Annotated in this window: 95 protein-coding genes, 1 tRNA gene and 6 pseudogenes (1 of these 102 running past the window's edge); 52 read left to right on the top strand and 50 right to left on the bottom strand. The window is 59.4% G+C overall.

Annotated features, from left to right (window positions below):
* Nucleotides 1–480, bottom strand: partial view of a UDP-4-amino-4,6-dideoxy-N-acetyl-beta-L-altrosamine N-acetyltransferase gene (gene pseH / locus ACIP66_RS06885; RefSeq protein WP_400646532.1) — the 5' portion only. 72 nt of this gene lie to the left of the window's left edge; 480 of the gene's 552 nt are visible here — the first part of the coding sequence; the start codon lies at nucleotides 478–480; its stop codon lies off the left edge, out of view.
* A gap of 136 nt (nucleotides 481–616) precedes the next feature.
* On the opposite strand from pseH, the gene ACIP66_RS06880 reads away from it, so the two are divergent.
* The gene (locus ACIP66_RS06880) at nucleotides 617–832 is read left to right on the top strand and encodes a hypothetical protein (RefSeq protein WP_082341465.1); all 216 of its coding nucleotides are present in this window, start codon (nucleotides 617–619) and stop codon (nucleotides 830–832) included.
* 265 nt (nucleotides 833–1097) lie between these two features.
* Here ACIP66_RS06880 and ACIP66_RS06875 read toward each other — a convergent pair whose 3' ends face one another.
* The 6 genes and pseudogenes from ACIP66_RS06875 to ACIP66_RS06850 form a co-directional block, all read right to left on the bottom strand.
* Entirely contained in the window at nucleotides 1098–1892 is a 795-nt protein-coding gene (locus ACIP66_RS06875) for a transporter substrate-binding domain-containing protein (protein ID WP_400646529.1), read from the bottom strand.
* An 80-nt stretch (nucleotides 1893–1972) separates the two neighbouring features.
* Nucleotides 1973–2410, bottom strand: coding sequence for a PaaI family thioesterase (locus ACIP66_RS06870; protein WP_400646526.1), 438 nt, complete (start codon nucleotides 2408–2410; stop codon nucleotides 1973–1975).
* A 28-nt stretch (nucleotides 2411–2438) separates the two neighbouring features.
* Nucleotides 2439–2876, bottom strand: coding sequence for a hypothetical protein (locus ACIP66_RS06865; RefSeq protein WP_400646523.1), 438 nt, complete (start codon nucleotides 2874–2876; stop codon nucleotides 2439–2441).
* 169 nt (nucleotides 2877–3045) lie between these two features.
* Nucleotides 3046–3156, bottom strand: a pseudogene (locus ACIP66_RS06860) (copper resistance protein CopB); the annotation flags it as partial.
* A gap of 24 nt (nucleotides 3157–3180) precedes the next feature.
* On the bottom strand, nucleotides 3181–3909 hold the full coding sequence (locus ACIP66_RS06855) for a SinI family restriction endonuclease (protein WP_400646520.1): 729 nt from the start codon (nucleotides 3907–3909) through the stop codon (nucleotides 3181–3183).
* Between the two features lie 142 nt (nucleotides 3910–4051).
* Complete coding sequence (locus tag ACIP66_RS06850; RefSeq protein WP_400646517.1) at nucleotides 4052–4525, bottom strand: hypothetical protein; 474 nt, start codon at nucleotides 4523–4525, stop codon at nucleotides 4052–4054.
* A 165-nt stretch (nucleotides 4526–4690) separates the two neighbouring features.
* On the opposite strand from ACIP66_RS06850, the gene ACIP66_RS06845 reads away from it, so the two are divergent.
* A complete protein-coding gene (locus ACIP66_RS06845; RefSeq protein WP_400646514.1) occupies nucleotides 4691–5356 on the top strand; it encodes a ribonuclease T2 in 666 nt (221 codons plus the stop codon).
* A 312-nt stretch (nucleotides 5357–5668) separates the two neighbouring features.
* A complete protein-coding gene (locus ACIP66_RS06840; RefSeq protein ID WP_159815489.1) occupies nucleotides 5669–7237 on the top strand; it encodes a diguanylate cyclase in 1569 nt (522 codons plus the stop codon).
* A gap of 167 nt (nucleotides 7238–7404) precedes the next feature.
* Here the strand turns inward: ACIP66_RS06840 and ACIP66_RS06835 are convergent, their stop codons facing one another.
* On the bottom strand, nucleotides 7405–7704 hold the full coding sequence (locus tag ACIP66_RS06835) for a hypothetical protein (protein WP_159815834.1): 300 nt from the start codon (nucleotides 7702–7704) through the stop codon (nucleotides 7405–7407).
* A 187-nt stretch (nucleotides 7705–7891) separates the two neighbouring features.
* Here ACIP66_RS06835 and ACIP66_RS06830 point away from each other — a divergent pair, with 187 nt between their 5' ends.
* Entirely contained in the window at nucleotides 7892–8332 is a 441-nt protein-coding gene (locus ACIP66_RS06830; RefSeq protein ID WP_053121963.1) for a carboxymuconolactone decarboxylase family protein, read from the top strand.
* Between the two features lie 123 nt (nucleotides 8333–8455).
* On the opposite strand, the gene ACIP66_RS06825 is transcribed toward ACIP66_RS06830, so the two are convergent.
* The 3 genes from ACIP66_RS06825 to ACIP66_RS06815 all read right to left on the bottom strand — a co-directional run bounded on the left by ACIP66_RS06825 (nucleotide 8456) and on the right by ACIP66_RS06815 (nucleotide 12018).
* Complete coding sequence (locus tag ACIP66_RS06825) at nucleotides 8456–10051, bottom strand: DHA2 family efflux MFS transporter permease subunit (RefSeq protein WP_282358515.1); 1596 nt, start codon at nucleotides 10049–10051, stop codon at nucleotides 8456–8458.
* Nucleotides 10048–11157, bottom strand: a complete 1110-nt coding sequence (locus ACIP66_RS06820) for an HlyD family secretion protein (RefSeq protein ID WP_212551130.1) — start codon at nucleotides 11155–11157, stop codon at nucleotides 10048–10050. The genes ACIP66_RS06825 and ACIP66_RS06820 overlap by 4 nt, the downstream gene beginning before the upstream one ends.
* A gap of 96 nt (nucleotides 11158–11253) precedes the next feature.
* Nucleotides 11254–12018 carry an AraC family transcriptional regulator gene (locus ACIP66_RS06815; protein ID WP_400646509.1) on the bottom strand — a complete coding sequence of 255 codons (765 nt, stop codon included), beginning with the start codon at nucleotides 12016–12018 and terminating at the stop codon, nucleotides 11254–11256.
* A gap of 98 nt (nucleotides 12019–12116) precedes the next feature.
* Here ACIP66_RS06815 and ACIP66_RS06810 point away from each other — a divergent pair, with 98 nt between their 5' ends.
* From ACIP66_RS06810 to ACIP66_RS06795, 4 genes and pseudogenes are all read left to right on the top strand, one after another.
* A complete protein-coding gene (locus ACIP66_RS06810; RefSeq protein WP_400646506.1) occupies nucleotides 12117–13244 on the top strand; it encodes an MFS transporter in 1128 nt (375 codons plus the stop codon).
* A gap of 183 nt (nucleotides 13245–13427) precedes the next feature.
* Nucleotides 13428–13919, top strand: a complete 492-nt coding sequence (locus tag ACIP66_RS06805) for a sigma-70 family RNA polymerase sigma factor (protein WP_212545666.1) — start codon at nucleotides 13428–13430, stop codon at nucleotides 13917–13919.
* Between the two features lie 88 nt (nucleotides 13920–14007).
* Nucleotides 14008–14991: a FecR family protein gene (locus ACIP66_RS06800; RefSeq protein ID WP_212545667.1), complete on the top strand. Its 984-nt coding sequence runs from the start codon at nucleotides 14008–14010 to the stop codon at nucleotides 14989–14991.
* A 98-nt stretch (nucleotides 14992–15089) separates the two neighbouring features.
* Nucleotides 15090–17515 (top strand): annotated as a pseudogene (locus ACIP66_RS06795) (TonB-dependent siderophore receptor).
* A 156-nt stretch (nucleotides 17516–17671) separates the two neighbouring features.
* On the opposite strand, the gene ACIP66_RS06790 reads toward ACIP66_RS06795, so the two are convergent.
* Nucleotides 17672–18823, bottom strand: a complete 1152-nt coding sequence (locus tag ACIP66_RS06790; RefSeq protein ID WP_400646502.1) for an MFS transporter — start codon at nucleotides 18821–18823, stop codon at nucleotides 17672–17674.
* A gap of 240 nt (nucleotides 18824–19063) precedes the next feature.
* On the opposite strand from ACIP66_RS06790, the gene ACIP66_RS06785 reads away from it, so the two are divergent.
* Entirely contained in the window at nucleotides 19064–20044 is a 981-nt protein-coding gene (locus ACIP66_RS06785) for a diaminopimelate epimerase (RefSeq protein WP_400646499.1), read from the top strand.
* A 262-nt stretch (nucleotides 20045–20306) separates the two neighbouring features.
* On the opposite strand, the gene ACIP66_RS06780 is transcribed toward ACIP66_RS06785, so the two are convergent.
* From ACIP66_RS06780 to ACIP66_RS06765, 4 genes are all read right to left on the bottom strand, one after another.
* On the bottom strand, nucleotides 20307–20954 hold the full coding sequence (locus tag ACIP66_RS06780; RefSeq protein WP_053121944.1) for a carboxymuconolactone decarboxylase family protein: 648 nt from the start codon (nucleotides 20952–20954) through the stop codon (nucleotides 20307–20309).
* 115 nt (nucleotides 20955–21069) lie between these two features.
* Complete coding sequence (gene codA / locus ACIP66_RS06775) at nucleotides 21070–22305, bottom strand: cytosine deaminase (RefSeq protein ID WP_053121942.1); 1236 nt, start codon at nucleotides 22303–22305, stop codon at nucleotides 21070–21072.
* Nucleotides 22306–22320: 15 nt separating this feature from the next.
* The gene (codB, locus tag ACIP66_RS06770) at nucleotides 22321–23592 is read right to left on the bottom strand and encodes a cytosine permease (protein WP_159815696.1); all 1272 of its coding nucleotides are present in this window, start codon (nucleotides 23590–23592) and stop codon (nucleotides 22321–22323) included.
* 290 nt (nucleotides 23593–23882) lie between these two features.
* Complete coding sequence (locus ACIP66_RS06765) at nucleotides 23883–24695, bottom strand: alpha/beta fold hydrolase (protein ID WP_400646495.1); 813 nt, start codon at nucleotides 24693–24695, stop codon at nucleotides 23883–23885.
* 281 nt (nucleotides 24696–24976) lie between these two features.
* Between ACIP66_RS06765 and ACIP66_RS06760 the strand changes: the two genes are divergently transcribed.
* Nucleotides 24977–32092, top strand: a complete 7116-nt coding sequence (locus ACIP66_RS06760; RefSeq protein ID WP_400646492.1) for a TcdA/TcdB pore-forming domain-containing protein — start codon at nucleotides 24977–24979, stop codon at nucleotides 32090–32092.
* Nucleotides 32093–32152: 60 nt separating this feature from the next.
* Here ACIP66_RS06760 and queD read toward each other — a convergent pair whose 3' ends face one another.
* Both queD and ACIP66_RS06750 read right to left on the bottom strand, forming a co-directional pair.
* A complete protein-coding gene (gene queD, locus ACIP66_RS06755; protein ID WP_007915588.1) occupies nucleotides 32153–32509 on the bottom strand; it encodes a 6-carboxytetrahydropterin synthase QueD in 357 nt (118 codons plus the stop codon).
* Between the two features lie 85 nt (nucleotides 32510–32594).
* The gene (locus ACIP66_RS06750) at nucleotides 32595–33674 is read right to left on the bottom strand and encodes a patatin-like phospholipase family protein (RefSeq protein WP_400646490.1); all 1080 of its coding nucleotides are present in this window, start codon (nucleotides 33672–33674) and stop codon (nucleotides 32595–32597) included.
* Between the two features lie 244 nt (nucleotides 33675–33918).
* On the opposite strand from ACIP66_RS06750, the gene ACIP66_RS06745 reads away from it, so the two are divergent.
* Genes ACIP66_RS06745 through ACIP66_RS06730 form a run of 4 tightly spaced genes read left to right on the top strand, consistent with a single transcriptional unit; the run spans nucleotide 33919 to nucleotide 36520 of the window.
* Nucleotides 33919–34227, top strand: a complete 309-nt coding sequence (locus tag ACIP66_RS06745) for a PepSY domain-containing protein (RefSeq protein WP_053121932.1) — start codon at nucleotides 33919–33921, stop codon at nucleotides 34225–34227.
* On the top strand, nucleotides 34227–34538 hold the full coding sequence (locus ACIP66_RS06740) for a PepSY domain-containing protein (protein ID WP_053121930.1): 312 nt from the start codon (nucleotides 34227–34229) through the stop codon (nucleotides 34536–34538). Before ACIP66_RS06745 ends, ACIP66_RS06740 begins: the two co-directional genes overlap by 1 nt.
* Before the next feature lie 3 nt (nucleotides 34539–34541).
* Complete coding sequence (locus ACIP66_RS06735; RefSeq protein ID WP_053121928.1) at nucleotides 34542–35210, top strand: response regulator transcription factor; 669 nt, start codon at nucleotides 34542–34544, stop codon at nucleotides 35208–35210.
* On the top strand, nucleotides 35207–36520 hold the full coding sequence (locus tag ACIP66_RS06730; RefSeq protein ID WP_400646486.1) for a sensor histidine kinase: 1314 nt from the start codon (nucleotides 35207–35209) through the stop codon (nucleotides 36518–36520). Before ACIP66_RS06735 ends, ACIP66_RS06730 begins: the two co-directional genes overlap by 4 nt.
* 114 nt (nucleotides 36521–36634) lie before the next feature.
* Here ACIP66_RS06730 and ACIP66_RS06725 read toward each other — a convergent pair whose 3' ends face one another.
* Both ACIP66_RS06725 and ACIP66_RS06720 read right to left on the bottom strand, forming a co-directional pair.
* Nucleotides 36635–37390: a methyl-accepting chemotaxis protein gene (locus ACIP66_RS06725; protein ID WP_371926052.1), complete on the bottom strand. Its 756-nt coding sequence runs from the start codon at nucleotides 37388–37390 to the stop codon at nucleotides 36635–36637.
* Between the two features lie 102 nt (nucleotides 37391–37492).
* Nucleotides 37493–37639: pseudogene (locus ACIP66_RS06720) on the bottom strand (HAMP domain-containing protein); the annotation flags it as partial.
* Nucleotides 37640–39208: 1569 nt separating this feature from the next.
* On the opposite strand from ACIP66_RS06720, the gene ACIP66_RS06715 reads away from it, so the two are divergent.
* The 3 genes and pseudogenes from ACIP66_RS06715 to ACIP66_RS06705 all read left to right on the top strand — a co-directional run bounded on the left by ACIP66_RS06715 (nucleotide 39209) and on the right by ACIP66_RS06705 (nucleotide 42374).
* Nucleotides 39209–40528 carry a Na+/H+ antiporter family protein gene (locus tag ACIP66_RS06715; RefSeq protein ID WP_400646483.1) on the top strand — a complete coding sequence of 440 codons (1320 nt, stop codon included), beginning with the start codon at nucleotides 39209–39211 and terminating at the stop codon, nucleotides 40526–40528.
* 163 nt (nucleotides 40529–40691) lie between these two features.
* Nucleotides 40692–41468, top strand: a pseudogene (locus ACIP66_RS06710) (cache domain-containing protein); the annotation flags it as partial.
* A gap of 84 nt (nucleotides 41469–41552) precedes the next feature.
* Entirely contained in the window at nucleotides 41553–42374 is an 822-nt protein-coding gene (locus ACIP66_RS06705) for a methyl-accepting chemotaxis protein (protein WP_371262381.1), read from the top strand.
* A gap of 106 nt (nucleotides 42375–42480) precedes the next feature.
* On the opposite strand, the gene ACIP66_RS06700 is transcribed toward ACIP66_RS06705, so the two are convergent.
* Nucleotides 42481–43416, bottom strand: coding sequence for a LysR family transcriptional regulator (locus tag ACIP66_RS06700; protein WP_400646481.1), 936 nt, complete (start codon nucleotides 43414–43416; stop codon nucleotides 42481–42483).
* A gap of 112 nt (nucleotides 43417–43528) precedes the next feature.
* Here ACIP66_RS06700 and ACIP66_RS06695 point away from each other — a divergent pair, with 112 nt between their 5' ends.
* The 3 genes from ACIP66_RS06695 (at nucleotide 43529) to ACIP66_RS06685 (ending at nucleotide 45641) form a co-directional block, all read left to right on the top strand.
* Complete coding sequence (locus ACIP66_RS06695) at nucleotides 43529–44014, top strand: DMT family transporter (protein ID WP_053121916.1); 486 nt, start codon at nucleotides 43529–43531, stop codon at nucleotides 44012–44014.
* Nucleotides 44014–44472, top strand: a complete 459-nt coding sequence (locus ACIP66_RS06690) for a DMT family transporter (RefSeq protein ID WP_400646596.1) — start codon at nucleotides 44014–44016, stop codon at nucleotides 44470–44472. The genes ACIP66_RS06695 and ACIP66_RS06690 overlap by 1 nt, the downstream gene beginning before the upstream one ends.
* A gap of 1001 nt (nucleotides 44473–45473) precedes the next feature.
* A complete protein-coding gene (locus ACIP66_RS06685) occupies nucleotides 45474–45641 on the top strand; it encodes a metallothionein (RefSeq protein WP_081730276.1) in 168 nt (55 codons plus the stop codon).
* Nucleotides 45642–45664: 23 nt separating this feature from the next.
* Here ACIP66_RS06685 and ACIP66_RS06680 read toward each other — a convergent pair whose 3' ends face one another.
* Both ACIP66_RS06680 and ACIP66_RS06675 read right to left on the bottom strand, forming a co-directional pair.
* Nucleotides 45665–45940, bottom strand: coding sequence for a hypothetical protein (locus ACIP66_RS06680; protein ID WP_053121912.1), 276 nt, complete (start codon nucleotides 45938–45940; stop codon nucleotides 45665–45667).
* Nucleotides 45941–45977: 37 nt separating this feature from the next.
* A complete protein-coding gene (locus ACIP66_RS06675) occupies nucleotides 45978–46205 on the bottom strand; it encodes a DUF6555 family protein (protein ID WP_053121910.1) in 228 nt (75 codons plus the stop codon).
* A 136-nt stretch (nucleotides 46206–46341) separates the two neighbouring features.
* On the opposite strand from ACIP66_RS06675, the gene ACIP66_RS06670 reads away from it, so the two are divergent.
* The 3 genes from ACIP66_RS06670 to ACIP66_RS06660 all read left to right on the top strand — a co-directional run bounded on the left by ACIP66_RS06670 (nucleotide 46342) and on the right by ACIP66_RS06660 (nucleotide 48505).
* Entirely contained in the window at nucleotides 46342–47124 is a 783-nt protein-coding gene (locus ACIP66_RS06670; RefSeq protein WP_400646477.1) for an AraC family transcriptional regulator, read from the top strand.
* A 220-nt stretch (nucleotides 47125–47344) separates the two neighbouring features.
* Nucleotides 47345–47518 carry a DUF1427 family protein gene (locus tag ACIP66_RS06665; RefSeq protein WP_082341460.1) on the top strand — a complete coding sequence of 58 codons (174 nt, stop codon included), beginning with the start codon at nucleotides 47345–47347 and terminating at the stop codon, nucleotides 47516–47518.
* Between the two features lie 30 nt (nucleotides 47519–47548).
* Complete coding sequence (locus tag ACIP66_RS06660) at nucleotides 47549–48505, top strand: zinc-binding alcohol dehydrogenase family protein (RefSeq protein WP_400646473.1); 957 nt, start codon at nucleotides 47549–47551, stop codon at nucleotides 48503–48505.
* Nucleotides 48506–48648: 143 nt separating this feature from the next.
* Here ACIP66_RS06660 and ACIP66_RS06655 read toward each other — a convergent pair whose 3' ends face one another.
* Nucleotides 48649–49008 carry a DUF6124 family protein gene (locus tag ACIP66_RS06655; RefSeq protein WP_400646471.1) on the bottom strand — a complete coding sequence of 120 codons (360 nt, stop codon included), beginning with the start codon at nucleotides 49006–49008 and terminating at the stop codon, nucleotides 48649–48651.
* A gap of 429 nt (nucleotides 49009–49437) precedes the next feature.
* On the bottom strand, nucleotides 49438–50406 hold the full coding sequence (locus ACIP66_RS06650) for a nucleoside-specific channel-forming protein Tsx (RefSeq protein WP_400646468.1): 969 nt from the start codon (nucleotides 50404–50406) through the stop codon (nucleotides 49438–49440).
* 548 nt (nucleotides 50407–50954) lie between these two features.
* Here ACIP66_RS06650 and ACIP66_RS06645 point away from each other — a divergent pair.
* The 7 genes and pseudogenes from ACIP66_RS06645 (at nucleotide 50955) to mnmH (ending at nucleotide 67429) form a co-directional block, all read left to right on the top strand.
* The gene (locus ACIP66_RS06645) at nucleotides 50955–61478 is read left to right on the top strand and encodes an autotransporter-associated beta strand repeat-containing protein (RefSeq protein WP_400646465.1); all 10524 of its coding nucleotides are present in this window, start codon (nucleotides 50955–50957) and stop codon (nucleotides 61476–61478) included.
* A 212-nt stretch (nucleotides 61479–61690) separates the two neighbouring features.
* Nucleotides 61691–62968, top strand: a complete 1278-nt coding sequence (locus ACIP66_RS06640) for a zinc-dependent metalloprotease family protein (protein WP_400646463.1) — start codon at nucleotides 61691–61693, stop codon at nucleotides 62966–62968.
* A 73-nt stretch (nucleotides 62969–63041) separates the two neighbouring features.
* Nucleotides 63042–63284, top strand: a pseudogene (locus tag ACIP66_RS06635) (autotransporter domain-containing protein); the annotation flags it as partial.
* Nucleotides 63285–63497: 213 nt separating this feature from the next.
* Nucleotides 63498–64769 (top strand): zinc-dependent metalloprotease family protein, encoded by a 1272-nt coding sequence (locus tag ACIP66_RS06630; RefSeq protein WP_400646460.1) that lies wholly within the window; start codon nucleotides 63498–63500, stop codon nucleotides 64767–64769.
* Nucleotides 64770–64839: 70 nt separating this feature from the next.
* Nucleotides 64840–65085 (top strand): annotated as a pseudogene (locus tag ACIP66_RS06625) (autotransporter domain-containing protein); the annotation flags it as partial.
* A gap of 206 nt (nucleotides 65086–65291) precedes the next feature.
* Nucleotides 65292–66326, top strand: a complete 1035-nt coding sequence (gene selD / locus ACIP66_RS06620) for a selenide, water dikinase SelD (RefSeq protein ID WP_400646458.1) — start codon at nucleotides 65292–65294, stop codon at nucleotides 66324–66326.
* Entirely contained in the window at nucleotides 66326–67429 is a 1104-nt protein-coding gene (mnmH, locus tag ACIP66_RS06615) for a tRNA 2-selenouridine(34) synthase MnmH (RefSeq protein ID WP_400646455.1), read from the top strand. The genes selD and mnmH overlap by 1 nt, the downstream gene beginning before the upstream one ends.
* A gap of 110 nt (nucleotides 67430–67539) precedes the next feature.
* Here mnmH and ACIP66_RS06610 read toward each other — a convergent pair whose 3' ends face one another.
* Complete coding sequence (locus tag ACIP66_RS06610) at nucleotides 67540–68214, bottom strand: hypothetical protein (protein WP_053121884.1); 675 nt, start codon at nucleotides 68212–68214, stop codon at nucleotides 67540–67542.
* A 342-nt stretch (nucleotides 68215–68556) separates the two neighbouring features.
* Here ACIP66_RS06610 and ACIP66_RS06605 point away from each other — a divergent pair, with 342 nt between their 5' ends.
* Entirely contained in the window at nucleotides 68557–69255 is a 699-nt protein-coding gene (locus ACIP66_RS06605) for a glutathione binding-like protein (RefSeq protein WP_212545685.1), read from the top strand.
* Nucleotides 69256–69500: 245 nt separating this feature from the next.
* Nucleotides 69501–70475: a porphobilinogen synthase gene (gene hemB, locus ACIP66_RS06600; RefSeq protein ID WP_053121880.1), complete on the top strand. Its 975-nt coding sequence runs from the start codon at nucleotides 69501–69503 to the stop codon at nucleotides 70473–70475.
* Nucleotides 70476–70601: 126 nt separating this feature from the next.
* On the opposite strand, the gene ACIP66_RS06595 is transcribed toward hemB, so the two are convergent.
* Together ACIP66_RS06595 and ACIP66_RS06590 are read right to left on the bottom strand one after the other, a co-directional pair.
* Nucleotides 70602–72137, bottom strand: a complete 1536-nt coding sequence (locus ACIP66_RS06595) for an FAD-dependent monooxygenase (protein ID WP_400646451.1) — start codon at nucleotides 72135–72137, stop codon at nucleotides 70602–70604.
* A 274-nt stretch (nucleotides 72138–72411) separates the two neighbouring features.
* Nucleotides 72412–74616, bottom strand: a complete 2205-nt coding sequence (locus tag ACIP66_RS06590; protein WP_400646448.1) for a TonB-dependent receptor — start codon at nucleotides 74614–74616, stop codon at nucleotides 72412–72414.
* A 271-nt stretch (nucleotides 74617–74887) separates the two neighbouring features.
* Between ACIP66_RS06590 and ACIP66_RS06585 the strand changes: the two genes are divergently transcribed.
* Nucleotides 74888–75979 carry a DUF1615 domain-containing protein gene (locus ACIP66_RS06585; RefSeq protein WP_159815763.1) on the top strand — a complete coding sequence of 364 codons (1092 nt, stop codon included), beginning with the start codon at nucleotides 74888–74890 and terminating at the stop codon, nucleotides 75977–75979.
* Nucleotides 75980–76049: 70 nt separating this feature from the next.
* On the opposite strand, the gene ACIP66_RS06580 is transcribed toward ACIP66_RS06585, so the two are convergent.
* The 4 genes from ACIP66_RS06580 to ACIP66_RS06565 form a co-directional block, all read right to left on the bottom strand.
* Nucleotides 76050–76451, bottom strand: coding sequence for a hypothetical protein (locus ACIP66_RS06580; protein WP_400646445.1), 402 nt, complete (start codon nucleotides 76449–76451; stop codon nucleotides 76050–76052).
* Nucleotides 76452–76755: 304 nt separating this feature from the next.
* Nucleotides 76756–77448 carry an anti-sigma factor domain-containing protein gene (locus tag ACIP66_RS06575; protein ID WP_400646442.1) on the bottom strand — a complete coding sequence of 231 codons (693 nt, stop codon included), beginning with the start codon at nucleotides 77446–77448 and terminating at the stop codon, nucleotides 76756–76758.
* Nucleotides 77445–77981 (bottom strand): sigma-70 family RNA polymerase sigma factor, encoded by a 537-nt coding sequence (locus ACIP66_RS06570; RefSeq protein ID WP_053121868.1) that lies wholly within the window; start codon nucleotides 77979–77981, stop codon nucleotides 77445–77447. The genes ACIP66_RS06575 and ACIP66_RS06570 overlap by 4 nt, the downstream gene beginning before the upstream one ends.
* Before the next feature lie 144 nt (nucleotides 77982–78125).
* Nucleotides 78126–78647 carry a DUF3455 domain-containing protein gene (locus ACIP66_RS06565; RefSeq protein ID WP_053121866.1) on the bottom strand — a complete coding sequence of 174 codons (522 nt, stop codon included), beginning with the start codon at nucleotides 78645–78647 and terminating at the stop codon, nucleotides 78126–78128.
* A 201-nt stretch (nucleotides 78648–78848) separates the two neighbouring features.
* On the opposite strand from ACIP66_RS06565, the gene ACIP66_RS06560 reads away from it, so the two are divergent.
* Complete coding sequence (locus ACIP66_RS06560; protein WP_053121865.1) at nucleotides 78849–79472, top strand: glutathione S-transferase N-terminal domain-containing protein; 624 nt, start codon at nucleotides 78849–78851, stop codon at nucleotides 79470–79472.
* A gap of 130 nt (nucleotides 79473–79602) precedes the next feature.
* Here ACIP66_RS06560 and ACIP66_RS06555 read toward each other — a convergent pair whose 3' ends face one another.
* A complete protein-coding gene (locus tag ACIP66_RS06555) occupies nucleotides 79603–80043 on the bottom strand; it encodes a CBS domain-containing protein (RefSeq protein WP_053121863.1) in 441 nt (146 codons plus the stop codon).
* 330 nt (nucleotides 80044–80373) lie between these two features.
* Here ACIP66_RS06555 and ACIP66_RS06550 point away from each other — a divergent pair, with 330 nt between their 5' ends.
* Complete coding sequence (locus tag ACIP66_RS06550) at nucleotides 80374–82734, top strand: DNA polymerase II (protein WP_400646439.1); 2361 nt, start codon at nucleotides 80374–80376, stop codon at nucleotides 82732–82734.
* On the opposite strand, the gene ACIP66_RS06545 is transcribed toward ACIP66_RS06550, so the two are convergent.
* From ACIP66_RS06545 to ACIP66_RS06535, 3 genes are all read right to left on the bottom strand, one after another.
* Entirely contained in the window at nucleotides 82699–83169 is a 471-nt protein-coding gene (locus ACIP66_RS06545) for a DUF1810 domain-containing protein (protein WP_400646437.1), read from the bottom strand. The two genes, ACIP66_RS06550 and ACIP66_RS06545, sit on opposite strands and share 36 nt — an antisense overlap.
* A 25-nt stretch (nucleotides 83170–83194) precedes the next feature.
* Nucleotides 83195–84016 carry an aldo/keto reductase gene (locus tag ACIP66_RS06540; protein ID WP_400646435.1) on the bottom strand — a complete coding sequence of 274 codons (822 nt, stop codon included), beginning with the start codon at nucleotides 84014–84016 and terminating at the stop codon, nucleotides 83195–83197.
* A 276-nt stretch (nucleotides 84017–84292) separates the two neighbouring features.
* Nucleotides 84293–85441: an aldose epimerase family protein gene (locus ACIP66_RS06535; protein WP_400646433.1), complete on the bottom strand. Its 1149-nt coding sequence runs from the start codon at nucleotides 85439–85441 to the stop codon at nucleotides 84293–84295.
* A gap of 336 nt (nucleotides 85442–85777) precedes the next feature.
* Between ACIP66_RS06535 and ACIP66_RS06530 the strand changes: the two genes are divergently transcribed.
* The 3 genes from ACIP66_RS06530 (at nucleotide 85778) to ACIP66_RS06520 (ending at nucleotide 88908) form a co-directional block, all read left to right on the top strand.
* A complete protein-coding gene (locus tag ACIP66_RS06530) occupies nucleotides 85778–86527 on the top strand; it encodes a hypothetical protein (protein ID WP_400646431.1) in 750 nt (249 codons plus the stop codon).
* A gap of 169 nt (nucleotides 86528–86696) precedes the next feature.
* Nucleotides 86697–87911, top strand: coding sequence for an MFS transporter (locus tag ACIP66_RS06525; protein ID WP_053121850.1), 1215 nt, complete (start codon nucleotides 86697–86699; stop codon nucleotides 87909–87911).
* Between the two features lie 211 nt (nucleotides 87912–88122).
* On the top strand, nucleotides 88123–88908 hold the full coding sequence (locus ACIP66_RS06520; RefSeq protein WP_159815638.1) for a sulfite exporter TauE/SafE family protein: 786 nt from the start codon (nucleotides 88123–88125) through the stop codon (nucleotides 88906–88908).
* Between the two features lie 162 nt (nucleotides 88909–89070).
* Here the strand turns inward: ACIP66_RS06520 and ACIP66_RS06515 are convergent, their stop codons facing one another.
* A complete protein-coding gene (locus ACIP66_RS06515; protein ID WP_400646428.1) occupies nucleotides 89071–89541 on the bottom strand; it encodes a GNAT family N-acetyltransferase in 471 nt (156 codons plus the stop codon).
* A 208-nt stretch (nucleotides 89542–89749) separates the two neighbouring features.
* Between ACIP66_RS06515 and ACIP66_RS06510 the strand changes: the two genes are divergently transcribed.
* Nucleotides 89750–90316: a DUF4174 domain-containing protein gene (locus ACIP66_RS06510; RefSeq protein WP_212551401.1), complete on the top strand. Its 567-nt coding sequence runs from the start codon at nucleotides 89750–89752 to the stop codon at nucleotides 90314–90316.
* Between the two features lie 115 nt (nucleotides 90317–90431).
* Here the strand turns inward: ACIP66_RS06510 and ACIP66_RS06505 are convergent, their stop codons facing one another.
* From ACIP66_RS06505 to ampC, 3 genes are all read right to left on the bottom strand, one after another.
* Complete coding sequence (locus ACIP66_RS06505; protein ID WP_400646426.1) at nucleotides 90432–94010, bottom strand: ATP-binding protein; 3579 nt, start codon at nucleotides 94008–94010, stop codon at nucleotides 90432–90434.
* A 3-nt stretch (nucleotides 94011–94013) separates the two neighbouring features.
* Nucleotides 94014–94637, bottom strand: a complete 624-nt coding sequence (locus tag ACIP66_RS06500) for a response regulator (RefSeq protein WP_400646424.1) — start codon at nucleotides 94635–94637, stop codon at nucleotides 94014–94016.
* Nucleotides 94638–95031: 394 nt separating this feature from the next.
* Nucleotides 95032–96186: a class C beta-lactamase gene (gene ampC / locus ACIP66_RS06495; protein WP_400646593.1), complete on the bottom strand. Its 1155-nt coding sequence runs from the start codon at nucleotides 96184–96186 to the stop codon at nucleotides 95032–95034.
* 172 nt (nucleotides 96187–96358) lie between these two features.
* On the opposite strand from ampC, the gene ACIP66_RS06490 reads away from it, so the two are divergent.
* Nucleotides 96359–97231, top strand: coding sequence for a LysR family transcriptional regulator (locus ACIP66_RS06490; RefSeq protein WP_400646422.1), 873 nt, complete (start codon nucleotides 96359–96361; stop codon nucleotides 97229–97231).
* A gap of 190 nt (nucleotides 97232–97421) precedes the next feature.
* A complete protein-coding gene (locus ACIP66_RS06485; RefSeq protein ID WP_053121836.1) occupies nucleotides 97422–97652 on the top strand; it encodes a hypothetical protein in 231 nt (76 codons plus the stop codon).
* 368 nt (nucleotides 97653–98020) lie between these two features.
* Here the strand turns inward: ACIP66_RS06485 and yegQ are convergent, their stop codons facing one another.
* Entirely contained in the window at nucleotides 98021–99358 is a 1338-nt protein-coding gene (yegQ, locus tag ACIP66_RS06480; RefSeq protein ID WP_400646420.1) for a tRNA 5-hydroxyuridine modification protein YegQ, read from the bottom strand.
* Nucleotides 99359–99551: 193 nt separating this feature from the next.
* On the opposite strand from yegQ, the gene ACIP66_RS06475 reads away from it, so the two are divergent.
* Complete coding sequence (locus tag ACIP66_RS06475) at nucleotides 99552–100613, top strand: AI-2E family transporter (protein WP_159815807.1); 1062 nt, start codon at nucleotides 99552–99554, stop codon at nucleotides 100611–100613.
* Here ACIP66_RS06475 and ACIP66_RS06470 read toward each other — a convergent pair.
* From ACIP66_RS06470 to ACIP66_RS06460, 3 genes are all read right to left on the bottom strand, one after another.
* The gene (locus ACIP66_RS06470; protein ID WP_159815806.1) at nucleotides 100610–100792 is read right to left on the bottom strand and encodes a hypothetical protein; all 183 of its coding nucleotides are present in this window, start codon (nucleotides 100790–100792) and stop codon (nucleotides 100610–100612) included. The two genes, ACIP66_RS06475 and ACIP66_RS06470, sit on opposite strands and share 4 nt — an antisense overlap.
* Before the next feature lie 103 nt (nucleotides 100793–100895).
* Nucleotides 100896–101090 (bottom strand): hypothetical protein, encoded by a 195-nt coding sequence (locus ACIP66_RS06465; protein ID WP_400646417.1) that lies wholly within the window; start codon nucleotides 101088–101090, stop codon nucleotides 100896–100898.
* A 224-nt stretch (nucleotides 101091–101314) separates the two neighbouring features.
* Entirely contained in the window at nucleotides 101315–101668 is a 354-nt protein-coding gene (locus ACIP66_RS06460; RefSeq protein WP_400646414.1) for a hypothetical protein, read from the bottom strand.
* A 257-nt stretch (nucleotides 101669–101925) separates the two neighbouring features.
* On the opposite strand from ACIP66_RS06460, the gene ACIP66_RS06455 reads away from it, so the two are divergent.
* Nucleotides 101926–102744 (top strand): shikimate 5-dehydrogenase, encoded by an 819-nt coding sequence (locus ACIP66_RS06455; protein WP_400646412.1) that lies wholly within the window; start codon nucleotides 101926–101928, stop codon nucleotides 102742–102744.
* Between the two features lie 190 nt (nucleotides 102745–102934).
* Nucleotides 102935–103450, top strand: coding sequence for a cupin domain-containing protein (locus ACIP66_RS06450; RefSeq protein WP_400646410.1), 516 nt, complete (start codon nucleotides 102935–102937; stop codon nucleotides 103448–103450).
* Nucleotides 103451–103583: 133 nt separating this feature from the next.
* Here ACIP66_RS06450 and ACIP66_RS06445 read toward each other — a convergent pair whose 3' ends face one another.
* Nucleotides 103584–104231, bottom strand: coding sequence for a YceH family protein (locus tag ACIP66_RS06445; protein WP_159815548.1), 648 nt, complete (start codon nucleotides 104229–104231; stop codon nucleotides 103584–103586).
* A gap of 126 nt (nucleotides 104232–104357) precedes the next feature.
* Between ACIP66_RS06445 and ACIP66_RS06440 the strand changes: the two genes are divergently transcribed.
* Nucleotides 104358–104867 (top strand): DUF1993 family protein, encoded by a 510-nt coding sequence (locus ACIP66_RS06440; protein WP_053121818.1) that lies wholly within the window; start codon nucleotides 104358–104360, stop codon nucleotides 104865–104867.
* A 325-nt stretch (nucleotides 104868–105192) separates the two neighbouring features.
* Here ACIP66_RS06440 and sstT read toward each other — a convergent pair whose 3' ends face one another.
* Nucleotides 105193–106425, bottom strand: coding sequence for a serine/threonine transporter SstT (gene sstT / locus ACIP66_RS06435; RefSeq protein ID WP_159815549.1), 1233 nt, complete (start codon nucleotides 106423–106425; stop codon nucleotides 105193–105195).
* Between the two features lie 337 nt (nucleotides 106426–106762).
* Between sstT and ACIP66_RS06430 the strand changes: the two genes are divergently transcribed.
* Nucleotides 106763–107926, top strand: coding sequence for an MFS transporter (locus ACIP66_RS06430; protein WP_159815550.1), 1164 nt, complete (start codon nucleotides 106763–106765; stop codon nucleotides 107924–107926).
* Here ACIP66_RS06430 and nhaR read toward each other — a convergent pair.
* Nucleotides 107921–108820, bottom strand: a complete 900-nt coding sequence (nhaR, locus tag ACIP66_RS06425; protein WP_212545707.1) for a transcriptional activator NhaR — start codon at nucleotides 108818–108820, stop codon at nucleotides 107921–107923. The genes ACIP66_RS06430 and nhaR overlap by 6 nt on opposite strands.
* A gap of 236 nt (nucleotides 108821–109056) precedes the next feature.
* On the opposite strand from nhaR, the gene ACIP66_RS06420 reads away from it, so the two are divergent.
* Both ACIP66_RS06420 and ACIP66_RS06415 read left to right on the top strand, forming a co-directional pair.
* The gene (locus ACIP66_RS06420; protein ID WP_053121810.1) at nucleotides 109057–109299 is read left to right on the top strand and encodes a hypothetical protein; all 243 of its coding nucleotides are present in this window, start codon (nucleotides 109057–109059) and stop codon (nucleotides 109297–109299) included.
* A gap of 30 nt (nucleotides 109300–109329) precedes the next feature.
* Nucleotides 109330–110079, top strand: coding sequence for a TerC family protein (locus tag ACIP66_RS06415; protein ID WP_053121808.1), 750 nt, complete (start codon nucleotides 109330–109332; stop codon nucleotides 110077–110079).
* A 169-nt stretch (nucleotides 110080–110248) separates the two neighbouring features.
* Here ACIP66_RS06415 and ACIP66_RS06410 read toward each other — a convergent pair whose 3' ends face one another.
* Entirely contained in the window at nucleotides 110249–110416 is a 168-nt protein-coding gene (locus ACIP66_RS06410; protein WP_400646403.1) for a hypothetical protein, read from the bottom strand.
* Between the two features lie 233 nt (nucleotides 110417–110649).
* On the opposite strand from ACIP66_RS06410, the gene ACIP66_RS06405 reads away from it, so the two are divergent.
* The 3 genes from ACIP66_RS06405 to ACIP66_RS06395 all read left to right on the top strand — a co-directional run bounded on the left by ACIP66_RS06405 (nucleotide 110650) and on the right by ACIP66_RS06395 (nucleotide 111836).
* Complete coding sequence (locus tag ACIP66_RS06405) at nucleotides 110650–111321, top strand: peptidase C39 family protein (RefSeq protein ID WP_282357044.1); 672 nt, start codon at nucleotides 110650–110652, stop codon at nucleotides 111319–111321.
* Nucleotides 111322–111410: 89 nt separating this feature from the next.
* Nucleotides 111411–111617, top strand: a complete 207-nt coding sequence (locus tag ACIP66_RS06400; protein ID WP_053121804.1) for a DUF6021 family protein — start codon at nucleotides 111411–111413, stop codon at nucleotides 111615–111617.
* Between the two features lie 12 nt (nucleotides 111618–111629).
* On the top strand, nucleotides 111630–111836 hold the full coding sequence (locus ACIP66_RS06395) for a hypothetical protein (protein WP_400646401.1): 207 nt from the start codon (nucleotides 111630–111632) through the stop codon (nucleotides 111834–111836).
* Between the two features lie 180 nt (nucleotides 111837–112016).
* On the opposite strand, the gene pbpG is transcribed toward ACIP66_RS06395, so the two are convergent.
* Complete coding sequence (gene pbpG, locus ACIP66_RS06390; RefSeq protein ID WP_400646399.1) at nucleotides 112017–112955, bottom strand: D-alanyl-D-alanine endopeptidase; 939 nt, start codon at nucleotides 112953–112955, stop codon at nucleotides 112017–112019.
* A gap of 230 nt (nucleotides 112956–113185) precedes the next feature.
* On the bottom strand, nucleotides 113186–114040 hold the full coding sequence (gene folD, locus ACIP66_RS06385; RefSeq protein ID WP_053121798.1) for a bifunctional methylenetetrahydrofolate dehydrogenase/methenyltetrahydrofolate cyclohydrolase FolD: 855 nt from the start codon (nucleotides 114038–114040) through the stop codon (nucleotides 113186–113188).
* A 276-nt stretch (nucleotides 114041–114316) separates the two neighbouring features.
* On the opposite strand from folD, the gene ACIP66_RS06380 reads away from it, so the two are divergent.
* Nucleotides 114317–114393, top strand: a tRNA-Arg gene (locus ACIP66_RS06380).
* Nucleotides 114394–114539 lie beyond the last annotated feature (146 nt).

Here is a 114539-nt window from a genome sequence, read left to right as displayed (position 1 = left end):
TCCCAGCAGGACAACGTCGATCCGAGCGCCATCGCGCAGGATGTTCTGTCGCCGAACACCTTCCACCTCAAAGCCGAACTTCTGATGCATCTTCACCACCGCCGTATTCATCGCCAGCACTTCGCAATTCAGCTTCTCCAGCCCCGCCGCGCCAAACGCGTAATCCAGCATCCAGAACTCGACCACACTGCCCAGCCCCTTACCCTGCAAACCAACATCCAGATAAAACGCCCAATCCGCCGTTTTCTGCAGAACGTTGATCGCGTTCAACGAAACAACCCCGACCGCTTGCTCATCCTTGATCACCACAAACACTTGCTGCCGCGCGTTTCCCTTTAAGGAGGCGAGCCAGTTCGCATGTTCCTGTTCGCTGATTTCGTGCGAGGTGTACATGTATTTGCGCACGTCCGGCTGGTTGCGCAGGGTGCGGACGTGGGCCTGAATGGCGGGGCTGGCGTCGGTGAGGGGGAGGAATTGCATGGGGATGTCCTTGTCGGGCGGAGGGTTGATTCTGAACCGCTGCTGTCGATCGGCAAAGTTTCATGTAAGCGCGTGCGGGGCGGGCCTAGGATGTTGGCACAAGATCGTCGTTTTTCATCCCGAGGGGAATCGTGCCATGCGCCTGAATGTTGCCAAAGTGCTGTTGGTTGCCGCTGTTGTGTCGGTTCTGAGTGCTTGTTCGGGGGCGGGTGGGTTGACCACGACCAGTTGTTTTTCTACTGATTGTCAGTCGCCGGATGGGCGCAATAATGCGACGACGTTGAAGTTTGGCGGGAACAGTATTGGCAGTAGTTTGAATCAGTACAGTTCCGGGATGTTGCATGAGGATTGATGGGGGAACATATAACTTGTGGTGAGGGGATTTATCCCCGATGGACTGCAAGGCAGTCCCAGACTTCTTTGACATAAGAAGCAGGGGCCGCTTCGCGACCCATCGGGGATAAATCCCCTCGCCACAGGGTTTTGAGTGAGACACAGGATTTTGTGTGAGACACAGGATTTTGTGTGGGACACAGGATTTTGTGTGACACACAGAATTTTATGTGTAAGACACAAGATCATGTGTGAGGCACAGGGTTAGTGTCAGGCATCCATAATCATTGCGGTACGGCAATCCATTCGCTCAGGGTTTGCTGGTATTTGCCGGTGGCTTTGCTCAGGTGCAGCCATTGATCGACATACTGTTTCCAGCTGATGTCATCGCGCGGCAGTAAATAAGCCTTCTCGCCGTACTGCATATATTGATGCGGGTTCACCGCGCACAGCCCCGGTTTGAGTTTCTGCTGATACAGCGCTTCCGAGGCGTCGGTGATCATCACGTCGGCCTTGTTGTCGAGCAGTTGCTGGAAGATCGTCACGTTGTCGTGCAACGCCAGTTGCGCCTTGGGCAGGAAGGCGTGGACGAAGGCTTCGTTGGTGCCGCCGGCGGGTTCGACGAGGCGCACGTTGGGCTGGTTGATCTGTTCGACCGTTTGGTACTTGCTCACCTCCGCGCAGCGCACCAACGGGATCTTGCCGTCGGTGTCGAGGGTGTTGCTGAAGTAGGCTTTTTTCTGCCGCTCAAGCGTTACCGAAATGCCGCCCATGCCGATGTCGCATTTGCCGGCCTGCATGTCGGGCATCAGGGTTTTCCAGGTGGTCTGCACCCATTCGACTTTGACCCCGAGGCTGTCGGCCAGCGAGCGGGCCATGGCGATGTCGATGCCTTCGAATTCGCCGTCTGGGCGTTTGAAGGTGTAGGGCTTGTAGTCGCCGGTGGTGCAGACGCGTAACTGGCCTTGTTGCTGGACGGTATCGAGGTGTGAGCTTGGCTCGTTTGCCTCGTTTGCCTGAGCACCGAAAGCGAGAGACAGGAGGGTGCCGAGCAATACTGATTTTTTGGAGTTGTGCATATTTACCGGGCTTCTATGAATGGGTTGATCCGTGAATGATGGCGTTCAGTTAAACACGATCACACTATGGATCCGCAATCCTAGACCCTGCTAAACGAGTGGTCACTGATTCGAAAAGTTGCCGTTGCCGTAGCCAGGACGTTGCCTGACGCGTCACTCAGTTGGCCCGAGGTAAAACAGATTTCACGCTTGAGGTGCTCAATGCGCCCAGTGCCAAAAATTCGCCCTGGTAATGCCGGATTGATGTAGTTGGTTTTCGATTCGACGGTGACCGCAATCTGATTTGCTGCCAGGCACGCATAGAGCGCTGGCCCCATGCAGTCGTCAAGCATCGCTGCAAGCATCCCGCCTTGAATATTGCCCATGAGATTGGTGAGTGAAGCACTGGCTTCAAAAACAATGTGCGCCTCGCTTTTTTCCTCGTCGTAATCGATGAATGTCCAGCCCAATAACTTGGCGGCGTCAGGCGTTGGCAACTCACCGTTAGTGACTTTCCAGAACAGGGCATCGGTATTCATATCGAGTAGCCTCTCAGGGGGCCGAGGTTTATAAATATTGGCCAGATAACACTGCGAACGCAAAACCGGCGAGGGTCAGCAACCCGATCAAGCAGACACTCAACACCGGTGTGGGGGCCTTGGTTTTTTTTCGCACATAGAGGGTGACTGCGAGCGGTGGTACGACGGCAATCAAGCAGAAAACTTGAAAGGCAAGTAACTGTGGAAAACCCCATTGCTGCGAAAACAATAGGTACAGCATCAGTATTCCCGATACCCCTAGCGCGAAATTGGTAGCCCCGACCACTCGGATCAGCGCCATCAGCAGGATTTGCATTGCAGGGTCGACATCTTGCCAAGGTCGAGCGACCGCTACGCTGTGATAGGGCATGAACTCTGATCGCACAAGGTAAGCAGCGGCGAGTATCAGTACGCCAAGAAAAGCCAATCCGTAACAGATCAACGCAAACCAGGTGAGCACATTCATGTTCATGCCTCCAATCCACTCGGGACGGATGGGCGATTCACTGCATCGCGGAGAAGGGCTCTAACCTAGTTTTTTTATCGGAAGGCTGTCTACTGTCAGAAGTAACAGGTGGTTGTTTGTCCATAGGTTTGAAAGGCATTTAAGACCACATCCGCACGCCAATCACGAGGCCAACATCGGCGTCCTGCCATTGGAGTTTCTCGGCAAGGAAGTAGCTTCGATCGCACTGTAACTGATGGCCACCGGGGCTGGTGAATACAGCGGCGCGGTCGGTGTCGGTCGACAGTTGCTTGTCAGTTTGGGTTTACCAAGACAACTCAGTTTGATTGGGTGAGACCGGTGTAGGCGCAGTTTTGGCTTGGAACAGATAGTGCCTGACGAACAGTTTAAAACCGTTCTCACTCAATAAAGGCGCGAGCTCGGCGTCTGGGAAAGCTGCCCAGTTGGTTTCTTCCTTATTCGAGAACGTCCGGTGCCAGTGTTTGATACTCGTGCCATTACGCACAGTGATCGAAGAGGAGTTCTCAGTGTTGCTCCGGTTTTTGACCTGCAATGTCGTCCAGATGTTGTCTGACGTCGTTGGAGGCTTGATGAAGTCAATCGCTTTGGCGGTCGAACCCGAACACCACACCCATCCCTTCGGTTCCAAGACGTCCGCCAGATACCGTTCTAACAAATCACCGATGATATTTTCTGCCCCCATAGACAGACGATGTTCTTTTTGGATTCTTTTGAGGTCAGCCGGAGCGCAGCCGAAATAGTCTTGCAGGACTACGGAGACCATGTTGTCCGGAACTGTTTTAGGTTCCTTTGGCTTTCTACCGCGCCTGCCATCCGCGAATCTTTTCGCCAGCAGTTCGATATAGTGGACGCTACCCACTGGAAATGCTGAACCCTTGCGCTGTGGACCTGACTCAGGGTGTAAGTTCAAAAAACGAATGAGGTGTGCGAACTTTTCGCCCAGTCTCGGATTGTAATGTGCGATGGCTACGTGGGCAGTTTGTTCTGGATCGTTTGGAATATGGATGTTCACAATCCCTGTGCCTTTTTCACTTATGAATGGGTGGCCATCATGATGCCATTGTTTTCATCAGTGAGCTTGAAAGGGGCCGAACCTATAGCGAATTTTTTGTGCGCAGCTTCGCGCGACGCAACGTGCTGCGCACAAATTTTTTTCAGATCTTCAACCCCGCCTGCACAACCCCCAGCAACCCCGACTCAGTCAAAGCCACTGCATCCTGCTGCGGCCCGGATCGATCGATGGTCTGTAACCACCAATGTGTCATCTGGTGTTCATCCACGGTTCTCAGCAAGGCAAGCTCATCGCCTGAGGTGTGGATCTCGACGCGACCCGCACCGTCCTCGGTAAACCGCGCAATCGGATCAAACGTAAGGCTGTGCTCATTACCTTCGATCACCAATTGATCCACCGCGTAATCATGACTTTCGCCATCCGGCGACGTTTCACACACGTGGGTCGGGTTGCGCCGGATCTTCAATCCGACTTCCGCCACGGGCTGCAACCACGCCTCGATGCGGTGGTACAGGCTGTCCACTTGTTTGGCCCAGCAATCGATCTCCAGCGTCGCATCCGCTTGGGTGTGCCGGGTTTGCTTGAGCTTCGCGGCGAGTTCGTCTGCTTTACTCATTTCGGTTCCCTTGGTTTGATGTCTGCCTGTTAATCGTAGACCTTGCAGCGGCGTACGGCCTTGCCTTGCGTCATGCGCCGGCGCTGTCAGCGTGCCTCATTCATTACAAATCACGTCAGGTCAGCATCGAAAACCACGGGCGCAGGCGTCTCAGGGAGCGGGTACATGAAAAAGCTGTTTACAATTTTCGCGCTGATCGTGCTGACGGCCGGTAGCATCGGGCTGATCTCGTCACGTCAGTCGCCGAGCCACAAGGAGCGGCCGGAAGCAGTGGCGGGGGCGTTCGATTATTACTTGCTGACGCTGTCGTGGTCGCCGACGTTTTGCCTGACGCACAAGGATGACGCGCAGTGTTCGGGCAAGGGTTATGGCTTTGTTTTGCACGGTTTGTGGCCACAGTATGCGCAGGGCGGCTGGCCGCAATCGTGTCCGCCGTTAAGCAAGCTTTCGGCTGAACAACGTAGCAAAGGCCTGACGTTGTTCCCAACGCAGAAATTGCTTTATCACGAATGGCGCAAGCACGGCACGTGCAGCGGGCTCGGTGCCTCGGGCTACTTGGATGCGACGGACAAAGCGCTGGCGGCGGTGAACATCCCTGAGCAGTTGCAGCCGTTTGGCGACTCTTATTACTTCAAGGCGCAGGAAATTGCTGATCTGTTCCGTAAAAGTAATCCGAAGATTCCGGCGGATGGCATTGCGGTGATTTGCAGCGGGCCGGAGTTGTCGGAGGTGCGTGTTTGTCTGGATAAGGATTTGCGCTTTGCGGCGTGTGGCAAGGGGGTGAGGACGCAGTGTCGGAAGGGGGATATTCGGGTGCCGCCGAAGCGTTGAGGCCATCTGTGGTGAGGGCGCTTGCTCCTGCTTGAGTGCTCAGCGCTCATGAGATTTTTTGGGGCCGCTGCGCAGCCCATCGGGGATAAATCCCCTCGCCACGGGGATTTGTGTGATGTCTGGCACTTCAGAATGGATTAACCGTAAAGAAGCAATCGAAAATAAATCTGCCAACAGCGATCATCCTAATTCGCGGCGCGCCGATACAACGGGGCGGGATCGTGGCGTTTGCCCCGAGCACCCCGGTGGACTACGCTCAGACCGTAAGGGTTTCGGGCCTACGCCCTTGTCGTACCTGCCCAGGACACGCTTTTGCCTATTCCCATTCACGATCCGCAACAGGCTCCCGGCGCGCTGAAGCGCCTGCCACTGCGTAAAGCGGCTGTGCTGTTTATCGTTGCGGTGTGCCTGTGTCTGTTCGGCTTGCTCTACCTGCAACTGGAGCAGTCGCGGCGTCAGGATCTGGCCGTGGCGAAAGTGGCATCGAGCAACCTGACCCGGGCGATGGCGCAACAGGCCGAGGACACGTTTCACTCCGCCGATCTGGTGATGACCAGTCTGGTCGACTGGATTGAGGACGACGGTTACGGCGCGACGCAGAAGCCGCGTTTGCAGAAAACCTTCGCCCGGCGCGTGCAGCAGATGGAGCAGTTGCACGGTATCTTTTTCTTCGACAAACAGGGCCAGTGGATCATCACTTCGTTCGCCGATTTGCCCCGTGGCAACGGCGTGGCCGATCGCGATTACTTCAAGTTTCATCAGCAAAATGAATCGACGCTGGCGCACATCGGCCCGGCGATTCGCAGCCGTGAGAACGGCGAATGGATCATCCCGATCTCCAAGCGCGTCAATGACCACGCCGGCAATTTTCAGGGCGTGCTGATGGCCGGGATCAAGATGGCGTACTTCGATCAGTTCTTCAAAAGCTTCAGCCTCGACGACAACGGCATCATGTTCCTCGGCCTGACGGATGGCACGCTGTTGGCGCGTCGACCGTTTGAAGAAAACCTCATTGGTACGTCGCTGGCGCAAGGGCGGATTTATCAGAAGTTGCTGCCGGAAGCCCAGTCCGGCACGGCGATGATCAGGTCGGTGGTCGATGACGTCGTGCGTTTGTATGGCTATCGGCAACTGGGGTCGTATCCATTGGTGGTCGCGGCGGCGTCGTCGCGCGACACGATTCTCAAGGGTTGGTACGAGCGCGCGTTTCAGTCCAGCGTGATCATTGCGCTGGTGATTCTGGGCGTCGGACTGTTTGGATGGGTGTTCATTCATCAAGTGCGCAATGGCGAGCGCATCGAGAAGAATCTGCGCAGGGCTCAGCTAGCGCTGGAGCAGATCGCGACCCACGACAGCCTGACCGGACTGGCCAATCGGCGCTTGTTCGAACGTTCGCTGGAAATTGAATTTGCCCGTGGCGCGCGGCAGGTGAGTCCGGTGAGCCTGATCATGCTCGATATCGATTTCTTCAAGCGTTACAACGATGCTTACGGCCATGTCGCCGGTGATCATTGCCTGATGCAGGTGGCGCAAGTGGTCAAGACTTGTTGTCAGCGCAAGGCGGATCTGGCGGTGCGTTACGGCGGTGAAGAGTTTGCGGTGTTGCTGCCGGATACTGACATCAACGGCGCATTGGCGATTGCCGGGCAGATTCGCCGCAGCGTGATCGATAAACACATCATCCACAGCGGCTCGCCCACCGGGTATCTGACGGTGAGCCTGGGTTGCTATGCGTTTATTCCTAGCGGCAATGACAGTCTGGAAACGTTCATCCACCGCGCTGATGCGGCGTTGTATCAAGCGAAAAATGCCGGGCGCAATCGCGCGGCGGTGTTATCGCTGGACGGCGGAATCACCGAACTCATGCGCTCCGATCGCTAACCCAGAATCCAACACAAAACCCCTGTGGGAGCGAGCTTGCTCGCGAAAGCGGTGTGTCAGGTAAAAATTGTTTATCAGACACGACGCCTTCGCGAGCAGGCTCGCTCCCACAGGGGTGTTGCGTTGATTGGGTGATGGGTTGATCACCACGGATGGCTCTTGTTCGTTCAGCCGCCTGTGCCACCGCCCGCACCGCCAGTCCCGCCGCCGGCCGAACCGGTGCCGCCGCCCGCGCCTGAACCCGAACCGCTGGAACCGCCATTGGTGCCAGTGCCCGAACCTGCGCCGTCGGAACCGTTGCCGCCAGAAGGCGCGCCCGGTGTGTTATCCGGTGGCATGGTCGAGCCGCTGGTGGCGCCGGATTTGGTGCCAGTGGCGTCAGCGCCATCGTTCGCCGCGAAGCTGGCGGCCGAGGCCGTGGCGAGCAGGCCGGCGAGCATTAATGAAGTGAAAGTGCGCGTCTTCATGGTACGTCTCCAAAAAGGGGATTTACCTGATATTGGTCTGACGCGCTGAAGTGTTGGTGCCGGTCGGCTGACCAGCGGTCGACGGCGTGGCCAAGTGGCCTACTGTTCTTCTGGAATATTGGCTATTTGCCGAACCCCGCGCCGGGACTAACGTAGTCACACATTCACTCGCCCCCGGATACTCACCATGAAAGCTCGTACCGATTTCTACACCGCTTCCCCGGACGCCCTGAAAGCGATGATCGCCCTGGAAACCGCCGTGTCCAAACTGCCACTGGAAAAGACCCTGGTTGAACTGGTCAAGCTGCGCGCTTCGCAAATCAACGGCTGCGCCTTCTGCATCGACATGCACACCGCCGATGCCATCAAGGGCGGCGAAACCCCGCGTCGTCTGTTCGCCGTGACTGCTTGGCGTGAAGCGCCGTTCTTCAGCGACCGCGAACGCGCCGCGCTGCTGTGGACTGAATCGCTGACCCAACTGAGCCTGACCCATGCACCGGATGAAGATTACGAAGTGGTCGCGGCGCAGTTCACCCCGAAAGAACTGGTCGACCTGACCGTGGCAATCAGCACCATCAACAGCTGGAATCGCCTGGCCGTAGGCTTCCGCAAAACCCCGCAAGCCTAAACTGCCCACAATCCCCTGTAGGAGCTGCCGAAGGCTGCGATCTTTTGACTTTGCTTTTAAAAGACAAGATCAAAAGATCGCAGCCTTCGGCAGCTCCTACACGGGAGTGTGGTGATATCGGGGTCAATGCCCATCCGCACTCGGCGCGGCCGGTGGCTGTACCTTGCGCATCAAGGGCACCATTGCCGTGGCGATGACGAAGCAGACCATGATCATCAGGAAGGTGTCGCCGTAGGTTTGCGTTTGCGCCTCGCGGTACGTCAGCAACCACAACTGGCGCAGGCTGGCGGTGACGCCGACGTCACCGCTCTGGCCCAGCGTGGCGAAGTTGCCGCCGACCTGCGCCAGCCACTGATTCATCGCCTCATTGCTGCTGTTCAGATGCTCGGCCAACCGCGTGAAATGCAGGTTGGTACGGTCATTAAGGATGGTCGCGCACGCCGCAATCCCAATCGCCCCACCGAGATTGCGCATCAGGTTGAACAGGCCCGACGCATGCTTCAAGCGTGCTGGCGCCAACCCTCCCAAAGTCAATGTCACCGCCGGCGGCACCGCCAGTTGCTGAGCAATTCCGCGCAATGCTTGCGGCAGCATCAATTGCCCCGCGCCCCAGTCGTGGGTGATCGGGCTGAATTCCCACATCGACACCGCAAACAAGCCCAGACCGACCATCATGATCCAGCGCAGATCGACGCGATTGGCGAGAAAGGCGTACAGCGGAATTGCCATGATCTGGAACACGCCAGTGGAGAAAACCGCCAGACCAATGTCCAGCGCGCTGTAGCCGCGCACCCGGCCGAGAAACAACGGCGTCAGGTAAATCGTCGCGAACAGGCCGATGCCGGTGACAAAGGAAAAGAAGCAGCCGAGGGCGAAATTGCGATCCTTCAAGGCGCGCAGATCAACGATCGGATTGGCCACGTGCAACGTGCGCCCAATGAAGGCCAGTCCGGCGAGCCCGCTGATCCACGCCGTGGTCAGAATCGTCTGGTCGCTGAACCAGTTCCAGCGCGGGCCTTCTTCGAGGGTGTATTCGAGGCAGCCGAGAAACAGCGCGAGAAAGACCATGCTCAGATAGTCCGCGCCCTTGAGCAGCGACAATTCCGGCTGATCGATTTTCACCAGCATCGGCACCGCCACGGCGACGAAAATCCCCGGTACCAGGTTGATGTAGAACAGCCAGTGCCACGACGAAATATCGGTGATCCAGCCGCCAATCACCGGGCCCATGGTTGGCGCCAATGAGGCGACCGCGCCAATAGTTGCCGCTGCAATCACCCGCTGTTTGCCGGTGAAGAAAAAGAACGCGGTGGTGAACACCAGCGGAATCATCGAGCCGCCGAGAAACCCTTGCAGGGCGCGAAAAGCGATCATGCTCTGGATGTTCCAGGCGATGCCGCAGAGCAGACTGGCGAGGGTGAAACCGACTGCCGACGCGCAGAACAACCACCGCGTCGAGAACACGCGCGACAGCCAGCCCGATAAGGGAATCACGATGATTTCGGCGATCAAATAACTGGTCTGCACCCACGCGGTTTCATCGGTGCCGGCGGACAATCCACCGCCAATATCGCGCAACGACGCGGAGACGATCTGGATGTCGAGCAACGCGATAAACATTCCGATGCACATCGTCGCGAAGGCGAATACCTTGGTCGCGGTGGCCATGTCCGCCGCGTTGAACGGTTGCGCAGGGGCGGCGAGGGTGGCGGCGCTCATGGCGCGACGGCCACGGCGCTGGTTTCAGGTTGGGCGCGGGTGTCGACTTCGGCGGTCACTGACAGCCCCGGGCGCAGGTGGCCGAGCACGCCGTCCGCCGGGTCGAGGAGGATGCGCACCGGCACACGCTGAACGATTTTGGTGAAGTTGCCGGTGGCGTTTTCCGGTGGCAGCACGCTGAACTGCGAGCCGGTGGCGGGGGCGAGGCTGTCGAGACGACCGTGGAATTCCTGGCCCGAAAGCACGTCGGCACGAATGCTCACGCGTTGGCCGGGTTTCATCCGTGCCAATTGGTCTTCCTTGAAATTGGCATCGACCCACAAGCCGCTCGCCGGCACCACCGACAACTGTTGCGAGCCCGCCTGCGCGTAGGCTCCGACCCGTGCGCGGCGGTTGCCGATCACGCCATCCACCGGCGCGCGCAGTTCGGTATAGCCGAGGTTCAACTGCGCCAGATCGCGCTCGGCGCGGGCTTGCTGGAGGGCGGCGCGGGCCTGTTGTTTTTGCGTATCGATCACCGCGAGTTGGCGTTGCGCGGCGAGCAGTTCGGCCTGGGCGCGGGCGCTCAAGGCTTGCGCGGTTTTGAAGGTGGCATCGGCGCGTTGCGCACTTTCGACCGACACGGCATTGGTCGTCACCAAACGTTTGTAGCGGGCGTTGTCGTCACGCGAACGCGCGGTTTCGGCGCCCGCCGCATCGATGCCGGCGCGGGCCTGGCCGATCACTGCTTGCTGCAATTGTTCAGTGGCGTCGAGGTTGGCCAGCAGCGCTTCTTCAGCGGCGACCGCGCCTTCGGTTTTCGCCAGATTGGCGCGGTAGTCGCGCGCGTCGAGACGGATCAGCACATCGCCGGCCTTGACGTGCTGGTTGTCGCTGACCAGCACTTCGTCGATGTAACCGGCGACTTTCGGCCCGATCACCGTGACGTCGCCACCGATGTAGGCATCGTCGGTTTCTTCAAGAAATCGCCCGGCGCCCCACCAATGCACGGCGTACACGCCGGCGAAAATCAGCGCGAGTAAACCGACGCCCGCAAGCAGCACGCGTTTAAGCAGGGGAGGCTTGGCCTTCACCGCAACAGGTTCGAGGGTGGGCATGCTGGTCATGGCGGAATACCTGCGCAAATGGTTCGTTATTACGGCCGTAATATGACGTAGGTAATATTTGCTGGCAATTTATTTCTGATGCCGATCGTCAGTTGTTTATTTGAGCCAGTGTCCGGGCGTGCTGCCGGTCATTGATTTGAAGAAAGCGATAAACGCGCTGTCGCTGGCGAAACCCAGTTCGAACCCGCAATAGCTGAGGCTGCGCCCGGTGGCGAGCAATTCCATGGCGCGCATCAACCGCCATTGCTGACGCCATTGTTGATAGCTCATGCCGGTTTCGCGCTGGAAGATCCGCCCGATCGTGCGGCTGCTGGCGCCGATCTGTTGTTCGAGCGTTTGCATCTCCGGGGGTAATCGTTCCGGCGTAGTCAGCAGCGGCGCCAGACGCTTGTCCCGAGGCAGCGGCAACAACATCGGTTGCTGCGCCGCTTCGGCGATTTCGCTCAGGCACAGACCAAGTAAATGGGCGAACTTGCCCTGTCGCCAATCGGTATCGAAATCCGCTGTCGCGATCGGTTCCAGCACGGCGCGCAGCAGTGGGCTGACTTCGATCACGCAGACTTGCTGCGGCAGCTCGGCGCACAGTTCGGCAGTCAGGTAGATCGAACGGTAATCGACACTGTGCTGCATCACCGCGCGATGACTCACGCCCGGCGGAATCCACGCCGCCCGCGACGGTGGCAACAGGCACAATTGCTGGGCGAGGGTGATGCGCGTGCAACCCTGACGGGTGAATAGAAGTTGCCCGCGTTGATGTTGATGCAGGCCGGAATCGTGATCACCCAGGGTCGCGGCGATGCCGATCACCGGCGCGGGGTAACTGTCAGCATCAAACGTTGCGTCGGCATCGAGCCAGGCCATGGGTTGTCCGATTTCAGCGATAAGTTGGCAGGATTCGGATAATACGCCAGTCGCCGCTTCTTAAACTCCTCTGCGGTTTACTTGAGGAGTCATGAAGGATGAACAACAGAAATCTGTTGCTGCTGGCGATCGCGCTGCTGATGTTTCCGCAGATCGCGCAAACCCTGTACAGCCCGGCGCTGGGCGATATCGGTCGGGTGTTTGACGTCGGCCCCGAAGCGGCGGCGCAAACTTTATCGGTGTATTTCCTCGCGTTTGCCGTGGGCGTGGTGGTGTGGGGGCGGTTGTGCGATCGCATTGGCCGGCGTCCGACGATGCTTGCAGGGCTGGCGATTTATGCATTGGCGACGGTGATCGGTTTGCGGGTTGGCAGTTTTACCGGGTTGTTAGCGGTTCAGGCGGTGGCGGCGTTTGGTGCGGCGGTCGGCTCGGTGGTGACGCAAACCGTATTGCGCGACCGCTTCAAGGGCGCGGAACTCGCGCAGGTTTTTTCAATAATGGGCATCGCGCTGGCGGCCAGTCCGGCGATCGGTTTGTTCAGCGGTGCCAGTCTGGTGCAAGCCTTTGGTTATCGCGGTGTGCTCGGCGCTTTGCTAGTGCTTGCCGTGCTGCTCTTGCTGTGGAGTATGTACACCCTGCCGGAAACCCGGCCGGAGCAACTGCCGCCGGTGAGTCTGTTTGAAACCCTTGGGCGCATGTTGCGTGACCTGGGTATCTGGCGTTCGGCGTTGTGGATCGCCTCGTTCAATGTCGCCCTGTTCAGCTACTACAGCCTCGCGCCGTTCCAGTTTCAGCGGCTGGGCTTGAGTGACACGTTGTTCGGCTACAGCGGCGTGATCTTCGCGCTGGGCTCGGGGTTTGGCGCGTGGTTCAACAAGCGTTTGTTAAAGGCCGGGGTCGCAGCGATGCAGTTGATTCGCCTCGCGGCTGTCAGCGGTTTACTCGGTGGTCTGGGCGTTTGGTGGTTGCAGGACAGTGCGGCGTTTGTGCTGCCGATGTTGTTGATCGTGCTGGCGTTCGGTATGGCGATCCCGAATATTCTGGGGATGGCGCTGGTCGATTATTCGGATCGATTGGGTACCGCCGGGGCGTTTTTGGGGCTGTTCTATTACCTGTTGATTGGCGCGGGGCTGATGCTTGCCGGTTGGTCGCAGGCGCTTGGCGAAACCTTGATCGTGTGCAGCGCCCTGGCGTTGCTCCTGACAATAAAGTCAGCCGCTAAATGATCACTTTGTAGGAGCTGCCGAAGGCTGCGATCTTTTGATTTTGTCTTTTAAAGCAAGATCAAAAGATCGCAGCCTTCGGCAGCTCCTACAGGGGGAATGTACGCAGGCAACGGAATAATTTGCCGGGGTTAATAGGAAGCATTACTATTCACGCCCCTTTCTCAGCACGCCGCCCATACCCCCATGCGTCCCCGCAGACCCGGCTTTTTCGAGCATTACGAAGAGTTGATCGGCACCTGGACTCGTCGCCTGCGCAATCGCGCGCAGGCCGAGGATCTGGCGCACGATACCTTTGTGCGGGTGCTCGAATCCGATTCGGCGGCGGTGCAGCAGCCTCGGGCGTATTTGCATCAGACCGCACGCAACATCGCGGTCGACGGTTATCGGCGTGAGGATCGGCGGGGTGCCATGGAGTCGGAGGCGATCGATCACAGTGCGTCGTCGTCCGGCGACCCGGAGCATTACATGCATGCGATCCAACTGGCCGACTCCATCGAGCGGGCGCTGAGCGAGCTGCCGGTCAATTGCCGGAAGATTTTCGTCTGGCAGAAGATCGAAGGCCTGACCCAGGCGGAAATCGCCGAACGCCTGGGCCTGTCCAAGAACATGGTCGAAAAGTATATGATCCGCACCCTGCGGCATTTGCGTGATCGCCTGGACGGGTTGCAGTCGTGATGGTGTGTGTCGTTGAAAAGATCGCAGCCTTCGGCAGCTCCTACAGGGGGCTGTGTGTCTTTATATTCCCGGCCAAACAGGACATTCCATGATGGATACTCGTGATTGCGCGTGCGGGCAAACAACGGTGCGCGATGATGCGGCGCGCTGGTTTGTGCGTTTGCAGGAGCCGGTGGTCAGTGCCGACGAGCAGCAGCGCTTCGATGCCTGGCTGAATGAGCATCCGCAGCACCGTGACGAATTCCAGTTGCTTCAGGGGCTGTGGACGGCCGCTGATCTACTGCCGGCGCCACGCCTCAAAGCTTTGGTTGAAACTCCACCGACGCGCCGCGAACGACGTCCGTTGTTACGTTATGCCGTGGCCGCGAGTGTGGTGGCAGTGGCGCTCGGCCTCGGTCTGTTCAGCGGTTTGAATCATCCGGGCGGTTACAGCGCCGAATTCAGCACCGCGTTGGGCGAGCGCAAACACGTAGCGCTGCCGGACGGTTCGGTGATCGATCTGAACAGCCGTAGCCGCTTGCAGGTGCGCTTCGAAAACGATCGGCGGTTGATCGAATTGAGCGAAGGCGAGGCGATGTTCAGCGTCGAGCACGATACCTCGCGACCGTTCGTGGTCGAGGCCGGCAGCGGCAAGGTCACGGTCACCGGCACCCGTTTCGATGTGCGCCGCGACGTCACGCAAACCCGCGTGGCGGTGGAGCAGGGCACGGTGAAAGTGCAGGGCCACAATGCGCCGGACAACGACTTCATCAGCCTGACCGCAGGCCTCGGTACCTACGTCGATGCCCAAGGCAAAGTCGCTGCCGCCTATGCGGTCAACCCAGCAGAACTCACCGCTTGGCGCAGCGGCAAACTGGTGTTCAACAACGCCAGCCTCAGCGAAGTGGCCGCGGAAGTGTCGCGTTATCGCGAGAAGCCGCTGACCGTCAGCAACCCTGCGGTGGCCAGTCTGCGCCTGACCAGTGTGTTCAAATCCGACAACACCGAAGCCTTGCTCAAAGCCTTGCCGAGCATCCTGCCAGTGGCCGTTCGCACCCATGCGGATGGCAGTCAGGAAATAATTTCAAAATAAAATTCAGGTTTTTTTCGAGTTCATCGTCTTCCTGTTCAACTGCAACTGGTTTGCATTAACAGCCGCACACTCTTGCGATCCACAGGACTACGTTCGACGTGAAAACCACCACTGCCCACAATAAAAAATCCCCTTGGTTGCCGCTGGCCCTCGCGCTCGCGGTCAACGCTGCGATGCCGCTGGCGTTTGCGAGTGAAGCGATTCATATCCGCGCCCAGCCATTGGGTCAGGCGCTGAGCGAACTGGGCCAGCAAACCTCGCTGCAAGTGTTTTTCAGCCCTGATCTGGTCGCCGGCAAACAAGCCCCGGCCGTCGATGGCGACATCTCCCCGGAGCAGGCGCTGCGTCAGTTGCTGCAAGGCAGCGGTCTGGATTATCAGATCAACGAAGGCTCGGTAACGCTGTCGCCCGCTGCGACTTCCGCTGCGACCAACGGCCCGCTCGAACTGGGCGTGACCGACATCAAAGTGGTCGGCGACTGGCTCGGTGATGCCGACGCCGCCGTGGTGCAAAACCACCCCGGCGCACGCACGGTGATTCGCCGCGAAGCCATGGTCGAGCAAGGGGCGATGAACGTCAGTGACGTGCTCAAGCGTGTGCCGGGCGTGCAGGTGCAGGATTCCAACGGCACCGGCGGCAGCGATATTTCGTTGAACGTTGGCGTGCGTGGTCTGACGTCGCGCCTGTCGCCGCGCTCCACGGTGTTGATCGACGGCGTGCCGGCGGCGTTTGCGCCGTATGGCCAACCACAACTGTCGATGGCACCGATTTCCTCAGGCAACCTCGACAGCATCGACGTGGTTCGTGGTGCCGGTTCCGTGCGTTATGGGCCGCAAAACGTCGGCGGCGTGATCAACTTCGTCACCCGCGCGATCCCGGAAAAAGCCACCGGTGAAATCGGCACCACCCTGGAAACCACCCAGTACGGCGGCTGGAAACACATCGACACCGCGTTCCTCGGCGGCACGGCCGACAACGGCATGGGCGTGGCGTTGTTGTATTCGGCGTCAATGGCAACGGTTACCGCGAGCGCAACAACGGCAACGACATCGACGACGTGCTGCTCAAGACTCACTGGGCGCCGACCGATCAGGACGACTTCAGCCTCAACTTTCACTACTACGACGCCAGCGCCGACATGCCCGGCGGTCTGACGCAAAAGCAGTACGACGACAAACCGTACGACTCGGTGCGTGACTACGACCAATTCAGTGGTCGCCGCAAAGACGTGTCGTTCAAGTGGATTCGCCAGATTGACGAGCGCACCCAGGCTGAAGTGCTGACCTATTACACCGACAGTTTTCGCGGCAGCACCATCGCCGCCCGCGACCAGAAAACCCTCAGCTCGTACCCGCGTTCCTACTACACGCTGGGCATCGAACCACGGGTATCGCGGGTCTTCGATGTCGGCCCGACCAGCCAGGAAGTCAGCGTCGGTTATCGCTATTTGAAAGAGGCGATGCACGAGCAATCGAGTCGTCTGGCGCTGGTCAACAATCAGCCTGTCGTAACGCCGACGTCTGACGGTCATGTGTTCCAGGATCGCACCGGCGGCACCGAGGCCAACTCGGTCTACGTCGATAACAAAATCGACGTCGGCAACTGGACGATCACGCCGGGTATTCGCTTCGAACACATCAGCACTGACTGGCATGATCGCGCCGTGCTCGACACCGCTGGCAAACGCGTACCGGAGAAAAACCGCAGCATCGAAAGCAACGAACCGCTGCCGGCGCTGAGCGTGATGTATCACCTGTCGGACGCGTGGAAACTGTTCGCCAATTACGAAACGTCGTTTGGCAGCCTGCAGTATTTTCAGCTGGGGCAGGGCGGTTCGGGTGATCAGACCGCCAACGGTCTGGAGCCGGAAAAGGCCAAGACCTACGAAATCGGCACACGCTACAACGATGACGTGTGGGGCGGTGAAGTGACGCTGTTCTACATCGACTTCGATGACGAACTGCAATACATCAGCAACGATGTCGGCTGGACCAACCTGGGCGCGACCAAGCACCAGGGACTTGAAGCGTCGGTGCATTACGACATGGCGGCGCTGGATCCGCGTCTTGATGGTTTGACCGCCAACGCCGGTTTCACTTACACCCGCGCTACGTATGAAGGCGAGATTCCGGGCTTCAAGGGCCGTGATCTGCCGTTCTATTCGCGTCAGGTGGCGACGGTAGGTTTGCGTTACGACATCAACCGCTGGACGTACAACATCGACGGCTTTGCCCAGTCGAAACAGCGTTCGCCGGGTACCGGTGTCAACGCCGATGGCAGCTTCAACGGCAACTACATCACCGAAGGCACGGCGGACGGGCAGTACGGCGACATTCCGGGTTACGTGACCTGGAACGTGCGTGGCGGCTATGACTTCGGGCCGCAGGTGTCGAATTTGAAGTTGGGCGCGGGAGTGAAGAATATCTTCGACAAGCAGTACTTCACCCGTTCCAGCGATAATAATTCGGGGATGTATGTGGGCGCGCCAAGGACGTTCTTTGTGCAGGCCAGCGTTGGGTTTTAAAGCATAAGATAACTGATCGTTCCCACGCTCCGCGTGGGAATGCAGCCCGGGACGCTCTGCGTCCAAAAGCGGACGCGGAGCGTCCATTGAGGCATTCCCACGCAGAGCGTGGGAACGATCTCATGTAGGAGCGGCCGCAGGCTGCGATCTTTTGCTTCAGACTTTCAAGACTTTCCCGCCAATCGCGACGGCCACCAACAGCACCGCCATCAGCCCAAAGGCAAAGCTCAAACTGCTGGCGTGCGCGACAAAGCCAATCACCGCCGGCCCCGCCAAAATCCCCGCATAGCCCAACGTGGTAATCGCCGGCACCGCGATGCTTTCCGGCATCACCGTCTGTTTGCCCACCGCCGTGTACAGCACCGGCACGATGTTCGAGCAACCGGCGCCGACCAGCGCATACCCGACCAATGCCGCTTCCCAGCTCGGTGCGAACGTCGCCAGAAACAAACCGCCTGCCGCCAGCAGCCCGCCAAACAGAATGATCCGCGTGGCGCCGACGATCCGCACAATCCGGTCACCCATCAAGCGTCCCGCCGTCATGGTCAACGCAAACGCTGCATAACCCAATCCGGCATAGGCCGTGTCGATCCCGCGTTCCTGCGCCAGGAACACCGCGCTCCAGTCCAGCGCCGCGCCTTCGGTGAGGAAGACGATGAAGCACATCCCGCCGATAAACAGCACGATGCCGTGGGGGATGGCGAATGCCGGGCCCGAGCTTTCACTGCCGTAAGGCAGCATGTGCGGCACGCATTTGCACAGCGCCGCGATCAGCGCCACGACCACCACCAGCATCGCGGCGAGCGGCGTCAGGCCGAGGCCGAGCAGGGCGCTGACGCCCGCCGCACCGACGATCCCGCCGAGGCTGAACAAGCCGTGAAAGCCCGACATCATGTTCTTGCCGCTGGCGCGCTCGACGATCACCGCTTGCAGATTGACCGTCGAATCCACCGTGCCTAGGCCGGCGCCGAACATGAACAACGTGGCGACCAGCGCAGGGATCGATGACACCGTCGCCAGTAACGGCAACGCCGCGCAAATCAACAACGTGCCGCCCGTGGCCACGCGCCGACAGCCGAAGCGTGTAGCGAGAATCCCCGCCAGCGGCATTGCCAGAATCGAGCCGACGCCCAGACACAACAACAGCAAACCCAACGTGCCCTCATCCAGTCCGGCGCGCGCCTTGGCGTACGGCACCAACGGCGCCCACGCCGCGATGCCGAGCCCGGCGATGAAAAAGGCGATGCGCGTGGACATCTGTTGCAGGCGTCCGGGGACGAAGGTGGCTTGGGCGTTGAGGCTGGTCATATCGATCCTTGGCAAAAAACTTCGCGTCCCCGAAGGACAGTGATACGGCGTCGAGGTTCGATCGCCAGTCATCCGAGGAAGTACAGACGACATCCTACCTTCTCCTGTAGGAGCTGCGGCACGCTGCGATCTTTTGATCTTTGTTTTTCAAAATCAGAATCAAAAGATCGCAGCGTGCCGCAGCTCCTACAGTGGATTGCGGTTTACAGTGGGTTTTTTCGGTTGCGGGGATTACGAGTGATGACGCAGTTTTATGATGCGCGGGGCAATATCTACGGTGTGGTTTCGCCGCAAGCCTTGCGCGAGGCGGGCATTGATCTGCCTGCCAGCGCTGCCGAATGCGCATCCTTGCGCCAGTCCTGGACTGAGGCCGCTATCAAACGCTGCTGCGACTGGCCCGATGGCCAGCGCCCAGCCAACAGCAAATCCCACCGCAGTGACGGCCTGCTGATCGGCCCGTTCCAGACCTCGCCGCCGTTCGATGTGCTGATCGTCAACACCGACGGCACCCTCGCCGAGCGCAGTGGCAACGGTTTGACGATTTTCTCCAAAGCGCTGACCGAGCACGGATTGCTGCCGGAGGAGGGCGCGTTGTTGCGCGTTCATCACGACAAAGGCGACGCGGTGGAAACGTCGGTGAAGCCTGCCGAAGTCGAAGGTGTGCGAGGCTTCTGGCTCGATCTCGGTCAAGCGGATTTCGGGCCGTGCGCGGTGGGGGCGCAGGGCGTTGAAAGTGTTGATTTCAATGGCCAGGAGGTCAGCAGAATTCAGCCATTGGCGGCACTTGATCCGACCTGGGAGCACAGCCAATTTGTGCGCATCGGCAATCCACATTGCGTGACGCTGCTTGGCGACAAGTCGGCGTTGCCGAGTAACGAACAGATGCGTGAGTCGCCACTGAATGAAGGCCTGACCCAGATCGCCTACGCCATGCCGACCGGCGTTGGCGACCCGTGTCCGGCGGGCGTCAATCTGCAATGGGCGGCACGCGATTCCGAGCAACGCATCGTCGCGCGCGTCTTCGAACGTGGCGAAGGGCCGACGGCGTCATCAGGCACCAGTGCCAGTGCGGTGGCGTGTGCGGCATGGCGGGTGGGTTGGGTTGAAGCAGGAGAAGTGCAGGTGGTCATGCCCGGCGGCACGGCACCCATTTTGCTGGAAGCAATCGACGGCGAGCAGGTGCGCGTCAGATTGTTTGGTACGGCGCGGTTGATCGGCTGAACTCGAAACCGCCATCGCTGGCAAGCCAGGCTCCCACAGGGTTTTGTGCTGAACACATTATTTGTGTGCACCTCTGAACCATTGTAGGAGTGAGCCTGCTCGCGATTGCGGTGAGTCAGGCAACATATGATTTGAATGGTAGTCCGCTATCGCGAGCAGGCTCACTCCTACAGTGGATTATTGGTGTACCGAGTTTTAGTGTTCACCTCCAAACCCTGTGGGAGCCTGGCTTGCCAGCGATGGGGCCCGCCAGGACACCTCGTCAGTGGGCCTTGAACAACGTCACCGACACCACCTGCTCACCCTGCACCTCCAACCGCAGCAATGCGCGGGGCGACGGCTCATCCTCGAAACATTCAACAATCACCGCGTGCGCCGAACTGGCCTGCAATGCCAGCTGCCGCGCATGTTTCAACAGGCGTTTCACCGCTGCACTGACCGGCATCGGCGCGTGCCCGCCGCGCACTTGCTCACAGAATTCCAACGCGATTTCACGGGGTGTCGGTGCCGGCGGTGATGCCAACCCAGACTCGTCGAACAGCCGATTGAGTTGTTCCGCCGCGCTCACCGCCCGCGGAAACCCCGCGAATGCCGAGGCCTGCAACAGCACCTCAGTCATTTCACCGGGGGCCAAACCCGAGGCCAGCCCTGTCTTCAGATGCACACTCAATGGCGGGCCGACCATGCCCGACGCAACGATGGCGGCGAACGACACCGCTTCGCGCAGGCGCGGATCGAGGCCCGGGCGCGCGTGCAAATGCCCATAGACCACGCCAACCGCCAATTCACCCAGCGCGGGCACGGTGTGAAACAGCGCATCGAGCCGAGCGCCGCCGTCGGGTACAAGTTCGGTAAACGTCTGTCGGCCTTCGTGGTACAGCGAGGCCATGGGCGAGGGGGTGTGGTTCATTGGGAAATCCTCAAGAAAATGAGGATGGCGGCTGATCAACTACGCACGAACTTCAGCATGAAGAAGCATCCATCGCAGGGGTTGCCGGCGTCATTGCGACGCCGGTTTCTTCACCTTAGACGAACTCCACCACCGGCATCTGCCGTTTCATCAGCACTTTGCCGGCGCGAATCGAATACAGCGGTAAACCCTGACTGCGGATCACCTCATAATCACTGTCCGCCGACAGTATCAGCAGGTTCGCCGGACGCCCCTGTTCCAGCCCATAACGCTCGCCCAGATGCATCGCTTTGGCGCTGTTGTCGGTGACCAGATCCAGCGCACTTTGCAGGTTGCGATAGCCGAGCATGTGGCAGATGTGCAGCCCCGCCTCAAGCACACGGAGGATGTTGCCGTTGCCCAGCGGATACCACGGATCGACGATGGAATCCTGACCGAAACACACGTTCATCCCGGCTTCGAGCAACTCGTTCACGCGGGTGACGCCACGGCGTTTCGGGAAGTTGTCGAAGCGCCCTTGCAGGTGGATGCTTTCGGTTGGGCATGAGACAAAACTGATCCCGGAATGCCCGAGCAGACGGAACAGTTTCGCGCAGTAAGCGTTGTCATAAGAACCCATCGCCGTGGTGTGGCTGGCGGTGACCAGCGCGCCCATGTCGCGGCTGCGTGCTTCTTCGGCGAGTACTTCGAGGAAGCGCGAGTGTGGGTCGTCGGTTTCGTCGCAGTGCACGTCGACCAGGCAACCGGTGCGCTCGGCCAGGTCCATCAGAAACTTCACCGAACTGACGCCCTGATCGCGGGTGTATTCAAAGTGTGGAATGCCGCCAACCACGTCAGCACCCATGCGAATCGACTCTTCCATCAACTCGCGGCCATTGCGGAACGATTCGATGCCTTCCTGTGGGAACGCGACGATTTGCAGGTCGATCAGGTGACGGCTTTCTTCGCGCACTTCGAGCATGGCTTTCAGTGCGGTGAGTTGTGGATCGGTGACGTCGACGTGGGTGCGCACGTGCTGAATACCGTGCGCGGCGAGGGTCTGGATGGTTTTCTTGGCGCGGGTCTTGGTGTCTTCTTCGGTGATGGTGACCTTGCGCTCGCCCCAGCACTCAATGCCTTCGAACAGCGTGCCGCTCATGTTCCAGCGCGGTTCGCCGGCGGTGAGGGTGGCGTCGAGGTGAATGTGTGGCTCGACGAAGGGCGGCACCACCAGATTGCCGCCGGCGTCGAGGTCGTCGGGGCCCAGCGTCGGCGCTTCGGTCTGCCGGGCGATGCTGCGGATCAGGCCGTCTTCGAGGTGCAATTCGTGCAAACCTTCCTGGTTGCGCAAACGGGCGTTGATGATGTGCATCAGGCGAATCCTTTTTTATAAGTCTTGTAGTGGCGCGGCCGCGCTGCGAGCGCCGAGCGCGCCGGTGACGATGACATACGTTAACGCGGCAGCGGCGATGCCTACCAGCGGCGCAACCCATGGCGAGCTGAACGCGGCGACGGTGCCGACCGCGTAAGCCCCGAGGCCCGGCCAGTTGAACGCCGGCAACCGTGCGTCGGCCAGGCGTGGATAGTGCCCGCGCCAGCGGTAGAAAAAGTCGGCCATGATCACCCCGCCAATCGGCGGAATCACCGTGCCGAGCAGAATCAGGTAGGGCACGAGCATGTCGTACATGCCGAGCAACGCGAGCAAGGTGCCAATCACTGCACCGGCCAGCGTCACGGTCTTGCGCCGTCCGGTGCGCAGCAGGTTGCAACCGGCGACGGCGAAGTTGTAGATGGTGTTGTCCTGGGTGCTCCAGATGTTCAGCAGCAGCATGGCCATCGCGGCCATGGCGAAGCCTTGCAACAGCAGCACTTCAACCACGTCCGGCTGTTGATAGACGATGGCGCCGTACGCGCCGATCAACACCATCAAGCCGTTGCCGATGAAGAAACCGATCAGGCTGGCCAGCACCGCGACACGCGCCGAGCGCGAGAAACGCGTCCAGTTGGTCGCTTGCGTCGCGCCGCTGACGAAGGTGCCGAACACCAAAGTGATCGCCGTCGACCAGTCCAGCGAACCGCTCGGCACGACGCTGAGCAATCCTTCGAAACCGCCAACTTTCACTGTCGCCACCCACATCGACAGCATCAGCAGCAACATCATCGCCGGCACTGCGATGTACGACAGAATCTCCAGCCCACGATAACCGACGTAAGCCGTGGCACAGAACACCAGACCGAACAGCACCATCAGCCCGAGCACCGTGCCCTCATCAAGCTCGAAGTATTTGCCGAGCACCACCGCAGCCGTGGCAGTGCCCCAGGCGTACCAGCCGATTTGAGTGAAACCGAGGATCAGGTCGCTGAGTTTGCTGCCGACTTCGCCGAAGCAGAAGCGCCCCATCAACACCGAATTAAGGCCGCTCTTGAAGGCGATGTAACCGAGGCCTGCCGCGTACAAACCGAGCAGCAAGTTGCCGACGATGATCACCGCCATCATCTCGCCGAAACTGAACGCCACGCCGAGCTTGCCGCCGGCAAACATGGTCGCGGTGAAAAACGTGAAGCCCAGTAACACCATCGCCGTAGAGGCCAGGCCTTTGCGCGCGTGCATCGGGACTTCGCTGAGGGGGTAATCGTTGCCGGGATCGTTCTGCGTCATGGGGCGGTCCTTGCTGAGAAAGAGAAGACGCGGAGAAAGGTTGCAGTGGTCGTGCCATGTTCCGTTTGGCGCGGGTTATGTATAGACGAGTCGCGTGGATTAGCGCGAAATCGGTGCACCTGACTTCACCGAAGCCCAATGTAGGAGCTGCCGCAGGCTGCGATCTTTTGATTTTGCTCGTTCCCACGCTCTGCGTGGGAATGCAGCCCGGGAAGCTCCGCGTCCCACCCAAAGCCGAACGCGGAGCGTCCGTTGAGGCATTCCCACGCAGAGCGTGGGAACGATCAAGGTCAGAGGAAGCGTAATAGGGCGGCGACGATGGCTTCGGGGGCGTCTTCCTGGACGAGGTGGCCGGCGTCGGGAATCGGGTGGAATTGTGATCCCGGGATCATTTGATGTAACGCTCGGCCACGCTCGATGGGAATCCACTGATCGTCTTCGCCCCAGAGAATCTGTACCGGGCAGCGGATGCTCGGATACAACGGTTCTGCCTCACGGGTATAGCGCTCATCCATCTGCGCAATCTGCCGATAGAACGCCGCTTGCCCGGGATCGCCGAGCCACGGCTCTACGTAAGGCGCGAGTTCGTCGTCGGGAATCGCCCGGTGAATCGCCCCGCGAATGTAGGCCGGCACGACGGCGCGCTGGATGTAATCGGGCAGACCGCTGAATGCCGCTTCGTGCTGGCGAACATGCTGCACAAACGGCGAGCCCCATGGCGTCAGCGCCACCGGATCGATCAGCGTCAGGCTGCGGTAATCCTTGCCATTGAGCAGGTGAGTGCGCAGCGCCGTGGCACCGCCAAAGTCATGGGCGACCACGTCGGGATTTTGGATATTCCAGTGATCGAGCAACTGCGCCAACAACTGGTTTTGCACACCGAGGGAGACATCGGCGGCAGGTTTCGCGGAGCGTCCATAACCGAGCAAATCGAAGTAATACACACGGTGCGTGGCAAAGAAGTGCGGCGCAATCCGATGCCACACGTAAGACGAGAAAGGTGTGCCATGCACGAACACCAGCGGCGGGCCATCGCCACGTACGGCATGGCGCACTGAGTGACCGTTGAAGTCAAAGACTTGATCCAGCAGCCAGTCTGTCATGGGGCTGTCCTCTTCGCGTGTTCAAGCCAATAGCATAATCAATAATCGGCCAATAGGTTGTGCCGCTTCTATAAAGTATCTTTCTCAAAGTTTCGATTGTTTGTTGCATGTTTCCGTAATGGCTTGTAGTGCGTTGTTTTTGGTTTTTTTGTGGGCATGGCGTAGTTTTGTTCTCGTATTTAATTCCAGATCGAATTTTCAACTTCAGTGTTTGTGAAGTTGGGTGAACGGCTGCGTGTCGCTTTTATTTTCGAAGTTATCGCTAAAAAGGATGTTTAAGAATGGCTTCAGAAAGTTTTGTAATCAGTGAATATCAGGAATGGCAAAAGATCGCTGCCCCTTCGGAGGTTGAGAGCATCTTGAACGCCTTCAAAGGCGCCGAACACTACGAAGCCGCGCTCAGGTATCAGGCGGCGGCGCTGTTGCAAGAGACATCGGAGGGCATGCTCCAGACCATCAGCCTGTTCCGGGAAACGTTGCTGGCGTTGCAGAGTCAGGAAGAAGTTGCGGGGCTGGCTGATCTTGTGCGTACAGTGGAAAGTTATCGTCAACGTCTGCAAAACACCGTCATGCTGACTGCCCATGAAGTGCCGAAACACCTGCATTTTGTCTGGGTGGGCGGCGCAATGTTTGGCGTCAATCAGCGCGACTACTTCAATATCTGGAAAGCCCGGGCCCCGGCAGACTTTACTTTCAGTCTCTGGTACGACCCCGAGGCGTTGATGGCGTTTGATGTCAATCGCACCCTGGTGCAAGCCGCCAAGGCAGACGCCATGCTTTCAGGGGGCGATCAGCCGATTTCCAGTTTTGCCTTGAGTCAGTTGTACGAAGCGCGGTTGGCGGTCTTGCGGCGACAGGCCTTCGATTTCATCCAGCAAGCACAAGTACGCGGGCTGAGCCCCGATGAAGCGCGCATCGAATTTCTGGTCGAAGCATTTGCTCAGGACAAGTCGCAACTGCGGGCGGCGCGAGAGCGCTACTTGCAAAGTCACTTGGACATGGCCGACGAACGTGTGCAGGTACGCAATGCCCGGCAGGCGTTCAGGGAACACTTTCTGTGGTCTGCCTATGACCGTGAAATATCCTTGCGTGGCAACTTTGCGGCGGCTTCCGATGTGGTGCGGCTGCAAGCTGTGCATGGGGAGGGGGGTGTTTACAGTGACCTTGATTACTTGCTGCCGCTCGCTGATGAGATCGGGGGTATCAATATCGCGAAGATGGACTCGTCGGCGCGAGCCGGTGTCTTGCAGTTGCTGCTCAATCACAACCCGCAATTAATGCCTGGGCGCGATGGCAGTCGATATCAGGACGTGTTGGTTAATATTCCTCAAGCACAGTTTGCTGAACTTGAGGCGTTGGCGAAAAGTTTACCAACACTTGATCAGATTTTTGCACCGGTGAATTCGCAGTCCACCGCCACTGATATGTTTGGCATGGGATCACCGACCGATCCCGGTTCGCCCAATCCAAAGTTGATGAATGCTTACATCGTTGCGCATTCGCAAGCTGACATGACGCTTTTTACGATGAAACTGGTTCGGTATTACTACGACGTCATCGAAGCGGTTGAGCGCGAACTGGATAAAAAGGGCCTTGCCTGGGAGGAAGCGCAGGTACTGAGCGAGACGCAAACCAGGTTGGGTGAAATTGATTCGCCATTCGCCGGAAATGAAACGCTGCTACGTCTCTGGAAAGCGTATGAGTTTCGGATTATCAGCGCGATTGTCACGTATCACCGGGACGGTGTCGTACCGGGAGCCGGTGCAACGATCGATCTCACGGGCCCTGGTGCGTTACTGGCGGGGACGGAGCTCTTTGCCGAGCATCGATACACGTCGCGCGGGGCATTGCAGGTCAAAGCGTTACAGCACGTAAAATACGGCTACAACACGGCCACTGAAGAGGAGTTGATCAGCGGCTGGAAGGAGCGCGACGACAGCGAATCTTCCTGGGTGGCGAACGAACAACAAGCCTGGCGCGACGGCAAATTCAAGGCACGTTACACCGCCAATCTGCAGGAGCTGCTCAAACCGGCGAATACCCTGACCTTCAAGCGTGGCTGGCCAGTGGTTGAGGGCAAACCGGTACTGATCACCGCTATCGTGCAACGGCTGATCGATGAGCTGGGCGAACCGTTCATTCGGGCCATGAGCGACAAGCTCAGTGGCGATGTGGTGTTTGCGGGCAACGCCAGCCTGAGTTTCGATGAGCGTCGTCAAATACGAAGCCAACGGATCGACGACATCCCGGCGTCCGTCGGCGCACAGCACCCGGAAAATCTCAATGAACTGTTGGTGCATCTCGGGCGTGGTTCGCTACCCCTTGAGCAACTGAGCCCGGTGCATCGCGTGGTACTTGGCGGGCTGTTTGCTGCTGAAAGTCTTGATAGCGCAGGGTTTGAACCCGCGTGGCAAGCCGCGCAAGCACTCGCCAGAGACAGCGCTGATGACGGGTTATTCGCGCGTTTTGCTGCCATCGAGAAAACCTTGTCTGAACGTCAGGCCCCGGCCTTCGTAGCGGCGCTGGCGCGTAACGTCAAACGGGGCGAGCAGTCGGCCCGTGAACTCAAGGTACTGGCGCTGTCGCGGTCGCTGACGCTAAGTCATTGGGGCCAATCCATTGCGCAAATCAATGCCACCGCGCAGTGGGAATATCGCACCCGGATCCTCAAGCAGGCAGCGCCCGTGCGCGAGCAGTTTTTCAAGGCGGGCGCGGTCTCTGCGCGGCAAATGCCCCAGGCCTTTCTGGTGCACGCGGCGGGTGATCCTGGCCGCCGCTGTTATCCGCTGGCGTTGCTGATGGCGGTGGCATTCAGCCGTGGTGAGAGCGCCGAACGCGCGCTGATCGGCAGGGTCGCCAACGCCAGTCTGGCGCCAGCGGACGCTGACTCCCGGGCGTTACTGTTGTCGCTCGATGAGCTGCGTGAGGTGCGCATGAACCTCGTCGGCACGTCATTGGGAAGTCACGATTTGCAGGGAGTGATGGCGGCGCTGGAGGCGAAAGCGGCGTCCAGTGTGCTGCTGCTCGACACCGGCAATCATGTGTTGCTGGCGGCCCGAGTGGTGAACGCTGACAGCACGGCTTATCGCTTCTTTGAGCCGAATTTCGCGGTGTATGGTTTCGAGCATGGATCGGCGATGCAACAAGGCATCAAAGAACACCTGCTTCGCGATGGTGGTGAGTTGGCAAGGTTGTATGGTTTGGCGGATGCCGGCGATCTGCGCTTCAACGTGGTTGAGCTGAACACTGCCGCCATTGCCGAGACCGTGTTGCCCTCGAGTCTGCAGGTTGGCAGCTTGCTTGAGAACACTGCGCTCCCGGGGGTTGAGTCGATCAGTGTGTGGGAGAAGCAATCAGCGCTGAGGGCACGCTCGCTGTCGGAAAATGCCCGACTGGGCGAAAGCCTCGCGCAAGTGGATGCACGCTATCTGACGCAAGAGTTCGATCTGGCGACGCGCCAATTGCGCAACGAACATGGGCTGCGCAGCGAATACATGCCGCTTCTGGAAACCGTCAAAAGCACCGCCGACGGGCGCTTTTCGCTCACCATGATCGACGCGCGACATCCGGCCGACAGCGTCCACATCAACACCACCGATGCGCGCTTCTTGAAAGTAAAAAAAGGAATTCAGCAGTTGGTCGATGCGGTTTCCGGCAATACCGGCGGCCCTGGCGCGGAGGAGGGTGGCAGTCGGCTGAGTTTCGCTTTTGCCATCCAGACACTGGTGACGGAAATGCGCGACCGCGAACGTCAGATCGATGCCGGTTCGCTGCCAACGCTGTCCATCGCCCTGCAGGTTCAGGTCTATGTGAGCTATGCGCAACTGGCCTACGGCGTGGTGACAGACACGGTGCAGATGATCAATCTGGTGCGTCAGGTGGCACTCAGCGAACAGGCGTTTATCAAGCAGCAAACCTCGGTGTCGGGTCGGCTGTTGGGGCGTGTTTCGACGGGTATCGGTATCGGCTTTTCACTGATCAATATCGGCTTCGACATCCATGGCCTGACGGTGGCAAGCAATGATGAAGAACGTTCGCGGCTGACCACGCAACTGGCGTTCAATCTGGCAGCGCTGGGCCTTGATGTGACCGCGTTGGCCGTGGGCGGAACCGTGGGTGCGGCAGCTTCGTTTTTGGCGGTGCCGCTGTTGGGGCTGGGCATCGGTTTCACGGCCATCGCCAGCAACCTTGGACAAATCAGTGACAAGGCACGAAACGTCGGCAGACATCTGTTGATGATTCACGATGCCTACGGGCTTGAAGGGGTCGAGCGTAAGGACGGTGTGCTGAAGTTTGCCGTGGAAGCGGTGATCACCGAACTTGATCTGCAGGCGCGTCAGGTCAAGTTCGATAGCCAGCGGTTTTTCCCGTTGGAGCCGCACACATTGGGTTTGCCTGGCTACAACTCGTTCCCTGAGCATCTGCATCGGGCCATCAATATTCGCGAGGCGATGTCTCGCGCAGGCACTCTCAAATTCGGCAAGACGGATGATCGGGGTATAGAAATCGTCGTTCTGCCCTGTACGCCCCAGTGTTACTACGGGTATGAGTACAATTTGGTTTTGTTTTCGGGATTTAAGCCGGACGATGATCTTTACCCGCGCGTAAAGGCTTTGCATGAGGCTTACGATGGCGACCTCGAAGGCTACTTCGAAAGCTCTTCAATGACCCTGTATCCGAACATTCTGGACAGTTGGAAAAAACGCCTGGAATTTGCCAGTGACAATGACGAGCAGCGCTTCCAGTTTTTCTCCACCGCCCCGTTTCCACACATTCTTTACAAGCTCCTGCCCGTCAACAAACCGACGACCATCACAGTGACGCTGGATGATCAGGCGCGTTACCTGGTCGTCCCTGAATTGCCGAAGGAATGGCACAACCTGCTGAGTTACGAGATCACCGGTCAATCCGGGCTTTATCAACTGACACTGACACCCGGTGTCATCAAGGTTCGATTGAGCAAACCCGGCGGCTTGCATGAAGTCAACTGGTTGATCAGGGCCCCCTGGGCGAGCGAGAAACAGGTCGGTTTTGGCGGTGGGGATCTGATCGTCGGCGGCGTACGGGTCGCCGGCTTCAACGGTTTTCTGCTGCTCAGGGATGGCGAGCTGTTTCAGTTTGATCGAGAGAAAGACACGTGGATGTTGGTGTCGATCACGCTGAGCAAAAGTACCCACGAGTTGCCAGATGCCAAGCCTGCTGACATGCCCACGGTGTTGGCGCGCCTGCGCACGCTGGCCAAAGCCAATCGACTGGCTGGCCGCTATGTGCCCCTGTATCACTTCATCGTGCCGTTTAATCACGACGCCGATGTGCAATACACCACCGCTTACTACGACGTGGCACTGGATCGAGTGCTGTATGTGCGCGACATGCCGGCCGCATTACGCGAAGGCATGGCATTGGGCGGCGTTTCCGGTCAACAGGCGTGGTTCTACCACCCGGATTACGCGACGGTATGGCACGTCGATGCCGCCATGGGCCGCGTCAATCATGCTTATCGCCTGCTGAGTCCGCGCGAAGGCTCGAAGATCATTGGCTGCGAGCAAACCGCTGACGGCAAGCTGCGTGTTCTTCAGGAAATGATCCACGATGAAGACGCGCGCTGCACGCTGGAGTACCTGATCGCCGACAACACCGTCACCTTCGTCCACATCAACGCTGACTACGCATTCAGGAGCGATACTGCGTGGTTAGGCGGGACGTGGGCGGAGCGGCTCAGTCGGTTTGTGCAGCCCGACGATCAACTGGCGGCGCTTGCCGAGATCGACGTGCCGTTAAGTCTTTGGACATCCGCTCCGTTTGTGGGAGTGCGTGGCTATCTATTGGGCAATCCTGTGGCGTCGGGCTGGATACGTTTGAGTGACGATAAGTTTTACGCAAATGACGGTTCGGATGACGAGGAGCCGGTGCAAAAAATCATGCTGATGTGGGATCAGTCGGACAATGAGTCAATGCTCTTCTACGACGTGGCGAAAAGCGCGCTGATACGTGGTTTTTCCAATCCCGCAGGTCCGGATAGCGCGCTTGATCAAACCTTGATAAGCGATGTGGCTGAAGTGACGCAATCGCAAGGTCGCTACATCTTGACCAGGGGCGATGGGCAGATGTTCGAGATCGATAAGGACGCTGCGCCGACGTTCATCGGTGTCGGCAAGCGTTGGCTCGACCATCACCCCGACTGGATTTTCGCGCTGCCTGCGCTGGTCATCGAGCACGGCAAACGACCTTTCCCGGTGATTGGCCTGTCGCAGTTCAGCGAACATACCCTGCTGGCGGCCTGGTGTGTCGACGGCAAGCTGTGTGTGAGTCAGGTCAATCCTGGCAAAGAGCTGGCGTTGCTCAGTCTGACCCCGGATGGCCAGGCCGTATGGTTTTTCGATACCGAAGCCGGTCAGCTCTATCGTCAGGAATTCAGCAGCGCCGAAACGCTTCGCGAGGCATTTGCCGGTGGTTCGCGGCTGCTGCATCCGGAGCGGTTACCGGCGGCGCAAAAAGTATGGGCCGAGTGGTGTTTTGCCGACGTCGTCAGCGAAGGACAGCGGTTGCGCGGCCGCACTCGCGAAGGCGTCAATCTTGAACTGGTGGATGAGCAGCCAGCGCGGATAGTCAGCGTGGAAAATGCATGGGCTCGTGCCGATCAGAGCGGCTTGTCACTTCAGGCGCGTCTGCACAATCTGCTGGCGGGACACGCCCACGCACCGGTGCTCGCGGTTGAGCACAGTGGCGATCAGTATGCTTACTACCTGGTGGAGCAAGAGCAACTGTTTGTCCTCAAGGGGCGTCCCGACGGTCAGTGGGCGCAGTTCCTGGGGGTGAAAAACGTGTGGCAGACGCTGTTGTTCGATGCACTGGACAAAGTATTTTACCGCCGCGATTCGGATAACCGTTTCAACCTTGCGGCCAGTCACGCGGCGCGGGACGGTGAGGTGCTCACGCTGGAAAGCACAATCGATGTCGACGACTTGCAACCGTTGTTGCTTGATGGGGTCGAGACGTTGGTTCTGGCATTCGGTTTGAATGCGCAGACGTTCCGGGTATCGGACGAGGCCTGGCGACGGCTGGATTGTATTGTTGTCGATCGCCGGCATGTCTCCGAAGACGGTGCGCCGGGTGAGCATACGCTGCTACTGGAACGGTTCGGCAGTGCGCACTGGCTGGTGTCGGAGGCGCGGGGCAGCCTGTTGCTGGTCGATCCGGACACTGCGCAAACGTTGATTATCCGCGACGTCGAGCCACAGGATGGACAATTGCGGGTGCCGATCTACTTGAGCGTCGCCATTGAGGGGCGCGATCACCGGCTGAATGTCGAGCAACTGCTGAGCACTTTGCAGCAAGTGCAGACTGCGGGGGAGGTGATCGAGTTGAAGACGCTGATCGACTCACTCAGCGACTAAGTTCGCTGAGCGAATAAAAAAAGGGTCGTGAGCAGTAATGCTCACGACCCTTTTTTGCGTTTATTCGCCGCGATAGATGCAGCCGCTGGTGCACGTCTCGTGAATACGGATCGCGCTCAGTTCTGGCAGCAACGGCTTCATTTCATTCCAGATGAATTTTGCCAGCACTTCGCTGGTCGGGTTTTCCAGGCCAGGAATGTCGTTCAGGTAGTTGTGATCCAGACGCTCGTACAACGGCTTGAAGATCGCTTTGATTTCCGAGAAATCACGGATCCAGCCAGTGTGCGGATCGAGGTCGCCGCTCAGGTGAAGCGCCACTTTGAACGAGTGACCGTGCAGACGTCCGCACTTATGGCCGTCCGGGACGTGCGGCAGGCGGTGGGCGGATTCGAAAGTAAATTCCTTGAAGATTTCCACGGTATTTTCGGCTCTGTTCAGATGGTGTTCGCCGCAGCGATTCGGGCAGGCGGCGAGTTTACCAGCTTGTGTTTGGCCGTGCTGACTAAAGGGTCAGCAAGCGCTCGGCGAGGCGACCATTGGCAGTCAGTTCGAGGAACTCGTCGCCCAGACGGCGGCTCTCGTCCATCGCCGCGTGCCAGTATTTCTGCCGGCTCGGTGCGTCACCCATGAAGCGTTTGAAGTCGTTACGATCAGGAAGTTTGCCGTAGGGCAGGCGCGCCAGGTATTCCTTCGACGGCGCGAGCAACAGCACGTCCTGCAAGCGCTGCACCGAGGCTTTGCGCCACGGTAGGGTCTTGTCGAACCAGCCCGGAATCACCCGGTCGGTGAAGTGCGGATAGAGCACGATGCCGTCACCGCTGTAGGGCAGATCGAGGTGATAGTCGAGCAGACCGCCGTCGCGGAAGGTGCCAGCCCCGGCGCCCGGCAGGTCGCGCACGCCTTCCATGACCATCGGGATCGACCCCGAGGCCAGCAGCGCTTGACGCAAGTTGCCGGCATTCAGTGCGACGAAGCGCGACGGGAAATCGTCGAGCGCATTCACCGGCGGGGCGAGGCGCGGATCGTGGATGATCAGCCGTTCGAAGTGCCGCGACAGTCGCGCACGACCGCGCAGGTTGTCGGCGATCACCGAACCCAGCGCCAGACCGAGGCGACCGCGATGGTCATCAGCCAGACGCCCCTGACTTTTCACCACCATGATGTTCAAGCGGTAATGCGCGTTGTCGAGGATGCTCGCGTCGCGACCATCAAGCAGGTCATTGAGCATGCGCTGCGAGCTCTGACTGATCTCGGCCATGGTCACGCCTTTGTTGAAGTTCTGCTCGGCGTAGAGCTCGCCGAGGCGGCGGATGCCTGCGGCGGCGTCCGGCAGGCAAGCGCTGGCGAAGCGCCAGGAACCGACCGAGGCGCCAATCAGCGAACGCTCACGCGGCGCACTCGGCAGCCATTCACCGAACAGCGCCAGATCCAGCCCCTGAATCCCCAACGCCTTCGGCCCACCGGCCGCACCGGGCAAGGTGCCGACGTCAGCGGCGCTCAGACCCTGCGCGCGAATCCGCGCCATGGCCCGTGGGCCGGCCTTGAGGGTGAGGGCGGGGAACTTGATGTGGATGGCGGTCATACCGGTCTCGATCGTTAGCAAGCGAACAATTATAAGCACATGTTACAGAATCCTGTAGGAGCTGCCGAAGGCTGCGATCTTTTGATCCTGGCTTTTTAAAAACAAGATCAAGAGATCGCAGCCTTCGGCAGCTCCTACAGGAGATATTTCAGGGAGGGAGAATGATGGCAATTCAGTTTCAGTTAAGTTCATCTGGTTAAGGTGCCGACCGTGAGCAATACATAAAAAATACGGAGACACCCTTTTGAAAACCCTGACTGCCCTGTCCATTTGCGCGATCATCGGCTTCACTGCCAGCATCGCCCACGCCCGCGATCTGGGCCCGGATGAAGCCCTGCGCCTGCGCGACGCTGGTACTATCGTTTCCTTCGAGAAGCTCAACGCAACCGCGCTGGCCAAACATCCGGGCTCGACGATCACCGAAACCGAGCTGGAAGAAGAGTACGGCAAGTACATCTACCAGGTCGAAATGCGTGATCCGCAGGGTCTCAATTGGGATCTGGAATTAGACGCGGTGACCGGGCAGGTTCTCAAGGATCATCAGGATACGTAATGAAGCTTAATGTTCGCGCCACCAGCCGCACGGCGCTGGCGCTGGTAGTTTTTTGCTCGGCGGCGATGGCCCGCGACCTCGATCAGGACGAAGCGCTGAACCTGCGTCGCCAGGGCGTCATCCTGCCGCTGGAGCAAGTGCTGCAGCAGGCAATGGATCGTTATCCGGGCGCCAAACTGCTGGAAGTCGAGCTGGAAGAGAAACACGACGTCTACATTTATGAGGTCGAGTTGCTTACCGTCGAGGGTGTCGCCCGTGAGTTGCACCTCAAGGCCGAAACCGGTGAATTAGTGAAAGACAAGGAAGATTGATCGATGCGTTTGCTTTTGGTGGAAGACCACGTACCGCTGGCGGACGAATTGCTCGCCGGTCTGCAACGCCAAGGCTACGCAGTCGATTGGCTGGCGGACGGCCGTGATGCGCTGTATCAGGGCAGCAGTGAGCCGTACGACCTGATCATCCTCGACCTCGGTCTGCCTGGTGTGCCGGGGCTTGAGGTGCTGGCGCAGTGGCGCGCGGGCGGTCTGGCGATTCCGGTGCTGATCCTCACCGCGCGTGATTCCTGGGCCGAACGCATTGAAGGCCTGAAGGCCGGCGCCGACGATTACCTGACCAAACCGTTTCACCCCGAAGAGCTGTTTCTGCGCATACAGTCGCTGCTGCGCCGCTCCAAGGGCCAGTCCAATCAGGCGACGTTGCAAGCCGCCGGCCTGCATCTGGACGAGGGCCGTCAGTGCGTGGTGCGCGACGGCACCGACATTCAACTGACCGCCGCCGAGTTTCGTCTGCTGCGTTATTTCATGCTGCACCCCGAGCAAATCCTTTCCAAAAGTCACCTCGCCGAACACCTCTACGACGGTGAAACCGAGCGCGATTCCAACGTCCTCGAAGTCCACGTCAATCACCTGCGCCGCAAGCTCGGCAAAAGCGTGATCGAAACCCGACGCGGCCAGGGTTACCTGTTCGGCGGGCAGGCTTCATGAGGTCAATCCAGCGCCGCTTGAGCCTGGGTTTGATCAGCGTGATGGTGATCGTCGGTCTGGTGCTGGCGCAAACCAGTTTGTGGTTGTTCGAAGTGGGTTTGCAGCGCTACCTCGAAGCCGGCCTGCGCGACGACAGCGAAACCCTGTTGGTGGCGCTGGTGCGCGGCCCCATGGGGTTGCAGCTGGATGAGCGGCACTTGTCGCCGGCGTATCAGCGACCGTTTTCCGGGCATTACTTCCGTATCGATTTTGCCGACAGCCACTGGCGTTCGCGCTCGCTGTGGGATCAGGACTTGCCGCTGCTGGATCAGCCCGGTCTGCACAGCAACTTGCAACTGGGCCCGGACGGGCAGCGGTTGCTGGTGCTGCGTTCGGACTATCGGCGTCTGGGCCAGTCGATTTCGATCAGCGTTGCGCAGGACTACACGCCGGTCAGCGACAGCTTTCAGCGCATGCGCCAGATTGGTCTCGGTCTGGGGTTGGCGGCGTTGCTGCTGATTCTGTTTTTGCAACGGCTGACCGTGCGCCGCGCACTGAAGCCGCTGGAAAAGGCCCGCGAGCAGATCGCGCAATTGCAGCAGGGCCAGCGTTCGCAACTCGACGATCAAGTGCCGGTGGAACTGGAACCGTTGGTGGCGCAGATCAACCATTTGCTTGCGCACACCGAGGACAGTCTCAAGCGTTCGCGTAATGCCTTGGGCAACCTCGGGCATGCGTTGAAAACGCCGTTGGCGGTGCTGTTGAGCCTGGCGTCGAGCGAGAAACTCGATGCCCATCCCGAGCTGCGCAAGATTCTTCTCGAACAACTGGAACAGGTGCAGCAACGGCTCAATCGCGAGCTGAACCGCGCACGATTATCTGGCGATGCGTTGCCGGGGGCGTTGTTTGATTGCGATGCCGAACTGCCGGGGTTGCTGGCGACACTGAACATGATTCATGGCGAGCATCTGGCGTTGAGTTATGTCGCGCCGACGGGATTGCAGTTGCCGTGGGATCGTGAGGATTTGCTGGAGCTGCTGGGCAATCTGCTCGACAACGCCTGCAAGTGGGCGGATGCCGAGGTGCGTTTGAGCGTGGTCGAAACGCCTGAGGGATTTGCCCTGAGCGTGGAAGATGACGGGCCGGGGATCCCAGAAGAACAGCGCGCGCAGGTGTTTAGTCGGGGGACGCGGCTGGATGAGCAGACGCATGGGCATGGCTTGGGGCTGGGGATTGTGCGCGATATTGTTGATACGTGGGGTGGGACGCTGATGTTGATGGAAAGCGAGTGGGGCGGGCTGAAAGTCCTCATCAACCTGCCCAAACGCTGATTCCGATCCGAGCCTAAAACCGGTAGGAGCTGCCGCAGGCTGCGATCTTTTGATCTTTAAACAGCCAGATCAAAAGATCGCAGCCTGCGGCAGCTCCTACCGATTGTGGTGGTCTCAGACGCGAAACTGATCCATCAAACTCTGCTGCTGATTCGCCAGGCTGTTCAGCGACTGACTCACCCGCGCCGACTCATTCGCCTGGCCGGACAACGATTCCGTCACATCGCGAATCGTCGCCACGTTGTTGTTGATCTCTTCCGCCACAGCGCTCTGTTCTTCCGCCGCACTGGCGATTTGCAGGTTCATGTCGCTGATCACCGTCACCGCATCGCCGATCTGGCGCAGCGCAGTCACCGCTTGGCCAACCTGTTCGACACTGCCCTGCGCCTGACGATGGCTGTTGCCCATCGAACCGACCACTTCCTGCGTCCCGGTCTGCAGTTGTTCAATCACCTGACGGGTTTCTTCCACCGATTCCTGTGTGCGGCGCGCGAGGTTGCGCACTTCATCGGCGACCACGGCAAAACCACGTCCGGCTTCACCGGCACGCGCCGCTTCAATCGCGGCGTTGAGGGCCAGCAGGTTGGTCTGCTCGGCGATGGCGCGGATGGTTTCCAGCACGGCGCCGATCTTCTCGCTGTTCGCGGCAAGGCCTTCGACCTGCACCATCGCCGCGCTCATGTCGGCGGCGAGGGTGTCGATGCTCGCGGTGGTGCGGTCGATCACGGTGAGGCCTTGACGGGTGGCGCGATCGGCGTCCTTGGCGGCTTCGGCGGCTTGCGCGGCACTGCGCGCGACGTCTTGTGCGGTGGCGCTCATTTCGTGGGACGCGGTGGCAACCTGATCGACCTGACGGTATTGCTGCTCCATGCCGGCGCTGGTTTGCGTGGCGATGGCCGAGGACTGATCGGCCGTGTCGCGGGCGTCCTGCACCGAGCGTTTGACGTCGGCAATGATCGGCTGCAGCTTGTCGAGGAAGCGGTTGAACCAACCGGCCAATTGACCGAGTTCGTCCTTCTTGTCGTAGGCCAGACGGCGGGTCAGATCGCCTTCACCGCTGGCGATGTCCTCGAGCATGTGCGCCACACCGAGGATCGGTTTGGTCACGCTGCGCGCCATCAGCCACACCAGCAGCAGGCCGATCAGCGCGGCGAGCACGCCGAGGCTCAGCTCAATCAACGTGCCTGAGGTGTTGCTCGAGTCCAGTTGTTGCTTGAGCGCTTCGGCGCGGCTGACCAGGACTTTTTCCGGCACATCAAGCAGCACGCCCCACGACGGGCCACCGGGTATCGGTTGGAATGGCGACAGCACTTTCAACTGGCCGTTGCTGTGCAGGCTGGTGACGTTGCTGTTCGAGGCTAACAGACGCAGCAGCTCAGTTCCGCTGGTTTTGTCCACCGCATCCAGACGCTGGCTGAGTTTGCCGGCATCCGGGCTGTAACCGGCGAGCAGGCCAGCGGGGCTGATGATGCTCACGGCGGTCTGGCCGTCATAGAGCTTCTTGCTCGCGCTCTGGCTGGTGGCTTGCAGGCTGTTGAGGTTGATGTCGACCGACAGCGAGGCGATGACTTTGCCGTCCACGACCAACGGGAACACGATGCTGGTCATCAGCACGTTGTGGCCGTCGATCACGTAGAAGTACGGTTCGATCACGCAGGGTTTGAGTGTGGTGCGCGGGCAGGTAAACCAGGCGTTCGCCGCTTGGCCGGAGGGGCCGGTGCTGGTGTCGGCCATGTCGCTTTCCGGCAGCGCCATCGAGGTCACTTTGCCCGGCGTCGGTTGCGACCAGTACAGGGCGAAACGGCCCTTGTCGTTGCTGCCGAGCTCGGCCTGGTTGGCGAATAGTTCGTCCTTGCCGTCCAGTGCATTGGCTTCGAACACCAGCGACAGGCCGAGCAGATCGGGGTTGGCTTGAAGCGCCGATTTGACCTGACGGGTCATGTCTTCGCGCAGGTCGAAGGCGTCGAGGAAGCGTTTTTCGGCTTGCTCGCGGAGGAACAGCACCTGACGCGAGAACCCGTGGCCGTATTGATAGGCGTCCATGAATTGTTGGCGAATGCCCGCCGATTGCACTTCGCCCTGGGACTCGATGCGCGCTTGCGCCGACTCGGTAAGCATTTCCATGCTCGAAGCTTTCACCAGTGCGGAACTGTGCTCCATGCGATACAGCGAAAGACCCACCAACAGGGTCACGATACCGGCCAGGCAAAGGCCGGCGAGCAGGGTGATTTTCCATTGGATGGAAAGTTGTCTGAGCGACATGGAGACGTCCTTATTCGATAAATATCTGCGACTTTGCACTGTAACGGCCGCGAATCGGCTTTCTTTATCCCTGAAACACAATTGCCCATGTTCCCCCTGTAGGAGCTGCCGAAGGCTGCGATCTTTTGATTGATCGTTCCAACGCTCCGCGTGGTAATGCAGCCCGGGACGCTCCGCGTCCCAAAGCGGACGCAGAGCATCCATTGAGGCGTTCCCACGCGGAGCGTGGGGACGATCAAAAACAACATCAAAAGATCGCAGCCTTCGGCAGCTCCTACAGGGCATGGCTTTGACAAGGGGAGTTCGCTGCGGCACAGTGCGCGCCCTTCTAATAAGACCCTCTTTGCAAATCCGCCGGTTTAGCGTTGGCGGACTCATTCTGTCTGGCGGTCGGTTGTCCACCGCAGTGTTTTTTGAGGTAGTGAAATGAATGCAGTCATAGCGGCGGTCGGCGTCATGCTGATTCTCAGCCTGTCGCGCGTGCACGTGGTGATCGCTTTGATCGTCGGCGCGCTGGTCGGCGGCCTGACCGGTGGTTTGGGTATCGACGCCACGCTCAAGGCGTTCAACAGCGGCCTGGGCGGCGGCGCGACCGTGGCGTTGTCCTACGCGTTGCTCGGTGCTTTCGCCGTGGCGATTGCCAAATCGGGCCTGGCCCACGCATTGGCCGACAAGGCGCTGGCGATGGTCGATCGTCAACATTCGAGCGGTGGCGGCAGTGTCAAATGGCTGCTGATCGGTCTGTTGTGGGTGGTCGCGATTGCTTCGCAGAACATCCTGCCGATCCACATCGCCTTCATTCCACTGCTGGTGCCGCCACTTCTATATGTACTGACCAAGCTGCAAATCGACCGCCGCTTGATCGCCTGCGTCATGACCTTCGGTCTGATCACGCCGTACATGGTGTTCCCGGTCGGCTTCGGCAACATCTTCCTCAACCAGATCCTGCTGGCCAACGTCAGCAAGGCCGGCGTCGACATCAGCCAGATCAATGTCATGCACGCCATGGCCATTCCGGCGCTAGGCATGGTCTTCGGTCTGTTGGTGGCGGTGTTCTTCAGCTACCGCAAAAAGCGCGTTTACGATCTGGAAAAGATCGAGCAGGTCGAACAGGTCAGCGTTGCCTACAACCCGAAAACCATCGGCATTGCCGGTCTGGCGATTGCTGCGGCGTTCATCATTCAACTGCTGCTCGACTCGATGATTATCGGCGCGCTCGCCGGTTTTCTGATCTTCTCGGCGTCGGGCATTGTGAAGTGGCGTGAAACCGACGACCTGTTCACCGAAGGCATGAAGATGATGGCGATGATCGGCTTCATCATGATCTCTGCCTCGGGATTTGCCGAAGTGCTCAAAGCCACCGGCGAAGTGCGCACGCTGGTCGAAAGCGCAGCGGCGTGGATCAATCACAGTCGGGCGATTGGCGCGTTGTTGATGTTGCTGGTGGGCCTGATGGTAACCATCGGGATCGGTTCGTCGTTCTCGACGGTGCCGATTCTGGCGGCGATTTTCGTGCCGTTGTGCGTGCAGCTCGGCTTCAGCCCGATGGCGATCGTGTGCATCGTCGGCACCGCCGGGGCACTGGGCGATACCGGCTCGCCAGCGTCGGACTCGACACTGGGGCCGACCTCCGGTTTGAACGTTGACGGCCAGCATCACCATATCTGGGACACCGTGGTGCCGACGTTCCTGCACTACAACCTGCCGCTGCTGGCGTTCGGCTGGGTGGCCGCGATGGTGTTGTGATTTAGCCTCTGAAGATCAAAAGATCGCAGCCTTCGGCAGCTCCTACAGAGATCAATGTAGGAGCTGCCGAAGGCTGCGATCTTTTTTTGCGGGTTCAACTTTTGGTGGTGCGTGCCGTTAAAGCCTTTAACCACGCCAATAAAACCAAAAGAGTGAGCCCCCAATGCGCCTGAGCCTCAAGGCTAAAGTCCTGTCCCTCGCCGTCCTCCCGGTGCTGCTCTTTGCGCTGGTCATCAGCCTGACCACGCTGTTCATCCTTCAGCAACAGGCGCACAACGAGGTCGAGCAGACCCGCGAGCGCCTGCTCGGCGACGCCAAAGCCACCCTGCAAAGTTACGTCGCCGTGGCCATGACCACGATCAAACCGCTGTACGACGCTGCCGCCCCCGGCGATGACGCGGCGCGCGCGCAGGCGATCAAACTGCTCTCGGGGATTCGCTACGGCAAGGACGGCTACTTCTTTGGCTACGACTCCGAGACCGTGCGCCTGTTCAAGGCCAACGATCCGGAGGGCGTGGGCAAAAGCTTCAAGGACAACCGCGACCCGAACGGCGTCTACGTCAACCAGGGCCTGGTGAAAGTGGCGAAGGACGGCACGCACTATCTGCAATACAGTTCGCCGCTGCCGGGCAATGCGCAGGTGCTGGTGCCGAAACTCGGTTACACCGAATACCTGGCGAAGTGGGACATGGCGGTCGGTACCTCGGTCAACCTCGACGGCATCGAGGCGCAAGTGGCGCTGGTGCAAACGCAAGTGCAGGAACGCATGCAAGGCGTGGTGCTGAGCATCGTTGGCGTCGCGGTGGTGGTGCTGTTGGTGATCGCAGCGGCGGGCATGTTGCTGGCCAATACCATTTTGCGTCCGCTGACGTTGATGAAGGCCAACCTCGATGACATCGCGGCGGGCGAGGGCGATCTGACCCGTCGTCTGAACATCACCAGTCAGGACGAACTCGGCGAACTGGCCGGCTCGTTTAACCGCTTCGTCGACAAGATTCACGGACTGGTGCGGCAGATCACCGAGATGACCACGCAACTCACCGGGCTGGTGACGCAAGTGTCGGATCAGGCGCAGCGCTCGGATCAGGCGATGGAGCGCCAGCGTCACGAGACCGATCAGGTGGCGACGGCGATCAACGAAATGTCCGCCGCCGCGCAGGAAGTGGCGAAGAGCGCGCAGAACGCCGCCGTCGCTGCCCAGCAGACTGACGAAGAAGGTCAGAGCGCCAAACGCGTGGTGGCCGGCAGCATCAAACAGATTCATGCGTTGGTCGATGACATCCGCAGCAGCGGCGTTTCGTTGGATAGTTTGCAGCAGGACGTGAGCTCGATTGTCGGCGTGCTCGGGGTGATTCGTTCAATTGCCGAGCAGACCAACCTGCTCGCACTGAACGCGGCGATCGAAGCGGCGCGGGCCGGTGAGGCCGGGCGTGGGTTTGCGGTGGTGGCGGATGAAGTGCGCGCGCTGGCCAGTCGCACGCAGATCAGCACCCAGGAAATTCAGGGGATGATCGATCGCTTGCAGGCCGGGACGCAGTCGGCGGTGGAAGCGATGCGCCGATCCAGTGAGGCGGGTGACGGCACGTCGGCGCAGGCCAATCAGGCTGGGGCTTCGCTGGACACCATGGCGTCGTTGATTGCGACGATCAACTCGATGAACGCGCAGATTGCCAGCGCGGCAGAAGAGCAGACGGCGGTGGCTGAAGAGATCAATCGCAGCGTGCACCAGATTGCGGTGGCGGTGGACAGCGTGGCGGATGAGACGCAGTTGGGGGCGCAGACTTCGCGTAGTTTGGCGGATCTTGGTCAGCGGCTGGGCAAACTGGTAGGCCAGTTCCGTATCTGACGTTTTACGCAGCCCACTGTAGGAGCTGCCGAAGGCTGCGATCTTTTGACTGTGTTTTTAAAAGACAAGAGCAAAAGATCGCAGCCTTCGGCAGCTCCTACAGGGGTTACGGTCTGTCCCAATAAGGCACTTCGCCGAAGCATTCGATGAAGAAGTCGATAACGGTGCGCACCTTCACCGACAAGCGCCGACTCCCCGGCCACAGCACCGCAATCTGCTGCGGCTCCAGACTGTTCGACACCTGATACTCGCCCAACACCGGCACCAACGTGCCTTCGCGCACCGCCTCGCCAATCAGCCACGACGGAAACATCACCAGCCCCAAGCCCTGTTCGGCTGCTTGGGTGAGGGTGTCGGCGTGGTTGCCGGTGATCGGGCCTTTGACCGAGTACGGCGTCCAGTCCTGCCCGTCGCGACGGAAAAACCAGCGCTGCAATCCGGCCGCGCCTTTGTACGCCAGGCACTGGTGTTGCGCGAGATCGTCGGGGTGTTGCGGGGTGCCGTGGCGTTTTAGATACGCCGGGCTGGCCGCGACCTGAAAGCGGTGCGGTGCCAGAATCCGCGCTTGCATGCTGGAGTCATGCAGCGGGCCGATGCGGAACAGCAGATCCGCGCCTTCTTGCAGCGGATCGACGTAATGGTCGGTCTGCTGAATATCCAGTTGCAGCTTCGGATAGCGCGCGCACAACTTGCCCAGCCACGGCGTCAGATGGCGCTGGCCGAACACCACCGGGGCGTTGATCCGCACCAGGCCGGTGGGTTCGCTTTGCTGTTCCTGCAACGCCTGTTCGGCTTCTTCCAATTGCACCAACACCAGCCGCGCGTGATGGCCGAGCATGCGCCCGGCCTCAGTCGGCGTGACGGCGCGGGTGTGGCGGTAGAGCAATTGCTGGTTCAGAGCTTGCTCCATCAACTGAATCTGCCGCGAGATCGAGGAGGGCGCCGCGCCTTCACGACGGGCGACTTCGGAAAAACTGCCGTGATCGAGCACGGCCACGAATAGTCGCAGCGCTTTGAATCCGAGTTCGTTAAGGCCGTGCATGGTCTGTCCTGCTGTGCGTGTTGCGCAAAAGTGTTGTCCGGATGCTCCCATTTATCGCACAGCGACGCCAGCCGATAATCCGCGCCATTGTTGACTGGGCTGGATTGTATTTATGCAAACGTTGGATGAAGTGAGTGTTGCGCCGCCGGTGGCCAAACCGGGGTTGCGCTTGTTGTTGCTGCCGCTGGTGATTCTGGCGGGGATGGGTTTGTCGGTGGAGGCGGGTTTGCTCGGGCCGTTGGGTGCGCAGGTCGGGCATTTGTGGGCGACGTTGAGCATCTTTGGGGTGGGCTCGGCGATTCTGTTTTTGCTGCTGTTGTTTGCGGGGCCACAGAAAGGGCCAGCGCTGAACACACTGCCGCGCTGGCAGTTGATCGGTGGTTTGCTCGGGCCGATTTATGTGGTGGTGCTGACCTTGGCCACGCCGCACATTGGTATCGCCATGACGATGATCGCGATTCTTTCCGGGCAGGTCGGCAAAAGTGTGTTGATCGATCATTTCGGCTGGTTCGGGGCGACGCGCAAGAAGGTCAACGGTGAGCGTTGGTTGGCGCTGCTGTTGATTGTCGCGGCACTTGTTTTGATTGCGCGGGGTTGATGATGAATCTGATTATTTTGTTGGCCGTGGTTGTAGCGGCGGGTGCGGTGTTGAGTGTTCAGGCGGCGATCAATGGGCGCTTGGGGGAAACCGTTGGTGTATTGCGCAGTAGTTTGTTGACGTTTGCAGTGGGTGCGTTGGTGACCGGGTTGTTGATTTTGTTTTTTGAACCGGCGCATGCGGTGGGGTTGATGGATGTGCCCAAGTGGCAGTTGAGCGGGGCGCTGTTTGGGGTGGTTTATATGATTGTCATGGTGGGCGCGGTGCCTCGTGTGGGGACGGCGGTGGCGACGGTGGCGGTGATTGTCGGGCAGTTGGGGATGGGCATGTTGATTGATAATTTTGGCTGGTTTGGGAATCCGGCGATTGAGTTGTCGGGGAGTCGGGTTTTGGCGATGGTGCTTTTGGCGGGGGCTTTGGTGTTTATGTATCGGAGTAGTGTGCGGGGTTCTGATTGATTTTGTTTTGGGGTTGTGGGCATATCCGTTGCTGCGGTGATGGCTGGTTATGGTTCCGCCCTTACGGCGGGTCACTTTTGGCAAACGCCCCAAAAGTAACCAAAAGGTCTGTGCCCTGACGTTCGGCCCGCTCGCTGGGGCTCGGGGTTCCTTCGCTGCGGGATCGATCCGGGGGGCAGCGCCTACGGTTTGCTTCGCTGCACCTCCTCTCGCTGTGTTTGGCTGCGCCAAACGGTCGCTGCGCTCCCACCCCCGGATCGATCCCTCCACTCAGCCTGCCGACGGGCTCTAAGATCAAGAGCAGGCGAGCTGAGACTCGGCCTATTGAGTGGTTAAGAGCGGGGCGCGCACGGCTTTTTGATTTGCGTTGGATTCGCCCCTCACCCCAGCCCTCTCCCGAGGGAGAGGGGGCCGATTGGTGGGCCTTTCAAAATGTGCATTCAACTCGGTATTCCAAGTCGGCGCATCTCTCCCATTCCACGCAATCAGTCCCCTCTCCCTCCGGGAGAGGGCTAGGGTGAGGGGCCCTTGATCTGGCTCTTGATCTGGCTCTTGATCTGGCTTTTGCTGTGGCTCTTGATCTGGCTTTTGCTGTGGCTCTTGATCTGGCTTTTGATTTTGGCCCCCATCGGCAGGCCGAGCGTAGGTGTTCATCCGGGGTAGGCGCGTAGCGCCGTGCGGCGTAGCCGCATACATCGAGAGGAGGTGCAGCGAAGCAAACCGTAGGCGATGCCCCCGGATGGGCACCGTAGCGAGGGAACACTGAGCCTAGGCGAAGTGCCGTACGCCGGGGGCCAAGCCTTTTGCTTACTTTTCGGCGTCTGGAAAAGTGAGTCGCTGTAAGAGCGAAACCGCCAGAAGCCCCAACCGCAGCAACGGATATGCCCCCAAAACCCCAAACAAGCAAAATCAAAAGATCGCAGCCTTCGGCAGCTCCTACACTGGTAATCACGGCTTACCTAAAAGCCCCAGACAACCACCACCCCAAGGAGTCTGCCCCCATGCCCGATAGAAAATGCGATTGCCCAAACTGCAAATGCACCATCAAAGAAGGCGATCATGCCTACGCCGTACACGGCAAACACTACTGCTGCGAAGCCTGCGCCCACCACCACAAAGGTGGCGAAGAATGCTCAAGCAAAGGCTGCCACTGCGCACATCCCAAATAAACACAGGCAAAAAAAAGTGGAGCCTAATCAGGCTCCACTTCCAGTTTCAGACTTTCATCATCCAGCCGCTCGGTATGCCGCACCGTGCCTTGCAATCGCCGCCCCTCAACCCGAACCACCACGGTTTTCGCCTGGTCGAGGTCTTCCGGTAACGGCGCTGGCACTCTCAGGGCGAAGCAATACGGATCATCGTCGACCGCTTCCAGACCCACGCGGCAATCCACGCTTTTGGTGATACGCCCAAACAATGTGTCGAGGCCGTAGTCCAGATGCGCCGGGCTGCTGCTGAAATCGATCATGGTTGCATTCCCCCGAATGTTCGCGTGCAGGCTGAGCTTAGCTGGTCGGTCGCCAGACGACGTTTTCCACGCCGAATTTTTCCGCCATCGGTTTGCTGGTCTTCTGTACTTTTTCACGGCCAAAGCGCGGAATGCGACCGACGCCGGCGTCGCAACTCGCCCAATGCCACGCCTCGGTGTTGTCCATTTTGTCCGAGCGGATAATGAACGACTTGGCTGTGCCGTGAAGGGTGTACTCGATGACGTAGAGTTTTGCGTTGTTCATAAAGCCCGTATTCCTCCCTGTGGTAATAGAGGGATCGCTGAGCACCGGGAAAATTCATTCGGATTGTCCGACGGTATCTATCGTTGGCGGGGTTTCGGGCGACTGGTTACCATGGCGCCTTCACCAATCCCAATGAATGCTCGCCATGGCCCTCGCCACGCCCCCCGATTTCACTGACATCGATGTGCCCGTGCAACCGCTGGCGCGCACTTATCCGCGCGGGTTGTTTATCGAGCCGCATCAGCATGACTGGGGCCAGTTGCTGTACGCGATGAGCGGGGTGATGTGGGTCGAGACGCCGCATGAAGCGCTGGTGGTGCCGCCGCAGCGCGCGGTGTGGCTGCCGCCCGGCGTGCCGCACGGGATTCGCGTGGTGTCGGATTTGCAGATGCGCAATATCTACCTGCGCCCGGCGCTGGCGGCGACGCTGGATCAGACGGTGCAGGTGATCGAGGTCGGTGGTTTGCTGCGCGAGTTGATCGTCGGGCTGGTGGAGCAGGGCGACAGCGGTGAGCCGGCGTATTACGAGGCGCTCGTTGGCTTGGCGCTGCTGGAGTTGCAGCGCGCAAGGCGTTCGCAGCTGAAAATCCCGATGCCGGATGATTCCGATCGGCGCCTGATGAATCTTTGCCAGGCAGTGATGGCCGCGCCCTCGCTGGAGATCCCGTTCGAGCAGCACGCGGAAAACGCCGGGGCCAGCGTGCGCACGTTGGCGCGGCTATTCAAGGACAGTCTGGGCATGGGCTTCGCCGAGTGGCGGCGGCAGGTACAACTGGCGACGGCGGTGGCGGAGTTGATTCAGGGTGTGGCGGTGAGCGTCATCGCCCGCGAACTCGGCTATTCACCGAGCAGCTTCAGCGACATGTTCCGCCGCGAACTGGGCGTCGCCCCGTCTCAGTTCAACACCCAATGCGGATGAGCAGCCTTGCCTAAAACCTGTAGGAGTGAGCCTGCTCGCGATAGCGGTGTGTCAGTTTACGTACGAGTGACTGACACACCGCTATCGCGAGCAGGCTCACTCCTACAAGGGATCGTGTTGGTTCGGCAGGTTTGTCCGAAATTCAGAAGTCCTTGGCCGACGCCATCCAGCCCGCCTCCCTACACTCTGCCCATTCCTTTCAAACGGCAGAGTTCTCCCCATGAACTACCTGATTTCGCTGGCCATCGGTCTCGGCGTTGGCCTGTTGTACGGCGCGCTCGACTTCCGTTCTCCCGCGCCGCCGGCCATCGCGCTGGTCGGTCTGCTCGGCATGCTTGCGGGTGAGCAGCTGTGGCCGATGGGCCGGCAATGGGTCGCCGCTTGGTTGTCCTGAATCTTCCTTTCTCCTTCGGTGGATCACTCCATGAAAGCACTGCAATTCGATAAAACCGGCGACCTGTCCTCCCTGCGCTTCGTCGAGGTGCCGACCCCGGTGGCCGGCGCCGATGAAGTCCTGGTGCAGATCAAAGCGGCCGGGCTCAATCCCAGCGATGTGAAAAATGTGCTCGGACGTTTCCCCTACACCACGTTGCCACGGATTCCCGGGCGCGATTTCGCCGGTGTCGTGGTCGAAGGCCCGCCAGCGTTGATCGGTCAGGAAGTCTGGGGCACGGGCCGTGAGCTGGGCTTTTTCGCCGACGGTTCCCACGCGCAATTCGTCAAACTGCCGGCCAACGGTGTCGCCCTCAAGCCGTCGCGCCTGAGCTTCACCCAGGCCGCCAGCCTTGGCGTGCCGTACACCACGGCGTGGGATGCGTTGGAGCGCAGCCTCGTCAAAGCCGACACGCGTTTGCTGGTGATTGGCGGCGGTGCGGTCGCCACAGCGGCACTGGCCTTGGCCAAAGTGCGCGGCGCAAAAATTCTGGCAGCGGCGCGGCGTCCGGAGCAGGTGGCGGAGTTGCAAGCGCAGGGCTACCAGACGATTCAACTGGATAAACCCGAAGACCTCGGTGCGCAGGTCAACGCGGTGTATCAGGGCGGCGCCGAAGTGATCTTCGACACCACCGGTTTCTGGCTGCCCGCTTCGGTGGCGGCGCTGGCAATCTTCGGCCGAATCGCAATCATCGCCGCACCGGTGGACGGCCAAGTGCAGTTGCCGGCACTGGCGTTGTATCGCAAGGGCGGTTCGGTGGTCGGCGTCAACACATTGCTCTACGGCGTTGAAGCGTGCGCAGCGATGTTGAACCAGTTCGGCCAACTGTTCGATGAAGGCTCGCTGCCGTTGCCGCAAGGCCTGGTCGAATCACCACTGGCCGAAGGCCTGGCGCGCTACACCGAAGTCAACGAGGGCGGCGGCGACAAAATCATCCTGATTCCCTGAGCCACCCAAATTCCCCTGACAACGCAAAACCTGTAGGAGCCGAGCTTGCTCGCGAAAGCGGTGGATCAGCCAACCTCTCAGTCGACTGACCCACCGCCTTCGCGAGCAAGCTCAGCTCCTACAAGGGACTGTGTCGTCTGGGGTTACGCGGGCACTTCCAGATTATCCAGTGCCCGATTCACCGCCAGTTCCCCGAGCATCACCACCTGCTGAATCCCCAGCAACGTGTGGCGATACGGCGTGTCGAGCGCCGCGGCAAAATCACTGAGCATCACACTCGCCGAAGCCATCGACTCACACGCGTGGGCCAGCAGATCTTCGGTTTTGATATTGGGCGCGATGACGAACATCAGGCTCGGCAAACGCGGATCATCGTGAGTCGCGCCGGGGCAAAGGTAGTGATCGAGCGCGCGTTCAGCGGCGTCGTGGAGTTTGCGTGAACGGGGGGATTCGTAAGGGGAGGTAGCGTCGATGTCGGGTGGGTTGGGTGTTGGTTTGAACATGGTGAAGCTCCTTGATTGTTGGAGCCGCCACGGTTCGCTGCGAAACGAATGGGGTGGCAGCTGTACGCAGGTTCGCAGACCGGGAATCAAGGAACCCGGCATACCCGAAGGTATCCCGCGCACAGCCGCCATAACGCAATGCTGTCAGCTGCACTGTGCGCCTCGATTGATCCGGGCTGCGAAACCCGATCGCTGATTCGTCAACGACCTACAAACGATAGGCCCCGTCCCCAAGGCGCACAAGCCGGCGGATTCTGGCGTAGCTGTAGGCAATGGCGCAAGGTTGTGTAGCCTGGGAGAGTTTCTGCAGGTGTCTGTTAAACAACTGTGTTTAACATCAAAAGATCGCAGCCTTCGGCAGCTCCTACAGGGGGAACGCGAATTCTGTGTAGGAGCTGCCGAAGGCTGCGATCTTTTGATCTGTGTCCTTTAAAACTGGTAGCCCACGCCCGCGTAATACCCCCAGCCATTCGAGCGCGCACGGAAGTTGCCGTCGCCAAAATTCAGCTCACTGCCGTCTTCCCAATTGCCGCCATTGTGGAAATACCGGCCCACCAGCGTGAAGCGCAAATGCGTGAACGAGTACAGCAACACGTTGGTCGCCACCGTCGCATTGGCGGTGCGGGCGGGATTGTCTTTGTGGATGTCGGAGCCGAAGTCGAAGTTGGTGAAGCCGATGTAGGTCAGTGAGGCGCCGTTGCTGAATTTGTCGATGGGCACGATGTATTTGAGTTGGGCGCGGTAGCCGTCCCAGGAATATTCGTTGCTCGCGCCGTAGTTTTCCCACTGGTAACGGCCGTAGAGGTTGGCCGACAGGTTGACCCGCGAGTACGTGTCGATGTCGGTGCCGAAGCCGCTGTAGAGGGTGTTGGCGCGGTTTTCCTTGCGGCTGCCGTGGTCGTAGATCCAGTCGAACGCGACGTACCATTCCTTGAACGGGCCGATGGCCAGGCTGCGCCCGGCGAGGTAGTCGATGGAGATGCGCGGTTCGTGTTCCATGAACAGCGGCGAGCCGTGATCCCACACGCCTTTGTCGTGGCTGTTGCCGATGTTGAAGATCTTCGGGATGTCGACGTAGCCGTACAGTTCGAACGGGCCTTTGCGGCCGAAGTACTCGTATTCCAGATAAATGTCGTCAGCCGGTTGCGGGCCGAAGCTGATGTCTTTGCTGCCAATCAGCATCAGGTCCTGGTTGTACCAGTCCGACAGGTACGCGCCTTTTTTCGGTGGGCTCGCTTCCGGGCTGAGGGCTTCGCCTTGAGCGGATTCTTCTGGCAGAACGGGCTGAGCAGGTTGCGCGAAAGCGCTGTGGCTGAGAAGTCCGGTAACGCCGGTCAGTAGCAAGGAAACAGTCAGCGTGCGCGCAAACGAAGCGCGAAGGGGGAGTGCGGCGTGCATTCAAAGTCCTTTTTTGCAGATCAAGGCCCGGCGTTCTGCGGGTCTGTAGGGTTTTGTTACGAAAATGCCGTGATTGACGCTGCGCAAACGTTTGCACAAGGCGTACCAATTATTTCAACAGGCTGAAATATTGGGGGTTTTACGGGTTTTTCTGATGGATCGGTCAACTGAGGGACACGCCACAAATTCATGCTTGGGAAGAACCCTGTGGTGAGGGGATTTATCCCCGACGGGGCGCGCAGCGGCCCCAAAAAGCCAAGGCCTGCTGCGCAGTCCATCGGGGATAAATCCCCTCACCACAAAGGCCATCCCACAGGTTTTGCATCGGCCTCAAGAGCCGTGAGTACGGGTCAAAAGGCTTATTCCAGACTGCTCTAGCACCAAAGTATTAATGCCATTTAACCAAGGCCCCATTGCAGGGCATCAACTAGCGTGTGTCAGGAATAGAACGGTTTTGTAATGACCGTCGCAGTCTTGATTCGCGTGTCGAATAAGCCGCTGCTTGTCCACGCCGTCAAGGAAGAATCTGGCCATACAAGGAGTAGCCCGTGGAAGCAAGGTTTGGTGTCGCCCTCGTCTCGCGTTTTTCCCCTCTTTCCCTTGCTGTGCATTTGAGCGTCGCCGGACTGTTGTTCGGCGGGGTGAGCGCTCCTGCGCTCGCCACGTGCTCCACGGCCGGTTCGACCGTGACTTGTACGGGCGTGCCGTCACTGCCGCTGTTTCTGAATAACTTCTCTAGCGCCACCAGCGGTTTGACGGTCAACGTCAACAGCGGGGCGCAGATGAACGCGACCCTCGGCGGCCACGTGATGGACCTGACCGGGGTGAATATTTCCCTGAACAACTCCGGCACGATCGACCCGGCGCTGCTGGGTCTGGTCTCGGTGTTGAGCGGTGGTGCGTTTATTGGCACCGGCGCGACGAGTACGGTCAGTGTGCTCAACAATGCCAGCGGCATCATGCGTGGCACGGGGATGCTGCTCGGGCTCAACCTGACCAGCATCGACGGCCTGGCGATTGGCGTGAACAATGCGGCGGCTGGCACCACCAGTATCACCAACAACGGCACGATTACCTCGACCGGTTTGTCGATCGGCGGCATCACCTTGGCCGATACGCCAGTGGTCGGCGTCTATGGTGGTTCGCAAGTCAACATGACCAACAGCAACACCGGCGTCATCAACGGCCGGATCGCATTCGAAACCTCGGCGGCGGGCAACACTTTCACCAACGCCGGTGCGATTACCGGCGGCGTGTCGATGGGGGCGGCGAGCACCAACACCTTCACGGCAGTGACCGGATCTTCGGTGCAGGTGGGTGACGGTGTGCAGATCAGCGTCGGTCTCGGCGGTTTGATCGGCATCAACCTTACCTTCGCGCCAACCGGCACGGTCGATGGCGGCGCGGGCGGCACCAACAGCCTGATCCTGCAAAACCCGGCCGGCGTCGGCGGCGGTATTACCGGGACTGGCACGGCATCGAGCGCCACCTACGTCAACTTCAACAATCTGACGATCAACAGCGGCACCTGGACGTTGCAGGGGCCATTAGTCAGCGGCGCAACCACGCTCAATGGCGGTATCGCGAACTTCAATAACAACGCCACCTTCGGCAGCGGTGTGCTCACCTCCAATGGCGGGATTCTGCAGGCCAGCAATGCCGGGTTGAATATCAGCAATCTGATTTCCCTCGGTGCTGGCGGCGTCACGGTACAAGGCGGCAATGCCACCACCCTGAGCGGGGTGATTTCCGGCAGCGGTGGTTTCACCAAGGCCGGTACCGGCCAACTTAACCTCGGCGCCGCCAACACCTATCTGGGCAACACCACGCTCAATGGCGGCACGGTGCAAGTCAGCAATAATCTGGCATTCAGTGCCGGCACCCTCAACGTCACCGGCGCGACAACCCTGAGCGCACCGGGCACGATCAGCCTGGCCAACGCCATCAGCCTCGGCGGCACATTGACCGCCGGTGGCACCGGTGCGCTGACCCTCGGTGGCTTGATCAGCGGCAGCAGCGGCTTGACCAAAACCGGCACCGGCAGCCTGACCCTCAGCGGCGCCAACGCTGGTTTCACCGGCACCACCACCCTCAGCGCCGGCAGCCTGCTGGTGACCAACAACAACTCGCTGGGCAGCGGTGCGCTGAACACTGCCGCCGGCACCAGCCTCGACAGCACCGCCAACGTCACGCTGGCCAATAACATCGGCATGACCGGCGCGCTCAACGTGCTCGGCAGCAATGCCTTGACCCTCGGCGGCGTGTTGAGCGGAGCCGGCGGCATCACCAAATCCGGGACTGCCAGCCTGACCCTGACTGGCAACAACACCAACAGCGGCAACACGCTGCTCAATGCCGGCAGCCTGTTCGTTGGCAGCAACACCGCGCTGGGCACCGGCGCCCTGAACGCGGCGGCAGGCACTGTGCTGGATGCGACCGCCGCGGTGACACTGGCCAATGCCGTCGCCCTGGCAGGCGGCGTGACCATCGGCGGCACCCAGGCATTAGGCTTGAGCGGAGTCGTCAGCGGCGCCGGCAACTTGATCAAGAACGGCACCGCCAACCTCAGCCTCAGCGGCAACAACACCTTCTCCGGCGGCACCGCGCTCAACGCCGGCACGTTGATTGTCGGCTCCAACACCGCGCTGGGCACCGGCGCGTTGACCACCGCAGCGGGCACTACGCTGGATGCCAGCACCGCAGTCGCGCTGACCAACGCAGTTTCGCTGGGCGGCAATTTGAACGTCGGCGGCAGCGCCAATCTGACCCTCGGCGGCATCGTCAGCGGCAGTGGCGGGCTGACCAAAAACGGCGCGGCCAACCTCATTCTCAACGGTGCCAACACCTTCCTCGGTGCCATTGCGCTGAACGCCGGCACGATTACCGCAGGCGCCAACGCGGCGCTGGGCAGCGGCAATATCACCGTTGGCGGCGTAGCCACACTCGACAGCAATGCAGCGGTAACGCTGAACAATGCGATCACTCTCAACAACAGCCTGGGGATCGGTGGCAGCAACGCGTTGACCCTCGGCGGCGTGATCAGCGGCGCCAGCCAACTGGTGAAAAACGGCGCCGCGAATCTCACGCTTAACGGCAGCAACACCTACAGCGGCGGCACCACGCTGAATGCTGGCAGCCTGACCGTCGGCAACGGTGCAGCACTGGGCACGGGCGCCTTGTCGGTGGAAGGTGCGGGCACGCTCAACAGCAGCGCTGCCGCCACCCTGAACAACAACGTTATTCTCAACGCCAACCTCACCGCTGGCGGCGCCAACGCGCTGACCCTCGGCGGGGTGATCAGTGGCAGCAACGGTCTGATCAAAACCGGCGCTTCGAGCCTGACCCTCAACGGCAATAACACTTACACCGGCACCACGGCACTGAACGCCGGCTCGCTGATCGTCGGCTCCAGCACCGCCCTCGGCACCGGCACACTGAACGCCTCGAACGGCACCACCCTCGATGCCAGCGCCGCCGCGACCCTGGCCAACAACGTCAACCTCGCCGGCACCTTGACCCTGGGCGGCAGCAATGCGCTGACCCTCGGCGGCGTGGTCGCCGGTATCGGTGGACTGACCAAGAACGGCGCTGCCGACCTGATCCTCAACGGCGCCAACACTTATTTTGGCAACACGGCGCTGAACACCGGCAAACTGACCGTCGGCACTAACACCGCGCTGGGTTCTGGCACGTTGAACGCGGCGGCCAACACCACGCTGGATGCCAACACCGCCGTCAGCCTCAACAACGCGGTGGCGCTCGCTGGTGCCTTGAACATCGGCGGCACAGCGAATATCACCCTGACCGGCCTGGTCAGCGGCGCCGGCAGTCTGGTGAAAGACGGTGCGGCCAATCTGATTCTCAACGCCGCCAACAACTACCTCGGCGGCACCACGCTGAATGCCGGCACCTTGACCGTCGGCAACAGTTCTGCATTGGGTTCTGGCCCATTGACTGTCGCAGGAGCGGCGACACTCGACAGCAACTCCCCGCTGGTCAGCCTCAACAACGCGGTTGCTTTGAATGCTGCGCTGACGGTTGGCGGCACGCAGAACCTGACCCTCGGCGGCGTCACCAGCGGTGCCGGCCAACTGATCAAAAACGGCACGGCCAATTTGACCGTCAACGGCAACAACACCTTCAGCGGCGGCACCACTCTGAATGGCGGCACGCTGACCCTGGGCAATGCCAGCGGTCTGGGCAGCGGCGCCCTGATCGTCGGCGGCGCGGCGACGCTGGATAACAGCGCCTCGTTCGGCATCGGCAACGCGATCACGTTGAACGCCGGGCTGACGGTTGCCGGCAACAACGATTTGAGCCTGAACGGCATCATCGACGGCGCCGGCAGCCTGACCAAAAACGGTCTGTCGGATCTGACCCTCGCTGGAAGCAACACCTTTACTGGTGCGCTGAATATCGTGTCCGGTAGCGTCACCACGCTCAATACCAATGCGCTGGGCAGCACTTCCGGCGTCAACATCAGCGCCGGCGCCGGGCTGAATCTGGGCAGTGATGCCAGCCTCGGCGCGCTGACCGGTAGCGGCAGTGTGCAACTGACCGGCAGTAACACCCTGACCGTTGGCGCCGGCAACGTCACCAGCACGTTCGACGGCGATCTCAGCGGTAGCGGCGGCCTGGTCAAAGTCGGCACCGGCACCTTGAACCTCACCGGGATCAACGGCATTACCGGCAACACCGCGATCGATGGCGGCATCGTCGATCTCAGCGGTTCGCTGGGCAGTGCACAGGTCAACGTCAACACCGGTGGCACGCTCACCGGCACTGGTTCAGCGCTTGGTAGCGTCAACGTCAACAGCGGCGGTCATCTGGCGTTGTCGTCGGGCAACCAGCTGTCCGCCGGGGCGCTGACCCTCGCGGCTGGCAGCAATGTCGATGTAGCGCTAGGCACACCGTCGACCACGTCGCTGATGAACGTCGGCGGCAACCTCTCCCTCGACGGCAATCTCAATGTTACTGACGCGGGTGGTTTCGGTGTCGGCGTGTATCGCCTGTTCAACTACACCGGCGCCCTGACCAATTTGGGTCTGGATGTCGCCAGCGTGCCGGTCGGTTACGGCCTCGGCGACCTGGTAGTGCAGACTGGCGTGGCCAATCAGATCAATATTCAGGTGTCGGCGCCGAATTCCAATATCCGCTACTGGGACGGCAGTCAGACCATCGCCAACGGTGTGGTCGACGGCGGCAGCGGTACGTGGAATGCGGTCGGCACCAACTGGACCGACGCCAACGGTTTGGTCAACCAGCCATGGGCCGGCGACTTCGCGGTGTTCCAGGGCAACGCCGGCACCGTCACGGTCAACGGCACGCAAGCGTTCACCGGCATGCAATTCCTCACCGATGGCTACAACGTGGTCAACGGTGCGGCGGGGCAACTCACCGCTGTCAACGGCACTGGCGGCACCACTTCGTTGCGCGTCGATCCGGGTGTGACCGCGACCATCAATGCCAATATCGACGGCAGCGGCATCCTCAACAAACTCGACGCCGGCACGCTGGTGCTGGGCGGTGCCAACACTTATACCGGCGGCACGCAACTGGACGGCGGCAAAATTATTGTCGGCAGCAACACCGCGCTGGGTACCGGTACATTGACGGCGAATGCCGGCACGCAACTGGACAGCAACGCAGCCGTGACGCTGGCCAACGCTGCGACACTGAATGGCAACCTCACCGTGGTTGGCAGCAATGCGTTGACCCTCAATGGCGTGATTGGCGGTACTGGCGGCCTGATCAAAACCGGCACAGCGAACCTGACCCTTGGCGGCAACAACGCCTTCCTCGGGCCGGTCGCGCTGAACGCTGGCGGGCTGATTCTGGCGTCGAACTCGGCGCTCGGTTCCGGCACTTTGAATGCGGCGGGCGGTACCACGCTGGATGCGAGCACGGCAGTGTCGCTGAACAACGCGGTCAACCTGGCCGGCAATCTCGGCATCGTCGGCACGGCGGATCTGACGCTGGCCGGCACGGTCAACGGCGCGGGCAGTCTGAGCAAAAACGGCGCGTCGAACCTGACCCTCAGCGGCAACAACAACTTCCTCGGCGGCACCACTCTCAATGCCGGCACCCTGACCGCCGGCAGCAACTCGGCGCTGGGTCTGGGCAACCTCACGGTCGCCGGCGCTTCGGCGCTGGACAGCAACAGCGCGCTGAGCCTGGGCAATAACGTTGTGCTCAACGCCAACCTGAGTAATACCGGCAGCAACAACCTGACCCTTGCTGGCGTCGTCAGCGGTGCGGGCGGCTTGATCAAGAACGGCGCGTCGAACCTGACCCTTAACGGCATCAATACTTACTCCGGCGGCACCACGCTGAATGCCGGTACGCTGACCCTTGGCACTGGCGGCTCTCTGGGCAGCGGCGCGCTGACCGTGGCCGGCGCTTCGACCCTCGACAACTCGGCGCCACTGGTGCTGGCCAACAACCTCAACGTCAATGCGAATCTGGCTCTGGCCGGTAACAACAACCTGACCCTCGGCGGCGTGATTGCCGGCGCCGGCACGCTGACCAAAAACGGTCTGGCCGACGTGACTTTGAGCGGCAACAACACCTTCAGCGGCACCTTCGATGTGGCATCCGGCAGCCTGACCACGCTGAGTGGTGCGGCGCTGGGCAACAACGCCACGGTCAATCTCGCGGGTGGCGCGGCGCTGAATCTCGGTGCTTCGGGCAGCCTTGCCAGCCTCACCGGCAGCGGCACTGCGTTGATCGGCACCGGCAATACGCTGAGCCTCGGCGGCAACAACGTCAGCAGCACCTTCGCCGGCATCCTCAGCGGTGATGGCGGGCTGAGCAAACTCGGCACCGGCACGTTGACCCTCAGCGGCATCAGCGACCTGACCGGCGACACCAACGTCAACGCCGGTACCTTGCAGGTCGACGGTTCGCTGGCCAGTGGCAATGTGCTGGTCAACAACGGCGGCACCCTCGGCGGCAGCGGCACCTTGACCGGAGCCGTGACGGTGGCCGATGGCGGTCATCTGGCAGGCGCAACCGGCAGCACTCTGAACGTCGGTTCGCTGGTGCTCAACGGCAACTCCAACTTCGACGTCGGCCTCGGCACACCGGTCTCTGGCGGTGGCAATGCGCTGGTCAATGTCGGCGGCAACCTGACCCTCGACGGCGCACTCAACGTCAGCGACATCGGTGGTTTCGGCAGCGGCGTGTATCGCCTGATCGACTACACCGGCGGCCTGACCGATAACGGCATGCTGATCGGCACCGTGCCGGGCAGCGTCACCCCCGGCGATTTGACCCTGCAAACCGCGCTGGCCAACCAGATCAATCTGCTGGTGACCGCGCCGGGCGTCACCGTGCAGTTCTGGGACGGTAATCAATTGATTGCCAACGGTTCGGTCGAAGGAGGCAGCGGTACTTGGGGCACTGGCACCACCAACTGGACGGACGTCAACGGCACGACCAATCAGGCCTGGACCAGCAACTTCGCAGTGTTCCAAGGCGCGGCGGGCACAGTTACGGTCAACGGCGCGCAAACCGTAACCGGGCTGCAATTTGTCACCGACGGCTACAGCCTGCAAAACGGCACGGCCGGTTCGCTGAACCTGGTCAACGGCTCCTTGGGTGACGCCACTGTGCGTGTTGACCCGAACGCCACCGCGACCATCGGCGTAGCGCTCAACGGCGCCGGCACGCTGGGTAAATACGACACCGGTACGCTGGTGCTCAACGCGGCCAACGGTTACACCGGCGGCACGGCGCTAAACGGCGGCAAGATTGTCGTGGGCAACGATGCAGCGCTCGGCACGGGCGTATTGACCGCCGCCGACGGCACTGCGCTGGACAGCAACGCGGACATCAGCCTCGCCAACGATGTGCTGCTCAACGGTGGCTTGAACATCGCAGGCTCTAATGCCTTGACCCTCGACGGCGATGTCAGCGGCAGCGGCAGTCTGATCAAGGCTGGCGCGTCGAGCCTGACCCTCAACGGCAACAACACTTACAGCGGCGGTACTCAGCTCGCTGGCGGTTCGCTGGTGTTGAGCAACAACAGCGCCATCAGCAGTGGTGCGTTGAGCGTGACCGGTAACGGCAGCCTCGACAGCAGTTGGGCGTTACAACTGGCCAATGCGATCAACCTCGGTGCGCAACTGACCCTGGCCGGCAACCAGGACACCACGCTGTTCGGCGCGATCACCGGCACCGGCAGTCTGGTGAAAAACGGCACGGCTGATCTGACGCTCAGCGGCGCCAACACTTACAGCGGTGGCACCACGTTGAACGGCGGCAACACCTTCGGCGACACCAGCAGCCTGCAAGGCGCGATCGTCAACAACGCGACGCTGACCTTCGAACAAAACGCCGATGGCAGCTACACCGGCAACCTCACCGGCACCGGCACGCTGAACAAAACCGGCACCGGCCAATTGCTCCTGACCGGCAACAACGGCTTCACCGGCAACACCTCGGTGCAGGCGGGCAACCTGAGCGTCAATGGCGTGCTCAACAGTGCCAACGTCGCAGTGGCCAGCGGTGCCAGTCTCGGCGGTAGCGGGACGCTCGCCGGCAACGTGCAACTGGCCGATGGCGCAACGTTGCTCGGTGGCGGCACGGCGGCGCCATTGTCGGTCGGCGCCCTGACCTTGTCCTCGGGCACCAACCTGGACTTCAGTCTTGGCGCTGCGGCGAGTTCGACCACTGTGGTCAATGTCGCCGGCAACCTGACCCTCGACGGTACGCTGAACATCAGTAACGCCGGCGGCTTTGGCACCGGCGTCTATCAATTGTTCAGCTACGGCGGCAGCCTGACCGATAACGGTCTGGTCTATGGCAGCCTGCCGGTGCCGGTCGACAACTTGACGCTGCAAACCGCGATTGCCAACCAGATCAACCTGCTGGTGCAAAATGCCCCGGGTGAAGTGCAGTTCTGGAACGGCGGTAAAACCAATCCGGACGGCACCATCGGTGGCGGCAGCGGGGTGTGGGGCCCGGACACCAACTGGACTGACCCGACCGGTACTCAGGCGCAAGGTTCGACCGGTCAATTCGCGGTGTTTGGCGGCACGGGTGGCACGGTCACCGTGGTCGGCAACCAGCAATTCACCGGCATTCAGTTCCTTGCCAACGGCTACAACCTGACACCGGGTGCGGGCGGTACGCTGACCCCGGTCAACGGTGCCGACGGCAGCCTCGCACCGGTGCGGGTCAATGCCGGGGCGAGCACCGAAATCGCCGTGCCGCTAGTGGGCACCGGGGGTATCGAGAAACTGGATTCCGGCACGTTGATTCTCAGTGGCGCGAATACTTACAGCGGTGGCACCACCATCAGCGGCGGTACGCTGATTGGTAACACCACCAGCCTGCAAGGCAACATCCTCGACAACGCTGCCCTGGTGTTCCAACAGAATGTTAATGGCGCTTTCAACGGTACGCTCAGCGGCACCGGATCAATTGCCAAGCGTGGTGACGGCACGCTGTTGTTGACCGGTGATCAACCATTCAGCGGCACGGTGTCTGTGGATCAAGGCGTCCTGCAAGTCGGCACCCGTTCTTCTCGCGGTTCGCTGGGCGGGCAGGTGACGGTGGCCAATGGTGCAGGGTTGAGCGGCAACGGCAGCGTCGGTTCAGTCGTCAACCACGGTGTAGTGGCGTCGGGCGGCGAGGCGGGCAATCTGAGTGTTGCCGGCAACCTGACCAACGCCGCAGACGGTGTGCTGGCCCTGACGGTCAACTCGCCAACCGCCACGCCGTTGGCTGTCGGCGGCACGGCGGCGCTGGCCGGAGGTCTGCAAGTGACAGCATTGGCGCCGTTCACGGGCGCCACCACTTACACGCTGATCACGGCGGGCGGTGGTGTCACTGGCACCTTCAGCGCAGCGGATCTGCCGCAATACGCCTTCCTCAGTACCGCGCTGGTGTATGACGCCAATGCGGTGAACCTGGCGGTCAGCCGCAACGGCAACTCGTTTGCCGATGTCGCCGCCACCGGCAACCAAAGTCGTACTGCTACCGCGCTGGACAACAATGGCCCGGCCGGCGCCGAGTTGCAGAACCAGATCATCAACCTCAGCGTGGCCGGTGCGCGCAATGCCTTCGACAGTCTGTCCGGGGAGATTCATGCCAGCACCGCCAGCGCGATGCTTGAGGATTCACGTTACGTGCGCGAGGCGGTCAACGATCGCATGCGCCAACCGTCGTGCAGCGCTGCGGATGATCCACGCCGCGCGCTGGCGCCAAGTGACAACCAACTGAGCAGCAACGGTTGCCACGGCGAAATGGTCGGCTGGGCGCGCGCACTCGGCGCCTGGGGTGAATCGGATGGCGACAGCAACAGCGCCAGCCTCGATCGCAACCTCAGCGGCTTCATGCTCGGCACCGACAAGCAACTCGACGATGCGTGGCGCGTGGGCATGGCGGCCGGTTACACCCGCAGCGACCTCGATGCGCATGATCGTCGCTCGGATGCCACGGTCGAAAGCTACCACCTGGCGGCGTACCTCAACTCGCAGTTCGATGCACTGGCGGTGCGCCTCGGCGCGGCGTACAGCTGGCACGACATCGAGACCAAACGCGACGTCAGCGTCGGCAGCTACAACGATCGTCTGGAAGCCAACTACGACGCGCGCACTGCGCAGGTGTTCGGTGAAGTCGGTTACACCGTCGAAGCGGCCGGCATCGCGCTGGAGCCGTTCGCCGGTCTGGCATACGTCAACTACGACAGCGACAAGGCCAAGGAAAAAGGCGGAGTAGGGCGTCTGAAGGCGGAAGCCGATCAGGACATCACCTTCTCCACCCTCGGCCTGCGCGCCGGCAAAGTCATCACCCTGGCCAACGGCGGACAATTCACCCCGCGCGCGGCCATCGGCTGGCGCCATGCCTTCGGCGACACCAAACCGGACGCCGACCTGACCTTCATCGACGGCGGCGCCTCGTTCAGCACCCAAGGCGTGCCCATCGCCAAGGACAGCGCGATCGTCGAAGCGGGCGTCGACTTCCAGATCAGCCCGACCGGCAAACTGGGCATTGGTTATTCGGGGCAACTGTCGAATGACAACAATGACCATGCGATGACGGTGAGCTTTAGTCTGGGTTTCTGATTAGGGTTGAAGCACCTGTTTAACCGCCCGCAAGGGCGGTTTTTTTTGCTTTGCGCGATGGGCTGACCAAGTTGTTTTGGTGATGATGTCGTTGGATATGAAGAACTACTGCATATATAAACACCCTGTAAGATCTGACAGTTGTGGTAGATGTCGGAATGGTTTTAGATAACTCCAGTTGTCCCGGTGGTTAATATAAATGGAGTTTTATTATGATCCGAAATCAAAATGGCGCAAACACGAATATTTCCATTTCAGTACCAGTCATGGGGCTGGTGATGGCAACTGTTTTTTATTCGGCCTCCAGTAGTGCGGATGTAGATAATCAGTTATTCAAGCTTGAGCCCGCTATGGAGCGAACGACGATGCAAGCCAGCGCCAGGGGCAAGCTGGCGGAGTTACTTGCTGCCCCCACTAGCGCTGATGTGCGACTGGTAAAGGTCAATCCCTCATTGGTCGCCTCAGGAACTCAAGAGGTTAGTATTCCACTCACAGATGATAAGAGTGTTTCTTATCATCTGAATAAATTTGAAAAGTCGGACAAGGGTCTGGATGTCTGGATAGGTGAGGTTCCGTCTGATCGAAAAAAACGGTTTCCATCTGACGAAGAGGTTGATCTTGATTCTTTAAATTCAGCAACGATCGTGCGTGATGGTGATGAACTCTACGGGACGCTGCGGGTGGCGGGCCAGATTTATACTCTTGAAAAAGTGGAAAATGGACAGCATGTGTTGGTGAAGGTGGACGAGTCGAAATTTGCACCTGAAGGCGAACCCATTGTCTTGAAAGGAGTCGTTGAGCCAGCACAGCCTTTGGGTGCTTCACCAGATACCACGGGCCCCATACGTGTTTTGATTGTGACCACTGTCCAATCCAGAGGTCTTAGCGAGGCTGAAATTGCCAATGCTTTTTCTTTGGCGAATCAAGCTAATGCTGCAACCGGTATTCAAGGTACATTCCAGTATGCGGGGCGATATAACTCTAATTATAATGAGACGGGTGATTCACGCAACGACCTGGGTAACTTAAAGAACGTAAATCACGCTGGGCTAGGTGTGCCAACAACGCAAGCGCGAAATGCGAATCGTGCTGATATGGTCGCTTTGATCACGCAAAACGCAAAAGATGTCTGCGGTATAGCTTTTGCTGGTGTTGCTGTTGATCGGACAGGTGTGTTTTCTTTAACGAATAGAAGTTGCATTTCTAATTACACGTTTCACCATGAGTTGGGACATAATATGGGGGGTTATCATAATTGGGAGCCGGGTGCTCCTGTATCGGATCCATCGTATGCGAACGGGTATCGTATTCCCGGAAAGTTCAGAACCATTATGTCTTATGCGTGCACTACTCAGGCGTGTTCACAGATTAATCAATGGTCAAGTCCGCGTGTTACCTACCAGGGCGTTCCACTGGGGACAGAGCAATATCATGATGTTGCTCGTCGGGTACATGAGCGTTGGGCAACGGTACGGGATTTTTATCCTTGACTTGGGAAGTTGTTTTTTAGTCATAAGTTTGCAGTCTTGCATTCTTGCGAACTGATGTGCGCAGCCTTCCGGCGCGGCCATCGGCTGGCGCCATGCCTTCGGCGACACCAAACCCGACGCTGACCTGACCTTCATCGACGGCGGCGCCTCGTTCAGCACCCAAGGCGTGCCGATCGCCAAGGACAGCGCGATCGTCGAAGCGGGCGTCGACTTCCAGATCAGCCCGACCGGCAAACTGGGCATTGGTTATTCGGGGCAACTGTCGAATGACAACAATGACCACGCGATGACGGTGAGCTTTAGTCTGGGTTTCTGATTAGGGTTGAAGCACCTGTTTAACCGCCCGCAAGGGCGGTTTTTTTTTGCTTTGCGCGATGGGCTGACCAAGTTGTTTTGGTGATGATGTCGTTGGATATGAAGAACTACTGCATATATAAACACCCTGTAAGATCTGACAGTTGTGGTAGATGTCGGAATGGTTTTAGATAACTCCAGTTGTCCCGGTGGTTAATATAAATGGAGTTTTATTATGATCCGAAATCAAAATGGCGCAAACACGAATATTTCCATTTCAGTACCAGTAATGGGGCTGGTGATGGCAACTGTTTTTTATTCGGCCTCCAGTAGTGCGGATGTAGATAATCAGTTATTCAAGCTTGAGCCCGCTATGGAGCGAACGACGATGCAAGCCCGCGCTACGGGCAAGCTGGCGGAGTTACTTGCTGCCTCTACGAGCGCTGAAGTGCGACTGGTAAAGGTCAATCCCTCATTGGTCGCCTCAGGAACTCAAGAGGTTAGTATTCCACTCACAGACGATAATACTGTTTCTTATCATCTGAATAAATTTGAAAAGTCGGATAAAGGGCTGGATGTCTGGATAGGTGAAGTTCCGTCTGACCGAAAAAAACGGTTTCCATCTGACGAAGAAGTTGATTTAGATTCTTTAAATTCAGCAACGATCGTGCGTGATGGTGATGAGCTCTACGGGACGCTGCGGGTGGCGGGCCAAATTTATACTCTTGAAAAAGTGGAAAATGGACAGCATGTGTTGGTGAAGGTGGACGAATCGAAATTTGCGCCTGGAGGCGAACCCATTGTCTTGAAAGGAGTCGTTGAGCCAGCAAAGTCTTTGGGTGTTTCACCAAATACAACGGGCCCCATTCGTGTTTTGATTGTAACCACTGTCCAATCCAGAGGTCTTAGCGAGGCTGAAATTGCCAATGCTTTTTCTTTGGCGAATCAAGCTAATGCAGCAACCGGTATTTACGGTACATTTGAGTATGCGGGGCGTTATAACTCAAATTATAATGAATCGGGTGCTTCGACTATTGATCTTCCTAATATTCAGAATGTAAACCATGCAACATTGGGCGGGCCAGTAGCGCAATCACGCAATGCGACGCGGGCGGATATGGTCGTGTTGATTACGGAGATTGCAAATGATGTTTGCGGTATCGGCTACATGCCAGCTAGCTTTGCATCCGCGTTCTCGTTAACGCAGAGAAAGTGTATATCCAATTACACGTTTCATCATGAGTTGGGACATAACATGGGGGTTGATCATAATTGGGAACCGGGTACTCCTGTGATGAATCCATCGTATGCGAACGGGTATCGTATTCCCGGAAAGTTCAGCACCGTTATGTCTGCTGCGTGCCCTACTCAGGCGTGTCCAAGGATTAATCAATGGTCAAATCCGCGTGCTACCTACCAGGGCGTTCCACTGGGGACAGAGCAATATCATGATGCTGCTCGTCGGGTGCATGAGCGTTGGGCAACGGTACGGGATTTTTATCCTTGACTTGGTAAGTTGTTTTTTAGTCATAAGTTTGCAGTCTTGCATTCTTGCGAACTGATGAGCGCAGCCTTCCCGCGCGGCCATCGGCTGGCGCCATGCCTTCGGCGACACCAAACCCGACGCTGACCTGACCTTCATCGACGGCGGCGCCTCGTTCAGCACCCAAGGCGTGCCGATCGCCAAGGACAGCGCGATCGTCGAAGCGGGCGTCGACTTCCAGATCAGCCCGACCGGCAAACTGGGCATTGGTTATTCGGGGCAACTGTCGAATGACAACAATGACCATGCGATGACGGTGAGCTTTAGTCTGGGATTCTGATTAGGGTTGAAGCACCTGTTTAACCGCCCGAAAGGGCGGTTTTTTTTCAAGATCAAAAGATCGCAGCCTTCGGCAGCTCCTACAGTTGGGATTTCCGTTTCCCTGTAGGAGCTGCCGAAGGCTGCGATCTTTTGATTTCTTGGCTGCCCCGTTCGGCTGTCCGCGCTCTGCTAGAATCCGCCCCATTCACTGCGAGAGATTCCCACATGAGCGAGCCGATTCGTCTGACCCAATACAGCCACGGTGCCGGTTGCGGCTGCAAGATTTCCCCGCAGGTGCTGGAGGTGATTCTCGCCGGCAGCGGTGCGCAGAACCTTGATCCGAAACTGTGGGTCGGCAATGCCTCGCGTGATGACGCGGCGGTGTACGAGATCGATGCCGAGCGCGGTGTGGTCTCGACCACTGACTTTTTCATGCCGATCGTCGACGACCCGTTCGACTTCGGCCGCATTGCCGCGACCAACGCGATCAGCGACATCTACGCGATGGGCGGCGATCCGTTGATGGCGATTGCGATCCTCGGCTGGCCGGTCAATGTGCTGGCGCCGGAAGTGGCGCGCGAAGTGATTCGTGGCGGCCGCTCGGTGTGCGACGCGGCGGGGATTCCGTTGGCGGGTGGGCATTCGATCGATGCGCCAGAGCCGATCTTCGGCCTCGCCGTCACCGGTCTGGTGGAAAAACGCCACATGAAGCGCAACGACACCGCCACTGCCGGTTGCCTGTTGTACCTGACCAAACCGCTGGGCATCGGCATCCTCACCACCGCCGAGAAGAAGGGCAAATTGCGCGCTGCTGATGTCGGCGTGGCCCGTGACTGGATGTGCACCTTGAACAAACCCGGCAGCCGCTTCGGCAAACTCGCCGGCGTTACGGCGATGACCGACGTCACCGGTTTCGGCCTGCTCGGCCACCTGGTTGAAATGGCTGACGGCAGCCAGCTCACGGCGCGCATCGCCTACGACAAGGTGCCGCGTCTGGACAGCGTCGAGTACTACCTCGATCAGGGCTGCGTGCCCGGTGGCACATTGCGCAATTTCGACAGCTATTCGAGCAAAGTCGGCCGCGTGCAGGAGCTGCACAAACGCGTGCTGTGCGACCCGCAAACCAGCGGCGGTCTGTTGATTGCCGTGACGCCTGAGGGCGATGCCGAGTTCCTTCGTGTCGCCGCCGAATTGGGTCTGAACCTGGCGCCGATCGGCGAACTGGTTGAGCGACAGACGAACGCAGTCGAGGTGATTTGATGCTCCGCGACTGCACCGACTACCACGATATTTTCCTCAACGACCGGCCGCTGATGGATGCCCGCGCGCCGGTCGAGTTTCACAAAGGCGCGTTTCCCGGCGTGATCAACTTGCCGCTGATGAACGACCTCGAACGGCAGAAGATCGGCACCTGCTACAAGCAACACGGCCAGCAGGCAGCCATCGAGTTGGGCCATCAATTGGTGTCCGGTGCGGTGAAGGCCGAGCGCATCCAGGCCTGGGCCGATTTCGCCCGGGCCCATCCTGAAGGGTATATCTATTGTTTTCGCGGTGGCCTGCGTTCGCAGATCACTCAGCAGTGGCTGCGTGATGAGGCCGGCATCGACTATCCGCGCGTCGGCGGTGGTTACAAGGCGATGCGCAACTTCCTCATCGACACCACTGAGCAAGCTATCGCGCAATGTGATTTCGTCCTGCTCGGCGGCATGACCGGCACCGGTAAAACCGAAGTGTTGCTGCAGTTGCGCAATGGTCTCGATCTGGAGGGCCACGCCAATCATCGCGGTTCGAGTTTCGGCAAACGCGCCACCGGGCAGCCATCGAACATCGATTTTGAAAACCGTCTGGCCATCGACATCCTCAAGAAGCGTGCTGCCGGGATCGAGCAGTTCGTGCTCGAGGATGAGAGCCGGGTGGTCGGCAGTTGTGCTTTGCCGCTGCCGTTGTATCAGGGCATGCAGCAGTACCCGATGGTCTGGCTGGAAGACAGTTTCGAAGATCGCGTCGAGCGGATCCTGCGCGATTACGTGGTGGATCTGTCGGCGGAATTTGTGGCGGTGCACGGGGAGGAGGGTTTTACCTTGTTCTCGGAGCGGCTGCTGGAAAGCCTGAACAACGTGCAGAAGCGTCTCGGTGGCGAGCGGCATCGGCGCTTGCTGGTGTTGATGGAGGAGGCGCTGATCGAGCAGGGGCGGAGCGGGTCGGTGGATCTGCATCGCGGCTGGATCGAAGGGATGCTGCGCGAGTATTACGACCCGATGTATGTGTTTCAGCGCGAGAAGAAGGGCGGGCGGATCGAGTTTGCCGGTGAGAGCGGGGCGGTGATTGAGTATTTGCGGGGGCGGGTGAGTCAGAAGGATTGATGTTGAATTGACTGGCCTCATCGCGAGCAGGCTCACTCCTACAGGGGGAACGCATTTCAACTGTAGGAGTGAGCCTGCTCGCGATGGGGCCGGGTCAGACAACAAATGACTCAGGTCGGACAAGTTTCCTTGCCATGATCCAGCCCCTGCTTGTAGCTATGGCTCTGCAAACTGGCCTTGCCGTTGTGCCAGGTCAACGTCAGCACATACAACGAATCGAAATCATCGCCCGACCAGTCATCGGTAATGCTTTGCTTACCGCCCACCGCGTTGCCTGCGACTTTATTGATCAGTTCCGGCAAATAACCGTGTGACCAAGCCGTGTAGATCGTCGAGTTGTGATACTTGTCGGCCGTCAGTTCGCGGGCCAGATCGCTGGTGTCATTGGCGGAAAACTCGATGTTCACCGGCAGACCGAGTTTGATCGCCGCCGGGCTGATGGTCATCAGCGGGCGAATGTAGCTGTAGGAGTTATCCAGCTCGCCTTCCTCGACATTGCGCGTCGGATTGGCGGCGAATACGTAATCGGCCTTGCCGAATTTTTCCGGGAGCAGGGTCGACAGATCGATGGCGCGGTTCAGGCCCTGGCAATTAAGCTGGCCGAGACCACCCTCGGGTTTTTCCGCGTGGCGCAGGAACACCAGGGTCTGCGTACCGTCCGCCGGTTGCGCGCGACTTTCACTGGATTCAAGCGACAGGAACAGCGCACTGACCGCCATCAACGACGGCAGGATCATGTACGCGCGATGTTTGAAATGTTTGGCGAAACGCATAAGGTTCGTCATCAAATAAAAGGTTCTTCAGCATGTCCGGTTAAGGCTGACAAACCTTTACACCGCGGGCTTCCAGCGCCGGGTGTGTTCCCTGTCGTAGTGCGCTTCCATTGCGAAAGGCTTAGCTCAGAGTCCTCTGAACCCGATTTGGTTCGATTTTCTCGAGTGCGCAGCACTCTAACGGCAACCACGAATGGCTAGGTGGAAGGTTAACGACAGAATGTTACGGTTCATGCAGGAACTGCCGCAGGCTGCGATCTTTAGATCCTGTTTGAAGGCTCAAGATCAAAAGATCGCAGCCTGCGGCAGCTCCTACATTAATATCGGGTTTCAATTTGTGACTGGATGCTTCCCATGACCGATCTGTCCGCGTTCCCGATCACCCAGAAATGGCCGGCGCAGTACCCTGACTGGATTCAGCTCTACTCCCTTCCGACCCCCAACGGCGTCAAAGTCTCGATCATGCTCGAAGAGATCGGCCTGCCTTACGAGCCGCACCGCGTGGGTTTCGACACGCAGGATCAGATGTCCCCCGAGTTCCTGTCGCTGAGCCCGAACAACAAAATCCCGGCCATCCTCGACCCTCACGGCCCGCAAGGCGAGCCACTGCCATTGTTCGAATCCGGCGCGATCCTGATCTACCTCGCCGACAAGAGTGGCCAGCTGTTGGCCCAGGAAGGCGCGCTGCGCTATGAGACTATCCAGTGGCTGATGTTCCAGATGGGCGGTATCGGGCCGATGTTCGGTCAGCTGGGTTTCTTCAATAAATTCGCCGGCAAGGATTACGAGGACAAGCGCCCGCGCGATCGTTACGTCGAAGAGAGCAAGCGTCTACTTAACGTGCTCAACGGCCGCCTCGAAGGCCGCGACTGGATCATGGGCGAGCGCTACACCATCGCTGACATCGCCACGTTCCCGTGGGTGCGTAACTTGATCGGGTTTTATGAAGCCGGAGATTTGGTGGGGATTCAGAACTTCCCGAACGTCACGCGCGTGCTGGAGAAATTCCTCGCACGCCCAGCCGTCGTCCGCGGCCTGACCATCCCCTCCTGACACTACCCCCTTGTAGGAGTGAGCCTGCTCGCGATAGCGGTGTATCAGTCGACATTACTATTGACTGATACACCGCTATCGCGAGCAGGCTCACTCCTACAGGGGATTTGCTGTGTCCTCGAGGATTATTGCGTACCCGGTAACGCTCTCTTGATTGATCCAGGTTTGTACCTCACCCTCCGCAAGGCATAAGCTTCGCCCCCTACGACTTTCGTCTCATCTGCCGTTTTTTCAGGAAAGGCCCCATGTCCAGTCAGTTCCCCGAAGCACGTCCCCGCCGTCTGCGCCGCAATGCGAGCCTGCGCAGTCTGTTCCAGGAAACCGAATTCAGCCTGAACGACCTGGTGTTGCCGATCTTCGTCGAAGAAGAAATCGACGACTTCGTGCCGATCAAAAGCATGCCCGGCGTGATGCGTATTCCCGAGCGCAAACTGGCCAGCGAGATCGAGCGCTATGCGCGCGCCGGCATCAAATCGGTGATGACCTTTGGTGTGTCGCATCATCTGGACGGCAACGGCAGCGACACCTGGCGCGAAGACGGTCTGGTTTCGCGCATGTCGCGCATCGCCAAAGACGCTGTGCCGGACATGATCGTGATGTCCGACACTTGCTTCTGCGAATACACCGATCACGGCCACTGCGGCGTGATGCACAACCATGAAGTCGACAACGACCAGACCCTGATCAACCTCGGCAAGCAAGCCGTGGCCGCGGCCAGCGCTGGCGCTGATGTGATCGCGCCATCGGCGGCGATGGACGGTCAGGTGCGGGCGATTCGTCAGGCGCTGGACGCGGCCGGTTTCACCCAGATTCCGATCATGGCCTATTCGACCAAATTCGCTTCGGCGCTGTACGGCCCGTTCCGCGAGGCCGGTGGCAGCGCGCTGAAGGGCGACCGCAAAAGCTATCAGATGAACCCGATGAACCGCCGCGAAGCACTGCGTGAATCGTTGCTCGATGAGCAGGAAGGTGCCGACGCACTGATGGTCAAACCGGCCGGTGCGTACCTGGACATCATCCGCGACATCCGCGAAGCCTCGAACCTGCCGTTGTCGGCGTATCAGGTCAGCGGCGAGTACGCGATGATCAAGTTCGGCGCGCAGGCAGGGGCGATTGATGAGGATCGTGTGGTGCGCGAAAGCCTGGGCGCGATCAAGCGTGCCGGTGCAGATCTGATCTTCACCTACTTCGCGATGGACCTGGCCCTGGCCGGGATCTAAGCAACAGCGCAAATCAAAACTGTAGGAGTGAGCCTGCTCGCGAAGGCGTTGTATCAGTCAACATTGATGTCGGCTGATACAACGCCTTCGCGAGCAGGCTCACTCCTACAGGGGATTTGTGCTGGGTCAGGAGCAATTGAGGAACGGGCGGATGCCGTGATCGCGGAAGTAGCGCTCAATCACTTTCGGATCCGCGCTGTTATCGGCAATCGCCACATAGGTATCCGGGCGCAGCAGGTAAAAGCCGTTGCGCCCCAGTCCCGCCGTTTCAAACGCCGGGCGCCAGTCGAACACATGCAGCGGCAGATGATGTTCATTGCACCAGGCGATCATCTCGTCGCTGGTGTCGCCGTACACGTGCACCTGCCAGCACGGCTGGCGCAACGGTTCGTAATTATCCCCCTCACCATCATGCGCCCACGGCAAGCGATCGCCGCCGTGCACATGGCCGGCCACGCCTTGGCTCAGCGGCATGGCGCGATAGTTGAGAGTGACTTGTGAAACCGTGCGAAAGAGGAATTCGCGACTGGCCTCGAATGAGGCCATTTTCGGGATCACGAACGGTGCCAGTCGCGTGCGCAGCAGGTCGGCGAGACGTCCCTCGGCGGTGACGAAACTGAAAACTTTGTCGGTCGTCGACACCAGTTTGCGGGCGAAGGCGATGCGTTCGGTTTCGTAAGTGTCGAGTAACTCCTGCGTGGCCGCGCCGCTGAGCACCGCCGCCAGTTTCCACGCCAGATTGATCGCATCGCCGATGCCGGTGTTCATGCCTTGCCCGCCAGCCGGGCTGTGCACGTGCGCGGCGTCGCCGAGCAGAAACGCCCGGCCACCGCGAAAGTGCTCGGCGACGCGGTGATGCACGCGATACGTGGAGAACCAGTGGACGTCTTCAACGTGGACGTTCAGGTGTTCGATGGCGCGGCTGCTGACGTCGGAAAATTCCAGCGTCTCCGCGCGCTGCGCCCGCTCATCACGTACGGTGCCGATCAACCGCGCGCGGCCTTCGCCGGCAAGTGGGAAGACCGCGAGAAAATCCGCCTCGTCGAGATCGATATGCAACTCGCCATTCATCGCCGGGCCGCTGGCCTGCACATCCGCGACGTAGAAAATCTGCTGATAAGTACCGCCGGGGAAACCGGCGTCGAGGGCTTTGCGCACCACCGAACGGGCGCCATCGCAGCCGGCCAGATAACAGGCCTGACAGATCTCCTGCTCGCCATCGGGCAGGCGTAAATGTGCGGTTAGGCCGTCGCCATTCTCGGTGAAACTCTCCAGCGTGGTGTTGCGCTCGACGGTGACGCCGTAGTCTTCGAGGCGTTCGATCAGCAATTTTTCGTGTTGATCCTGCGGGAAGATTTCGACAAATGCGTAGGGCGTCAGGCCTTCGCCGATACGGTTCAGCGGCAGCTTCGCGACGGGTTTGCCACTGACCCAGAAATTCGCCGCCGCGACCCGATGGCCGTTGCGCACGATGGTGTCGGCCAGATCCAGTTGCCGGTACAGCTCAAGTGTTCGCGCCTGCACCGCCAGTGCCCGTGAAGTGGTACCGGGGGCGGAGGTCTTGTCGATGATGCGCACGCGTACGCCGAGTTTGCTCAGCCACAGGGCCAGCACCAGACCGGTGGGGCCGGCGCCGGTGATCAATACGTCGCTGCGGTGCATGAGAGAGTCCTCTGCATGGAGTGCAGCAAGTATGGATCAGAAGGAGAGGGTGGCCAGTGGATTGGTCAGATGGTCGGTGTTCGGCTTGGGGGCTGTTGCGTGGCGTAGATCCGGGCCCCTCACCCCAGCCCTCTCCCGAGGGAGAGGGAGCCGATTTGTGGGCTTTTCAGAGTGTGCGTTCAACTCGGTGGCACACGTCGGCGTACCTCGAAAAAACACCTCCGTCAGTCCCCTCTCCCTCCGGGAGAGGGCTAGGGTGAGGGGCTTTTCAGGCTTAGAAATCAATCGTCCCCGACAACTTCGCCACCCGCGGTTCACCCTGGGTCAGGTAACCGCCCTGAGCCGATTCCCAGTACTTCTTGTTCGCCAGGTTCTCCACGCCCAGACGCAACGTCACGTCCTTCTCCGACACCTTGAACGCATACCGCGCGCCCGCATCGAAACGGTTCCACGTCGGCAGGCTCAGGTTGTTCGCCGCATCCGCATACTGCCCACCGGTACGCAGCATCCGCGCATTCAGCGCAACACCTTGCAGACCCGGCACATCCCAATCTGCACCCGCGTTGAACTGGAACGTCGGCACGCCAATCGCCCGGTTGCCGTCGTTGGCGCCGTTCTGGGTGTTTTTCAGTTCGGTGTCCATCAAGGTCAGGCCGCTGATCAAACGCAGACCGCTGATCGGCTCGCCGAAGACGTTCATTTCCACGCCTTTGTTGACTTGCTCGCCCTCACGCACGTAAGTGCAAGTGGTCGCACTGTCGATCTCGCAGTAACCGTCGCTCGGTTGCTCGATACGGTAAACACCCAGGCTCGCGCCATACGTGCCCATGTCGACTTTCACCCCAGCCTCGGTCTGCTTGGAGCGAGCCGGTGCGTAAACCTCGTTGCCGTTGGTCACGCGGAAGCCGCCGCTGCTGGTCGGCGAGGTCGGGCCCTGGGCGAGACCTTCGATGTGGTTGGCGTAGAACGACACGTGATCCCACGGTTTGAACACGATGCCGTAAACCGGCGTGGTGATCGATTCATCGTAGCTCGAAGAGCGCGGGCCGCTGCCGTAGCTGGCGTAACTGTAACCCTGCACGACCAATTGCTGACGACGCAGGCCAGCGGTGATCAGCAGGCGATCATCGAAGAAACCGAGGGTGTCGGACAGCGCGATACTGCGGTTGAAGGTCTTGCCGGTGATGCCCGGATCGCTGTTGTCGCCACCAGAGAAGTTGCCGACCGGCGATGGTGTTTGCACCGGGTGATAGATGTTGTTGGCGTATTTGGTCAGGTCGAAATCGTAGGCGCTGCGTTGTTCAGTCCAGATGCCGGTCAGGCCGAAGTTGAGCTTGTGGCTGACCGCGCCAGTGTCGAATTTGCCGTTGAGGCCGGCCATGACGCTGGTGTTGTCTTCGTCGTGGGGGATGAACGAACCGGTGGTGAACGATGCACCGTTGTTGCCAACCAGCGTGGTCGAGTTGTAGCGGCCGACTTCGCGGGTGTGCTTGGCGCCGCCGGCAGCGTAGGCAGTCCAGTTATCGTTCAGATCGTATTCGGCGCGGAGCATGCCGAAGGTGTCTTCGATGTCGGTGTAGCCCCACTTCGGCGCGTAGTTGGTGTCAGCCGATGGCGCGTCCGGAATGTGCGTGGCAGTGCCGAGGTTGACCGAGTTGCGACCACCGTTGACGCGTTCTTTCTGGTAGGCGAAGTCGCCGGACAGGCGCAGGGCATCGCCGCGATAATCGAGGCCGATGGCGAACAGTTTCGAGCGCTGGTTTTCGTGATCAATGCCGGTATCGCCTTCGCGCTGCGACAAGTTGATCCGCGCGCCGAAGCGGTTGTCTTCACCGAAACGCTGGCCGATGTCGAAGTGCTGACCGACGCGACCTTCGCTGTTGATGTCGGTGGTGAAGCGACGCAGCGGCTCGTCGCCGGCGCGTTTTGGCTGCAGGTTGACGCCGCCGCCGATGCCGGAACCGGTCGGGGTCACGCCGTTGATAAAGGCGTTCGGGCCTTTGAACACTTCCACGCGCTCCAGCGCATCGGTGGAAATGATCTGCCGTGGCAGCACGCCGTAGAGGCCGTTATAGGAAATGTCGTCGCCATTCAGCGGCAGGCCACGAATCATGAACACTTGCGACTGGTTGGAAAAACCCGATGCTTGACGCACCGACGAATCGTTGAGCAGCACGTCGGCGACGTCTTCGGCTTGCTGATCCTGAATCAGTTGTTCGGTGTAGGACGCGGCGCTGAACGGCACGTCCATCATGTCCTGATTGCCCAACACACCGAGCTGACAGCCACGCGCGACCTGACCACCGCTGTAAACCGGGGGCAGGGCGTTTGGCGTTGGGGCTTGGGCATTGATGTTGACGTTGTCGAGCACCAGCTCTTTATTGTCAGCTTCGGCGGCGTGAGCGGTAACGGTCAGGGAGCACAGCAGGGCGAGCAACGTCGGGCGGAACGGGACGGCGAGTCGGGCTGGAGCGGGCATTGTTGTACCTGGAGGCGCACGGCCGGTGAGAAAAGTTAGGGCGGCGCGGGAACTCCTTGCGCAAATGCGACTCCAGGCGCAAATGATAGGTTTTCTCAGTAACGTTTTGCAATCAGTTTGTCAGTACTCCCCATAACACCCGTAGGAGCTGCCGAAGGCTGCGATCTTTTGATCTGTTTTTTTAAAATTAAAATCAAAAGATCGCAGCCTGCGGCAGCTCCTACACGGATTGTGTATGGTGATCGCGGCTCAACGGACTGGAAGGAGCGCCATGCACACCCCTCGATTACTGATCACCCTCGCCGCCATGCTGGTGCTGGCCGGTTGCGCCAGTCAGCGCAGCGACGAACCTGCACCGCGTGCGCCGAATGAAGTGAAGGCCGAAATTGTTCGGCTGATGCCCGCTAAAATCGCTGATCGCCAAGGCTGGGCCACCGATATCTATGCCGCTTTCGCCGCGCAAAACATCAGCCCGACTACACAGAATCTCTGTTCAGTGCTGGCCGTGGCCGAGCAGGAATCCACCTTTCAGGCCGACCCCACCGTGCCGGGCCTGGGCAAAATCGCCCGCGACGAAATCGATCGGCGCGCCGGCAAAGTGCACATCCCCAGCCTGTTGGTCAGTGGCGCTTTGCAAGTCAGCTCAACCAATGGCAAGACCTACAGCGAACGCCTCAACGCCGCGCGTAGCGAGAAGGAGTTGAGCGCAATCTTCGACGACTTCATCGGCAGGGTGCCCATGGGCCGCACGTTGTTTGGCGGCTTTAACCCGGTGCACACCGGCGGGCCGATGCAGGTCAGCATCGAATTTGCCGAGCAACACGCCAAGGATTATCCGTACCCGGTAGACGGCACGATTCGCCGCGAGGTGTTCAGCCGTCGCGGCGGCATGTATTTCGGCATCGCGCATTTGCTCGGTTACCCGGTGAGTTACCGCGAGCCGCTGTATCGCTTCGCCGATTTCAATGCCGGTTGGTACGCGAGTCGCAATGCCGCGTTTCAAAATGCGGTGAGCCGCGCTTCGGGCATTCCGCTGGCGCTGGACGGCGACCTGATTCGTTACGACTCGATCATGCCCGGCAGCACCGAACTGGCGGTGCGCACCCTCGGCAAATCGCTGGGTATGCGTAACCCAACCATTCGCGATCAACTGGAGAAGGGCAAAACACTGGAGTTCGAAGAGACCAAACTCTATCAACGGGTGTTTGAACTGGCGGAAAAAGCCGAAGGCAAAACCCTGCCGCGTGCGGTGTTGCCGGGGATCGTCCTGCAGAGCCCGAAAATCACCCGCAAACTCACCACCGCATGGTTCGCCAAACGCGTGGATGAGCGCTACAAGCGCTGCATGGCCAAGGCCAACTAAATCAAGCGGACATAAAAAACCCGGCTGCGGGAGCCGGGTTTCTCTGGGTTGTTGCGATGACGCGAGTCATTCAGACAGCGCGGCGTTCAAGCAGACGATCAGAACCACCTTCAGCGACAGTGTTGCCTTGCAGACGATCCGAGCCATCAGCGGCGACGGTGTTGCCTTGCAGACGGTCCGAGCCATCAGCAGCGACCGTGTTGCCTTGCAGACGATCGGAACCATCAGCGGCGACGGTGTTGCCTTGCAGACGGTCCGAGCCATCAGCGGCGACGGTGTTGCCTTGCAGACGATCGGAACCATCAGCGGCGACGGTGTTGCCTTGCAAGCGATCAGAACCATCTGCCGCAACAGCGTTCTGGTACAGACGATCCGAGCCGTCGGCGGCGATCATCGTGTGGGCCGGGGTAGCGGCGAAAGCGTTAACTGCGAAGACCGAGAAAGCGATGCTGAGAAGAGTTTGGCGTTTCATGATGGTGTGCTCCGGGGTGTTGTTGGTTGGTATGGAGCTGATGTTACGCCGCGGATTTTTTATGAGAACTTCATTGACGTGATGGTGAACATCGACAGCAATGATGGTTGAAACGCACCCGCGTAGGAGCTGCCGAAGGCTGCGATCTTTTGATCTTGATTTGAAAGGGCAAAATCAAAAGATCGACAGCAATGATGGTTGAAACACACCCGTGTAGGAGCTGCCGAAGGCTGCGATCTTTTGATCTTGATTTGAAAGGGCAAAAGCAAAAGATCGCAGCCTTCGGCAGCTCCTACAGGTGGTGTCAGAGGACTTTTACTGCGCGGCCAATCGCCTGAATCGGCCCGGTCGGTTTGCCGATCGGCGAGCCATTGGCGCCTTCCAGCGTCAACTCGAACAACTGATTCGGCTGCAGCGGCGGCAGTTTATCCAGCGGTACCCGCAACGCCTCGCCCGGTTTGACCAACCCCAGCGACACCGGGCCTTGCCAGCCATCGGCCTTGGTCCAGAACTCCAGGGCCTTGTCCGCCGGCACTTCGACCACGCCCAGCGGAATCAACTGAATCTCCCGCGAGTCGCTCGCCTGAATCACCCAGCCCGGCGCTTTGTCCTGCGGCGCCACCAGCACCACCAGATAACTCGGCTTCGGCGTGGTCTGGGTCAACAGCATCGCGCCCAGCACCAACGTCGCCGCCAGACCGGCAGCACTCAACCCGCGCCACAACGGCAACAGATTCCACCAGGACGTTGCCGGCGCTGTCTGCGTCAGCCGATCCACACTGCGTTCGATCCGCCGCCACAGCTGCGCCGAAGGTTGCTGTGGTTCGGCCAGATCCGTCAGCTCCAGCAAACGCCGCTCCCAAGCATCCACAGCCGCGCGCAAATCGGCGTCATGCTGCAGGCGTTGTTGCACCTCGATGCGCTGCTCGGCCGACAGGGTGCCGAGCACATATTCGCCGGCCAGTTCATCACGATCCTGCGCCGATTCAGTGATCATCCCATGCACTCCCGCAGCGCAGTGAGGCTGCGTTTGATCCAGGCTTTGACGGTGCCCAGCGGCGTGTCGAGGCGCGCGGCAATTTGCGCGTGGCTGTAGCCGTCGACGTAGGCGTGAAGGATGCAGTGGCGGCGCTGCGGCTCCAGTTGTTCGAGGCAACGGTGAATGCGCGCCGAATGCGCGTGGGCGTCGAACGCATCCTCGTCGTGCGCAGGCATTTCATGCGCTTCGTTGAACGGCGTTTCCCGCGCCTGATTGCGCAACTGATTCAGCGCCAGATGGCGGGTCACGCTGAACATCCAGCCACGCGCCGAACCGCGCGCCGGATCAAAACCCGCCGCACCGTTCCAGATTTTGATAAAGGCTTCATGGACGATGTCCTCCGCCAGCGCCGTGTCTCGCACCAGCCGCTTGGCCACGCCGAGCAGACGCGGGCCTTCCTGCACATACAAATCGCGCAGAGCCGCACGCTCGCCCCGGGCACAGGCGGCGAGGCGGGCTTGGTAATCGAACTCGGATTCGGCTAAAGGCATGTCGTGCAATCTAGCTCACATTCCCCAAAACAACACAGAACCTTGTAGGAGCCGAGCTTGCTCGCGAAGGCGGTATGTCAGTTGACCCGTGCGTCACAGACCTACCGCTTTCGCGAGCAAGCTCGGCTCCTACAAAAGCATGGATCAGTTCGCCGCCCAGAAAATGTAATCGGCCTGATACTTCACCACTTCCTGCTTGCCCTTGTTCGCCGCCGTGCATTCACTGCCCGGCGCCACGCCGCCCTTGAGCGCAACCCGCTGGATGTAACTCACGCCGCTCATCGCGCCTTTACCTTCAGCCGGATTGGCCTTGACCAGTTGATAAGGCAGGTTCCCCGGTGTCGACGGCGCTACGGCCAGTTGCGTGCCGGTGACTTTTGAACCGTCCTTGGCCTGCCACGTAGCCGGCGGGCCGAAATAAGTGCCGACCTGCTTGCCGCTGCGATCATTGAGCACCGCTTTCGGGCCAACGAACGTCCACTCGGTCTGCCCGGCGGCGTTGGGTTTGTCACGGCATTCATAAGTGATCTCGCCAACCCCGGTGGTTTCCATGGCGATCTTGTGGCCGTCCGGCACTTTGATCGCATCGGGATAACTGCTTTGGGCGAAGGTCGTCGAGGTGACGGCGAGCAAACCGGTGAAGCCAATCAGTTGGGTGATGTTCATCAGGTGTTCTCCGAAAAGGGTAAACCGCTGACAGCCGAGGAGGGCTGTTACAGGGACTACCCGTGGCGGAGCGGTTTGGATGCAGTGCCTGAAAAATAAATTTCAAACACCCTGAAGCCCCACTGGGCAGGGAGGTAGACCCAAAGGCTGCAAATGCACTACAACTGAAGTGGGCGGATAACCAATCGAAAGGGGGGAGCTATGTATCAACTCTACGGACATCGAAATTCCGGCGCAGCCGCCATCGAAGCGGCACTGGAGCTGTGCCAGATAGCCTATCGCTTCATCGATATCGAAGCCAGCAGCGAGGCCGCCGAGGCGCTGGCCAAACTCAATCCGCTGAAACAGATCCCGACCCTGCAATTGCCCGACGGCAGTGCGCTGACCGAAAGCGCGGCGATTCTGATTCACCTCGGGCTGACCTTTCCCAAGTCCGGTTTGCTGCCAGTCGAGGCCGCCGAGCGTGACCAGGCGATTCGCGGCATGGTTTATATCGTCAGCAATTGTTACGCAGCAATTGGCGTGATCGACTACCCCGAACGCTGGCTATTGATGCCCGACGAAGCGTCGCGACAGAACCTGATGGCGGGTGCCCGTGAGCGATTGCACTGGAGTTGGGAAGTGTTCGCCGACCAGTTCTCCGCCGAGCTGTACCTGGACGACGAAACGCCGGGAGCGCTGGATGTGTTGGCAGCGGTGGTGACGCGCTGGGCGGGGAGCCGCGAGCATTTGCGCCAGACGCGACCGGGGTTTTACGCGTGGCTGCAACGCATTGACCGGCATCCGGTACTGGCCCCGGTGTTTGCCCGGCATTGGCCGTCCTGAGCCCGACGCAAAACCAAATGTAGGAGTGAGCCTGCTCGCGAAAGCGGTCTGTCAGTCAAAAAACAGGTGGCTGACAGACCGCTTTCGCGAGCAGGCTCACTCCTACAGGGGGCGGCGGAGCCTTCGGGGACTACTCCCCGCGAATGTACTGCTCCAGCTGTTTGATCAGCTCAGCCTGCTCGGCAATGGCTTCCTTGACCAGGTCACCAATCGACAGCAGCCCGATCAACTTGCCATCCTGCACCACCGGCAAATGCCGCAGACGCTTGTCGGACATGATGCCCAGGCACGTGTCGACGGTCTGGTGCGTATCGACGGTGATTACCGGCGAGACCATGATGTCGCGCACTGGCGTGCCCACCGACGAACGGCCATGCAGCACCAGCTTACGGGCGTAATCGCGCTCACTGATGATGCCCAGCACTTCATCGTTCTCCACCACCAGCAAGGCGCCGACGTTTTTCTCGGCCATCTTCATCAGCGCTTCGAGCACCATGTGATCAGGTTTGATCTGGTGCACTTCCTGATTTTTCTGATCTTTGAGCTTGAGCAGTTGGGCGACGGTCTTCATGGCGGTTACTCAGGTGTTGTCGTTGTTATCCAAGCATCGTAGACCCTGAGGCGCAGGGCAAGGTGACAAAGCGGCAGATAGCACGCAAAAAACGTCATTTCCGGGGTTTTTAAGGTTTACCTCTAACTTTGTGGCGAGGGAGCTTGCTCCCGCTCGGCTGCGAAGCAGTCGCAAAACCAGCCCGCGCGGTGTGTCAGATGAATCGGGAATGCATGGTTTGGGCCTGCTGCGCAGTCCAGCGGGAGCAAGCTCCCTCACCACAGGGAATGGGGTTATCTCGGGAAGGGCAGCGTAGAATGCCCCTCTGTTTCAATACCCGAGGTTGCACTGGTGGATTTACCGCAGGGCTTCGTCCTGACCCGGCATTGGCGTGATACGCCGGCCGGCACCGAAGTCGAGTTCTGGTTGGCGACCGACGCCGGGCCGCGTCGTGTGCGCTTGCCGCATCAACCGTCGGTGGCGTTTATCCCCGCTGAACAGCGCGAGGCAGCCGAACGCCTGTTGCACGACGAAAAGAACGTCGAACTGCGCCCCTTGGCCCTGCAGGATTTCGAACATCGTCCGGTGCTCGGCCTGTATTGCCAGCAACACGGCCAGTTGATGCGCCTCGAAACCGCGCTCACCCGCGCCGGCGTCGACGTTTACGAAGCCGACGTGCGCCCACCGGAACGCTACCTGATGGAGCGCTTCATCACCGCGCCGGTATTCTTCAGCGGCACAACGGACGCCGACGGCACCTTGCTCAACGCCCACCTTAAACCCGCACCCGATTACCGACCGAAACTGCGCCTGGTCTCCCTCGACATCGAAACCACCGAAAATGGCGAGCTGTATTCCATCGCCCTCGAAGGCTGTGGCGAGCGTCAGGTGTACATGCTCGGCACCCCGAATGGCGACGCCAGCATCGTCGACTTCGACCTCGAATACTGCGACTCGCGCACCGTCATCCTGAAGAAGCTCAACGACTGGTTCGCACTGCACGATCCCGACGCGATCATCGGCTGGAACGTCGTGCAGTTCGATCTGCGAATCCTCCACGAGCACGCGCGGCGCCTTGGTGTGCCGCTGAAAATCGGCCGTGGCGGCGAAGAAATGCAGTGGCGCGAACACGGTAGCCGCAATCACTATTTCGCTTCGGCAGCGGGGCGGTTGATCATCGACGGTATCGAATCCCTGCGGTCGGCGACCTGGAGTTTCCCCTCGTTCAGTCTGGAAAACGTTGCGCAAACCCTGCTCGGCGAGGGCAAGGCCATCGACAACCCGTACCAGCGCATGGACGAAATCAACCGCATGTTCGCCGAAGACAAACCGGCGCTGGCCAAATACAACCTCAAGGACTGCGAACTGGTCACGCGGATCTTTGCCAAAACCGAGTTGCTGACTTTTCTGCTGGAGCGCGCCAGCGTCACCGGATTGCCGGCGGATCGCAGCGGCGGCTCGGTGGCCGCGTTCACGCATCTCTATATGCCTTTGATGCACCGGCAGGGCTTCGTCGCGCCGAATCTCGGTACCAACCCGCCGCAGGCCAGCCCGGGCGGCTTCGTCATGGACTCACAACCAGGTCTTTACGAGTCGGTACTGGTGCTCGACTACAAAAGCCTGTACCCGTCGATCATCCGCACTTTTCTGATCGATCCGGTGGGCCTGATCGAAGGCTTGCAACACCCGGACGACGCTGACTCTGTACCGGGTTTCCGTGGCGCGCGCTTCTCACGCACCCGTCATTGCCTGCCGTCGATCGTCTCGCGCGTGGCCGAGGGGCGCGAGACCGCCAAACGCGAGCACAACGCGCCGCTGTCGCAAGCACTGAAAATCATCATGAACGCCTTTTACGGCGTGCTCGGTTCCAGCGGTTGCCGGTTTTTCGATACGCGGCTGGCCTCATCGATCACCCTGCGCGGTCACGAAATCATGCTGCGCACGCGCAAGTTGATCGAAGAGCAGGGCCACGCGGTGATCTATGGTGACACCGATTCCACCTTCGTCTGGCTGCGTCGCCAGCATGCTCAGGAAGAGGCGGCGAAGATCGGCCAGGCGCTGGTCAAGCACGTCAACGACTGGTGGCGCGAGCATGTGCGCGATGAGTACGGGCTGGAAAGCGCCCTCGAATTGCAGTTCGAAATTCACTACAAACGCTTTCTGATGCCGACCATCCGTGGCGCGGAGGAGGGCAGCAAGAAGCGCTACGCCGGCCTCGTCACCCGCGCCGACGGCAGCGATGAAATGGTCTACAAAGGCCTGGAAACCGTGCGCACCGACTGGTCGCTGCTGGCCCGGCAATTTCAGCAGGAGTTGTACGAGCGGATTTTCCAGCGCAAGCCGTATCAGGATTACGTGCGCGACTATGTGCGCAAAACCCTCGCCGGTGAATTCGATGATCGTTTGATTTACCGCAAACGCCTGCGCCGCACCCTCGACGACTACGAACGCAACGTGCCGCCCCACGTGCGCGCGGCGCGGCTGGCTGACGATTACAACACGCAGCACGGTCGGCCACGGCAATATCAGAACGGTGGCTGGATCAGTTACGTCATCACCTTGGCCGGCCCCGAGCCGCTGGAAGTGCGCTGCGCGGCCATTGATTACGACCACTACATCACCCGCCAGCTGCAACCAGTGGCGGACGCGATTCTGCCGTTTGTCGACGACGATTTCTCAACCCTGATCGGTGGGCAACTGGGCCTGTTTTGAGTCGAGCAGTTGCAGCGTCCATTCATCGAGAATGCCGTGGAAGTAGCGCTCCAGCGCCTGTGCGAACAGGCTGTCGTCGGCGCTGAACTGCGCGAACAGCGTCATCGAAGAGTGAAATTTCAGGTCGTCAGGATGACCGAAAATCTCCGCGATTGAACGCTGGTGCACGTTGAGCACCAACTGCGTGCAGGTGCGCAAGCGGGCGCCGAGCAGTTCATGGTCGAGGTAGGCCTGCGCTTCTTCGGCCGAACCGATGGCGTAGCGTCGGGACATTTCACTGCCGCCCAAACCGGCGAACTGCGGGAAGACGAACCACATCCAGTGGCTGCGTTTGCGGCCGTCTTCGAGTTCGCGCTGCACCCGCTCGAACACCGAGTCTTGGACCAGCACAAAACGTTGCAGGTTGAACGGGTCGTTCTGATCCGTGCTTCTCATCGCGAAGCCCTCGCCAGTCGGCGGCTCAGACCATGGCCAGCCGCTGCTTGCGTTGTGGCGCTTGAAACACCTGATCCAGCGCCGCCAGATCCCCGGCCTCCAGTTGCAGCTGCGCCGCTTGTGCATTGAGTTGCACGTGTTCGGGTCGCACAGCCTTGGGAATCGCAATCACACCATCCTGACGCAGAATCCACGCCAGCGAAACCTGCGCGGGGGTGACGCCGTGACGAGCGGCAATCTGTTTCAGCACCGGCTCAGCCAGCATCGCGCCGCCCTGACCGATCGGGCAGTAAGCCATCAGCGGCATCCGCTGGTGCTGGCACCACGGCAACAGATCGAATTCGATGCCGCGCTCTTCAAGGTTGTGGAGCACTTGATTGGTGGCGCAGGCGGAACTGGAGAGTTCTTCGAGGTCATCGACGTCGAAATTGGAGACGCCCCAACGGCCGATCTTGCCTTCTTCGCGCAGACGTTCGAAGGCTTCGACGGTTTCTTCCAGCGGATACTGGCCGCGCCAATGCAACAGATAGAGGTCGATGTAATCAGTGTCGAGGCGGCGCAGACTGCGCTCGCAGGCTTGCGGGATGCCTTTGCGGCTGGCGTTATGCGGGTAGACCTTGCTCACCAGAAAAACTTGATCGCGCAGACCGGCAATCGCTTCGCCGACCACCGATTCGGCACCGCCCTCGGCGTACATTTCGGCGCTGTCGATCAGGGTCATGCCCAGTTCGATCCCCGTGCGCAACGCCGCCACTTCACGCTTGTGCGCCGAACGGTCTTCGCCCATGCGCCAGGTGCCCTGGCCAATGACTGGAACCTGCACACCGGCCAATTCGAGGGTACGCATTCAAACCTCCTATCTGAAAGAGTCGATACCTTTAAGTGGGCAGCAGGATAGCCCAGGGGTTCCGAAAGCTTCCAGATCAGGAGTCTTTATGAAGTGGCTGAAATAAATTGTGGCGAGGGGATTTATCCCCGCTGGGTTGCGAAGCAGCCCCAAAACCATTCAGCGCGGAGTATCAGGCAAACCCGGTTGTCTGGTTTTGGGGCTGCTGCGCAACCCAACGGGGATAAATCCCCTCGCCACAGGGGACTCAACTCATCACAGATGTTGTGTTGACAGTTATTTCGCGGAGAACTTCAACACCACGCTGTGGTTGTAAGTCTGCCCCGGATCCAGTCGCGTGCTCGGGAAGTTCGGCTGATTAGGCGAGTCCGGATAGTGCTGCGTTTCCAACGTAAACGCGCCCCAGTGCGGATACACCTTGCCGCCCTTGCCCTTGACCGTGCCATCCAGGAAGTTACTGGTATAAAACTGCACACCCGGCTCGGTAGTGAACAACTGCAAATGCCGCCCCGACTGCGGATCGCTGACTTCAGTGGCGACTTTGCTCACATCGCCCTTGGCATCCAGCGCCCAGTTGAAATCAAATCCACCCTGTTTCGGCTCAGCAAATTTCAGTTGCTCATGATCCGCCTTGATGTGCGTGCCAATCGCCGTCGGTTTGGTGAAATCCATCGGCGTACCGGCGACGGGCGCGAGTTCCCCGGTCGGGATCAGTTTGGCCGTCACCGGCGTGTAATGGCTGGCGTACAGGGTCGCGACCTGCTTGAGAATGTCGCCATTACCGGCGCCGGCGAGGTTGAAGTAACTGTGGTTGGTCAGGTTGAGCACCGTCGGTTTGTCGGTGTTGGCCTTGTAGTCGATGCGCAGCTCGTTGTTGTCGGTGAGGCGATAGGTGACCTCGGTGGTGAGCTTGCCGGGAAAGCCCATTTCGCCGTCCGCCGACAGATACGTCAGGGTTACGCCGACCGAATCCTTGTCCTTGGTTTCCTGGGCTTTCCAGACTTTCTTGTCGAAACCTAAGGTGCCGCCGTGCAGCGCGTTGCTCTTGTCGTTCTGCGGCACTTGATAGCGTTTGCCATCGAGTTCGAACGCACCTTCGGCGAGGCGATTGCCGAAACGGCCGATGGTCGCGCCGAAGTACGCGGTGCCTTTCTGATAACCCTGCACATCGTCGAAGCCGAGCACGACGTCGTCGAACTTGCCGTGTTTGTCCGCCACCAAGAGCGATTGCAGGGTCGCGCCGTAGGTGATGACGGTGGCTTGCATGCCGTGGCTGTTGCGCAGGATGTATTGCTCGACGGGCGTGCCGTCATTGGTTTTGCCGAAGGCTTTGTGCTCGGCGCTGAGGCCGGCGGCATTGGCGGAAAGGGTGGCGATCATCAGGGACAGTCCGAGGCCGGAGAGCAGGTGTCGGGATTGAAGCATGGTTGACCTTCCTTTTTGTTGTTGTTTTCAAAAGTGGCACTACCCCCTGTAGGAGCTGCCGAAGGCTGCGATCTTTTGCTTTTAAGAAGATCAAAAGATCGCAGCCTTCGGCAGCTCCTACAGGGTGGTTAATAGTCATGCTATCTGTGAGTAGGAAGAATATTTATAGCGGATGAATCGTTTATTGCCAAAATAAAGTCTGACTAATTGATGTGGGGATCAGCGCCAAAGGTCGGATCAACGCTCGCACACTGCACTTTTTCGAATTTCCCGGCTCTATCCATGGCCAGGATGCGGTGACCCCCGCCGCACAGGAATGTGCCTGTTCGAGACTACATGCCGAGATTTTTTCAGCTGATTGCCGATTTTTTTCGCCGACCTTGCCTGCCGCTCGCCTGTCTGTCATTGCTGTTGTTCAGCGGTTGCAGCCATCAGGAGGGCAATGGCTTTTTCGCGCAGATGCGTGACGGCCAGCCGCAGGAATTCATGCAGACCAGCGTCGACCGTATGGCCACGCTGGCAATGCGCGACAACCTCAACAGCCTCTACCGCCTGATGGGCAAGCTGTACCTGCGTAATCCAGAAGAACTGAAAAAATCGGGGTTCCTCAGTATCAGTGTGGCGGTGAAACAGGTGCGTCTCGCTGTTGAGCAGCAGCAGCCATTGCCGGTGCTCGGCGGAAGAAAGGATCTCGCGGCGCTGAGCTACGCGATGAGCCCGGAGTTTCGCGGTGACCGCGTCGGCGCGTTCATCTATGCGATCGGCAGCATGCTCGTCACCGCCCACGGCAATCGCACCGAGTTCTACATGACCGACGCGATCAACCCGACCTTCGTCCACAACGCCGCGCGCAACATCGAAAAAGCCACGTGGATTCTGTCGCAACGGCAGAACAAGGACGGCCAGCCATTGCTGTTCTCCAATGAGATTTCCGAAGAGGGCAGCAACCTCAGCTTTGCCACCGAGTTCGGCAAAATCGTCGCGCGGCTGGATCTGATCACACAGATGCTCGACGAACGCTACCGGCGGATCGGCCTGAATTACGCGCAGAGCCTTCTGTTCCTGAATTTCCTCCCCGTTCAATAAGCGCTCTCACCCCTGTAGGAGCTGCCGAAGGCTGCGATCTTTTGATCTGTTTTTGAAGGTCAACGTCAAAAGATCGCAGCCTTCGGCAGCTCCTACAGGGTAGAGTGGCGGTCGGATTGTTTGTATACAATCCATCGTAAACTTTGACTCAAAAGGAGCTGCACCCGTCATGACCGACCCCGCAAGCGCCGATTTCACTCGCGTTGACCGCGCCGTCCGCTCGGACAAATTGCCTTATGCCGCGTTGCTGGCGTTCGCCATGACCGGTTTCATCGCCATCCTCACCGAAACCCTGCCAGCCGGCCTGCTGCCGCAAATCGGCGCTGGGCTCAATGTCAGCGAAGTGCTCGCCGGGCAACTGGTGACGCTGTACGCGCTGGGCTCGATTGTCGCGGCGATTCCGCTGACCGTCGCCACGCGCGGCTGGCCTCGGCGGCGGGTGCTGTTGATGACCGTCGGCGGTTTTCTGGTGTTTAACACCGTCACCACGTTTTCCAGCCATTACGGCCTGACCCTCGCGTCGCGGTTTCTCGCCGGCATGGCGGCGGGGCTGTCGTGGGGGATCATGGCCGGCTATGCGCGCGGCATCGTGCCGGTGCATCAACAGGGCCGGGCGCTGGCGATTGCCATGCTCGGTACGCCGGTGGCGCTGTCGCTGGGTACGCCAGCGGGAACATGGCTGGGTAATCTGATTGGCTGGCGTGCTTCGTTCGGCATCATGTCGGCGCTGGCCCTGGTGCTGGCGGCGTGGATTGTGATCGCGGTGCCGGATCGTCCGGGGCAAACCAGCGAAGAACGCCTGCCGCTGCTCGAATCGTTGCGTCTACCGGGTGTGCGACCGGTGCTGTTCGTGGTGCTGACGTGGATGCTCGGGCACAACATTCTCTACACCTACATAGCGCCGTTTCTGATGCAGGCCGGTTTGGCCGAACGGGTTGATCTGGTGTTGCTGGTGTTTGGCCTGTGCTCGCTGGTGGGCATCTGGATCATCGGCATGCTGGTCGATCGCTGGTTGCGTTGGCTGACGTTGATCAGCCTTGCGGTGTTTGCCGTGACCGCGCTGGTGTTGGCGCTGCTGGCGCCGTCACCGTGGCTGATTTACACGTGCATGGCGGTGTGGGGCTTGTCGTTCGGCGGCTCGGCGACGTTGCTGCTGACCGCCGCGGCGGACTCGGCGGGCGATCACGTCGACGTGGTGCAGGCGATGCTCACCACGTCGTGGAACGTGGCGATTGCCGGCGGCGGCTTGTTTGGTGGCTTGCTGCTGGATCGAGCGGGGGCGATGTCGTTTCCGTGGGCGCTGCTGATTCTCTCGCTGATCGCGCTCGCTACCGTTTGGATCAACAGCAACCACAGCTTCAAACCGGGCCGCCGCCAGCACTGACAACGCAGTCTCTCTGTAGGAGCTGCCGCAGGCTGCGATCTTTTGATGTGCGGTATTGAAAAACAAGATCAAAAGATCGCAGCCTGCGGCAGCTCCTACAGGGGGAATGGTGGGTTGCGGTATAACGATAGACCGCATTGATATATGTGGTTATAAGAAAAATCGCTATGCTGCGGGCCAGATTTTTCCTGTCGTTTTTGTGGACGGTTTAATGGAATTGGCAAATTTCGGCCTGGTGATCGCCGGGCTGGTGGTGGGGTTTATCGTCGGCATGACCGGTGTCGGCGGCGGTTCGTTGATGACGCCGATCTTGCTGTGGTTCGGCATCAACCCGGCAACGGCGGTGGGCACTGACCTGTTGTACGCCGCCATTACCAAATCCAGCGGCGTGCTGGTGCACAAAAAGAACAAGAACATCGATTGGGCCATCACCGGCTGGTTGACCCTCGGCAGCGTGCCGGCGGTGGCGATGACCTTGTGGTTCCTCAGCACCCTGCACACCGCGCCGGATGCGATGAACGCCATCATCAAACAAGCCTTGGGCTTTGTGTTGTTCGCCACTGCGCTGGCGATCTTCTTCAAAAAACGCCTGCTCGCATTCGCCCACAGACGCGCCGGCGGCAACTACAACCCGAGCGGTTCGCGCCTGAACGTGTTGACCGTGATCACCGGTCTGATCCTCGGCACCATGGTCGCGCTGACCTCGATTGGCGCGGGTGCGCTCGGCACCGTGGCGCTGTTCATTCTTTACCCGCTGCTGCCAACCCGTCGTCTGGTCGGCACCGAAATCGCTCACGCCGTACCGTTGACACTGGTTGCAGGCCTCGGTCACGCGAGCATGGGCAATATGGATTGGGGTGTGTTGGGCTTTCTGCTGATCGGCTCGTTGCCGGGCATCTGGCTCGGCAGCCACCTGACCGGACGCATTTCCGACGAAGTCCTGCGCCCGTGCCTGGCGACGATGCTGGTGTTGATCGGCTACAAGCTGGCGTTCTGATCAACCCGGGTTTTGCATTGGAACAACCTTGTGGGACTTACTCACCACAAGTTTTTGTGCTGCTGAATATCCCTTTGTAGGAGCTGCCGAAGGCTGCGATCTTTTGATCTTGATTCTAAAAAAGATCAAAAGATCGCAGCCTTCGGCAGCTTCTACAGGTTTTTATGACGGGTTTTGAATGGTGTATTTCATCACCGTCACCGGCAATTCCTCGTACACCATTTCCTCAATCACCTCCCATCCCAACCGTGCATACAGCGATTGCGCCGCATCGGTGTACAAGTACAACTCCCGCACCCCCAGCGCCGCCGCTTCTGCAACCACACGGTTAACCAGTTGCGAAGCAACCCCGCGCCCGCGTTCTTCAGCTTTCACATAAACCCCGGCCAGCCAGGGCGTCAGTTTCGGGCGCAGCTTCAGATCGTTTTCAATCAGCAGTGCGCCGCCGAGCAAGCGCGAACCTTCAAGCGCCACCACAACGCTGGGAACCGCGCCTTTGCCGCAGGATTCACGCATATGCTCGATACGATCCTGGACAGTCTGGCCCGGGCGAAACTCGCCCCACTCCTGGAAGTTGAGCGTGGCCAGTTCTTCAATCAATTCGGGGTGATCGCACAGGTAATCAATGTGCATGCGGGTGAACTCCATTTCGGTGGTTGATCCACCACCCTAATGCGGTCATAAAAGGTAATCAAATCCGCCTTGCGATCGTGTCTGTGATGTTGCGCAATGTCGGCCCTGACCTAAGCTTCTGACAAGGCGACACCTATTTGCCAGATAGCCCCGGAACAATCGCCACGATGCGCAATCATTAGAGCGTGGATATTAAAAGGAGATGCGCATGCTCATCAGGTCACTGACCCTGACACTCTTGCTGGCGATTGCCGGCCCTCTGTTCGCCGCTGACAACGATTCGCCGATTGCCGGCGACATGGGCCGCGCCCGACCGCTGATCGTGATCGCACAAAGCACCGTTGACCCCGTGTGGGTCGGCCTGAAAAAGTCGCTCGACGATCCCGCCAACAAAAAAGGCGTCGCTGATCGCAACATCAAGGTTTACACGATCCTCAACATGTCCGGCCAGCTCGACGGCAAAGACCTCGGCCAGCAAGACACCATGGCGCTGCTGCGCTCGCTGAAGCTGGGCGCCGGGGCGTATCCGAAAGTGTTCCTGGTGGGCAAGGACGGCGAGACCAAACTGTCGGCGTCGGGGGATGAAGCGAAAGCGGTGGATTTGAAGAAAATCTTCGACACCATTGATGCTTTGCCAGCGACCGAGAAAGACATCGCGCCACCGTCCGTGGCAACCACACCGGCAGCCGCTGAACCGGCCGCAAAAGGCGCAAAAGGCACCAAACCAACCAAACCTGCAAAACCCACCAAGCCACCGGAAATGCCGGATGACTAACTGAAGTCAACGCATATCCCCCTGTAGGAGTGAGCCTGCTCGCGATAGCGGCATGTCAGTTGATACATGTGTTGACTGATACACCGCTATCGCGAGCAGGCTCACTCCTACAGTTTTAAGCTGCGTGTTCTTGCAATGCTGTTTGCAAGCGCTTCATCTCTTGCACAAAACCTTCATACAATCGATGCGCCTCCTGCTGAGTCGTGCTCGACTTGCACGCCACCTCCAGTTGCTCACACGCCGCAATCAACGGCGTCGCATGAATAATCCGCGCGCTCCCGAGAATCTTGTGGCAACGCCGCGCCATGCCTTCAAAATCCCCCGTTGCAAACAGCGTTTCCATCGCCTCGAAATCCTGCTGATTGGTGCGTAACACCGTCTCCAGCAATTGCCGGGTCAGCCCCGGATCGCCAGCTGTAATGTCGCTGACCTTGGACGGATCAAAACACGCCGCACTGGCCTGACGTTCACGTTCGGATTCACGCAGATAACGCTCCAGGGCACTGCGTGTCAGCGGTTTGAACAGGCAGGCGTTCATGCCCGCGTCGAGACAGCGGCGGGTTTCCTCTGGCTGCGCATTGGCGGTCAGCCCCAGCACATGAGTCGGCGTGCGCCCCTCGGCAGCTTCGATGGCGCGCAACTGGCGGGTCATCTTGTCGCCATTGAGCAGCGGCATATTGCAGTCAGTGATCAAGTAGTCGAAAGATTCTTCGCTCCACAGGCGCAACCCTTCGAGACCGTTTTCGGCGCAGGCCACGCGCATCCCCAGCGATTCCAGTTGCCGCTGCAACACCACGCGATTGAATTCGTGATCTTCGACAATCAGCACATGCCGCGACGGCAGCGGTGGCAGATCTTCAGCCGCCATCGTCGGCAGAGTTTGTGTCTCGGTGTGCAAGCGGGTGCTCAGGTTGAGGGTAAAGCACGAGCCGAGCCCCGGCTCGCTTTCGCAAGTCAGTTGCCCACCCATCAGCTCGGTCAATTGCTGACAGATCGACAATCCCAGCCCCGTGCCAATCTGTGCTTCGCTCTGGCCGTCAGCGAATTGGGTGTACGGCTGAAACAGGCGCTGGCGCTGTGGCTCGTCCATGCCGATGCCACTGTCGCGCACCGCCAGGCGCAATTGCACCAGATCGCCGTGAGTCAGCAGGCTCAACTCAACGCTGACCGTGCCTTGGGCGGTAAACTTGATCGCGTTGCTCAGCAGGTTGGAAAGAATCTGCCGAAAGCGCAGCGAATCGAGTTCCACCGCTTGATCGGCATCGTCGGTGATCAAAGTCAGGTCGATGTTTTTCTGCTGCGCGAGGCTGGCGAACGCCTGCACCACGGTGCGCGCCAGACGCTCGGGATAGCAGCGGCTGCTGCGCAATTCGAACTGGCCGGCTTCAAGTTTGGTCAGGTCGAGAATCTCGCCGATCAGCTCCATCATGCCGCCGGCCGACTTCTGCGCAATGTCGATCAACTCGCCGTCGCCGGTGCGCTCGGGATGACGATTGCGCAGCAGTTCGAGCACGCCGATCAACGCGCTCATCGGCGTGCGGATCTCGTGGCTCATCACCGCCAGAAAATGGCTTTTGCCACGGTTCGCCGCCTCGGCCTGGTGCTTGGCGGCCAACAGTGCGTGTTGCAGATGCTGTTGTTCGGTCAGGTCGATCCAGCCGCCGATCACGCCGGTCATTTTGCCGTCGGAGTCGCGGTAGGGCAGGGCCCAGTGGTAGATGTGGAAGGTGTGGCCCTTGACCGAGAGCGGGAAATTGTCGAACGACGGCTCGCCGCTTTCCAGGGTGGCGCGGTGGATGCGTTTGTAGTTGTGGGCGTTATCCAGCGGCAGCACGTTGGCCTCGATCAGGCCTTTGTGCAGCACCTGCTCAAGCTCCACGCCCATCACCTGCAAATAAGCGCGGTTGCAAGTGAGCAGCAGGCCTTTGCGGTCGCGCACGTAAATCGGGTGCGGCGTGCCATCGACCAACGCCTTCATAAACAGCAACTGATCGCTCAAGGCTTTTTGCGCTTTGAGACGCTCGGCGATTTGCCGGCGCAGGCCGAGGTTCCACGCGATAAAACCAAGCAACACCGCCACCAAAACCATCGCCGCACGCAGAATCCAGCGTTTGTAAGTGCTCCAGCCGTCCTCGCCGTTCTGCGGGTTTTGCCAGCGGTTGGCCAAATCGCTGAACTCGCCGGGGGCGATGTCGAGCATGGCTTTGTCGAGGATCGAAATCAGCGTGGCGTTGTGTTTGCCGGTGGCGAAGGTGATCAACGCCGGTTGTGTGCCGAGCACTGAGTCGATTTGCAGGCGTCCACGAAAGTAGCGATCAATCAGATAGGCCGCGCCCATCTGCGGCTGAATCACGCCCTCGACCTGTCCTTCGGCGAGCAGTTCGTAAGTCTCGATCGACGTATCGACTTCGACCGCGCGCAACTCCGGCCATTCCCGCGCCAGCCAATGCGCGGCTTCCGAGCCCTTGATGATCGCCACGGCCCGGCCTTTCAGCCCGCTCATGCCCTCGCGGTTGGGCTTTACCCGTGTAACCAGTACAAACGGATTGACCACGTAGGCGCGGGAGAACTTCAGATCCTTGTGCCGGCGCTCGCTGTAAGTCAGCGCCGCGATCAGGCTGGGTGGATCGCGTTGCGCACGACGGGTCATGGCGTCCATCGAGGTGATTTTCTTTGGCTGAAACGCGAGGCCCGTGCGGTCGTTGATCAGCTCGAGCAAATCGGCGGACATGCCGCGCATTTCGCCTTCGGTATCGAAAAAGCTGAACGGCGAATACATGTCGTTGGCCAGCACCTCGACAATCGGATGATCCTTGATCCACTGCTGTTCGACCGGCGTCAGTTGCAGACGGCCGTAACCGAGTTTCGGGTTTGAGCCGATGCCCCAGCGCCGGGCGATTTGCGCACGTTCCGCCGGGGAGATTTTTGCCAGAACGTTGTTGAACAGGTTGAGCAACTGCGCGTCTTCGCGCTGCATGGCGAAGCTGAAACCCAGGCCTTCGGAGTCGCGCTGAATGGTTTGTTTGAGGCTCTGCTGGTAACTGCGTTCGAGCAGGTATTGCGCGGAGATCGCATCGGTCAGCAGCACCTTGTTTTCGCCATAAGCCACCAGGCCGAGGCCGTAGGGTGTCGACTCGACCGCCTCGCGGGGATGATCAGGAAACAGTGCGGCAACGCGACCCGGAATCATCCAGTCCGAATCGAACAGAACAGTGGTGTCCTTGGGCAACTGATTGTTCGCCCAGTGGGTGCCGAAACGGCTGACCAGCACCGCTTGATCGTACGCATACGCCGCACTCATGCGCAGTTCGCTGTACTGGTTTTCCAGATGATTGATGCGTGGCACCACATCGATGTCGCCACGTTGCAGGGCGGCGAGGGCTTCGGCCTGATTGGCGAACCGTTCGATCTGCACCCGCAGGCCCAGAGTGCGAGCGATGATGTCGAGGTAATCGGCGGACAGGCCTTGGTATTCACCACCGTCGGCGGTGATGTCGAGCGGCGGCCGATCCGGCAGATAGACCCCGGCGCGCAACACGGCTTTTTGCGTCAAAAAATGCCGTTGCGTGCTGCTCAGGGGCAGGGTTTGTTGATTGCTGGTCGCGCGGCTGAGCAGGCTCAGCGTGTCGGCCTGGGCGCTCAATGCCAGCCAGCCGAGGCAGAGAACAGCGAGCAGTTGTCTGAACCGGTTCATCGCTCAGACCAGATGATTGCGTTTGGCGAACTCGACCAGATCAAGCAGCGTGTGGGTGTCGAGTTTTTGCATCAGGCGGGTCTTGTAGGTGCTGATGGTTTTGTTGCTGAGCAGCATGTCGTTGGCGATCTGCATGTTGGTCTTGCCCTGCGCCAGACCGTGCAAGACTTTGAGTTCGCGACGGGTGATGGTGTCGATGCGCTTGGCGTCGTCCTGGGTGTATTCACTGTGATTGACCGAATCCAGCGTCCCCGGCGGAAACCAGCGTTCGCCATTGGCCAAGGCTTTCAGTGCGGTGAGAATCTCCCTCGGATCATCGCCCTTCGACAGATAACCCGCCGCCCCGGCGCGCAGGCATTGCGTGGCGTAGGCCATACTTTTCAAACCGGTGTGTACCAGCACGTGCGCCGTACTGCCGCCGATGCGCAAACGGTCGATCACCGCCATGCCGTCGAGTTGCGGAATGTCCAGATCCAGCACAATCGCATCGGGCTGCAGCTCGAATGCCTTGCTCAAGGCATCGACGCCGTTGTCGCACTCAGCCACCACGACATGGCCCTCGCGCGCGAGAATCATCGCGATTGCCATGCGCACCACAGCGTGATCATCGACCAGCAGCACTTTCATCGATCAGTCCTCAAGCCCGGTTTCAGCATAGCCCGCACGCCGGGAAGAGCACGGCGCGGGCGCGACCGCGAAAAAAGAGCGCGATGCTACTTGGTTTGAGGGGGGATGCAAGAAAAGAGGACTGCACGAATGACAATGGCTACCCCAGCCTTTGTGGTGAGGGGATTCATCCCCGATGGAGTGCGAAGCACTCCCAAAACCGGACGCTCCGGTGAGTCAGAAAAAACAGGGTTCTCTTTTGGGGCCGCTGCGCAGCCCAACGGGGATAAATCCCCTCGCCACAGGGATTAGTTTCACAGGGGATTAGTGTCACTAGGGGATCAGTGTCACAAGGGGCTAGTGTCACCAGGGATCAGTGTCACTAAAGGGAGTACCACAGGTTTGGTGCCTGCCTTTATCGAGTAATTGCACTCAGGATCGTGTGCGCAATCTTCACCCGTTCCGCATTCGGGTAGTTCTTGTTCGCGAGGATCACAATGCCGACATCCTTCGATGGCACGAACGCCACGTACGCGCCGAAGCCTCCGGTTGCGCCGGTTTTGTTGTACAGCACGTTCTGCGGCTCGGGTTGCGCCGGGGTCAGCCATTGCACTTTGTGCGCTTGCAACGCCATCGGGTTCGAATTGCCGTTTTGCAGTTTTTCCAGACTGATCGGATAGGCGTAACGCTCCCAACCCAGACCCTGGGTCATGTCACCGACGGTGTAGTAACCGGTGTGCGTGGCGGCGACGGCTTGTTGCAGGGGCTGTTTCAGGCTGGCCGGTTTCAGGTTCGCTTCGACGTATCGCAGCAGGTCGGCGGCGCTGGTTTTGATGCCGTAGGCTTCAGCGTCCAAGGCGCCGGGGCCAACACGCACCGGTTGGTTTGCGCTGTTGTAGCCTTGGGCGTAGAGGTTGGCTTCGGACTCGGGCACGCTGAGGAATGTGTGCTGCAAACCCAGTGCTGGCAGCAGGGTTTGGGTCATCGCCTGATCAAACGACTGACCGAGGCTCTTCGCCGTCAGATAGCCAAATAGCCCCAGACTTGGATTGGAATACAGGCGATGGCTGCCCGGTGGATACAGCGGTTTCCATTGCTGGTAATAGCCGAGCATCTTGTCCGCCGAATCGGCTTCAGCGGGAAATTGCAGTGGCAGACCACCCGCGCTGTACGTGCCCAGTTGCAGCACGCTGATGTTGTCGAATGCGCTGCCGTGCAGCTCAGGCCACAGCGAGCTGGCCTTGCTCGACAAATCCAGTTTGCCCGTCGCCTGCGCATAACCAGCCAGCGTCGCAGTGAAGGTTTTGCTCACCGAACCGATTTCAAACAGGGTGTTTTCGCTGACCTTCAGCCCGCTGTCCTTGTTGGCGACGCCGTAGTTAAAGTAATGCGGTTGGCCATTAACAGTCAGGGCGATGGCCAGGCCTGGAATGTTCTGCTGCTGCATCACCGGCGTAACGGCAGCGCTGACCAAGGCTTGCAGTTGTGCATCGGTTGGCGCAGCAGCCGAACAGGCAGCCGCGCCGAAGCAAAGTCCAAAAGCGCTGTAGGAAAAGAGTTTGCTCGGCATGATTGAACGCATAAATGAACCACTCTCCATGAGTGTTGATTATTCTATCCCGCTACACTGCGGACGATTTCCCGTTCGGGCGGTTGATCAGCGCGGCCAATTTAGGCAGTCCGGCGCCAATCGACAAACGATGAAATCTCGCATGAGCCATTAGAAAAATTTGGGACTGGGCATGATTCGACCGCAATTGCCGCTGAACGCACTGCGCGCATTCGAAGCTTCGGCGCGCCATCTGAGCTTTACCCGCGCGGCGGTGGAGTTGTGTGTGACCCAGGCCGCCGTCAGCCATCAGGTCAAAAGCCTTGAGGCGCAACTCAACGTAACCCTGTTCAAACGCCTGCCCCGTGGGCTGATGCTGACCGGCGAGGGCGAAACGCTGTTGCCGGTCTTGAGCACGTCGTTTGATCACATCGCGCAAATTCTTGAACGCCTTGCCGACGGACATTATCGCGAAATGTTGACCGTGGGCGCGGTCGGCACGTTCGCAGTGGGCTGGCTGTTGCCGAGGCTGGCGGATTTCCGGGCGAAACATCCGCTTATAGATTTACGGCTGTCGACTAACAACAACCGTGTCGATGTCGCGGCGGAAGGGCTGGATTACGCGATCCGCTTCGGCGCGGGAGCGTGGCATGGCATCGAGGCGACACGCTTGCTCGACGCGCCGCTGTCGGTGTTGTGCGTGCCGGAAATCGCCCGGCAATTGCACGCGCCTGCGGATTTGTTGCAGCAGACATTGTTGCGTTCCTATCGCACGGATGAATGGCCGGAATGGTTTCACGCGGCGGGCATGGCGACACATGCTGCACCGCCGCAGAGCATCGTGTTCGACTCGTCGCTGGCGATGATGGAAGCGGCGTTGCAGGGCAGTGGAGTGGCATTGGCGCCACCGCTGATGTTCGCCCGACAACTGGCGGCGGAGGCGATTTGTCAGCCGTTCGCGATTGAAATCACCACCGGCAGTTATTGGCTGACACGTTTGCAGTCACGCCCGGAAACGGCGGCGATGCTGGCGTTCAAATCATGGCTGCAGAACGCTTCCTTTTAGGAGCAAAGCTTGCTCGCGAAGACGGCAGCGGATTCAACGATGATGTCGTCTGCCAGGACGCTTTCGCGAGCAAGCTTTGCTCCTACAGGTCATGGTTTGCGCCGTTGGTCTGTTCGATAGCACCCGTCGTGCGCCACCGTTTCCAACGTGTACGACCCGGGCTTTCCGGGCCTCCTTGGTGAGGTGTGTCATGGCTAACGATCTGCTGTTTCAGGGTGGTGTACTTCCAACCGATCCAACCCAACCGGTGCCCGGTACCGATGAGCCGACACTGGGAGATCATGATTCACCGATGGGCATGCCACCAGGGCGCGATCCGCTGAGTGATGGCGACCGGCCTGACGACTGGAAGGATCCGGCTGCCGACGACGATGTGCCGCCAGCGGATGAGCCAACGCCGTTGTCGGATGATCGACGCTAGTTGATGAGGTGTTTGTCCGGGCCCCATCGCGAGCAAGCTTTGCTCCCACAATGAACAGTTGCATCACCACTGACTTGTAGGAGCCGAGCTTGCTCGCGAAGGCGGCATCAGCCCCAACATCCATCAACGATCAAACTCAGCAGTCCGCACCATCACTCCTGCCGCTCACCTAACCCCACCCACGCCAGATACGTGAGCAGTACACCCGGCGCGAGAGGCGTTTGTGGCGATGTTGCGGGAGGAATTCACTTAGGCTTTTGATCTCCGTAGGAGCTGACGAAGGCTGCGATCTTTTGACGTTGCCTGTAAAAAAGATCAAAAGATCGCAGCCTTCGGCAGCTCCTACAAGGGGGGCGTTTGCAGGGCTTTCAGGCCACCGCCAAATCCCGCATCAACAGCCCAAAGCGCAAATCCACCGCATCCGGAATCGGCAAATACACCGTGTGCCCATCCCCCGGCGCCACCTCGATCGCGCCGCCCTGAGCGTTGTGCAACTCATGCAGATCAAAGTGAAAGTTGCCCTTGGGCGTCATCAATTCCAGATGGTCACCCACCGCAAAGCGGTTCTTCACCTTGACCTCAGCCAGCCGATCGCGCCGCTCCCCGGTCAGTTCACCGACAAACTGCTGACGCTCCGACACCGAGCTGCCGTGCAGATAATTCTGATACTCGTCATGCACATGCCGGCGCAGAAAACCCTCGGTGTACCCGCGTTGGGCCAGTGACTCCAGATCCGTCATCAAGCTGCGATCGAACTCGCGCCCGGCCACCGCATCATCAATTGCCCGGCGATACACCTGCGTGGTGCGCGCGCAATAGAAGTGCGATTTCGTCCGACCCTCGATCTTCAGCGAATGCACGCCCATGCGCGTCAACCGCTCGACATGCTGCACCGCGCGCAGATCCTTGGCGTTCATGATGTACGTGCCGTGCTCATCCTCGAACGCCGGCATCAACTCATCCGGGCGATTGGCCTCCTGCAACAGAAATACCTGATCGGTAGGCGCGCCAATACCAAGGGTGGGCTCGGGCTCAAAGGTCTGCACGATCTCGCCGAGCTGATTTTCCGTGGCTTGCTGCGCCGAGTATTTCCAGCGGCAGGCGTTGGTGCAGGAACCCTGATTGGCGTCGCGCTTATTCATATAGCCCGACAACAGACAGCGCCCGGAATAAGCCATGCACAACGCGCCGTGGACGAAAACCTCCAGCTCCATGCCCGGCACTTGCTGGCGAATCTCGCCGATCTCTTCCAGCGACAATTCCCGCGACAGAATGATCCGGCTCAGCCCCTGCTGCTGCCAGAACTCCACGCTCGCCCAGTTCACCGTGTTGGCCTGCACCGACAGGTGAATCGGCATCTGCGGGAAGTGCCGACGCACCAGCATGATCAGCCCCGGGTCGGACATGATCAGCGCATCCGGCGCCATCTCGATCACCGGCGCCAGATCCTTGAGGAAGGTTTTCAGTTTGGCGTTGTGCGGCGCGATGTTGACCACCACATAGAAGCGCTTGCCCTGCGCCTGCGCCTCTTGAATGCCCAGCGCCAGATTGGCGTGATCGAATTCGTTGTTGCGCACGCGCAGGCTGTAACGCGGCTGGCCGGCATACACCGCATCGGCACCGTAGGCGAAGGCGTAACGCATGTTTTTCAGGGTGCCGGCGGGAGCCAGCAGCTCGGGCGCGGCGAGGGGCAGGGTAGGCGTCATGGTGGAGTCGGTCGCAAAAGCCCGGCAGGTTAGTGCAGACGCCGGTGCGGGTTATTGATCTGCGTCTACATTTGCGCGGCCGGCACTCAGGCGCAATCCGCAACTATGCTCAATAAATAAAGATGGCACTCGCGCGCGCGCCGGCTGACTAAGCATCGGGGCGTGCATGGCGCCTGACTGACATGGACCGGACATGAACGCAAAAAGTCTTCAATTCAAATCGCTGACAGTGCTGCTGCTGTTGGTCACCGTGGCCTTTATCTGGATTCTGTTGCCGTTCTACGGCGCGGTGTTCTGGGCGGTGATTCTCGGGATTCTGTTTGCGCCGATGCAGCGCCGCATTCAGGCAAAATTTGGCTGGCAGCGCAACTTCACGTCGCTGTGTACGCTGAGTATCTGTCTGGTGATCGCAATTTTGCCGGTGATCATTCTCAGCGTGTTGCTGGTGCAGGAAGGCGCGACGGTCTACAAAAACATCGAAAGTGGCGAGTTGGATATCGCGGCGTATCTGGCGCAGTTCAAGCACAGTCTGCCGCCGTACTTTCAGCATTTGCTCGATCGCTTCGGCATGGGCGAGCTCAACGGTTTGCGCGAGAAAATCGTCAAAGCGGCGATGCAGGGCAGTCAGGTGCTGGCGAGCCAGGCGTTCAGTTTTGGTCAGGGCACGTTCGAGTTTGTGGTGAGTTTTTTCATCATGCTGTATCTGCTGTTCTTCTTCCTGCGTGACGGTGCCGAACTGGTGCGCAAAGTGCGCATCGCCGTGCCGCTGGAGGAAAACCACAAACGTCGCTTGCAGCTGAAATTCAACCGCGTGGTGCGGGCGACGGTGAAGGGCAACCTGGTCGTGGCGATCACGCAGGGCGCGTTGGGCGGGGCGATTTTCTGGTTTCTCGATATCCCCAGCGCGTTGCTGTGGGCGGTGTTGATGGCGTTTCTATCGCTATTGCCGGCGGTGGGCGCGGGGATTGTCTGGGCGCCAGTGGCGGTGTACTTCCTGCTCAGCGGGATGATCTGGCAAGGCGTGGTGCTGGGGTTGTTCGGGGTGTTTGTGATCGGTCTGGTGGATAACGTGTTGCGACCGATTCTGGTCGGCAAGGACACACGCATGCCCGATTACATGATTCTGATCTCGACCCTGGGCGGTCTGGCCGTGTTTGGCCTCAATGGTTTCGTGATCGGTCCGTTGATCGCTGCGCTGTTTATGTCGAGCTGGGCGCTGTTCATTGAGACCAAGCCGAAAGTTCAGCTGCCTTAAGCGTGGAACGGCGCGCTGGCGATTTTCTCTGCCTGCGCCTGAGCGGCTGGCAATGAAGCGAGCGGGCCGCTGATCGGTTCGCCGTTGCGCATCAGGTACCAGCAGGCGAGCAAACCCGACGCTCTGAGCGAGGCGGGAACGGCGCTGCCGATAACGGACATGATTTGAACCTGAGCCATGACAAGTACCTCCAGTGATCTATGGAGCTACCTTAGGGACTCGATGGTTTAACGGACAATCAACGTTTTCGATAGTGGTCATTGACGCCAATGAGGTTTGGCGTCAGTCCACCACTTGATCGAGCATGTGCATGACTTCGTGCTCGTTGAGCAGGCCCTTGTGCACCAGATTCTCTGCCAGTAACGAGAGAAATTTGGCGCAGCGGTGACCTTCCAGGTGCTTGAGTTCGGTGAGGGTGTTGTACACCTTGCCCGAGGTGCATAAACCGACAATGCGGTGCGGGTTCTGTGTTGGCATGGATCGTCCTTGTTTTTATCAACCTGTTGTTTACGGACGGATTCAGCTTGCGGTTCCGTCATGACAAAAAGATGACCGTTGTGTGTTCAGCCTCAACGATTCCTGATTGATCATGACGACTTTAGCCTTTGAAACTGTCCTCACAGCGACCTTGACGAGATTTTTTCAGACGATGGCCGACAAACGGTCAAAAAAAAGCCCCGCTTCAATAGCGGGGCTCTGGTTTACCAGCGACCGTAATGCGGAGGATACGGACGACCGTAATAACCGTGTGGTGGCCCGTAATACACCGGGGCCGGCACGTAAACCGGTTGTTGCACGTAAACCGGCGCCGGTTGGTAGTAGACCGGTGGCGGCGGTTGTTGCACATACACCGGAGGCGGTGCGGCATACACCGGCGCTTGCTGCACGTACACGGGACGGTTCTGGTTGATAAGCGCCGAGCCAATGATGGCCGAGCCAACGATTGCGCCAAACACCGCAGGGCCTTGCCAGTAATTGCCACCGTGGGCTTGCGCTTGCCCCGTAACAGCAAAAGCACCGATCAACAGGGCCACTATGGGGAGTTTACGAATCATGATAATTCCTCGGTTCTTCAACCCGTCGTCCAGGCCTGCAATAGGCTCATGAACGTCACGGGGATACTTCTAAGACAGCGAAATTCTGAAATTCAGCACAGCCGCCAGGTAAATTTTGTGTAAGGTCTGTACCGGTTTCTTTACCGGGCATTCGACCCTTGTGGCGAAGCCTGTGCAGACACGTCGGTATGATCGAACAGACCCGATGGAATGGCTAATCCCGTCCATCCGAAAGTGCGTTTAGAAGGAGAAGTTTCATGCAGATGAACCCGAACAAAGACACCCAATTGTGCATGTCCCTGTCCGGGCGCCCCGGCAACTTCGGTCTGCGGTTTCACAACCATTTGTATGAGCAGTTAGGCCTGAATTTCTATTACAAGGCGTTCAGCAGCCAGGATCTGACCGGCGCTGTCGGCGGCATTCGTGCGTTGGGCATTCGTGGTTGCGGCGTGTCAATGCCGTTCAAGGAAGCCTGCATTGCGCTGGTCGATGAGCTGGATGCGTCGGCGGCGGCGATCCAGTCGATCAACACCATCGTCAACACCGCCGGGCATCTCAAGGCTTACAACACCGATTACATCGCCGTGGCGCAATTGCTGGAAACCCACGCCGTGCCGAAAGAATCGACATTCGTCCTGCGCGGCAGCGGCGGCATGGCCAAAGCGGTGGCCAGTGCCCTGCGCGATGGTGGATACAAAAACGGTCTGATCGTGGCCCGCAATGAACGTGCCGGACGTGCGCTGGCGGACTCGCTCGGTTATCGCTGGCAGGCAGAATTGGGCGATGAACGGCCACAGATGCTGATCAATGTGACGCCGGTGGGCATGGACGGCGGGCCGGAGGCGGGGCACTTGGCGTTTGAGCCTGAGGTGATCAAAGCGGCGCAGACGGTGTTTGATGTGGTGGCGATTCCGTCGGAGACGCCGTTGATCGTGCGTGGTCGCGCGGAGGGTAAGCGGGTGATAACCGGGTTGGAAGTGATCGCGATTCAGGCCCTGGAGCAGTTTGTACTGTACACCGGGGTGCGGCCGAATGAGGAGCAGTTTGCGGCGGCGGTGGCTTTTGCGCGTAGCTGATTGCACGGTTTTGTAGCGGCCTCACCGGCCTCATCGCGAGCAGGCTCACTCCTACAGGGGAACGCATTCCAATTGTAGGAGTGAGCCTGCTCGCGATGGCCGCGACACGGTTCCAGATCAGACTTTTGCCTATACTGCCTCCCCAGCAAGCACAGACTTGCCCACCATAAAAACCATGACCGAGGCCCCCATGCATCCGCCCATCCTCAACCTGCATCAGGTCGAACTCGAACCCTTACCCGAAGCCCTCGCCCCTGAAGGCGAAACCGCGGGCCGCTATCAGCAACGCATGGCGCGGGTCGGTCAGCAGCTTGGCTCACAGAAACTCGGCTATCGCCTCTACGCCTTGCCACCCGGCATGCGCGGCAGTCCGTTTCACAGTCATCGGGTCAACGAGGAAATGTTCTACGTGGTGGCCGGGGAGGGCGAGGTGCGCCTTGGTGCCGAGCGCTTTCCGATTCGCGAGGGTGATGTGATCGCCTGTCCACCGGGTGGGCCGGAGAAGGCGCACCAGATCATCAATACCAGCCAGGCTGAATTGCGCTATCTGGCGGTGAGCACCCAGCAGCCGGAGATCTGTGAGTATCCGGATTCGAATAAATACGCGGTGATGGATAACTTCACGGTCGATGCCGAGGGCAATGCCTCAGGTTTCGTCGCCGTGGCGCGGCAGGCGGATGGCGTGGATTACTGGGACGGCGAATAGCCCACAGATCCTGAATTGACGCACAACCCTGTAGGAGTGAGCCTGCTCGCGATAGCGGTGTGTCATTCAAAGATAATGTGACTGACACACCGCTATCGCGAGCAGGCTCACTCCTACAAGGGGTTTATGTTGGTTATTCGAGGCGGGCTAGGCGCTCTTCCAGCGCGGCAATGCGTGCTTCCAGCTCTTCGATACGCTCAAGCGAAACACCGCCACTCGCACCGCGCTCCTGCGGATTACTGCGCGCCGCCAGAATCGCCTCGATATCCGCCGGATCGCCCAGCGCGTGGGTATAGCGATCCTCGCGCTGCCCGGCCTGACGTGGAATCAACACCGCCAACCCGCGCGCGATCAGGCGCTCAAGTTGATGCACCACCTGCTCGGCATCTTCGAAATCGTGCATGCGGCCGCTGCGGGTCAGCAGTTCGTTGACGGTTTGCGGGCCGCGCAGAAACATCAAACCACTGAGAATCACCTGCGCCGGCACCAGTTCCAGCGCCTTGTCGACCTTGTGCTCCCAGCGGTCGGCGCGGCTGCCCATGACCAGTTTGGCAAAACCGCGACCTTCGAGTGCGCGCAGGCTTTGGCCGACCTGGCCTTGGGTCAGGTTCATCACCGGTTCGCGGCTGGTTTTCTGGTTGCACGCCGTGACCAATGCGTTGAGGGTCAGCGGATAGGTTTCCGGGCTGGTCGCCTGTTTCTCGATCAACGAGCCGAGGATGCGGATTTCCGTGGCGTTGAGCCGCGGCTCGTCGAAGGTGGATTCTGGTTCTGTGGTCATCGCGCGTTCCCTCTGCAGTCGAAGCCGCCTAGCCTAATCCTTGCCAAACAAAAGGCAAGCCGTGCGGTCATCAAAGCATGGCTATAATCGCCTCCTTGTTCCACCCAGCCACCACACGAGACTGCCATGACCATTTCCCTGTACGCTGCATCCGTCCCGGTTTTTCAACAAATGCTCAACGCCCTGAGCGATGTGCTGAAAAAGGCTGAAGCCCACGCCACCGAGAAAAACATCGATCCGAACGCGTTCCTGCAAGCGCGTCTGTTCCCGGACATGTTCCCGCTGACCCGTCAGGTACAGATCGCCGTCGATTTCGCCAAAGGCGTTTCCGCGCGTCTGGCTGAAGTCGAACTGCCGAAATACGACGACACTGAAACCTCCTTCGCCGAGCTGCAAGCGCTGATCGCCAAGGTCTTGGCCTTCATCGGCGAGATCAAGCCAGAGCAGATCGATGGCAAGGAAGGCATTGAAATTGTGACCCGTCCGGGCACGCCGAAAGAGAAGCGCTTCAGCGGTCAGTCGTACTTGCTGACTTACGGCCTGCCGCAGTTCTTCTTCCACGTCACCACCACTTATGCGCTGCTGCGTCATAACGGTGTGGAAGTGGGCAAGCGCGATTACATGGGCGCGTTCTAAGCGGCCAGAAGCCCCTCACCCTAACCCGCTGCTTGAGGGAGAGGGGACTGACGGAGTTGTGTGTTCGAGCTGCACCGACGTGAAATATCAAGTCGAACACTCGTTTTGAACAGCACACAGATCAGCTCCCTTTCCCCTCGCCCCCTTAGGTGAGAGGGTTGGGGGTGAGGGGGAAAAGATCTCCGCCACAAAAAAGCCCGCCAAGGTTCACACCATGGCGGGCTTTGTTTTTTGTAGGAGTGAGCCTGCTCGCGATAGCAGTGTGTCATTTAACGATGATGTTACGGACACAACGCCATCGCGAGCAGGCTCACTCCTACAGGGGTCATGCGGTGCGTTGGGCTTTCTCTTCTTCACCCAGGCAAGCCGCTGCGGTAAACAGCACGTCCGTCGAAGAATTCAACGCCGTCTCCGCCGAATCCTGCAACACGCCAATAATGAAACCGACCGCCACCACCTGCATGGCAATCTCGCTCGGAATCCCAAACAGGCTGCACGCCAGCGGAATCAACAACAGCGAACCACCCGCCACACCCGAAGCGCCGCACGCACAAATCGCCGCGACCACGCTCAGCAGAATCGCTGTCGGAATGTCCACGGCAATGCCCAGTGTGTGCACCGCCGCCAGCGTCAGCACGGTAATGGTGATCGCCGCGCCGGCCATGTTGATGGTCGCGCCGAGCGGGATCGACACCGAATAGGTGTCTTCATGCAGGCCCAGACGCTTGCTCAATTCCAGATTGACCGGAATGTTCGCCGCCGAGCTGCGGGTGAAGAATGCGGTGATACCGCTTTCGCGCAGGCACATCAGGGTCAGCGGATACGGGTTGCGACGCAGTTTCCAGAACACGATCAGCGGGTTCATCACCAGCGCCACAAACAGCATGCAACCGAGCAGCACGGCCAGCAGGTGCGCATAACCGATCAGCGCGCCGAAACCCGAGGTCGCCAGCGTCGACGCCACCAGACCGAAAATACCCAGCGGCGCGAAGCGAATCACCACGCGCACGATCAAGGTCACGCCGTTGGACAAATCACCGAGCACTTCACGAGTGGTGTCGCCAGCATGCCGAATCGCCACGCCCATGCCGATCGCCCAGGCCAGAATGCCGATGAAGTTGGCTTCGATCAGCGCCTTCACCGGGTTTTCCACCACGCTCAACAACAAGCTCTGCAGCACTTCACCAATACCGCCCGGTGCCGTCACCGCGACGTTTTCGGTGGACAGCACCAGATGCGATGGAAACGCCATGCTCGCGACCACAGCCACTACGGCAGCGGCGAAGGTGCCCAGCAAGTACAGGAACAGAATCGGGCGAATATGGGTTTCCTGACCGTGTTTGTGGTTGGCAATCGAGGCCATTACCAGCACGAACACCAGAATCGGTGCGACGGCTTTCAACGCCGAGACAAACACTTTGCCGATGAACGCTGTGTCTTTCGCGACTTCCGGGGCGAACAGCGCCAAAGCGATACCGGCGATCAGGCCGATGAGGATCTGCGCGACGAGGCTCAGGTTCTTCAGGCGTTGCAATAGAGAAGGGGAGGAAGCAGTCATAACGGCATCTCTGATTTTTTATAAGCGCAAGGTTGAGTGAACGCGCTGGCAAATTCGGGGGCAGACCAGCGTCACGAACCGAAAGGGTGAGGCGATATCAACGCCGTTAAACGGGCGGTTGATCAGGGGTGTACGTTTTTCAGGGCGCGGACTTTATCACAGCGTAGGCTTTATCCTTCAGGCGTGTGACGATCTGCCGCCGGATCAGGCAACAAAGTCGGCAGGTTTGTGCAAGTCACTGCGGACACACTCTGTTAAGATTGCGCATCCTAATTTTAAAGTTCTGCCAGCGGGCCCTCGGGTCAACGCTGGTGTCGTCGTTTTGCTGGAGTTACCCATGCTGTTACCCATCCTTCTGTTGTCCGCCGCCGGTTTTACGGTGTTGACCACGGAATTCGTCATCGTCGGCTTGCTGCCGGCGATCGCTCGCGACCTTGAGGTCAGCATTCCGCAGGCCGGGCTGCTGGTCACTCTATTCGCGTTCACGGTGGCGCTGTTCGGGCCATTCCTCACCGCGTATTTCGCTCGATTTGAACGGCGCAAGTTGTTCATCAGCATCCTGATCATGTTCGGCATCGCCAACACCGTGGCAGCATTGGCGCCGAATATCTGGGTGATGGCGTTTGCCCGATTGATCCCGGCTCTTGGTTTGCCGGTGTTCTGGGCATTGGCCAGTGAGACTGCGGTGGACATCGTCGGCCCGGATTTCGCCGGTCGCGCGATTGCCAAGATCGGTTTCGGCATCGTCTGCGCCACGGTATTCGGCATTCCGGTCGGCACGCTGATTTCCGATGCGTTCGGCTGGCGCAGTGCCTTCGGCATTCTGGCGGTGATCGCCTTTGCCAAGGCCTTGCTACTGTTTGTGTACCTGCCGAAAACCAGCCTGCACCAGCATCAGGTCAGCTTCGCGTCGCAGTTCAAGATCCTGCGCAGCCCGCTGATGATCGGCCATATCGTCCTGTCGATTCTGGTGTTCAGCGGTATGTTTACCGCTTACACCTATCTGGCCGACATCCTTGAGCGCCTCGCCGGTTTCAACGGCACCGTGGTCGGCTGGTGCCTGATGGGCTTCGGCGCGGTCGGGCTGATCGGCAACTCGCTGGGCGGTCGCGCAGTGGATAAGCACCCGCTGGGCGCGTCGGTGTTGTTCTGCGCATTCATGATTGCCGGCATGGTCTCGCTGGTGCCGAACATTCATTCGCCAGTGGGGCTGGCGGTGGCGATGGGTATTTGGGGTATTACCCAGGCAGCGTTGTTCCTGGTCAGCCATGTGCGCCTGATGAAAGCCGCACCAGAAGCACCAGCCTTTGCTGCCTCGTTGAACATTGCCGGGGCCAATCTGGGGATCGGCCTGGGCGCCATGGTCGGTGGCCGGGTTATCGACGGTGCAGGTCTGGGCTTTCTCGGTTTTGCCGCCGCCGGTTTCATTTTGTTGTCGGTGTTTCTGGCCATGGTGTTGATGACGCTGAAGCCGCGCGAAGTCTGCGCCGAAGCGTCATAACGCGGTAAACAACTCGCGTCGGGCACCTTCGGTAATCGCAACGATGCCGGGGTGCTTGACCTTGCGCTCCACCGAAATGGCGTAGAACGACTCGGTCACCGCGTCGGTCTGGCCAATCAACTCGACGCCGTATTGGCGCTTCACTTCATCGGCAATCACGCTCGGGCCAATAAAAATCCCGCTGCCGGATTGGCCGAAGGCCTGCATCAAAGCACTGTCATCAAACTCCCCAACGATTTGCGGCTGAATCTGCTGCTCGGCAAACCAGCGCTGCAAACGGCTGCGCACCACGGTTTCGGCGCCGGGAATCAATAGCGGCGCACCGTGCAGGCTGCGTGGGAAATCCTGGCCGTACTTCGCCGCCAGTTCGGCGGTGGCGAAGAAACTGATCCCGCATTCTCCTAGCTTCTGGCTGTAGCCCTTGATGTCGAGGTGCGAGGGCATCGGGCTGTCGGAAATCACCAGATCCAGACGCTGGATCGCCAGGTCGGCGAGCAAACGTTCGAGTTTGTCTTCGCGGCAGGTGATGCGCAGCGGTTCGCTGAGCTCCATGGTCGGCGCGATCAGGCGATAAACGATGGATTTCGGCACCACGTCCGCCACGCCAACGCGGAACAGGATTTGCTGTTCGTTGGGCTGCGCGCGCAGCATCAGCTCCAGTTCGCCGCCGAGTTGAAACATCTGCTCGGCGTAGGGTAGGGCCTGGCGCCCGGCTTCAGTCAACTCCAGTTGACGACCCACGCGCCGAAACAACTCTATGCCGTAAGTTTGTTCGAGCAGGGAAATCTGCCCGCTGATGGTCTGTGGCGTCAGGTTCAGCTGCTCGCACGCACGCACGATGCTGCCGGTCTTGGCCACGACCCAGAAGTAATGCAGTTGTCGGTAATTGAGCATCCGCCGCGCCCCCGTGTAGGAGCTGCCGAAGGCTGCGATCTTTTGACTTTTTTTTAAAAGGCCAACATCAAAGGATCGCAGCCTGCGGCAGCTCCTACATTGAATAGTGTGTGAGTTCGTAAAAACCGAAGTATAGCCGCTTAAAATACGAATTTTCCTGAAGTGTTCACCTCCCTAGAATGCCCAGCCATCGACGGCCGGTCTGTGAGCCTGTCTGTTCATTCGAAGGAAGCCTCATGAAATTCAAAAGCACTGCACTGTTGATTGCGTCTTTACTGGTTCTGGCCGGTTGCGATCAAGCCGAAAAAAGCGCTCAGCAACTGATGGGCAAAGCCGCCGAAAGCGCCAAACAGGCGATCGACGACACCCATAAAGCTGCCGAGCAAGCGCTCAGCGACGCTACCGGCGGGCTGATCGAGAAAAAACCAACACCGGAAAAAGACTCGGACGAATCCGAATCTTCCTCCAAGACCATCTAATTTAGTCACACAAAGAGTCAGGACTGACCCATGGAATATTTGTTAGAACTCGCCGCCAGCCCGACCGCCTGGGTTGCCTTGGCCACACTGGTGGTGATGGAAATCGTGCTCGGCATCGATAACCTGATCTTTATTTCGATCCTGACCAACAAGCTGCCTAAGCAGTACCAGCAGAAGGCCCGCCGCATCGGTATCGGCATGGCGTTGATCCTGCGTCTGGCGCTGTTGAGCACCATCGCGTTTATCGTGCAGTTGACGGAACCGGTGATCGACATCCTCGGCCAGGCCTTCTCCTGGAAGGACATGATCCTGATCGCCGGTGGTCTGTTCCTGGTCTGGAAAGCCACAACCGAGATCCACCACAGCATGGATCCGGCACCGGAAGATCCAAAGTCGGCCACGTCGACCGTGACGCTGGGCTTCGCGGCTGCGATTGGTCAGATCCTGTTGCTCGACATGGTGTTCTCGATCGACAGCATCATTACTGCGGTCGGCATGACCGAGCACTTGCCGATCATGATTATCGCGGTGGTGGTGTCGGTGCTGGTGATGTTGCTGGCGGCTGATCCGCTGGCCAAGTTCATCAACGACAACCCGACTGTGGTGATGTTGGCCTTGGGCTTCCTGATCATGATCGGTATGACCCTGATCGCCGAAGGCTTCGGCGCCCACGTACCGAAAGGTTATGTGTACGCGGCCATGGCGTTCTCGGCGGGTATCGAGGTGCTGAACATGTTGTCGCGTCGTGCCAAGCAGAAGAAACTTGCTGCGCAGGCTTAACCGCTGACCATGCAAAAGGCCGCCTGAACTGCATAAGTTCAGGCGGCCTTTTTGCATCCTGTAGGAGCTGCCGAAAGCTGCGATCTTTGATCTTCAACGTCAAAGGATCGCAGCCTTCGGCAGCTCCTACAAAGTCCAATTGCGTTTTCTTTCCGAAAAATCCCTTGGGTCAGTGCGCGGTCGCGTGACGGGTGGGTTGTTTCTCGACTTTCTCAACCTTCGCAGGCTCAACCGGATGATGGTGCCGCCGCGAAATCCGCAACACCCCCCACAGCATGGCCGCCGCCACGGCCAGCCAACTGGCAATCAACATCACAATGGTCATGGTCAGGCTCATCAGTGCCTCCTCTTTGCCCTGCGTCGGGCTCACACTTTTTCAATTCGCTCTGTTTCACTGACAGTCTAGTTGCCCGGGTGTTACACGCTATTGACCAAAGGTCGGTGATGACTAATCAGTTTGCTCTATGCAATCGCCGCCCCTGCGGTTTAAGGCTATACCGCAGCGGTTTGCCGCCCTATGATCGGTGACCTTGCCGGAACACGATACCGGCGTCTGAACAAAGAGCGAAGATGGTGCAGGTATTTTCTCGAGTGTGTGCGGCGCTGTTGGTTGCTGGCTGCGTGGCTGCATTGACGGGGTGTGCGGGCAGTGTGGCGCCGGAGGTCAAGCGTTTGCCGGAGCGTGTCGAACTCAGTGGCAGGTTCTATCGGGGGCAGGCCTTCCAGAGCGGGCCGCAGGTATTGGCCAGTCTGCTGTCGCAGCAGGGCGTGGTGATCACCCCGGGTTTGCTGGAAAAACCGCTGCATGTGCCGGGCGCTGAAGACAAGTTGCAGCAGAACATTCAGAACCTTGCCCGTGAATACGGCATGGTCGTCTATCCGCTGGACAGCAATCTGCCCGCGCTGCTGACTCAGGTGGCGGCCGGTTACCCGGTGATGGTGCGTTTCAGCGAAGGCTCGGCGTTCTGGGCTGAGCCGCGTTACGCGATCCTTTCCGGCTACGACCGCAATAAACAGAAAGTCCTGCTGCGCGCCGGCATGAACCGTCGCGAGTTGATGGACTTTGCCTCCTTTGAATCAGCTTTCGAAAAATCCGGCGGCTGGGCAATTCTGATTCAAAAACCGACGCAGATTCCCGCTGCGGTGGATCGTGCGCGTTGGCTCAAAGCGGCCGATGAACTGGCGCAGGCCGGTCAGGAAAACGAAGCGGCGCAGGCGAAAAAGGCCTTGGCGGCGCACTAGTTCTCCGTTCGTCATCTGCCGGGCACGTCTGTGTCCGGCAAGCCTCTTACCTCTATAACCCGATTTCGCGGGTGAATCAGGAGGCAAGCATGGCAGAGTCCACATCCCCAAAAGGCCCACATTCATCCGAGCATTCCTCGGGCGATGACCTGGGTTTCGATCCCGATTCACCGGATCTTGACGACCCGCAAGTCGATCCCGTTGGCCCGGCCAAGGCGCCGAAAGACGTGAAGCCCGGCGACGACGACAAAAAACCGGCCAAACCCTACGACCCGTTAGCCAATCTGAAACCTTGATGCGAGGTGCGTATGAGTACCGATTCAAGCTTCGATGATCAAAAACCTGACAGCGTACCGACGACGCTTGAGCCTGAAGTTGATCCAGTGCTGGATCCGGACAGCCCGCTGCGCGATCCGCTGGCCCGGCCGAATGTGCTGACGCCGGATCTGGAGCGGGATCCGAGCAAGGGGGATGGCATACCTGATGATGAACAGATGCCGTTGCCGAATGATTGAGGTCTCTCAGATTTAGTGAGATCTAAATGTGGCGAGGGGATTTATCTGTGGCGAGGGGATTTATCCCCGATGGGTCGCGAAGCGGCCCCCGCTTTTGATTTAAAAGAAGGGCCTGCTGCGCAGTCCATCGGGGATAAATCCCCTCGCCACAGCCAAGAGTGAAAACCTCAATAAGACGTTCTACTTCGAAGCCTCAACCACGCCACTCTGGCGATTCTTCAGGTTCTTATCAGTCTTGTACTGCTGTGCCACCGCCGGAACACTGGCACTGCGCCCAGTCTCAACCCAGCTACGAATCCGGCTCGCATCGGCAAAATGCGTGTACTTGCCGAACGCGTCCAAAATCACTAGCGCCACCGGGCGATTGCCCATGCGCGTCACCAATACCAGGCAGTGACCAGCAGGATTGGTAAAGCCGGTTTTAGTGATCTTGATGTCCCAGTCTGCCTTGTTGACCAAGTGGTCGGTGTTACGGAAACCCAGGGTGTAATTGGGTTTACGGAACGACACGGTCTTTTCCTTGGTGGTCGTCAATTCAGTGAGGATCGGGTACTTGCTCGCTGCGACCAACAACTTGCTCAAATCGCGCGCCGTGGAAACGTTGCGCTCGGACAAACCGGTCGGCTCGACGTAGTGAGTGTTGGTCATGCCCAGCGCCTTGGCCTTGGCGTTCATCGCCGCGATAAAGGCTGCATAACCGCCCGGATAATGATGCGCGAGGCTGGCGGCGGCACGGTTTTCCGAAGACATCAAAGCGATCAGCAGCATCTCGCGGCGCGGCAGTTCACTTTTCAGTTTGACTCGGGAGAACACGCCCTTCATCTCTGGCGTGTTTTTGATGTCGACATCGATCCATTCGTCCATGTTCTGTTTGGCTTCAACCACCACCAGGCCAGTCATCAGCTTGCTGACGGAAGCGATCGGCACGATCACGTCAGGGTTGCTGGAATAAATGACTTTGTTGGTCTGCATATCCATGAGCAGGGCGCTGCCGGAAGCGATCTTCAGGGTCGAAGCGTCACGCGGGGCAGCGGTGGTTTCCGCAGCGTTGATCGTTGGCGTGATGAATGTGCCTGTGAAAGCAAAAAACAGGCTCAGAATCGAAAGACGAATTTTCACGCGGGCGAACTCATAAAGGTTGGATATTCCGTTAGTTTGTAACGGGTTATTTCTTCAAAGCGTCGCATTCTAGGAGTATGGCTGAAGATCTGTCGATGGTTGTTTGAGTGACCTGAAAATCTCGTGAAAAGGCCTGTAAAAAGAGGGGTTTCCGGCGAACGGTTATAGTTTTTTCTCGAATACGAAAAACCCCGCACGGGGCGGGGTTTTGATGCTGCGAAAAAACCGTCTTAAGCGTGCAGGGTTTCTGCTGCGTAGAGGGTGTTTTCCAGCAGGCAGGCACGGGTCATCGGGCCAACACCGCCCGGGACTGGCGTGATCCAGCCAGCGCGGGGCAGGGCGGTTTCGTAAACAACATCGCCGACCAGTTTGCCGTCGTCCTGACGGTTGATGCCGACGTCAACGACGATCGCGCCTTCCTTGATCCATTCGCCCTTGACCAGGCCCGGCTTGCCGGCGGCGACGACCACCAGATCAGCACGGCCGACGTGGCCGGCAAGATCCTTGGTGAAGCGGTGGGTCACGGTCACGGTGCAACCGGCCAGCAACAGTTCCATCGCCATCGGGCGACCGACGATGTTGGAAGCGCCAACGACCACCGCGTCCAGACCATAAAGATCAACACCGGTGCTTTCCAGCAGGGTCATGATGCCTTTAGGCGTGCACGGACGCAGCAGCGGGATGCGCTGGGCCAGACGGCCGACGTTATAAGGATGGAAACCGTCGACGTCTTTGTCCGGGCGGATGCGCTCCAGCAATTTGGAGGCGTCCAAGTGCTCAGGCAGCGGCAGTTGCAGGAGGATGCCGTCGATCGCAGGGTCGTCGTTGAGGCGATCGATCAGATCGGTCAACGCTTGTTGCGTGGTTTCGGAGGGCAGGTCGTAGGCTTGAGAGAGGAAGCCGACCTCTTCACAGTCTTTACGCTTGTGCGAGACATAAACCTGAGAGGCAGGATCGCTGCCGACCAGGATCACCGCGAGGCCGGGAGTGCGCAGGCCTTGCTGGCGACGCTCGGCAACTCGTTTGGCGATCTGCTGGCGCAGGCTGGCGGCGATCGATTTGCCGTCGATTAGTTGTGCAGTCATTGCGCGTGATTAACCATCGAGAGGGGAAAAAAAGAGAACGCATTCTCGCATGTCGGGCGGTGAGGGCAAAGGCGCTTGGTCAGCAAATTCCCCTAACTCCTTTAATTAAATGAATTTTTTTCAAAAAGGATTTGACGACCTTCGGAGCGCTCTATACTATTCGTCGCACTTGTCGGGCACAGCCTAGCACTGGTTAAGAAGGTCGAGCAGGATTACGGTTTTGCGAAGACTGAAAAGCACTTAGTTTGTAGTTCTTTTAGAGTACAGATTAATAAGGCGCCCGTAGCTCAGCTGGATAGAGCATCCGCCTTCTAAGCGGATGGTCGCAGGTTCGAGTCCTGCCGGGTGCGCCATTAGGCAGCTTTGGCACAAGTAACGCGATATGGTGGGCGTAGCTCAGTTGGATGTCCTAGGGAGTTGGAGTAGCGTAGTCGTGGTGTCGTTCCAGTACTTCAACCCCGTAGTACGATAGGAGACAGATGTAAGAGTCGGGCGCGTG

It is taken from the genome of Pseudomonas sp. NPDC088429 (assembly GCF_044753305.1).
Taxonomy (GTDB): Bacteria; Pseudomonadota; Gammaproteobacteria; order Pseudomonadales; family Pseudomonadaceae; genus Aquipseudomonas; species Aquipseudomonas rustica.
This window is presented reverse-complemented; position numbering and strand designations above follow the sequence as displayed.

Coding starts and splice junctions, on each gene's coding strand:
- ACIP66_RS06880 (WP_082341465.1), top strand. CDS start 617: ATGCGCCTGAATGTTGCCAAAGTGCTGTTGGTTGCCGCTGTTGTGTCG.
- ACIP66_RS06875 (WP_400646529.1), bottom strand. CDS start 1,892: ATGCACAACTCCAAAAAATCAGTATTGCTCGGCACCCTCCTGTCTCTC.
- ACIP66_RS06870 (WP_400646526.1), bottom strand. CDS start 2,410: ATGAATACCGATGCCCTGTTCTGGAAAGTCACTAACGGTGAGTTGCCA.
- ACIP66_RS06865 (WP_400646523.1), bottom strand. CDS start 2,876: ATGAATGTGCTCACCTGGTTTGCGTTGATCTGTTACGGATTGGCTTTT.
- ACIP66_RS06850 (WP_400646517.1), bottom strand. CDS start 4,525: ATGAGTAAAGCAGACGAACTCGCCGCGAAGCTCAAGCAAACCCGGCAC.
- ACIP66_RS06845 (WP_400646514.1), top strand. CDS start 4,691: ATGAAAAAGCTGTTTACAATTTTCGCGCTGATCGTGCTGACGGCCGGT.
- ACIP66_RS06835 (WP_159815834.1), bottom strand. CDS start 7,704: ATGAAGACGCGCACTTTCACTTCATTAATGCTCGCCGGCCTGCTCGCC.
- ACIP66_RS06830 (WP_053121963.1), top strand. CDS start 7,892: ATGAAAGCTCGTACCGATTTCTACACCGCTTCCCCGGACGCCCTGAAA.
- ACIP66_RS06825 (WP_282358515.1), bottom strand. CDS start 10,051: ATGAGCGCCGCCACCCTCGCCGCCCCTGCGCAACCGTTCAACGCGGCG.
- ACIP66_RS06820 (WP_212551130.1), bottom strand. CDS start 11,157: ATGACCAGCATGCCCACCCTCGAACCTGTTGCGGTGAAGGCCAAGCCT.
- ACIP66_RS06815 (WP_400646509.1), bottom strand. CDS start 12,018: ATGGCCTGGCTCGATGCCGACGCAACGTTTGATGCTGACAGTTACCCC.
- ACIP66_RS06810 (WP_400646506.1), top strand. CDS start 12,117: ATGAACAACAGAAATCTGTTGCTGCTGGCGATCGCGCTGCTGATGTTT.
- ACIP66_RS06805 (WP_212545666.1), top strand. CDS start 13,428: ATGCGTCCCCGCAGACCCGGCTTTTTCGAGCATTACGAAGAGTTGATC.
- ACIP66_RS06800 (WP_212545667.1), top strand. CDS start 14,008: ATGATGGATACTCGTGATTGCGCGTGCGGGCAAACAACGGTGCGCGAT.
- ACIP66_RS06790 (WP_400646502.1), bottom strand. CDS start 18,823: ATGACCAGCCTCAACGCCCAAGCCACCTTCGTCCCCGGACGCCTGCAA.
- ACIP66_RS06785 (WP_400646499.1), top strand. CDS start 19,064: ATGACGCAGTTTTATGATGCGCGGGGCAATATCTACGGTGTGGTTTCG.
- ACIP66_RS06780 (WP_053121944.1), bottom strand. CDS start 20,954: ATGAACCACACCCCCTCGCCCATGGCCTCGCTGTACCACGAAGGCCGA.
- codA (WP_053121942.1), bottom strand. CDS start 22,305: ATGCACATCATCAACGCCCGTTTGCGCAACCAGGAAGGTTTGCACGAA.
- codB (WP_159815696.1), bottom strand. CDS start 23,592: ATGACGCAGAACGATCCCGGCAACGATTACCCCCTCAGCGAAGTCCCG.
- ACIP66_RS06765 (WP_400646495.1), bottom strand. CDS start 24,695: ATGACAGACTGGCTGCTGGATCAAGTCTTTGACTTCAACGGTCACTCA.
- ACIP66_RS06760 (WP_400646492.1), top strand. CDS start 24,977: ATGGCTTCAGAAAGTTTTGTAATCAGTGAATATCAGGAATGGCAAAAG.
- ACIP66_RS06750 (WP_400646490.1), bottom strand. CDS start 33,674: ATGACCGCCATCCACATCAAGTTCCCCGCCCTCACCCTCAAGGCCGGC.
- ACIP66_RS06740 (WP_053121930.1), top strand. CDS start 34,227: ATGAAGCTTAATGTTCGCGCCACCAGCCGCACGGCGCTGGCGCTGGTA.
- ACIP66_RS06735 (WP_053121928.1), top strand. CDS start 34,542: ATGCGTTTGCTTTTGGTGGAAGACCACGTACCGCTGGCGGACGAATTG.
- ACIP66_RS06730 (WP_400646486.1), top strand. CDS start 35,207: ATGAGGTCAATCCAGCGCCGCTTGAGCCTGGGTTTGATCAGCGTGATG.
- ACIP66_RS06725 (WP_371926052.1), bottom strand. CDS start 37,390: ATGGAGCAGCAATACCGTCAGGTCGATCAGGTTGCCACCGCGTCCCAC.
- ACIP66_RS06715 (WP_400646483.1), top strand. CDS start 39,209: ATGAATGCAGTCATAGCGGCGGTCGGCGTCATGCTGATTCTCAGCCTG.
- ACIP66_RS06705 (WP_371262381.1), top strand. CDS start 41,553: ATGACCACGCAACTCACCGGGCTGGTGACGCAAGTGTCGGATCAGGCG.
- ACIP66_RS06700 (WP_400646481.1), bottom strand. CDS start 43,416: ATGCACGGCCTTAACGAACTCGGATTCAAAGCGCTGCGACTATTCGTG.
- ACIP66_RS06695 (WP_053121916.1), top strand. CDS start 43,529: ATGCAAACGTTGGATGAAGTGAGTGTTGCGCCGCCGGTGGCCAAACCG.
- ACIP66_RS06690 (WP_400646596.1), top strand. CDS start 44,014: ATGATGAATCTGATTATTTTGTTGGCCGTGGTTGTAGCGGCGGGTGCG.
- ACIP66_RS06685 (WP_081730276.1), top strand. CDS start 45,474: ATGCCCGATAGAAAATGCGATTGCCCAAACTGCAAATGCACCATCAAA.
- ACIP66_RS06680 (WP_053121912.1), bottom strand. CDS start 45,940: ATGATCGATTTCAGCAGCAGCCCGGCGCATCTGGACTACGGCCTCGAC.
- ACIP66_RS06675 (WP_053121910.1), bottom strand. CDS start 46,205: ATGAACAACGCAAAACTCTACGTCATCGAGTACACCCTTCACGGCACA.
- ACIP66_RS06670 (WP_400646477.1), top strand. CDS start 46,342: ATGCTCGCCATGGCCCTCGCCACGCCCCCCGATTTCACTGACATCGAT.
- ACIP66_RS06665 (WP_082341460.1), top strand. CDS start 47,345: ATGAACTACCTGATTTCGCTGGCCATCGGTCTCGGCGTTGGCCTGTTG.
- ACIP66_RS06660 (WP_400646473.1), top strand. CDS start 47,549: ATGAAAGCACTGCAATTCGATAAAACCGGCGACCTGTCCTCCCTGCGC.
- ACIP66_RS06655 (WP_400646471.1), bottom strand. CDS start 49,008: ATGTTCAAACCAACACCCAACCCACCCGACATCGACGCTACCTCCCCT.
- ACIP66_RS06650 (WP_400646468.1), bottom strand. CDS start 50,406: ATGCACGCCGCACTCCCCCTTCGCGCTTCGTTTGCGCGCACGCTGACT.
- ACIP66_RS06640 (WP_400646463.1), top strand. CDS start 61,691: ATGATCCGAAATCAAAATGGCGCAAACACGAATATTTCCATTTCAGTA.
- ACIP66_RS06630 (WP_400646460.1), top strand. CDS start 63,498: ATGATCCGAAATCAAAATGGCGCAAACACGAATATTTCCATTTCAGTA.
- selD (WP_400646458.1), top strand. CDS start 65,292: ATGAGCGAGCCGATTCGTCTGACCCAATACAGCCACGGTGCCGGTTGC.
- mnmH (WP_400646455.1), top strand. CDS start 66,326: ATGCTCCGCGACTGCACCGACTACCACGATATTTTCCTCAACGACCGG.
- ACIP66_RS06610 (WP_053121884.1), bottom strand. CDS start 68,214: ATGACGAACCTTATGCGTTTCGCCAAACATTTCAAACATCGCGCGTAC.
- ACIP66_RS06605 (WP_212545685.1), top strand. CDS start 68,557: ATGACCGATCTGTCCGCGTTCCCGATCACCCAGAAATGGCCGGCGCAG.
- hemB (WP_053121880.1), top strand. CDS start 69,501: ATGTCCAGTCAGTTCCCCGAAGCACGTCCCCGCCGTCTGCGCCGCAAT.
- ACIP66_RS06595 (WP_400646451.1), bottom strand. CDS start 72,137: ATGCACCGCAGCGACGTATTGATCACCGGCGCCGGCCCCACCGGTCTG.
- ACIP66_RS06590 (WP_400646448.1), bottom strand. CDS start 74,616: ATGCCCGCTCCAGCCCGACTCGCCGTCCCGTTCCGCCCGACGTTGCTC.
- ACIP66_RS06585 (WP_159815763.1), top strand. CDS start 74,888: ATGCACACCCCTCGATTACTGATCACCCTCGCCGCCATGCTGGTGCTG.
- ACIP66_RS06580 (WP_400646445.1), bottom strand. CDS start 76,451: ATGAAACGCCAAACTCTTCTCAGCATCGCTTTCTCGGTCTTCGCAGTT.
- ACIP66_RS06575 (WP_400646442.1), bottom strand. CDS start 77,448: ATGATCACTGAATCGGCGCAGGATCGTGATGAACTGGCCGGCGAATAT.
- ACIP66_RS06570 (WP_053121868.1), bottom strand. CDS start 77,981: ATGCCTTTAGCCGAATCCGAGTTCGATTACCAAGCCCGCCTCGCCGCC.
- ACIP66_RS06565 (WP_053121866.1), bottom strand. CDS start 78,647: ATGAACATCACCCAACTGATTGGCTTCACCGGTTTGCTCGCCGTCACC.
- ACIP66_RS06560 (WP_053121865.1), top strand. CDS start 78,849: ATGTATCAACTCTACGGACATCGAAATTCCGGCGCAGCCGCCATCGAA.
- ACIP66_RS06555 (WP_053121863.1), bottom strand. CDS start 80,043: ATGAAGACCGTCGCCCAACTGCTCAAGCTCAAAGATCAGAAAAATCAG.
- ACIP66_RS06545 (WP_400646437.1), bottom strand. CDS start 83,169: ATGAGAAGCACGGATCAGAACGACCCGTTCAACCTGCAACGTTTTGTG.
- ACIP66_RS06540 (WP_400646435.1), bottom strand. CDS start 84,016: ATGCGTACCCTCGAATTGGCCGGTGTGCAGGTTCCAGTCATTGGCCAG.
- ACIP66_RS06535 (WP_400646433.1), bottom strand. CDS start 85,441: ATGCTTCAATCCCGACACCTGCTCTCCGGCCTCGGACTGTCCCTGATG.
- ACIP66_RS06530 (WP_400646431.1), top strand. CDS start 85,778: ATGCCGAGATTTTTTCAGCTGATTGCCGATTTTTTTCGCCGACCTTGC.
- ACIP66_RS06525 (WP_053121850.1), top strand. CDS start 86,697: ATGACCGACCCCGCAAGCGCCGATTTCACTCGCGTTGACCGCGCCGTC.
- ACIP66_RS06520 (WP_159815638.1), top strand. CDS start 88,123: ATGGAATTGGCAAATTTCGGCCTGGTGATCGCCGGGCTGGTGGTGGGG.
- ACIP66_RS06515 (WP_400646428.1), bottom strand. CDS start 89,541: ATGCACATTGATTACCTGTGCGATCACCCCGAATTGATTGAAGAACTG.
- ACIP66_RS06510 (WP_212551401.1), top strand. CDS start 89,750: ATGCTCATCAGGTCACTGACCCTGACACTCTTGCTGGCGATTGCCGGC.
- ACIP66_RS06505 (WP_400646426.1), bottom strand. CDS start 94,010: ATGAACCGGTTCAGACAACTGCTCGCTGTTCTCTGCCTCGGCTGGCTG.
- ACIP66_RS06500 (WP_400646424.1), bottom strand. CDS start 94,637: ATGAAAGTGCTGCTGGTCGATGATCACGCTGTGGTGCGCATGGCAATC.
- ampC (WP_400646593.1), bottom strand. CDS start 96,186: ATGCCGAGCAAACTCTTTTCCTACAGCGCTTTTGGACTTTGCTTCGGC.
- ACIP66_RS06490 (WP_400646422.1), top strand. CDS start 96,359: ATGATTCGACCGCAATTGCCGCTGAACGCACTGCGCGCATTCGAAGCT.
- ACIP66_RS06485 (WP_053121836.1), top strand. CDS start 97,422: ATGGCTAACGATCTGCTGTTTCAGGGTGGTGTACTTCCAACCGATCCA.
- yegQ (WP_400646420.1), bottom strand. CDS start 99,358: ATGACGCCTACCCTGCCCCTCGCCGCGCCCGAGCTGCTGGCTCCCGCC.
- ACIP66_RS06475 (WP_159815807.1), top strand. CDS start 99,552: ATGAACGCAAAAAGTCTTCAATTCAAATCGCTGACAGTGCTGCTGCTG.
- ACIP66_RS06470 (WP_159815806.1), bottom strand. CDS start 100,792: ATGGCTCAGGTTCAAATCATGTCCGTTATCGGCAGCGCCGTTCCCGCC.
- ACIP66_RS06465 (WP_400646417.1), bottom strand. CDS start 101,090: ATGCCAACACAGAACCCGCACCGCATTGTCGGTTTATGCACCTCGGGC.
- ACIP66_RS06460 (WP_400646414.1), bottom strand. CDS start 101,668: ATGATTCGTAAACTCCCCATAGTGGCCCTGTTGATCGGTGCTTTTGCT.
- ACIP66_RS06455 (WP_400646412.1), top strand. CDS start 101,926: ATGCAGATGAACCCGAACAAAGACACCCAATTGTGCATGTCCCTGTCC.
- ACIP66_RS06450 (WP_400646410.1), top strand. CDS start 102,935: ATGCATCCGCCCATCCTCAACCTGCATCAGGTCGAACTCGAACCCTTA.
- ACIP66_RS06445 (WP_159815548.1), bottom strand. CDS start 104,231: ATGACCACAGAACCAGAATCCACCTTCGACGAGCCGCGGCTCAACGCC.
- ACIP66_RS06440 (WP_053121818.1), top strand. CDS start 104,358: ATGACCATTTCCCTGTACGCTGCATCCGTCCCGGTTTTTCAACAAATG.
- sstT (WP_159815549.1), bottom strand. CDS start 106,425: ATGACTGCTTCCTCCCCTTCTCTATTGCAACGCCTGAAGAACCTGAGC.
- ACIP66_RS06430 (WP_159815550.1), top strand. CDS start 106,763: ATGCTGTTACCCATCCTTCTGTTGTCCGCCGCCGGTTTTACGGTGTTG.
- nhaR (WP_212545707.1), bottom strand. CDS start 108,820: ATGCTCAATTACCGACAACTGCATTACTTCTGGGTCGTGGCCAAGACC.
- ACIP66_RS06420 (WP_053121810.1), top strand. CDS start 109,057: ATGAAATTCAAAAGCACTGCACTGTTGATTGCGTCTTTACTGGTTCTG.
- ACIP66_RS06415 (WP_053121808.1), top strand. CDS start 109,330: ATGGAATATTTGTTAGAACTCGCCGCCAGCCCGACCGCCTGGGTTGCC.
- ACIP66_RS06410 (WP_400646403.1), bottom strand. CDS start 110,416: ATGAGCCTGACCATGACCATTGTGATGTTGATTGCCAGTTGGCTGGCC.
- ACIP66_RS06405 (WP_282357044.1), top strand. CDS start 110,650: ATGGTGCAGGTATTTTCTCGAGTGTGTGCGGCGCTGTTGGTTGCTGGC.
- ACIP66_RS06400 (WP_053121804.1), top strand. CDS start 111,411: ATGGCAGAGTCCACATCCCCAAAAGGCCCACATTCATCCGAGCATTCC.
- ACIP66_RS06395 (WP_400646401.1), top strand. CDS start 111,630: ATGAGTACCGATTCAAGCTTCGATGATCAAAAACCTGACAGCGTACCG.
- folD (WP_053121798.1), bottom strand. CDS start 114,040: ATGACTGCACAACTAATCGACGGCAAATCGATCGCCGCCAGCCTGCGC.